Source organism: Paraburkholderia sediminicola (assembly GCF_046026895.1).
Lineage (GTDB): Bacteria > Pseudomonadota > Gammaproteobacteria > Burkholderiales > Burkholderiaceae > Paraburkholderia > Paraburkholderia sediminicola_C.
Genome location: NZ_JAQQEU010000006.1, coordinates 1 through 115343, shown reverse-complemented (window position 1 = coordinate 115343; position 115343 = coordinate 1). Strand labels below are relative to the sequence as shown.

Here is a 115343-nt window from a genome sequence, read left to right as displayed (position 1 = left end):
GTCCGGCTTCGAGAACAGCGCCTGCGCGAGCAGCACGCGCAGCTTCCAGCCGGGCGCCACGTTGCTCATCGGGCCGCTGTGGTCCTCGATCGCGATGCCGATGCCGAGCAGCAGCTCGCCCGCGCGCGCTTCGGCGGTGTAGCCGTCGTACTCGGCGAACTTCGCTTCGAGCTCGGCGGCGTGCATGTAGTCGTCGTCGGTGGCGTCGGGGTTCGCGTAGATCGCGTCGCGCTCGGTCATCGCGGCCCACATTTCGGTGTGGCCCATCATCACGACGTCGAGCACGCGCACATCTTCGTACGCGAACTGGTCCTGGCGCAGCTTGCCCAGACGCACGTTCGGCTCGAGCATGACGTTGCCCGAGCTCGGTTCCAGGTCGGAACCGAGAATTTTCATGAAGGTGGATTTACCGCAGCCGTTCGCACCGATGAGGCCATAGCGGTTCCCTTCCCCGAATTTGACCGAAATGTTCTCGAAGAGGGGCTTCGGCCCGAATTGCATGGTGATATTGGCAGTAGACAGCACGGCGCGTCCCTTTGAATGTGATATCGGCGAAAAACCCAATATTTTAGCAGGTTATCGCGAATTCAACCCACGCGCACCTCGCGCTACCCGGCAGCGGCGCCGCGCGGCGTCTGCAGAACGTCGATGAAAGCCGACAGGTCGGCCTCGGCGAGCCCCATCGCCGAGGCCAGACGCAGCAATTGCTGGACCGTCGACGACACCGGCATCGGCGTGCCGGTCTCGTACGCGGCGGCGGCGACCGTGTCGACGTCCTTCTGGAACGTGCGGAACGCGCCGATCGGTGTGAGGCCGGTCTGGGTCATGCGCGGCACGAAGGTCTGCAGCAGCACCGAGTCGGCCCAGCCGCCCGCGAGACCTTCGGTGAGTTTCGCGGCGTCGAGGCCGCTGCGCTGCGCGAGGTTCACGGCCTCGGCAATCGCCGCCACCGTCGCGGTGACGATGGTCTGGTTGCACAGCTTCGCGGTTTGCCCCGCGCCGACCCCGCCCATATGCGTGACGCGTGACGCGTAGGCGTCGAGCAGCGGCCTGACGGCGTCGACATCGGCCGCGGCGCCGCCCGCCATCACCGCCAGCGTGCCGGCGTGCGCGCCCGCGACGCCGCCCGACACCGGTGCGTCGATCCAGCCGAGGCGCGCCGCGCCGGGGTGGGTAGCGCCGGGGCCGGTGGCGTCGTGAGCCACTGCGGACGCGGACGGAGCAGCGAATGAAGCCTCGAATGAAGCCGCCACCGCCGCCGCGCGCTGCGCGAACGCGCGCGTCGCGGCCGGTGGAATGCTGGAGTGATCGACAATCCAGCGCAACCGGAGCGGCGCGGCGGCGCCTGCGCTCAAAAGTCCCGCTGCGCCGAACACCGTCTCTTCCACCGCCGCCGCATCCGCGACGCACAGCAGAACCGCGTCGCAGCGCCCGGCCAGCTCGCGCGGCGCATCGACCACACTCGCGCCGTCCGCCACCAGCGCCTCGGCCTTGGCCCGCGTGCGATTCCACACATGCACGGCATGCCCCGCGCGCAGCAGATGCCGGATCATCGGCGCGCCCATCAGGCCGGGACCGCAAAAACCAATTTCCACTTTCGAACCTCGTCGGCTGTCAGATTGAGTTGCGCGGACATGATAACGGCCGCACGCCGTCACGGTCACGGCATACCGGGCACACGACGTGTGCACCTGTCGCGGGTGCAATGGGCACGTGCCGCGTCGCCCATTGCCTATACTTTCTGGACACCAACGAAGACCAAAGGAGGAAGTTCATGTCCGACCACGTCTATAAACAGATCGAGTTGACCGGCTCGTCGACCGTGTCGAGCGACGACGCCGTCACAACCGCGATCGCCAAAGCGTCGAAGACGCTGCGTAATTTGCACTGGTTCGAAGTCACGGAAACGCGGGGCCAGATCGAAGACGACAAGGTTACCTGCTGGCAGGTGACGCTCAAGGTGGGCTTGCGGATCGAGTGACACACGGCGTCAACGCTCGTCGACACGTCCGCGCGTCATTCGCGGCGAAAAAAGCTGCGTCCGCACTGGACGCAGCTCCTTCCTCAACTCAAAGCAGCGGGTGCCGAGGCCGCCGCGTGGCCGATCATGCATCGTTCGGCGTTGGGCCGATCGGGATCACTTACTTCGGCAGCGAACCGTCCACGCCTTCCACATACCAGTTCAGACGTTGCAGTTCCGGGTCGGTCAGCGTCTTGCCGGCCGGCACCTTCACCGCGCCGGACTGATCCTTGAGCGGGCCGGTGAACACGTCCCACTTGCCGCTCGCCAGTTCCTCGCGCTTCGCCGCGACCCGCTTCTGCGCGTCAGCCGAGATCACCGACGTGTTCAGGTCTTCCAGGTTGACGGCCTTCTGCGGAAGGCCCCACCACACCGGGTCGTTCTTCCACTTGCCGTCGAGCACCTGCTGGATCGCCGCCGTGTAGTAGACGCCCCAATGCGCGACCACCGAACCCAGGTGCGCGTCGGGACCGAACTTCTTCATGTCCGAATCCCAGCCGAACGCGTGCACGTGTTTTTCCGATGCGGTAGCGAGCGTCGCGCTCGAATCGGTGTTTTGCAGCAGCACGTCGGCGCCCTGGCCAATCAGAGTTTCAGCCGCCTGCTTTTCCTTGCCCGGATCGAACCAGCTATTGATCCAGATGACCTTCGTGTGCACCTTCGGATTCACCGAGCGCGCGCCGAGCGTGTACGCATTGATGTTGCGGATCACCTCGGGAATCGGCACCGACGCAACGAAGCCGAGCGTATTGGACTTGGTCACATAGCCCGCCGCGACGCCGGCCAGATACGCGCCCTGGTACATGCGCACGTCGTAGGTGCCGAAGTTCGGCGCCTTCTTGTAGCCGGTCGCGTGCAGGAATACGGTGTCCGGGAAATCCTTCGCGACCTTCAGCTGGAAGTCCTGAAAGCCGAAGCTCGTGCCGATGATGATCTTGTTGCCCTTGTTCGCCAGATCGCGGAACACGCGCTCCGAGTCGGCCGATTCCGGCACGTTCTCGACACGTGTGATCTTGATCTTGTTGCCGAACTTCGCTTCCGCTTCCTTCGAACCCTGGTCGTGCGCGAAGGTCCAGCCGGCGTCGCCCGGATTGCCGAGGTAGACGAACGCGACACCCGGCGCGTCGGCGGCCTGCGCGGTTTGCGCGAGCGGCGCGGCGAGCGCGAGCGAGGCCGCGCCCCACGCGAATGCGGTCAGCAGATTTCTTCTCTTCATGTTGGGTCCTGTTGTGTTGGCGAATATTGGAAGGTGTGGTCGATGGGTGATCCATCGTTGCTCGACTAGCCCGCCGAGAAAAACGGCTTGCCCAGCGAGGCAGGGGCATTCAGACGGATGGTGTTCGGGTTGTGCGAGATCAGCACCAGTACGACGACCGTCGCGACGTACGGCAGCATCGCGAGGAATTGTGTCGGCACCGGCACGCCGATCGCCTGCGCGTAAAACTGCAGGCCGGTCACCGCGCCGAACAGCAGCGCGCCGATCAGCAGGCGCCCCGGCCGCCACGTCGCGAACACGACCAGCGCGAGCGCGATCCAGCCGCGGCCGGAGGTGAGATTCTCCTGCCACAGGTGCAGATTGACGATCGAGTAATACCCGCCCGCCAGCCCGGCCATGCCGCCGCCGAAGGCCACCGCGCCGTAGCGCACCCCGACCACCGGAAAGCCCACCGAGTGCGCGACCTGCGGCGATTCGCCGACTGAACGCAGCACCAGTCCGGCGCGCGTGCGGTACAGGAACCAGCCGATCACCGCGAACATCAGGAACGCCAGATAGTCGAGCGGCGTGAGGCTGAAGAGCGCCGGCCCGAGCACGGGGATCTTCGAGAGACCGGGAATGGTCCACGTGTCGATGGTCGCGCGCACCGCCGCCGACGTGTACGGCTTGCCGACATACGCGGACAGGCCGATGCCGAAGATCGTCAGCGAGAGACCGGTGGCGACCTGATTGGCGAGCATGGTCAGCGTGAGGAACGCGAACAGCAGCGCCATCGCGAGACCGGCGGCGATCGCGGCGAGCACGCCGAGCCACGGGCTGCCGCTGATCGACGTGACCGCGTAGCCGGTCACGGCGCCCATCAGCATCATCCCTTCGACGCCAAGGTTGAGCACGCCCGATTTCTCGGTGACGAGTTCGCCCGCGCCCGCGAACATCAGCGGGATCGCGGCGGTGATGGCGCTCGAGGTGAGCGCGCTGGCTTGTTGAATGTCCATGGAGATCCGGCGGGAAATCAGTAATCGAATGTCGGTGAGACGCTTGGCGGGCTGCCCGGTAAGCGGTCAATGACCCGCGGCGGCCAGCGTTCGGCGGCGCACCCGGTAGTTCACGAACAGGTCGGCGCCCAGCAGGCAGAACAGCAGCAGCCCCTGGAACACGCCGGAGAGCGCCTGCGGCAATTGCATCGAGGTCTGCACCGCTTCGCCGCCGAGATACAGCAACGCCATCAGCAGACTCGCGAGCACGATGCCGACCGGATGCAGCCGCCCGACGAACACGACGATGATCGCGGTGAAGCCGTAGCCCGGCGACCACGTCGCCTGCAACTGGCCTATCGGCCCGGCGATCTCGCCCATCCCGGCGAGGCCCGCGAGGCCGCCGCTGATCAGCAGCGACGTCCAGATGGTTTTCTTGTCGGAGAAGCCCGCGTAGCGCGCGGCGAGCGGCGCGAGTCCGCCGACGTTCATCCGGTAGCCCGCGAAGCTCTTGCGCATGAACATCCACACGAGCGGTATCGCGATCAGCGTGATGAACACCGACGCGTTCAGCCGCGTGCCGCGCAGCCATTTCCAGTGCCAGTCGCCGTATAGCGTCGGATACAGCGCGTCGCCGCTGAACATCTCCGAGAGCGGGAAATTCATGCCCTGCGGATCGCGCCAAGGACCGCTCACCAGATAGATCAGCAACTGCGTGGCCACATACGTGAGCATCAGGCTGACGAGAATCTCGTTGGTGTTGAAGCGGCTTTTCAGCAGCGCGGGAATCGCCGCCCACGCCATGCCGCCGAGCACGCCGGCAATCATCATGGTCGGCAGGATCCACCAGCCGGTGGCCTGATCGAAATAGATCGCGACGCCGCTCGCGGCGATGCCGCCGAGCAGCATCTGCCCTTCGGCGCCGATGTTCCAGACGTTGGCGCGATAGCCGATCGCGAGGCCGAGGCCGATCAGGCACAACGGCGACGCCTTCAGCAGCAGCTCCGACCAGCCGTTCACGCTGGACAGCGGCTCGATGAAGAACGCGTGCATTGCCTGCAGCGGATCGCGGCCCACCAGGCTGAAGATCAAAAAGCCGATCGCGAGCGTGAGCAGCGCGGCGATCAGCGGCACGGCGAACTGCATCGTGCGCGAGGGCGCCGTGCGTGCTTCGAGTCGATAGGGAAGCATCATGGGTAGCGTGTGGTTTATTGGGTTCTGGTTCCGATGATCGCGCTTCGCGCGAGTCACGCGTGCGCCGGCTGTTCCGACGACGGCGCCGCGTCCTCGCGGCCGCCGAACAGGCCCGCCATCCAGCGGCCGATTTCCTCGGCATTGGTCGCGCCCGTTGCGCGCACCGGCGAGAGCCGGCCGCCAGCGAGCACCGCAAGGCGGTCGCAGATGTCGAACAGCTCTTCCAGTTCCTCAGAGATCACCAGAATCGCGACGCCGCGCGCCGCCAGATCGAGCAGCTGCTGGCGGATGAACGCCGCCGCGCCGACATCGACGCCCCACGTGGGCTGCGCGACCACCAGCACCTTGGGCGCCTGCAGAATCTCGCGGCCCATGATGTATTTCTGCAGATTGCCGCCGGACAGACTCTGCGCGAGCGCGTCCGGGCCGCCGCAACGCACGTCGAAGGCATCGATGCAGCGCCTGGCGAACGCGCGCATCGCGCCCGCCCTGATCCAGCCCGAGCTCACCATCTGCTGACGGTGCGCGGTGAGCAGCGCGTTTTCCGACAGCGACATCGCCGGCACCGCGCCGCGGCCGAGGCGCTCCTCCGGCACGAAGCCGAAGCCGAGCGCGCGCCGGCCGCCCGCGCCCAGGCGCCCGGCGGGCTTGCCGCAAATCGTCACCGCATCGGCGCGCGTGCCGCGTTTTTCGCCCGACAGCGCCGACAGCAGTTCCGCCTGGCCGTTGCCCGACACACCCGCGATGCCGAAGATCTCGCCGGCATGCACGCCGAACGACACGTCGCGCAGCGAGGTGCCGAACGGGTCGTCGCTTGCCACCGACAACTGCTTCACATCGAGCAGCACGGCGCCGGGATTGTGCTCGCGCCGCGTGTAATCGGGCAGCGAATGGCCGACCATCAACTGCGCGAGCGATGCATGCGTCTCGCCCTTCGGCTTCACATGACCCGTCACGCGGCCGCCGCGCATCACCGTCGCGGTGTCGCACAGCTCCTGGATTTCGTCGAGCTTGTGGCTGATGTAGAGAATGCTGGAGCCTTCGGCCGCCAGCCGGCGCAGCGTCGCGAACAGCTTCCTCACCGCTTGCGGCGTCAGCACCGAGGTCGGCTCGTCCATGATCAGGAGGCGCGGGTTCTGCAGCAGACAGCGCACGATCTCGACGCGTTGCCGCTCGCCCACCGTCAGGCTATGCACGTGGCGCTGCGGATCGATGTCCAGACCGTAGTCGGCCGAGACTTCGCGAATCCGTTTCGAGAGCGTCTTCAGATCGAACGGCTCGTCGAGTGCGAGCGCGATGTTTTCGCCGACCGTGAGCGTCTCGAACAGCGAAAAATGCTGGAACACCATGCCGATGCCGAGCTTGCGCGCGGCCGCCGGGCTCGCGATCTCCACCGCCTCGCCTTCCCAGCGAATCTCGCCGGCGTCGGGCCGCACCGCGCCGTAGATGATCTTCATCAGCGTGCTTTTGCCGGCGCCGTTTTCGCCGAGCACCGCGTGGATTTCACCCGGCGCGACGATCAACGTGACGTCGTCGTTGGCTCGCACGGCCGGATATTGTTTGGTGATGCCCTGGAGCACCAGCCGGGGCGCCGCCTGTTCCGGCCCGGATGCCGGCTGCGCGGCGGCGCCGTCGCTATAAGAAGAGTCGCTCATGTGATTCCGTAGTACGTCGGTGACTGCCAGTTGCGACGCGTCCACCCACCTTGACGGCGGACGATCCGTCACCACAACCGGATGACAATACCCAATTCGACCCGCTCAGTCGAGCCGCCAAAATTCCCGCAAACCCCCGCCGCAGCGCGCTCTGCGGGTATGCCACGCTTGACGCGGTTTTTCGTTCATATTAAAACCCATATACCCCCACGCCCGCTCGATCAGCCAGAACATATATTTCGGAGAAATCATGAGCCAGCAACGCGAGGCGATCGATACGTACCTACTGCGCGTCTTGCACACCTTGTTGATGGAGCGCAGCGTCACGCGCGCGGCCGTCAAGCTGAATCAATCACAACCCGCCATCAGCGCGGCGCTGCGCCGTTTGCGCGACATCACCGGCGACCCGTTGCTGGTGCGCGGCAAATCCGGCATGGTGCCCACGGAATACGGCCTGCGCCTGCTCGAACCGGTGCAGAACGCGCTGCGCGAGATCGAACGCATCAAGTTCCAGCAGCACAACTTCGATCCGGCCACGTCGATCCGCTGCTACCGGATCGGCTGCCCCGACTACCTGAACGTGCTGTTCGTGCCGACGGTGGTCGAACGCTTTCGCCAGGCCGCGCCGAACGCGACGCTCGAATTTCACTCGCTGGGCCCCGCCTTCGACTACGAACTCGCGCTCGAGGACGGCAAGCTCGACACCGTGGTCGGCAACTGGCCGGAGCCGCCGGAGCAGTTGCACCTGTCGAACCTGTTCGTCGATCAGATCGTCTGCCTGATGAGCAACGCGCATCCGTTTGCCAAACGCGGCGGACTCACGCTCGACCAGTATCTGAACGCGCCGCATCTCGCGCCGACTCCTTACTCGGTGGGCCAGCGCGGCGCGATCGACGTGCATCTCGCGCGCGAGCGGCTCAAGCGTCACGTGGTCGTCACGTTGCCGTACTTCAATCTCGCGCCGTACGTGTTGATCAAGTCCGATCTGATCTTCACGACCACGCGCCTCTTTGCCGATTACTACGCCAAATTCCTGCCGCTCACCGTGGTGCCCGCCCCGCTCGATTTCCCGCCGATGCAGTATTACCAGCTATGGCACGAGCGCGTGCACTACTCCGATGAAGTGCGCTGGCTGCGCAGCCTGGTCGCCGAAGCGACCAAAACCTTGATCGACAAGCCTTGACTGGTTTCACCGCCCGCTTTTCACCGCCAGCTTTTCACCACCCGCTTTTCACCACGGGTAGCGGGCGGCCATGCCGTGCATGACGATGGCGCGGCGGCCCGCAACCCGACTCTCTTCTCCCGCTTTTCCCTGTTACGCCGCCGCTTCGTAAAGCGTCTTCGCCAGCCGGTTGTGCTGCTCGATGACCGGTCCGAGGTCGAGCGTCGTCAACTGTCCGTCCTTCACGATCACCCTGCCGCCGATCACGCTATAGCTCACTTGCGACGGCGCGCAGAATACCAGCGCCGCGACCGGATCGTGCAGCGCCCCCGCAAACAGCGGTTGACGCAAATCGAACGACACGAAGTCCGCCGCCATGCCGGGCGCGAGCGCGCCGATGTCGTCGCGGTTGAGCACCTTCGCGCCGCCTAGCGTGGCGATTTCCAGCGCCTCGCGCGCGGTCATCGCATCCGGCCCGAAACCGACGCGCTGCAACAGCAGCGCCTGGCGCACTTCGGCCACCATCTGCGCGCCGTCGTTCGAAGCCGAACCGTCGACGCCCAGCCCCACCGGCACGCCCGCGAGCCGCATCCGCCCGACCGGCGCGATGCCCGACGCGAGCCGCATGTTCGAACACGGACAGTGCGCGACGCCGGTGCCGGTGCGCGCGAACAGGGCGATGCCGGCGTCGTCGAGTTGCACGCAGTGCGCATGCCACACATCGTGGCCGACCCAGCCGAGGTCTTCCGCATACTCCGCCGGCGTCATGCCGAACTTCTCGCGGCTGTACGCGATGTCGTTGACGTTCTCGGCGAGGTGCGTATGCAGCGACACGCCGTACTGGCGCGCCATCGCCGCCGACTCGCGCATCAGGTCGCGGCTCACCGAGAACGGCGAGCATGGCGCGACCACCACACGCAGCATCGCGTAGCGCCCTTCGTCGTGGTACGTCTCGATCAGCCGCTGCGTGTCCTTCAGGATGTCCGCTTCACGCTCGACCACCGAATCCGGCGGCAGGCCGCCGTCCTTCTGCCCCACGCTCATGCTGCCGCGCGCCGCGTGAAAGCGCATGCCGATCCTGCGCGCCGCGGCGATGCTGTCGTCGAGCCGGCTGCCGTTCGGATAGATATACAGATGGTCGCTCGAGGTCGTGCAACCGGACAGCAGCAGCTCGGCCATCGCCGTGAGCGTCGAGACTTCGATCATCTCCGGCGTGAGGTTCGCCCACACCTTGTACAGGCTGGTGAGCCAGCCGAACAACTCGGCGTTCTGCGCGGCGGGAATCGCGCGCGTGAGGCTCTGGTACATGTGGTGGTGCGTGTTCACCAGACCCGGGATCACCAGGTGCCCACGCATGTCCAGCACTTCGTCGGCCGTTTGCGGCAATTGCGCCGTCGGTCCGACCGCGACGATGCGGTTGTCCTCGATGTACAGACCACCGTCGCGCAATTCGCGCCGGGCGCCGTCCATCGTGACCAGCACGTCCGCGTGCTTCACCAGCATCGTCTTCTTCTTGCCCGGCTGTTGCGCCGTCTGTTCCATCGTCATCCGTTTCTCCGCTGTCATGCTTGCGTGCAAAGTCGTTCGAACGCGATGTGACGGCACGCCAACCGTGCCGCCGCGTCCCGTCGAACGCCGTTGGCCCGGTTACCCAGCGCGTTGCGCCGTCTTCGGGGTGTCCCCCAAGGGGACTTCCTTCGGGGGTGTGCCGCGGTCGAACCGCTTCCGGCCCGTTTGCAGCGCGGCGCACAGGTCTAACCTTCGACGGCCAAAATAAGCGTGGCAACTCGCGCCAATGCGATACCCAACTTCACGCCGCCGATATAGTGGGCCTTTTTTGGCGCCGCTACGATCGAAGCGGATTCAAAAAATCGAACGAATCGATGCGCTGCGGCTTTCAACAGGCTGTCCGTCATGTGCCAGGTATTATCTTTCCTATCTCGCGCGCGCTGAACGGAGCAACCTTTCTACAATGGCTGTCACGGCGCTCGCTTCAATTCGCCGACGGGTATGTAGCCACTGACGTGGAGCCTCGATCCGCCGCAAACGTAGCTGGATCGGGCTGCCGCCGAAACCTCGCAAACACACAAGGAAAATTGCGAATGGGAAAGCTCACTACCCATGTGCTCGACACCGCGAACGGCCGTCCCGGCGCGGGCATCAAGGTCGAACTCTTCGCGCTCACGGGCGATACCCGCCGCGCGCTCAAAACCACCCTCACCAATAGCGACGGCCGCTGCGACGAGCCGCTGCTGGAAGGCGACGCGCTCGTCGCGGGCGAATACGAACTGGTGTTCGGCGCAGGCGACTACTTCGCGTCGATCGGCACGCAGGTGCCTGAGCCGCGTTTCGTCGACCGTGTGGTGCTGCGCTTCGGCGTAGCCGATGCCGCTGCGCATTATCACGTGCCGCTGCTGGTGTCGCCGTGGTCGTACAGCACGTATCGAGGCAGCTAGGAGCCGTCCGCGCAGGGCGCGCTCGATTGCATTGCGCAGAGACTCGCCGGCTGAGGGCAAAAGCCGCCGGCAGCCCCGGGCACCCCGCGAAACGCAATCGACCGCGCGAGCCGAACCGACCTGAACCTGAGATCAATTAAAAGAACGGCGCCGTGCGAACCGAGCGCGCCGCGTCCTTGACCCGCAGTCGGCGCGGTGACGCTGTGCCCCGTGGGGTCCATCAACCGGATCCGCGCAGGCGCCGAACGTCACCGCGTGTACAACGAATCAGAAGTGGAGGAGTTTCATGGAAGGCTTTATTACCGACTGGTTGAACCTGGCGATCCGCTGGTTCCATGTCATCGCCGCGATTGCATGGATCGGCGAGTCGTTCTACTTCGTCGCGCTCGACAACAGCCTGAAACCGCCACACGACCCGAACCAGCGCCGGCGCGGCGTGTTCGGCGAACTGTGGCACGTGCACGGCGGCGGCTTCTACAACATGCAGAAGTACACCGTCGCGCCGCCTGAAATGCCGGATGACCTGCACTGGTCGAAATGGCCGTCGTACACCACGTGGCTGTCGGGTTTCGGTCTGTTCACCGTGCTCTATCTGTTCTCGCCGTCCACGTATCTGATCGACAGGAACGTGCTCGACATGGGCCCGGTGGTCGCCGTCGCGTCGGCGCTCGGCTTTCTCGCGGCCGGCTGGATCGTGTACGACTCGCTGTGCCGCATCCTCGGCAACAAGGACAAGGTGCTCGGCATCTGCGTCGGCGTGTACGTGCTGATCGCGGCGTGGCTCGCCTGCCATATCTTCGCGGGCCGCGCGGCCTACCTGATCATGGGCGCGATGCTGGCGACGATCATGTCGGCCAACGTGTTCTTCGTGATCATTCCGGGCCAGCGCAAGATGGTCGACGCGATGCTCAAGAGCGACACGCCGAACCCCATCTACGGCAAGCGCGGCAAGCAACGCTCGGTGCACAACACGTATTTCACGTTGCCGGTGGTGTTCGCGATGCTGTCGAACCACTACGCGATGACCTACACGCACCCGTACAACTGGGCCGTGCTGCTGGTCATCATGCTGGCCGGCGCGCTGATCCGCCAGTTCTTCGTGATGCGCCACCGTGGCCAGGTGCTGTGGTATCTGCCGCTGGCCGGCATCGCGCTGATGTTCGGCGCGCTCTTCTGGACCATGCCGAAGCCGATCGTGCCGCAAGCGCAGGCCGCGAACGCGCCGTCGGTCAAGGTGGCCGACATCGCGCCGGTGCTGCAGCAGCGCTGCGTGGCTTGCCACTCCGCGCATCCGTCGATGATGGGCAGCGCGCCCGCCGGCGTGCTGCTGGATACGCCGGACGAGATCTCGCAGAACGCGCAGCGGATCTATCAGCAGGCGGTGACGTTGAAGGCGATGCCACTCGGCAACGTCACCCACATGACCGACGACGAACGGATGAAGATCGCCGCATGGTTCGAAGGCGGCGCGGCGAAGTAAGGGGAAGCACGCATGCCGGCCGGACTCGAGGTCCAGCTTGCCGGCGATACGGCAGGACGAAGCGGGCTTTTCGCGCGAGCGGCAAACCCTTTTTTGCCGTCAGCGGACGTCGGCGTTGAGGATGCGCGAGTAGCGATTTGTCGCCCAAGGACTACAAAACTATTGGAAACTGCGCAAATTGTAGTCCTTGGGACACAATGTCATCTCCTCGTTTTGTGTCTTCTGGGCTACAATGATAGCCAATCCGTCAAGAATTGACGCCTTGGGGCTACAAATGACCAATCTTGCCGACGTATCGGACATGCTCAAAGCGCTGCGGCGCGAAAACAACCTGTCGCAGGAAGAACTGGCGCGCCGCGCCGGCGTCGCGCGCACCACCGTCGCGCGCATGGAAACGCTCGCCAGAAACGACATGAGCGTGTCCGTGCTGGTGCGTCTGCTCGAAGCGGCGGGCTATGACCTCAAGTTCGTCGCGCATGGACACGGGCGCACGCTCGAAGACATCCTCGCTGAACAACGCAGCCCGGACGCGAACCCATGAAGCTCGACGTCCAGGTGCGGGGCAAGAACGTCGCCACGCTGTTTCGCGAGCGCGACGATTACGTCCTCAAATACAACGCCGACGCGCGCCCGGCCGACTTCGTCAGCCTCACGATGCCCGTGCGCGAGGAAGCCTGGCGCTGGCCGCGCGATCTGCATCCGTTCTTCCGGCAGAACCTGCCCGAGGGTTACCTGCTGAATCTGATCCGCGAGCAGTTCGGCCCGTTGCTCGACGGCACCGACCTATCGCTGCTGGCCGTGGTCGGGGCAATGGGGATCGGCCGCGTCACCGTGACGCCCGAAGGCGTCGCGCCGGGCACCGAACTGCAGGCGCTCGACGTCAAGGACATCCTGCACGGCGACAACACCGCCGAACATTTCGCACAGCTGGTGCGCGAATATGCGCGCGCGGCCATCTCGGGCGTCGTGCCGAAATTCATCGCGCCACAGGAAGCGGCATCCGGCGCCGCCGCGCCGGCGCCGCTCGGCAAACCGACCCTGCGGACGAGCCGCCACATCGTCAAGGGCTCGGACGACAACACGCCGTTTCTAGGCTTCAACGAGTTCTATTCGATGCGCGTACTCGAACGGCTCGGCGTCGCGCCGGTGGCGCGCACGCAAATGTCGGACGATGGCCGGGCGCTGATCGTCGAGCGCTTCGACGTGGATGCAGAAGGACTGCCGGCGTATGGCGTCGAAGACATGTGCGGGCTGCTGGGTTTGCCGCCGCACGAAAAATACAACTCCACCAGCGAGAAGATGCTCAACGCCGCCAGAGCGTACCTGCTCGATCGCGACCGCATGCGCGAGCAACTCCAGCAACTCGGCTGGCATCTGCTGACGAACTACGTCGTGCGCAATGCGGACTGCCATACGAAGAACGTTGCGCTGCTCTACACGTCGGTCGACGACGTGGCGTTCACACCTGTCTACGACATCGTCACGACGCAGGCCTATCCGCGTTTCGCGGCCAATCCGCCGGGTCTGCCGATCGACGGCCGCAAAACCTGGGCGGCCGGCACAACGCTGGAGCGTTTTTTCAACACGCGCATGGGCATCGCGCCGCGCCAGTATGCGCAGATGGTCGAGGCGCTGTGCGATTCGGCCGTCGCGGTCGGCCATGAAATGATCGAAGCGGCGCGCCACGAAACGCAGTGGCGCACGGTTGCGAAACACATGCTGCACGCGTGGGACGCCGGCATGGCGTCGTTGCGCTCGCCGAAGAAGAGCCTGCAATTCAAGGGACTCAAACCGGCGATCGAAGCCGCGGGCTTTTCCGATCCCGAGCCACCTGAACGGGCACGTGAAGTGATTGGGCGTTCACCGCTGCTGGGCAAGCGCGGCTAATCACTGAAGCACGGTCTCGCGTCGCCCTTTCAAGCTCCGCCAATACGAAAGCCCACGGCATGCGCCGCGGGCTTTCCGTTCATCAATGCAAGCTTGCTACGACAACGTCGCCAGCCTCAGACGGCGACCGCGCTCAATGCATCTTCCGTGAGCCACAGCGACTCGGCCAGATCCTGCTCATTCAGGTTGAGCCCGTCACCGCCGCGATCGATGACGATAAAGTCGCTCACGTCCCCCAACGCGATCAGCGGATGGTGCCAGACGCCCTTCGCATAGTTGACGCCCTGCCAGCCGCTCGTGACGAACGCGCGAATCCGCGACGCGTCCAGTTCGCCCGTCGGCGCCACCACCACCAGATACGGCCTGTCGTTCAGCGGCACGAACGCCTGGCTGCCGAGCGGGTGACGTTCCAGCATCTTCACTTCGAACGGCAGCGTGCGCGGTTGGCCGCGAAACAGGTTCACGAGCGTGCGGCCGTTCTCGTCGGTCACATCCACTTTCGCGAGATCGTGATAGCGGATCGTCGTGCCGAGATTGATCGGAATCTGCTTCGCGCCTTCGAGTTCGATCACGTCGCCGAACGCGGCGAACGCTTCCTTGGTCAGCGGTTCGATAGCGAGCGTTTTCATGATGCGAGCGTGCCCCACAAACGCAGACGCGATACGCCACCGTCGGGAATGATGTTAAAGCGCACATGCGTGACCGGACCGAGCGCCGCGATCTCGCTTTCGAAGTAATGCTGCTCGTCCATCTGCAGCTTCTGTTCGCCGAGCAGCACCGGCCAGAACATCGCCTGGGTGACCAGCGAGCTGTCGGTGCCCCCCGTCACATAGGCGGCCTGGATCGAGCAGCGGTCCGGATAGTTGCCCTTGAAGTGAGCCGTATCGACTTCGATCTTCCGGATCACGCCCGGCTGCGCCAGCGCGACGATCGCCCAGTCGTTGCCCGGCTCGCGACGGCGGCGCGTTTCCCAGCCGTCGCCCATGTTCACGCCGCGGCCCGGCATCAGGATCGTCGACGCCGCGCCGAAGTGCTGGTTGTTCGCCGCGACCAGATACGCGCCGTTCTCCATCGCGGCCAGATCGAACTGCTCGGTGCGGCTCGCGCCGGCCCAGTCGACCTGCGGCTGACCGTACACCCGCAGACGCGCGATCCCGCCGTCCGGATAGATGTTCACGCGCAAGTGGGTGTAAGCGTTCGCGTCGTCGACTTCGAGATAGTGGTGGCTATTGCTCTGCAAGCTGGTCGACGGCACGATCTCGGTCCATTGCGTCGACTGGTTCGGCGTGCCGTCCACCACGCGTGCGGCCTCCACCGATGCCGCCGGCGGAAAGTTGCCCGTGAAGTGGCTGGTATCGAGATCGAGCCCCTTGACGACGCCCGCACGCGCCAGCTTCACGACGCACCAGTCGTAGCCGGTGGCGCGCTTGCGGCGGGTTTCCCAGCCGTCCATCCACTTGCCGTTGTCGTCGTACTTGCCGGGAATGAAGACGGCCGGCTCCGGATTCAGCATGCGTTCCTTCGGGGCGAAGAAATCGTCGCTGGCCTCGAGCGCCTGCGCGCCCAGACGCGGGTCCGCCAGGTTCACAAAGCGGCGCGTGAATTCCGGTGCGTTGGGGTCGAGAATCGGGAGTGCCATCTTAGTCGTCCTTGATATATGTGGGTGCTGGAAAAACGCTTCCGTGCGAGCGCCGGGACGCGTGCGTGACGCGAGACTGTTGCGCGCCCGGGGTCTATGCGTCGATCAGGTCGTCGAGCCGCAAACGTGCGATGCGGTAGATCTGATCGAGGCTCGCGCGCAGTTCGTCGGCGCGGCTGTTGTTCACTCGCGCCTCGAAATTCGCGATGATGCCGTGGCGGTCATAGCCGCGCACCGCGAGAATGAACGGGAAGCCGAACTTCGCGCGATACGCGCTGTTCAGCGCGAGCAGCCTGTCGAACTCTGCCTGCGTGCACTGCGCGAGGCCCGCGCCGCTCTGCTCGCGCGTCGATTCGGCGGTCAGCTCGCCGCGCACCGCGGCCTTGCCGGCCAGCTCCGGATGCGCGTTGATCAACGCCAGTTGCCTATCGTCGCCCGCTGTTTCGACGATGCCCGACATCTTGCGATGCAGTTCGTCGACGCTGGCAAACGGCCGCTGCCGCGCGGCGATTTCGGCGACCCATGGCGAGTGCTCGAAAATACCCGACAGCGCCGCGACAAACGCGTCGACCGAAATGCTGTTGAGTTGATCCAGAGTGTATTGCATCGCCTTCATGCCGCCGCCTCGCGGTTGTCTTGTTGGTAAGGATGATGTTCGCGCCAGTGCCGCGCGATATCGACGCGCCGCGTGACCCACACGCGATCGTGCTGTTCGATATGGTCGAGAAAACGCTGCAGCGCGCGAAAACGCCCAGGACGCCCGAGCAGGCGGCAGTGCATGCCGACCGACAGCATCTTCGGCGCCTGGTCGCCTTCTTCGTAGAGCACGTCGAACGCGTCGCGCAGATAGGTGAAGAAGTGGTCCGCGGTGTTAAAGCCCTGCGGGCTCGCGAAGCGCATGTCGTTGGTGTCGAGCGTGTACGGCACGATCAGCTGCGGCACTTTTGCGCCGCCCTTGACCTCGACGTCCATCCAGAACGGCAGGTCGTCGCCGTAGTAATCCGAGTCGTACAGAAAGCCGCCATACTCGGCGACCAGACGATGCGTGTTCGGACTGTCGCGGCCGGTGTACCAGCCGAGCGGCCGCTCACCGGTCACGCGTTCGATCGCTGCCATGCCCAGGCGCATGTGTTCCGCTTCCTGCTCCGGCGACACATCCTGATAGTGAATCCAGCGATAGCCGTGGCACGCGATCTCATGACCGAGTTCGACGAATGAGCGCGCCACCTCCGGATGCCGTTCGATCGCCATGCCGACGCCGAACACCGTGAGCGGCAGCTTGCGCTTTTCGAATTCGCGCAGGATGCGCCACACGCCCGCGCGCGAGCCGTATTCGTAGATCGACTCCATGCTCATGTGGCGAGCCGGAAAGGACGCCGCGCCGACGATCTCCGACAGAAACTGCTCCGAGCCGGGATCGCCGTGCAGCACGCAATTTTCACCGCCCTCTTCGTAGTTCAGGACGAATTGCACCGCGACCCGTGCCCGGCCCGGCCAGTTGGCGTGCGCCGGGTGGCGGCCGTAGCCGATCAGATCGCGTGGGTAGTTCGAATCGAGTGGCATGGTTTGACGAATGCGTGGTGACGGTACGTAAAAATCGCGTGGCGCTCATGGGCCACTCGTGTGCTGCTGATGCGGCGCACAGGTGATCAACGCGCGAGCCTGGCTCAAGTCTGCGTGCCGCTTGCGCCTGAGCCCGCGCGGGCCGCAAACCCGGCAGGACGCCCGGCAAAGAGGGCCGCCGGGCACCCGCGTCGAGTGGGACCAGTGTAGCGAAAACGCCCGGGTGCGCCCATACACCCGGCCAGATAGTGCGTGTCAGACCGAATGTATGTACTGGCCCGGTTCGGCAGTGTTTACCCGCAGCCGATCGGCGCCCTGCGTGATGCCGGCGCTCGCCTGCGCGATGGCGGCAGACGCGCCGGCGCCACCACGCGGCGGCTGCGGATTCAGATCCGCCCCGCTCGGGCTGAACGACGCCAGCGCGCCGTCGTAGCGCTTGGCCAGCGGCCGCGCGTAATCGCCACGCTTGGCCGTCGACAGACGAAGCGCGACCAGTGCCTCGGTCCACTTCACGGCGGCCGTCACACCTTCGATCACCGGCGCGCCGAGCGCGTCCTCGATCTCCGCGCATAACTCGGCCATGCCCGCGCAACCGAGCACGATCGCATCCGACCCGTCCTCGGCAAGCGCGCGCCGGCATTCGTCGAGAATGATGCGGCGCGCCGCCGACCCTGGCTGGTCGAGATCGAGCACGGCGACGTCGGTCGCGCGGATGTTGCGGCAAAACCGCTTCATGCCGTAACGCTCGGCGAGATGCCAGGCCATCCCGCACGTGCGCGCGAGCGTCGTCACCACCGAGAACCCCGGCGCCAGCACGCTCGCCGCATGCATCGCCGCTTCCGCGATGCCGATCACCGGGCCGCGCGCCAACTCGCGCGCCGCGTACAAACCGGGATCGCCGAAGCAGGCGATCACGTAGCCGTCGCAGCCCTCGCGCTCGCCTGCGGCGACTTCGGCCAGCAAGCCCGGCGTGGCGAGCGCCTCGTCGTAATAGCCTTCGATCGACGGCGGCCCCATGGTCGGATTCACCGCGATCACTTCGGTGCCGGGCGCGGCGACTTCGCGGGCGCAGCGGCCCATCGCCTCGGTCATGCGCTGGGTCGTATTCGGGTTGATCAGTTTGATACGCATAAGAACTCCTTTTTGCGGCAGCGCGACTCAGCGTGCGAGCGCGCGATAGAACAACGCAGCGAGGCCCGCACCGATGAACCATGAGAAATTCGCCATCCCGTCGAGCCCCGGCGTCATCACGCAGATCACCGCGATCACCGCGGCCGGCAGCAGCGCGGCCACGGCCCGGTAGTTGACGCCGTTGCGATACCAGTACGAGCCGGTCGGCGCGACGGTGTACAGATCGTCGAGCACGATCTTCTGGCGCTTCACGAGGTAGTAGTCGACGATCAGGACACCGTACAAAGGTCCGATGAAGCTGCCGAGCACGTCGAGCGTGTAGTGGATCACGGCCGGGTTGTTGAACAGATTCCACGGCGTGATGAAGATCGACGCCACCGCCGCGAGCATCCCGCCCGCGCGCCAGCTGATCAGGCGCGGCGCGACGTTCGAGAAGTCGAATGCCGGCGACACGAAGTTGGCGACGATGTTGATGCCGATCGTCGCAATCGTGAAGGTCAACGCGCCGAGGATGACTGCGGTCGGATAGTCGATGTGGCCGACCGTTTCGACGGGGTCCGTGATCAGCTCGCCGAACACGGGCAGCGTGGCCGCGGTCGTGATCACCGTCACCAGCGAGAAAGCGAGGAAGTTGACCGGCAGCCCCCAGAAGTTGCCGCGCTTCACGCTGCGAAAGCTTTTGCCGTAGCGCGAAAAGTCGCCGAAATTCAGCATCGGCCCGGAGAAGTACGACACCACCAGCGAGATCGCCGTGATCATCACCGGCACCACCTGCATGCCGTGATATTTGACGCCGCCCAGGTTGATGCCGATGTTGCGCCACCCCGCGCGGTACACCATGTAGCCCGCCAGAATGAACATCACCACGTAGACCGCCGGACCGGCGAAGTCGATGAACTTCTTGATGGTTTCCATGCCATGCCAGAACACCAGCGCCTGCAACACCCACAGCAGCATGAAGCCGGCCCAGCCGAGCGTCGACAGGCCCATGAAGCCGTGGTGATGAAGATCCGCATACGGCAGCAGCGACGGCACGAACTTGAGCACCACGATCACCAGCGCGCTCGACGCCAGATAAGTCTGAATGCCGTACCAGGCGACCGCGATCAGGCCGCGGATCACCGCGGGAATATTCGCGCCGAGCACGCCGAAGGTGGCGCGGCACGCCACCGGATACGGCACGCCGTTCGCCTGGCTCGGCTTGGCGATCAGGTTGCACAGCAGGTTGACGATCGTGATGCCGACCAGCAGCGCGATCAGCACCTGCCAGCTCGTCAGGCCGAGCGCGAACAGACTTCCCGCGAACACGTAGCCGCCGACGCTGTGCACGTCCGACATCCAGAACGCGAAGATGTTGTAGGCGCCCCACGTTTGATTGCGCAGCGGCGCGAGATCCGCGTTGTAGAGCCGTTCGCTGTAGCCTGCCGGCACGGACGGATCGGCCTGCGCGTCGCCGTCGGCGTAAGTGGATATCGAGGGACTGCTGGGCGCTGCACTGAACTGAGCCATGATTCCTCCTTGAGATAGGGACCGTCGATAGCGCATCGAAGGACGTTGCACCGGTCATGCCAGCCGCGCCCTCCTCGCCCGTGCGGGAGCGAGGAAGCCGGCGCCATCTGGATGGACCGTGCCGCGGGTGTCTCCGTACTGAAGTACTTGTGGTTATCGCATCGCCGGCCGCCGCGGATTTCCGGCGATGCGTTGCTGCTCGAAGTCGGTCGCTTGGCGACGGACGTGCGTGCGCAAGCCGGCAGCGCTCATGCCGAGCCGCCTTGCGACGCCTGATTCGGTTCAGTTCAATTCAGTGCAGCGCGCACCGCCAGTGGGCGCGCGCTGATTTGCGCCTGTTAGCGCTCATTCGCGCATATTCGCGGTTATGCGCGCTTGCTGCCAGCCTCAGCCCGCTGTGGACCTGGCCTTGGATGCCTCTTTGGGCGCCCCACTCAGGGCGCCGAACACTTCATGGAGATCCGCCGCGCCACGGGCGGGGCGGTCCAGCATCTTCAACTCGACGCTTTGCAGATGGCGCGACATCAGTGCCGCCGCCTCTTTCGCATCGCCGGCGTCGAGCGCGGCGAGAATGGCTTCATGGTCTTCGAACGAGCAGGGGCTGCGTCCGAGCGACTCGTACAACGCGGAGATCAGCGTGGAGCGCGCGACCAATCCGCTCAGGCAATCGCACAGCACGCTGTTGCCGGCGAGCGCGGCCAACTCGGTGTGAAACGCGCCCGACAGACGGATCCATGCCGGAAAATCACGTGTTTCGAACGCTTTGCGTTCACGCCCGATCATGCTGCCGATGCTCTTCAAACGCCGCATGCCATGGCCGCTGCAAATCTTTTCGACCACCGCGAGTTCGATGATGCGGCGCATTTCGAACACTTCGTGCACCTCCTGCAGCGACGGACTCGCGACGAACGCACCGCGATTCGGCTCGAGGTCGACGAGGTGGTCGGTCGCCAGTTGCGCGAGCGCCTGGCGGATCGGGCCGCGCTTCACGCCGAATACTTCGCACAACTGCGCTTCGGTCAGCTTGGCGCCGGGTGCGAGCCGATGTTCGAGGATCGCGGCGCGGATGCGCTCGACAATCACTTCGGGCTTCGAACTGTTCGCGGCGGCTGAATCGGTGTCGGACATGATTGGCGTCTCGGTATGTTGGTCATCATAGGACGGACATAAAGATTGTCAACAATTTTTATCTGGAATTTCGACAATTTTCATGGAGAGGCTGGCCGGACGGTGCGGCAGGGTGTGCCATCGGCCTTATGGCGCTTCAATAGTAGTTTAATTAGGTGCCAGGCAAGCCGTCTATTGAAGGCTGGTTTTGTCAACAAAACGAAGGACCTTCACCGCACGTTTTGTTTGTGAGTCGCGTGGTTAGCTTGACCGTTAGTTGCGTTTAAAAGGAGAAAAGAAGGCGGGCAATCGCCCGCTTCGCTTCCTCCAGCCATCCAATCGTGCAGCCGTCAGTTCAGCCCAGACACGGGTAGCCCGACAAACTGAGTTCGAACCCATGCGTGTCGGCGACGAGATGCGCGTCCGCCCCCACCGGCAACGTCAGCATGTTGGGAATATGCCCGAACTGCAGGCCCGTGACGACCGGGATGCCGACCAGCGACCTCACCTGCTCGATCATCGCGTGCAGATCGTAGCCGTTATCGTAGTCGTAGGTCTTGCCGCCTGAAAGGTCGCCCAGCACGAGTGCTTGCTGCTGCGCAAGGATGCCTGACAGGTGCAACTGATAAATCATCCGTTCGATCCGGAACGGCTGCTCGTTGACATCCTCGACAAACAGGATGCCCCCCTGCACCGGCGGCATATACGGCGTGCCGATCAGCGACGCCACCACTGCCAGGTTGCCGCCCCACAACGTGCCTGACACGTCGACCGGCTGTGCCTGCGGCGTATGGCTGGCGATCGTCATGGCCGGCTTCGTGAGCGCCGACCAGAAGTGCTGCATGGTGAATTCGCTGAGTTCCTCCGCACCGAAATCGCTCATCAGCATCGGGCCGCCGAACGTCTTCAATCCGGCGCGCGCCAGCAACGCAAGCTGGATCGCGGTGAAATCGCTGTGCCCGACCAGCGCCAACGGCTGATCGGTCAGCCGCCGTTGCAGTCCTTCGTAGTCGAGTCCGTGCAGGATACGCACCGCGCCATACCCTCCGCGCACCGCCAGCACGACGTCGGGCAACTCACGCGACGGGTCCGCGAGCCGGTTCAGATCGGCCGCGCGCTCCCCGTCGGTGCCGGCGAAGCGTTGATAGCGGCGCTTCGCCGCCGCCTCGCCAATGACGCGATGCCCTTGCGCGTGCAGACGATGCAACGCGCGATGCAGCACCTCCGGGTCATGCGGATACCCGGACGGCGCGATCAGTTCGAAGGTGCGATGAACGGTCATTGGCGAGACCTGTTGGACGGGGTTTGTTTTAGAGCGGCTCGGGAGGCGCGGATTCGCCGTTTGCCGCGGCGCATGCCGCCGCGCGTGCTTCACGACTGGCACGCCGCCGCTCGGCAAAGAACGATTTGAGCGCCGCACCGCATTCGGCTTCGAGCACGCCGCCGCTCACCGTGGTGTGGTGGTTCAACCGCGGATCCGCGAATGCATCGACGACGCTGCCGCACGCGCCGGTTTTCGGATCGCGTGCGCCGAACACGACGCGCGCAATGCGCGCGTGCATGATCGCGCCGGCGCACATCAGACACGGCTCGAGCGTCACATAGAGTTCGCAGCCCGGCAGGCGGTAATTCTCGACGGCCTGCGCGGCGGCGCGCAACACGACCATTTCCGCATGCGCCGACGGGTCGTGCGCGCCGATAGGATGATTGAAACCGCTGGCGATGACTTCATCGCCTCGCACGAGGACTGCGCCGACCGGCACTTCGCCGGCGGCGCGCGCTTCTTCGGCCGCGGCCTGGGCTAGCGCCATGAAGCGGCGATCGCGTTCGGAAATAATGGGGGGCTCGGGCGGATCGACTGGCGTGGAAGCGTTGACCGCGGTAGCGACAGACGCGCCGCAAGCGTGGGCGGGAGATTCGCCAGCCTCGGCGCCGGGGGATTCGAGTGCGCCAGGCGAGACCGGTACGCTTGGCGCTGCGCCGGAGCCACTTGGCGGCGCGCCTGATGCGGCACAGCGCGGGCCCGCGACACCCGGCATATCCGGCAAAACAGGGACAACCGGCACAAACGGCTCACTCACTGCGAACCCGCCTCTGCCGTATTGAGATTGCCGGCGCGCTCCAACAGCCGCTCCGCAATTCGCCGGCAATATTCGCGAGGCAAAACCATCGGACCGCCACGCAGCGATTCAAGCGCCATGTCGAGCGCCAGCATGCGCGCCTGCAGACGACAACGGGTGGCCTGGTCGCTCACGGCATTCAGCTCCGATTGCAGGTCGCGCAACGCGCGCAACTGCTCGACGGCGGGCGGCACGAAACCCGCATTTTTTAAAATCCGGTTGGCGACGCGCACTTCTTCCGGGACCAGTGCATCGTCGTCCAGGGGCAGGGGCGCGCCCGCGCCCGGCAAGTCGTCGAATTCGCCACGCGCGGCTGCGGCGGCAATACGCTGTTCGACAAGCGCATCAAGCAACTTCATCTACTATCCACTAGGTTGCGGCCCAAGCATTCTATCAGGGAGCGCACGACCGTTCAGGCCGTCCGGCGGACAAAACGCACCGATTTTCAGATAGCGCGTATATCAGGGACGTATAGCGGTGGATTACATTGAAAGACCCGGCAGGCGGCGCGTCTCGCGAGGATCGGCCCGATGAGGGAACCTTTTCGCGAATGACGCCGCTTCGGTCCCCTGCTCTCGCTTCTCGAGGCCACTGACGTTATGCAATCCACCACGATCGAAGAACACGTTAGCCAACCGCTTGCGACGTCCACCGCCAGCCTTCGTTTGCGCTCGGCCGCGCAGCCTGTACCGCGACCTGCGCAACCCCGGATGCACGCATCTCGCGAATCTTGCGCACGCTTGCGCGCGGCACTGGCAGCACTGGTCGTGTCGGTGGCGCTGTCCGGTTGCGGCGTGTTCTGCGGCGGCGCAGGCGGAAGCGGTGGTGGATTTGCCGGCGGTTGCGGAGCCGGAATGCGATTCTGAGTGTCAGTGCCCGAAGCGAACGTGGACATGCCCGCTGCCACCGGTGCGGACCGGAACATGGGCACGCCCAGGGACATGGACGTGGGGCATTGAGTACGCAGCGAACACCCTGAGCACGACCGCCGAACCCCGCACGCTGAACGTCGAGCACCTGACATCAACATCAACACCAACGCGCACGCCGACCGCCCCGAATCATTATTCGCCCATCACCAGCGGCCACCGGGCCAGCGCGACATGCCGCGTACGCCCGAGCAAACTGTGCATCAACGCAAATTCGCGCACGTTCCAGCAAGCCGACTCAATTGGACGCGCAGCGGCCCAAGGCATGCCGTACGCCAACGTGACATGCGGCGTATAAGGCACGGCGTTCGACACCGCGTGCTCCGCAAAACCAGCGTGCTGCAACGCATGCCTCAGTGCGCGATGAAGCGCACGAAGCCCAGCCACGCCGTCGCCCCCGCTCAACACCAGCGGCCCTGGCCGCGGCTTCGACGCAAAGCTGGAGACTGCGTCGAATTCGACCGCAAAGGGCGCCATGCTGATCGACGCTGCCGCCCGCATCGCGGCGTCGACTTTATCCCGAGGCAGGCCGCCTGCAAAATTCCCGAGATGCAGCAAGGTGACGTGCAGACGCCCAGCCGGGAGCGGTTTGCTGCGCACGCGCGTTTCGGCGCACAGCTGTTGCGCGAGCTTCGCTATAGCGGCCGCCGTGTTGCCATCGGGAAATACGGCGAAAAACAGACCGTCTGTCGGCGCCGGCGGCGCCTCCAACCCGGGCAACCAGAGTTGTTCAGGCATTTCGTTCCCAACCGGGTAAAGCCGGCATATAGATGAATCTCCGTTCATGTTGCGGCTCGCCCGCGTGACGGGTCGCATCATGTGATTCGACGACGAACCGGCGCCGACGCATCCCCTGCTCCTCCAGTTCATCACCGACGATTCGCAGGAGTCCAGCCGCGCGGCCTCGTTTCCGCCGCCCCATAAAACCGTTGCGCATGCGCCCGGCCCACGCACAATACTGTACATTCATACAGTATCTGCAGCAACGTGGAATGGCTCAAAAAGCTCGACGTATGGGCCGATGCGGCTATCGAAGGGCTCGGCCCCAGCACCGGCGCGGGCATGTGCCACAGTTTCACGCCGGGCGGGCACTGTGTGTCATTGCTGAAATCCTGCTCACCCATTTCTGCCTGTACGACTGCCCGTATTGCGTCAATCCGTCGTTCGAGCAATGTGCCGCATGCACGCTTCAGCCTCGGGGAGACCGTCGAACTCACGCGTTGACTTAACCGCCCAACGAAACCGAATCGGCAGCAGTGAAAAAAAATCACCCTGAAACCATCACTTGCTCGTCATCCCCGATGAGTTGATTACCTTTCGTCGACAGACCCCCACTCCTCAGCGTAGCTCGCAAGGCAAAACTGACTTTTCCACGCTGAATGTGGGCTTCCGCACATTTCCACCGCACGCGAAACTTGGCTTCCAGAATGAAAGCCTATAGTCAGGATGTAACTGTTCGGTTGCGATCGCCTCGGGCACTTTGTTGCGCATCTCGGGATCGCGTTGATGCATCGCATTCGCGAAGGGCAATTTAACCTCCCTCGTTTGCGACTCAAACCGCGCCGAAATCGAAAGCAAGGCGAACACACCACGTTGCCGTTCAGGGCATTCAGTGATAACTGCATGAGCTCAGCGCGCCCGCAATGCATCGACGATGTTCATGCGGGCCGCACGCATCGCAGGCAGAAACCCGCCGACGAGACCCATCGTCATCGAAAATGCGAGCGTCTTCGCGGCGATGGCAGGTGTGAGGATAAAGCGGAACGACAGGTCCGCGAAGGTCTGGAAGTTGGTGGTCGAAAACGACGCGAACTGCATGAGCGCCGCGCAGCCCAGCCCCACCAGTCCGCCGACGAGCCCCAGCAGCATCGCTTCGACGAGAAACGCAGCGAGCACGTCGATGCGCCTGAAGCCTACCGCACGCAACGTGCCGATCTCCGCGACCCGGTTGGCCACGGACGCGTACATCGTGATCATCGCGCCGATCATCGCCGCTATCGAAAAGATCATCGATAGCGTGAAGCCGAGAATGTTGATGAACGTCGAGAGCGCCTTCGACTGGTCGCTATAGAACGTCTGTTCGCGCTTCGCTTCATCGGCGAGGCGCGGATCGACGTCGAGGTCGGACTTGAAGCCACCGAACTGGTCGGATTGCGCGAGCCGCACCACCATCGACGAATAACTCGTGCGGCGAAATGCTTGCATCAACTGATCCACATCGCCCCAGATTTCCGAATCGAAGCCGCTGCCGCCCGCGTCGAAGGTGCCGACCACGGTCCAGTCGCGCTGCGCGAAGCGCAAATGCTCGCCGGGCTGCGTGCCGCTGAAGCCCTTCGCAATGCTGCTGCCGACGATGATTTCGGACGCCCCCGGATTGAACATGCGCCCCGACGCGAGCTTCACTTGCGGCCGCAAGCTCATGCCCGCAGGCGAGACCCCGCGAATCACGACATTCGATGGCTTGCCCGAGGAGAGCTTCGTGAGCGAGATCAGCACGACGGACTCCTTCGACGCCATGCGTCGCCCGTCGTCACCGATCGCCACGGCCGGGTGCATTTCGATCACGTTCGCCTGGCCGCGGTCGATCGCGCTCTGCACCTCCGTTTCCGCGCCCTTGCGGATCACCACGACGTTGTCCTGTTCCCCGGTGGACACGAGCGTCTTCTTGAGGCCCGCATCGAGCATCAGCACAGTCGCGAACACGAACACGACGAGCGCGAGCCCACCGGCCGTGAGCGCGGTGGTCAGCCGGCGCGTCCACAGATTGCGCGCGATGTACGAGAGCGGGATCGCCACGTCAGCCTCTAGCCGATAGCCCGCAGGCCTTCGACGATCTTCACCCGCGCCGCCTGCAGCGCCGGAATGATCGCGGCCGCGAGCCCGACGACGAGCGCGCATGCCGCTTGCAACAGCATCGTTTCTCGCGACACGTGGAACACCGGGAACACGCCTCCTGCGGCCTGTTTGAAGAAGCTTGCGGCGGGCGGCGTGGCGAGTATGCCGAGAACGCCGCCCACCACGCAGATCGTCACCGACTCGCCGAACATCAGCAACGCGAGAAAACCCGGGCCGAAACCGAGTGCCTTGAGCGTCGCATATTCAACGGTGCGCTCGCGCGCGCTCATCGCCATCGCATTGGCCATCACCGCCATGATGATGACGATGACCACATAGGACACCAGTTGGATCGCCGCAATGATCTGATTCGACATCGCCACGAAGCCAAGCTGGAACGCCTGCTCGGTTTCGGTGAGCGTCTCGGCGAGCGAGTTCCTGAATACGTTGTCGACATTGCGCGAGATCGCGGCGGCTTCGTCCGGGTTCGCGATGCCAAGCACATAGACTCCGACCTGATCCGCTTTCCGGCCCGGCGTCTTGCGAACAGTTTCGTTCAGGTAATCCCAATGAAAAATCAGTTGGCGCGTAATCGTCGATTCGTCGCGACCGTCCAGAATGCCGCGCACGACAAACTCCCACGTGCCCGGATAGATCGTGCCCTTGATCGGAATCACGTCACCAATCTTGAAGCCGTACTGGCCCGCGAGCTGTCTGCCGATCAGACAGCCCTTGCGGTCCCGCTCGTAGTCGTTGCGCTGCTGTGCGGGCAAGATGAATTCCGGGTACAGGTCGAGATAGTTGTCCGATACGGCGAACTGCGCGAAGAAGTTCTTCGGCTCGCGATACACGCCGCCGAACCAGTTGGAGCGCGCGACCATCGTCACGCCGTCCACGCCACGTATGCGGTTCTCGTAGCTCAACGGCAGCGGAAAGACGAGTGAGATCGCATTGCGCGTCACGAGCCGTGCATTGGATGCCGCAGCAGCGCCCGCATACCATGCGTCGACCACGGTATGCAGCAACCCGTATGCGAGCACCGCGATCAGGAGTCCGAACACGGTCAGCAAGGTGCGCAGCTTGTGCCGCAGCGCGTTTCTCGTGATCAGCTTGAGCAGATACATGATGATCGGCCTTGGCGTGCCTCAGCGAATGGTTCCATCGATCAGTTCCCCCTTTTCCAGATGCACAATGGCGTTCGCCGCCCCCGCCGCATGCGCGTCGTGGGTCACCATGATGATGGTCTTGCCGAGTTCGCGGTTAAGCCGCTGCATCATGGCCAGCACCTCCTCGGCGGACGTGCGGTCCAGGTCGCCTGTCGGTTCGTCGGCGACGATCAGCGTCGGATCGCTGATCAGCGCGCGCGCGATCGCAACGCGTTGCTGCTGGCCGCCGGAAAGCTCGGACGGATAATGGCGCGCGCGATCCGCCAGATTCACCATGTCGAGCACGAGGCTCACGCGCTCGCGCCGCTCCTTGCGCGACAGGCGGGTGAGAATCAACGGCAATTCAATGTTCTCGAATGCGCTCAGCACGGGCATCAGGTTGTAGAACTGAAAGATGAAGCCGACATGGGCCGCGCGCCATTGCGCCAGCGCCGACTCCGACAGCCGCGTGATGTCGAGTCCGCCCACGCGCAGTTCGCCGCCATCCGGCCGGTCGATGCCCGCGATCAGATTGAGCAGCGTGCTCTTTCCCGACCCCGACGGCCCCATCAGCGCAATGAAGTCGCCTTCGCCGATCGAAAGCGTGATGTCGGAAAGAACAGGTACCGTTTGAACGCCGCGCCGGTACGACTTGACGAGGTGCCTGATTTCGACGAGCGGCGCTGTATCGCTCACGCGCTTCACGTTGTCCACGGTGTTCACACTATTTCTTCGCCACGGTGACTTTGGCGCCGTCCTTGATGTGCTCGTTCGGCGCGCGTACCAGCACATCGCCCGGGCGCACGCCGCTGACGGCCACCAGGTCGCCGAGGGCCGCGCCGGTTGCGACGGACACTTCCCGCACGGTATCGTCCTTGATCACGAAGGCGACCTTGCGGCCGTCGCGCTCTACGATGGCCGCGGGCTGCACCGCGACCACCGGCTGCCGGTCCTGCGGCGCAACGGGCTTCGTCAGAAACGCGATCTTCGCGCTCATGTCGGGCAGCACGCGATCATCGCGATCGACGAAGCGCACCTTGACGAGCACGGTGGCTTTCGAACGGTCGACAGTCGGCACGATGCGCGACACGCGGCCGGCCAGTCTGAGTTCGGGCAGCGCATCGAGCTGGATCTCGCAAGGCTCGTTCACGGTGATCTTCGCGATGTTCGATTCCGCGACATCGGCTTCGACTTCGAGCGTTTCCATATCGGCAATCGTCACGACGGCGCCCTTGCTGTCGGATGCCTGCGAGAACGGCGTGATGTTGTCGCCGACGTTCGCATGCTTCTCGATCACGACGCCATCGAACGGCGCGCGGATCACGGTTTGATCGACGGCCACCTGAGCCGCCTGCGCATTGGCCTGCGCCGACGCGATCGCCGCACGGCTGTTGTCGATCGACGCCCGCGCCTTGTCGTAACGGGCGAGATCGGAGTCGTACTGGGTGGCGGGCGCGGCGCCGTTCGGCACGAGTATCGCGGTGCGGCGCAGGTTGACTTCGGCGTTCTTCAGTTCGGCCATCTGCAGCGCGAGATTGGCCTGCGCCACCTTGACTTGCGCCTTCGCCTGCGCGAGCGCGGCCTCGACATCCGCGCTTTCGAGCCGGGCAATCACCTCGTCTTTCTTGACGCGCGTACCCTCCAGCACGCCGAGCCACTCGAGGCGCCCCTGCCCTTTCGACGCCACCGCGGCCTTGCGCTGCGGCACGACGTAGCCGGTCGCGTTGAGCAGCGTATAGGTCTGCGACGGGTAAGCGGACACCACGGTGGTGGTTTCGACGGCCTGCGGACCGGCCAGCTTGAGGCCGGCAACCCCCGCACCGACAAGAAGCAGCGCGACAACCCCGTAAGCGATCCAGTTGCGCCGCCGTCCTGGAGCGACGGCGGGCCGGTCGATTTTCAGCCTCTTCAGATCATGATCAGCCAATTTTTTATGTCTTCGCCGGCTGGCGTTCGCGCTTTGCGGACACCGTATGGAAACGGCATCACGACGTCTCGCCACGCCGGCTACTTGTCCTGTAGACGGGTCCACAGTATAGCGCCGCGTCTGGAGCCGACTTCCCCAGAGCCGCTCCACGGCTCGCCGGACCTTCTGCGGCAGCGAGGCCGGATCGGCCTCGTCGGTCATGCGGTAGAGATAGCCCGTCATGCGGGTTGGCTGGTCACGACCTCGATATAAAGATGTCAGTCGCTCCGTTTTGCACTATAAAGTGTCCGACAGCACCACAACGCTGTGGCTGCTTCGCCGCAGACGCATTTGATATGCAGGGTGAAAACTCGGAGTAAATTGTGTTTGCACCTGATACCGCCGTTGTCTTGGTCATCGCAGTGATGGCCGAAGTAGCGTTCGCTGTGTTCTACGGCGCGGCCGCAAAAGTTCGCTAACCAGTCACCTCGATTCTGGAGAACCTCATGACAGATATCGCACTTGCACGCAAAGATGCCTGCCTCGCAGTGGTTCATGCGGTATTGACAGACTTGATTGACGACAGCAATCTGATCGACGCGGCTCTACGTGTTGCGGATTACCTGGCAGATGATCTTGAAGGGAAGATCACCGAGACCGACGCCGTCCTACTTGCTGTCGACGCACTGACAAAAGTCAATCGCGCGACTCGTGAGTGGTACGACGTCGACGGCAACTCGATGGACGCGATGAGAGTCGCAGACTTTGTCATCGACGAACAAATCAACGGGTACGACCGTGCAGCCAATGCACATGAAACGACTTCGTCCGCGGCAAGAATCGAGGCGCGAGCGGCCGCAGTCATTCGACCAATGGGATCACAGGTGCGGCCCGTTCACCACTGAGTCGCGAGCCTTGCCAATGCGCGCTGGAGTCTCAGCGGCGGAAAAGCGAGAGCGGATGCGTCCACTTCCTGGCGGTCGACGAGGCGGATTGTCTTCGATCGTCAAGACCTGCGTTCCCTTTTCGCGTCCCATTTGGCGCCTCCGCCAGGGGGCCTTGCGCCTGCAGCCGTGTGCGAGATTTCGTTCCCCGCGCTTTAGCCGGACGAGAGGTCGAACGGCAGAGATGGGTCGGTTTGGTGCGTTCGCCGTCGACCCGGCTTCGGCCAGAAGTGGTCGTTGGACATCAGTACCTGGATGGTCGACAATCGGCGAACGTGCACCAACGATCTGACCGAGCCTGGACTACGTAAGTTGCCCAGGAAAGGAGCGCACCATGGCGACCCTATCCCTTTCGAGCGGTACACCAATCGACGAGATTGCGCAACGCATCTATCGCATCTCCACTCCAGTCGAGATCCCCGGTGGTGGCGGATTCTCGTTCAACCAGTACCTGATCGACGACGACGAGCCGCTGCTATTTCATACCGGTCTGCGCAGGCTGTTTCCAGTCGTCGCGGAAGCAGTCGCGCGAATAATACCAATCGATCGTTTGCGTTATGTCGGTTTCTCGCATTTCGAGGCCGACGAATGCGGCGCACTCAACGAGTTTCTCGCGGCCGCGCCGCGTGCGGAGCCACTGTGCGGCCAGATCGCGGCCATGGTCTCGGTTAGTGATTATGCCGACCGGCCGCCACGCGCGCTGGATGATGACGAGACGATCTCGCTCGGGCAGCACAGCGTGCGCTGGCTTGATACGCCGCATCTACCGCACGCGTGGGAATGCGGATTCCTCATGGAAACCGCATCGGCAACGCTGCTCTGTGGCGACTTGTTTACCCAGGGCGGTTCGCATCACCCGCCGCTTACCGAGGGCGACATCCTCGAACCGAGCGAGGCATTCCGTCACAAGATGGACTACTTCTCACACACCAGGGGCGCCCGCGCAATGCTGGAACGCCTTGCTGCATTGCAGCCGACAACGCTGGCCTGCATGCACGGCAGCGCCTGGCGCGGCGATGGCGCGGGCTTGTTGCGCGCCCTCGCCGAGAGCGTCGAACGCGCCTAGGCTCTACGCTGAAAGGTATGGGACAGCAGTCGGCACTTTGAGTCACTCAGCACCCGGGCGTGAATCGTTTGCCAGATAGGCTGCTACGCTGCATCAATCATTGCCGGAGATCGAGGTGAGCATGACCTTTCTCCAGGTAGCCCTGAATGGCGATCGCAAGCATCAAGCTGCCCCGAAGAGCCCAGGCGCTATCGGAGACGATGCTGCCGAAACAGTGAGAGCGGGCGCGCATGCGGTTCATGTACATGCCTATGACAGTTCGGGAAACGAAACGCTGGACGCGGGAGAATGCGGCGCCGTAGTGCGGGCTATACGCGTACGCTGCCCAGATGTACCGATTTCGCTTACAACGTCGGCAACCATTATTTCTGATCCCACCCGGCGTTTGAGGACAGTGCAATCATGGACTGAGCTTCCAGACCTCGTGACCGCCAATCAGGGCGAGGACGGTATCGATGAACTAAGCGAATGGCTCATGGCGCGTGGTGTCGGTATCGAAGCGGGGCTGCTGTCGCCGGCAGATGCTCGAAGGTTTGTGACGTCTGCACTTCGCAATCGGTGTCATCGTGTGCTCATCGAGCCCTTGAGCGCAGATCCGGTCATCGCCTTGCGGGACGCAGCAGAAATGGAAGCGATCGTATTGGCTGCGGGCCTCATGCTCCCTCAGGTGCATCACGGCTACGACGGATCGTACTGGGCGGTGGTCCGGCGGGCACTGGAGCAGGGTCACGGTATCAGAACGGGCATGGAGGACGTTGTCGTGCTGCCGGACGGTCGAGCGGCGAAAAACAATCGCGAACTGGTCGAGGCCGCGAGGACGCTCATCGCAAGTTCAGTCGTCCGCACTTGAGCGGCCCACACGGCATAGGTGCCGTCTCAACCGGTGGCAGACCCGGCCTAGACCGTGCGAAAACGCAGGCTAAACGCGAGGTTCGAGAAAGGCGGCCCTTCAGATCGCGCTGTATTGGCTTGGCAGTGCGTTGGCAAAGCGCGGCGTTTCGGCGTTTACTGGGTTGCCCGATAGTCGCCGACAGTGGATCCGGTGTCAGAAATTACGTCAAATTAGAATCCGCACCGCCGCTACACGTTCGGCGGGTGTCGGGCAGCAACAGACATTTCCGATGACGTCGTCGCTTATGTATCGTTCTGGCTTCGCCGCGCGCGTCAGGCCACGGCAGCATGCTTCACTATCTGGTGCGCTCACTCGAGGGCTGCCCGCATACGATCGCCGTCAGCACCAACGGAATGACCGGATGAACCACGGCAGTGCTTCCCGCGTCTACGAGCAGACGCTTGACCGAATCCGCCGCGGCCAGCACCACCGCGCCGTAAACCGGGCCTGATGAAGCTTTGCCCCCCCGACCTTTAAAAAGCGGGTCATCCGGCTGATATCCAAACACAGCCTGAACAGGGAGGCCGAATGCAGTCAGGCTGGCATCGTTCGTGGGGCGGAAAGCGTTCACTGAATTGGGTTCAACGCGCATGGGTGGGGTTTTGATCGAATGCGCCTCAACGAGACGGACGACGAAGTCATGTGCTGTTTCTGCGCACGCCAGGTGATCGTCGAGCGCGTAGCTGGACGCAGGCGTTGGAAAAACTGCAATGACTGCCAGAAGTCCGGAAATTAATCGCATGGCACACTTCCTTAAAGTCGGTCCAGGAGCGGGTTGCCCAATCTCTCTGGTCGGCGACGGTCGACCACGATTCATGAAGTTCCCAAGCCTTACCAACTTCAAGCATTTGCCGTACCAGCAAGAGCCGCCGCCCTCACATGCGCAGCGCCTCTGCCCGCGCAAGACTTCAGGCCCTGCGGGGACGCGGAACCGTGAGCCTTTCAGCCGGCTGGGCTGCTCGAGCCGAGGCATAGCATCGCATGCTGAACACGGCGGCCGCCTCGTCGAAGATGTCCTGATCCGATCGACGAAGGGTATTTCGCCTGATGGTTCTTTCGAGGATCAGCAATTACGCTGATCTGACAGGAATCGGCGGTCTACGCGCGCCCGGTCGGTGGCATTTCGCAGGCCAGCCAGTAAGCAGGCAAGTGCTGCGAGCCTATCGCGCACCGCCGTCCTGCATCATCACCAGCGCGAGTGACGCGGAGAGAATCGATTTCGCCAGCTTGTCATCATCCACGGCGCGCGCGAGCGTAATGGCCCCCACGATGGTCGCGACGATACCCAGCCCAGCGTCTTTGCTATCACTGGATGCGGATTGCGCTATTTGTGACGCCAGTTTGCGCACGTAACCCGTAAGCCGTTCCCTGACATCCGGATTCGCATGCCGCGCTTCCCCAGCTAGCGCGCACAGCGCACATCCAGTGCCGGGATTCTTCACGTGACGCTCATTGAGGAAAACCTCGGCGATAGACTGCAGAGGCGTTTCCCCACGCTTTCCCGAACCGCCTGCGAGAGACGCAATGCGCTTCTCGCTCTGACTAACCGCGTGCTCGAGCGCTTCCAGGATCAACGCATCACGCGACGAAAAATGGCCGTAGAACGCGCCGTGTGTGAGCCCGGCGCTACGCATGCAATCGGCGACGCCGAGCGCCTCGATGCCGTGTTCGCGAATCTGCCGTGACGCGTTCTTCAGAACCCGCTGCCGACTCTCGGCCTTTTGTGCCTGCGAATAACCCATTTTTTGGCCTCATCACGCTTGACAATCTGCATGATGATCATAATACTGAATTTCTGCATGATGCTCAACATACAGAATGAAGGGTTGGTGATGTTCATGCGCGCTCGGATGCGGCGGCTGTCCTGCGCTGCTTGACAGAGACTTTTGCGAGGTTTTCGCGCCGTCAAGAGGCACGGCCTGGACGTCACCTCACGGCGTAATACACAGGAGAAGGATATGCGTTTTACTGGAAAGACAGCGCTCGTCACTGGCGGCAACAGCGGCATCGGTTTTACTGCAGCGAAGCTTTTGATCGCCGAAGGCGCCCGTGTTGCGATCTCCGGCCGCGATCCCGCAAAACTGGATCAGGCAGTATCCGAGCTCGGCGAAAACGCGCTGGGCATTCAGGCCGATCTCGATAGTGAAACTGCGATCGAGTCGATGTTCAAGCAGATCCAGGAAAAATTCGGGTCCCTCGACATCGTGTTCGCCAACGCCGGGATCTCCGGTCCGACGCCGCTCGGCGGCACGCGCGCTGCTGCATTTGAGGCGATTCTTCGCACCAATCTCACGGCTGTCTTTCTCACTGTTCAATCGGCGCTTCCGTTGATGGGCGCGGGAGGCTCGATCGTATTGAACGGCTCCGTGATGCGCGAATTGGGCTCACCCGGGTCGGCCGCTTATTCCGCCACGAAGGCGGGCGTCACCGGCATGGCGAAGGTGTTTGCGTCTGAACTCGTGCAGCGTGGCATTCGCGTCAACACTGTGATCCCTGGCGGCACGCGCACACCGATCTGGACGCGCGGCGCGCGGGCCGGCGCAACGATCGACGGAACCGAAGAAGCGCTCGCGCCGCGCATTCCGATGGCACGCCTCGCTACACCCGAAGAGGTTGCCAAGGCCGTGCTTTTCCTCGCGTCCGACGATGCTTCGGGAATCACGGCGGCGGAAATCGTCGTCGACGGCGGCACGATCGGTGCGCCGTGGGGTGCGCCTGTGTTCCGCAAGGGGTGAAGGGGCTCGACTTTCCGGTTGCAGGTCGACCAGCTTAGAGACAGCCCGGCTTTGTCGCGATAAGGCGCGTGAAGAATATTCACTCGCCATGCGAAGCAGTCCATATGCTATCAAGCCGTAGAATTGATCAGCGGCAGACGGATGGATTCAGTGAGTGCACTTCATTTGTCCTTTGACAATCGAATGCATGAGTTCAATTCCGCCGAGAAGAATCCGGGCACAGTGAAAAGACTTTAACCCCAGCATAGGTGCAGACGGTAAAAATTCGTGCACTTGCTGAATCCGCCCGAAGTACTCTATGGATCAGCCACTCTCCTCATCCTGAGGCTTGATCCATGCACGCCAAAGAAACTGCGTCAACGCATCCGGGCATGCCCCTGTTCCAGACGCACGGTGACCGGCATTCTTTCGGTAACGCGGCGATCACCTTGAACTGGACCGTCAGGCACCAGCATCTGGCCGATTTCGCCCTGACCGGCCGCATGCACACGCGCACGCTGCGGGTCACCGCTCCGTTTGCGCTATCGCTGGCCGACGGTCGCACACTGGGCATTGCCGACCTGAAGCTGCTTGCGCCGCTGCGCGAAGAAATGCTGACAGTCAATCCAACAGCGTCGCGACTGGCCGAACGGATCGCGGGCAGGCGCGTGCGTGCCATCCTCGGTGACGAACAGGATCGCCTGCGGGTGGAGTGGAGCGTGGAGCAACGCGAAAGCTCGCAGTACCTGCGCTTGCAAGTGGCGATCACCGCGATCAGCAAGGACGAGCACGTTGCCACCGTTTCGCTACTGGAGACGCAGGCGTGCGATGCGCAAACCCGCGGCGAGTTCAAGGGAGCACCTGTGGTCGCGGGCAACGTCTACCTTGGTTGCGAGCTTCCGTTGTCCGAAAGCCTGGTACGCGGGGACACCGTCGGCTTCACCCTGTCGCGGGCGTTGCCGCTGGAAATGGGCAAAACCAGTGTCTTCCCGGCGGTGGCTGGCGTGGCTCGCGACGGCCAGCTACGCCGCGATTTCGCGGCCTATCTCGAACGCGAACGGGCCCATCCGCACCGCCCGTTTCTGCATTACAACTGCTGGTACGACATCGGCTACCTCACGCCGTACACGGAGCAGCAAGCGCTCGAACGCATCGACGAGATCGGCCGCGAGTTGCACGACAAGCGCGGCGTGCAACTCGACTCCTTCCTGTTCGATGACGGCTGGGACGACTACAGCGGCAGTTGGCATTTCGGCAAGGATTTTCCGCATGGATTCGTGCCGCTGCGCGACGCCGCCGCCCGGTTCGGCGCGTCACCCGGCGTGTGGCTGTCACCGTGGGGCGGCTATGGCTCGACGCGGCAGGAACGCGTGACGCGAGGCCTCGCCGCCGGATACGAGATCATCGATGGTTGCTTCGCGCTGTCCGGGCCGAAATACTACCGACGCTTCCATCAGGCCGTGATGGAACTGCTCACCCAGCACGGCATCAATCAGTTCAAATTCGATGGCGCCGGCAATGCCGACAGGGTGGTCCCGGGCAGCCGCTTCAGCAGCGACTGGGACGCGGCGATCCAGTTGATCGAGGACATCCGCGAGGCCAGGCCCGAAACCTTCGTCAACCTCACCGTGGGCACCTATCCATCGCCGTTCTGGCTACGCTACGCTGATTCGATCTGGCGCGGCGGCAAGGACGACGACCTGGCCGGCGTTGGCAGCAATCGCCAACGCTGGTTGACCTACCGTGACGCACAGACCTACCGCAACGTCGTAGTGAGGAGTCCGCTGTTTCCGCTCAGCTCGCTGATGCTCCACGGCATCATCTACGCGCAGTTCAACGACCGGTTGAACACCGCTCAAGGCCAGGACTTCGCAAACGAAGTGCATTCGTACTTCGGCAGCGGCGCGCAACTGCAGGAGCTATACATCACGCCGTCGCTGCTCGGCGACGGCGACTGGGACGTCCTCGCCGACTCTGCCCGATGGGCCCGGGCAAACGCCGAAGTGCTGCGCGACAGCCACTGGATTGGCGGTGCGCCGGATGGGCTCGAGGTGTACGGCTGGGCTGCATGGTCGCCGGTCAAGGCGATCATCACGCTGCGCAATCCCGACAGCCAGGCGAAGCGCTTCGTGCTCGATTTGCGGCGGCAACTGGAATTGCCAGCCGGCGCGGCGGGACGATTCCAGACGCGCAGCGTATGGCACGCCCATGCCCCGCATGTGCCGCCGGTGCTGGACGCGGACCGGGCGCAGACTATCTCACTCGCGCCTTTCGAAGTGCTCACTTTGGAGCTGGTCCCGGCCGGTGGCGAAGGGTAATCGAAGTTGCCGCGGATTTCCCCGTGCTGGCTTGCGGTGCTCTCTTTACGATAGCGTGCGCGCGAGTTCTACCGGTTTGGCTTCCATCTGATGCAGATCGAAAATGATGACCTCGTTCTCACCCAGCCTCAGCCACGGAGCAGGACAATACAGGCGCTTTTGCGGACCGATATTCCAGTAGCGACCCAGATTGTGCCCGTTGACCCAGACCACACCTTTGGTCCAGTTACGCATGTCGAGATAGGTATCGCCGATGGTATCCAGTGACAGAGTCGCCTTGAAGAAGAGGCCGGCCTTATGAGGGTTCACGCAGACGCTGCGCAAGTTCGCGATAAACGCGCTATCCATCGGCAACAGGAAGACTTCCCAGCCAGTGAGCGTGCCACTCGAATCTCCCGCATCCTCCAGCGTGACCGGTTCGAGAATGCCTTTTCGGTCGACCATCGCGTGGCCATAGTTGACGCGCCCCATGCCCTCGACGAGGATATCCAATGAGACGTCGCTGTCCTCAGGCCACGACACAAGCGCAAGCGTAAGCGGCGCGTGGTGCATGACATTCAGCGGCTGCGCGCAATGCTCCGGCATGAAAGCTCTCGACACACCGCCTACGTATTGCTCGGCGACGAAAACGACTGCGTAGTCGTGAACATTCCTGATATCCAGCACACCACCGCGGTAGCCCTGCAGCTTCTTGCGATACAGCGCGAAACCAAACGCCTGGCCATACATCTCGAATGGCTGTGGATCGACGGTTTGTACGGCCGGGAGCGCGGCCGGCAGGTTGTCCCAAACGGACGCGTGAAGTTCCGGCATCAACGCATGGCTTCCGTTGCGGCTGATCGTCGGAACGGGATTGGGTATATCAGGAAGCGGTGTCGCGAGATAGCGGGCAACGACGCCGCGGTACTTCATGTACTTCGACGTCGCCACGCCTTGCTCGCTGATGGGTGCCGCGTAATCGTAGCTGGTGATGTCGGGTTGATATTCGCCTGAATCGGCGTCCACATTTGCGCCGGCATAGAAGCCGAAGCTGGTGCCGCCGTGAATGACATAGAGGTTGAACGACAGCTTCAGTTGCATGAACGCGTCTAGCGTGCCGGAAATATCTGCGGCCGTACCATTGAAAGTCTCGTCGCCCCAATGGGTGAGCCACCCCGGATACACTTCACCGGCCATCGCCGGAACGGCCGGAAATTGCCGCCGGACGGCCGCGATTCGCTCTGCATCGCCATTGCTCAATGCAATCGCGCCGCCGGTAATGTTCGTGCGATTCTGCTCAAGCTGCCTGATGCCATCTTCGGTATAGAACGGCCCCTGCACTCCTTCCTGAAGCCAGAGCTGCCGTATCTCTTCGAGGTAAGCCGGGTTGCCGGCGTACGAGCCGAATTCATTCTCGATCTGGATCATCAGGATCGGCCCGCCGTGAATCACCAACAGTGGTTCGATGCGCGGACTCAGCGCCCTGATGTAACGAGCTACCGCCGACATGTAGCGAGGATCGTGAGCGGAGTCGGTCCTGAGCTGGATGTCCGGGTAACTCAACAGGTACGACGGAATGCCGCCCAGATCCCATTCGCCGCAAATATAGGGACCCGGCCGCAGCAACACCCACATTCCCTCCTGCTGACACAGTCGAATGAATGCTTCGATGTCGCGGTTCCCTGTGCTGAAATTGAAAATGCCCGGACTCGTTTCGTGGTAATTCCACATTACGTAGAGGGCGATGCAGTTCATCCCCATCGCCCTGGCCATCAGGATGCGATGCTGCCAGTAGCCGGCGGGGATGCGGGCGGGATGCATCTCTGCGCTACGGATCTGGAAAGGCTCGCCGTCGAGCAGGAAGCTTTCGCCATCCTGGCTGAAAGAAAAGGTATGTGTGCCTTGGCCTGTCGAGGCTGGGATGTCGACCGGGTGAGTTCCAGTCAGGCCGCTATCCGGGTCGTTGCCGCCATCGCCTGCCGATCCCACAGGCAGGCGCGCGGTGAATGACGCGGATTCTCTTGTGTCCATTGAATGCATCTCCCACGATGCTACCGAGAAATGGCCCCCTCGAACGCGTGCTCCCGACCCGATGCGGACGGTCGGTGATTGGAAAAGCGGACCCTCGGCGTCGAGGCTCAGGCCGCGTCCCGTCAGGGACGTCGGCCTTCAGCGAGAGTTAGGCATCCGTGTGACCTTGGCGCCGCAGGACGACATGCGTGGCCTTCTCCGACGCTACGAATTCAACGCATTCGTATCCCGGAGCACGCAAGTCGACCCCTTCGAACAGCGATTCTCCCCGGCCGAGCAGGACCGGCGCGATCGCCATGTGCAGTTCATCAATGAGGCCCTCACGAAGATACTGCCGGATTGTGTCCGGCCCACCGCCGATCCGCACGTCCATTCCGGCAGCGGCCTCGCGTGCGCGGTCGAGCGCCTCGCGAATGCCTCCTGTTATGAAGTGGAACGTCGTGCCGCCCTCCATCTCGATGGGGGGACGAGCATGATGGGTCAAGATGAAGACTGGAACGTGATACGGTGGACTTTCTCCCCACCAGCCTTTCCAGTTTGTGTCCGGCCAGTCCCCACGAATGGGTCCGAACATGTTCCTCCCAAGAATCCAGGCTCCAACATTCTGAAAGCCACGGGCGGCGAACTCATCGTCAACCCCGGTCGTACCGCCGTCCTTGCCGAACAAGGCCTGCTGGAATGTGCGTGTGGGGACTAGCCACTGGTGCAGTTCCGTCCCGCCAACGCCGAGCGGATTGTTGATGTCCTGATTCGGGCCTGCTCCGTATCCGTCGAGCGAGAGGGTGAAGCCGTCAACGCGAACTCGTGTCATCGTTTGCCTCCGTTTAGACGCCTCAGTAATGTGGACAGCGAATCTGCATGGTTTGCCGGGATTATGCGAAATATTCTGGCAGCACATTTTTGCTGAAGTTCGCGAAGTGAAGCAGCAGCGTGACGACGTAGGCGCCGGTGAAATCGCGCGAGCGGAGCACCTCGAGCGGCATCATGGGGTGAAGGCTGGTCGCTTCGCCTTGGAATACGGCGCCGATGGCGCTCACAGGGAGAACCTCCCGGACAGGTAGCCTTGTCAGTCGCGCGCGGACTTGTCGAGTTCGGCGAAAAGCCACTCCTGGAAATTGCGCAGCTTCGGCAGATCAGCGCGCGACTTCAGCAGATTCAAAGTATACCCGTTGACCCTGAGCCCTTCCATGCCGAGCGGTGCCACGAGCCGCCCTGTTTCGAGCTCCCGGTGTACGAGCAGCAAGCTTTCCAGGCACACCCCCATACCATCGGCCGCGGCGCTGATCGCCATGAACGAGCGCGCGAAGCGCGGGCCGCGCGTGATGTCGACGACGGTCTTGCGATAGAGGCGCATCCAGTCGCGCCATCCCACGAGACATCCCTCACTGTGAATCAGCGCATGGTACCGCAAGTCCGCGGCCGCTCGGATCGGATGCTTGCCCTGCAGCAGCGACGGCGAGCAGAGCGGCACGACGGTTTCCGGCGGCAACTCGAGCACCAGCGTGCCGGCGGGTTGCATCTTGCGTGCGCCGTAGCGAATCTCGACATCGACCGCTCCGGTCGTGAGGTCGCAGGCTTCCGTTGACGCATTGAGCCGCACGTCGATATCCGGATTGAGCGCGCTGAAACGCGCAAGCCGCGACATGAGCCATTGCGTCGCGAAGCTCGGCGTCGAATGCACGGTGAGGATGTCGCTCTTCGAAACGCGGCCGATGTCGCGCGTTGCGGCCTCGATGCGCCCGAACGCCGCGCCGATCTCCTCGGCGTACTTGCGGCCGATGTCCGTGAGCACCACCGCGCGATGCACGCGATGAAAGAGCCGCACGCCCAATTGCTCCTCCAGCAGCTTCACCTGATGACTGATCGCCGAGGGCGTCACGAACAACTCTTCTGCTGCAAGTGCGAACGACGAGAGCCTGGCCGCGGCCTCGAACGCTTGTATCGACTTGAGCGTCGTGCGATTTTGCATTGCGGTAACCGAGTGAATTCAATTCAGCGATCAGCCACTTTAATTCGTTTGAGCGCCCAACCTCAAGCGGATACGCTTGAATCACTCGCCAAGCCTTATGGGACAAGGGTTTTCCCGGTGCGGCGAGGGTCGATGGAAGGGGCTTCGAACAGGCCCCCCGCATCATCCACAACCGAGGCCGGCAGCCCTATGTCTGCCGATAAAAGACGGAGACACGCGTGAATACGAGCGAAGCCGGGCAACGCGCCCCCCTCGCGGAACGCGCCTACCGCATCCGGCGCAATGCGCTGCTGATGGGCGAGGTGCAGGGGCAGGGCTATATCGGCCAGGCCCTCGACATTGCCGACGTGCTGGCGGTGGCCTACTTCGGCGCGATGCGCTACCAGCCCGAGAATCCCGAGTGGGAAGGACGCGACCGTTTCCTGCTCTCGAACGGCCATTATGCGATCGCGCTGTACGCTGCGCTGTTCGAAGCGGGCTTCCTGCCGCCGGAAGAACTCGAGACCTACGGCAGCGACGACAGCCGCTTGCCGATGTCCGGCATGGCCGCCTACACGCCCGGCATGGAGATGTCGGGCGGCTCGCTCGGCCACGGTCTCACGATCGCGGTGGGTCGTTGCCTGGGCCTCAAGCGCAAGAGTTCGGACGCATTCGTCTACACCCTCTTCTCCGATGGCGAGCTCGATGAAGGCGCGATCTGGGAAGGCATCATGTCGGCGGCGCACTGGAAGCTCGACAACCTGATCGCCATCGTCGACGTGAACAACCAGCAGGCCGATGGCCCGTCGACGCAGATCATGGCGTTCGAGCCGCTCGTCGAAAAGCTCGCAGCGTTCGGCTGGTACGTGCAACGCATCGACGGCAACGACATCGATGCCATACAGACAGCCTTCGACAACGCGCGCAATCATCCGGAACCCCAGCCGCGCATCATCGTTTGCGATACGCGCATGGGCTGCGGCGTGCCGTTCCTCGAAGAGCGCGAGAAGAATCACTTCATCCGTGTCGATCCGCATGAATGGCAACTCGCGCTTGCCGCGCTCGACGAAGGGAGGCAAGCATGAGCCACAGCACCACGAAGAAGCCGCGCCTGAAGACTTCCGCAATGATCGCCTCGATCGCGGGCGAAGGGCAGATCACGCGCCCGGCGCCATTCGGGCACGCGCTGGTCGAACTGGCGCGCGAGCGGCAGAACGTGGTCGGCATGACCGCCGATCTCGGCAAGTACACCGACCTGCATCTGTTCGAGAAGGCGTTTCCGGAGCGCTACTACCAGATGGGCATGGCCGAGCAGTTGCTGATGGGCGCGGCTGCCGGTCTCGCACACGAAGGCGCGCAGCCGTTCGTCACCACGTATGCCGTGTTCGCGACGCGCCGCGCCTACGACTTCATGCACCAGGCGATTGCGGAAGACAACCTCGACGTGAAGATCGTCTGCGCGCTGCCCGGACTCACGACCGGCTACGGCCCGAGCCACCAGGCGGCGGAAGATCTCGCCTTGATGCGCGCGATGCCTAACATGACCGTGATCGACCCGTGCGATGCGCTCGAAATCGAACAGATGGTGCCCGCGATCGCGGACCACAAGGGCCCGGTGTACGCGCGCCTCTTGCGCGGCAACGTGCCCGCCGTGCTCAACGAATACGGCTACCAGTTCGAACTCGGCAAGGCCAGGCTGCTGCGCGACGGCGCCGAGGTGCTGATCATCTCCACCGGCATCATGACGATGCGCGCGCTCGAAGTGGCGAAGGCATTCGAAGCGGACAACGTCGGCGTAGGCGTGCTGCACGTCCCGACCATCAAGCCGCTCGACACCGCCACGATCCTGCGCGAGGCCAGGCGCACGGGACGACTCGTCGTGGTCGCGGAAAACCATACAGGGATCGGCGGACTCGGCGAGGGTGTCGCCACGGCGCTCCTCACGGCGGGCATCACGCCGCCGTTCCGCCAGATCGCATTGCCCGACGCCTTCCTCGACGCGGGGGCGCTGCCTACCCTGCACGACCGCTACGGCATCTCGACGAACGTGATGGTCGACACCATCAGGACCTGGCTCGGCTGAGCCGGCGTTTCAGATCAAGCTGCAAACAACCCACACCCTCATCAGGAGAAACCCCATCATGTCCGACACGCGTCTTCTCGAAGGCAAGGTCGCCGTCATTTCCGGCGCAGCATCTCCCCGCGGTATCGGCATGGCGACCGCGCGCATGTTCGCGAAGCACGGTGCGAAAGTCGCCATCCTCGATCTCGACGAGGCCCAGGCGAAGGAAGCGGCATCATCGATCGGCGCGCAGCATCGCGGCTATGCGTGCAATGTGACCGACCGGCAGGCATGCCAAGACGCAGTGGCGAAAGTCGTCGCCGACTTCGGCTCGATCGACGTGCTCATCAACAACGCGGGCATCACGCAGGCGGCGAAGTTCCTCGACATCGACCCGCAAAGCTGGGACCGCATTCTCGATGTCAACCTGCGCGGCGTGCTGTATCTCTCGCAAGCCGTCGTGCCGCAGATGAAGAAGCAGAAGAGCGGTTCGATCGGCTGTATGTCGTCGGTGTCGGCGCAGCGCGGCGGCGGCATCCTGGGCGGGCCGCACTATTCGGCCGCGAAGGCGGGCGTGCTCGGTCTCGCAAAGGCGATGGCGCGCGAACTCGGCGGCGACGGCATTCGGGTCAATTGCGTGACGCCGGGCCTGATCCAGACCGACATCAACGCGGGCAAGATCCCTGACGAGAAGCGCGGCGAGATCCTGGCGGGCATTCCGGCAGGCCGTCTCGGTGTGCCGGACGACGTCGCGGGCGCTTTCCTGTTTCTCGCGGCGGATATTTCGTCGTACATTACCGGCGCCGTCATCGACGTCAACGGCGGCATGCTGATCCACGGTTGAGCATTGGAGCAGGACCCGGACGCTTCGCTTCGCCCGTATGGCGCAGCGAAGCGTCCAAGGCAAACGCGCCGCAGAGCGGGTTGCCGACATGCATCGAATGAAGCGCCCACGAGGCGCGATAACCATACCGATACCCCGTATTGGAGGAGCACACCATGACAACCCGTTCGACCGCCCTGAAGGGCATCGACCGCCGCACGTTCCTGAAAGCAGGCGCTGCGGTCGCCGTTGCGGCGCCGCTCGTGAGCCTTTCGGGCCGCGCGTGCGCCGCCGAATTCAGCTACAAGCTCGCGACCGGCCAGGATCCGACCCATCCCGTCAATATCCGCGCGCAGGAAGCGCTGAACAAGATCCGCGAGGCGACGGGCGGCAAGCTCGACATCAAGCTCTTCCCGGCCAACCAGCTCGGCTCGGACACCGACCTGCTCTCGCAGGTGCGCAGTGGCGGCGTGGAGTTCTTCAACCAGGCATCGTCGATTCTCGCGACGCTTGCGCCGGCCGCCGGCATCGTCAACACGGGCTTCGCGTTCAAGGACTACGACGCTGTCTGGAAGGCGATGGACGGCGACCTCGGCACGTACGTGCGCGGCCAGATCGAGAAGGCGGGCATCGTGTCGGTCTCGCGCGCGTGGGACAACGGCTTCCGTCAGATCAGCTCGTCCACGCGCGTGGTGAAGACGCCCGAGGACCTGAAGGGCTTCAAGATCCGCGTGCCGCAGGCGCCGATGCTCACGTCGCTCTTCAAGGCGCTCGACGCCGGCCCCTCGCCGATCAACTTCAACGAGCTCTATTCCGCATTGCAGACGGGCGTGGTCGAAGGCCAGGAAAATCCGCTGCCGATCATCGCGACGGCGAAGCTCTACGAAGTTCAGAAGTCGATCAGCCTGACCTCGCACGTGTGGGACGCGTACTGGATTCTCGGCAACCGCCGCGCATGGGAGAAGCTGCCCGCCGACATGCGCGCGATCGTCACGCGCGAGTTCGAGGCGGCCGGCATGCTGCAGCGCGCCGACATCGCGAAGCTGAACGTGTCGTTGCGCACGGACCTGAAGACGAAGGGCATCAACATCGTGGAGGTCGATCGCGAAGCCTTCCGCAACGCGCTGCGCAAGACGAGCTTCTATAGCGACTGGAAAGCCAAGTACGGCGCCGAGGGCTGGTCGCTGCTGGAAAAGAACGTCGGCAAGCTGGTGTGACGCCATGACTACGTACACGGCTTCGCACGCGGCGCCCCGCCGCATAGCCGGTGTCCTCGACACCGTCCTCGGCCATCTTGTGGAGATCCCTGCCGCGCTGCTGGTGCTCGCGGAAATCGTAGTACTGCTCGCGGGCGTGACGAGCCGTTACTTGCTGCGCGCGCCGCTCGTCTGGTCCGACGAGCTGGCGTCGATCCTGTTCCTGTGGCTCGCCATGCTCGGCGCGGTGGTCGCGCTGCGGCGCGGCGAGCACATGCGGATGACGGCGCTGGTCGGCATGGCGTCGCCGGGCCTGCGGGCGTTTCTGGAGGTCATCGCGATCGCGGCGCCCCTCGCGTTCCTCGTGCTCGTGATCGGGCCGGCGCTCGAGTTCGCGCAGGACGAGGCGTTCATCACGACGCCCGCGCTCGACATCCCGAACTCGTGGCGCGCAGCCGCGTTGCCGGTCGGCACGGCGCTGATGCTGCTCGTCGCGTGTCTGCGGCTCATCCGCAGCGCCAACTGGCGCCTGACGATCGCGGCGCTCGCGCTCGTCGCCGTGGTCGGGGGCATCTTCTACGCGCTCGCGCCGGTGTTGCGCGACCTCGGCAATGTCAACCTGCTGATCTTCTTCGTCGGGCTGGTGGCGCTCACCGTGCTCTCGGGCGTGCCGATCGCGTTCTCGTTCGGCCTCGCGACTTTCGGCTATCTCGCGCTCACGACCAGCACGCCGCTCGTCGTCGTGGTCGGGCGCATGGACGAGGGCATGTCGCACCTGATCCTGCTCTCGGTCCCGCTCTTCGTGTTCCTCGGCCAGTTGATCGAGATGACCGGCATGGCAGCTGCAATGATCGCGTTTCTCGCGAGCCTGCTCGGTCACGTGCGCGGCGGTTTGTCGTACGTGCTCGTCGGCGCGATGTATCTCGTGTCGGGCATCTCGGGCTCGAAGGCCGCCGACATGGCCGCCGTCGCGCCGGTGCTGTTCCCCGAGATGAAGGCGCGCGGCGCGAAGCCCGGCGACCTCGTCGCGCTGCTCGCCGCCACCGGCGCGCAGACCGAGACGATCCCGCCGAGCCTCGTGCTGATCACGCTCGGCTCGGTGACGGGCGTGTCGATTTCGGCGCTCTTCACGGGCGGCATGCTGCCGGGCGTGGTGCTCGCGGTGACCCTGTGCGCGGTCGTGTGGTGGCGCTATCGCAGCGACGATCTTTCCGGTGTGCGCCGCGCGAACCGCGCCGAAATCGCGAAGAAGCTGGTGATCGCGGTGCCGGCGCTCGCGCTGCCGTTCGTGATCCGGGCGGCAGTGGTCGAAGGCATCGCGACGGCAACCGAGGTGTCCACCATCGGCATCGCGTATGCCGTGCTCGCGGGGCTGCTGATCTACCGACGCTTCGAGTGGGCGCGCCTGAGGCCCATGCTGATCGATACGGCCGCGTTGTCCGGCGCGATTCTCCTGATCATCGGCGCGGCGACCGGCATGGCGTGGGCGCTCACCCAGTCGGGCTTCTCCGGCCAGCTCGCCCGCACGATGGGCGCGCTGCCGGGCGGCGCCGCCATGTTCATGGCCGCGTCAATCGTTGCGTTCATCGTGCTCGGCAGCGTACTCGAAGGCATTCCCGCGATCGTGCTGTTCGGCCCGCTGATGTTCCCCATCGCACGCCAGATGGGCATCCAGGACGTTCACTACTCGATGGTCGTGATCCTCTCGATGGGCGTCGGCCTGTTCGCGCCGCCGTTCGGCGTCGGCTACTACTCGGCCTGCGCGGTGAGCCGCATCCATCCGGACGAAGGCATGAAGCCGATCGTCGGTTATATCCTGGCGCTCATCGTCGGCCTGATCCTGGTTGCGGCGGTGCCCTGGATCTCGACCGGCTTCCTGCGTTGATGCACGCCCCTCGCCGTTCGGGCGGGGGCTCGCTGTTCCACCGATCGTTCCATCGATTACCTTGGACGCCGCCCGCATCCGGGCGGCACAGGAGAGATTCGTCATGTCAAATACCGAGGCCCGGCCGCTTGCCGATGCGATCCGCTTTCTCGCGATCGACGCGATCGTGCGCGCCGGCGAAGGTCATCAGGGCGTGCCGCTCGGCATGGCCGAGATCGCGACGGCGCTCTTCACGCGTCACATGAAGTTCAATCCCGCCGATCCGCAATGGCCCGATCGCGACCGCTTCGTCCTGTCGAACGGCCACGGCTCGATGTTGCTCTACGCCCTGCTGCATCTGACGGGCTATGGGCACTTTGGAATCGACGCGCTCAAGTCGTTCCGCGAGATGGGCTCGGCCTGCGCGGGGCATCCGGAATTCGAGCCGGCCGCCGGCATCGAAGTGACGACGGGGCCGCTCGGACAGGGCATCGCCAACGCGTTCGGCATGGCCGTGGCGGAGGCGTATCTGAACGCGCGTTTCGGCGACGCCATCGTCGATCACTACACGTATGCGTTCGTCGGCGATGGCTGCCTGCAGGAAGGCATCGGCCAGGAGATGATCTCGCTTGCGGGGCATCTGCAGCTCGGCAAGCTGATCCTCTGCTGGGACGACAACCAGATCACCGACGACGGCAGCACGTCGCTCTCGATCTCGGAGGACGTCAGCGCGCGCTTTCGGGTCGCGGGCTGGCATGTGATCGAAGTGGACGGGCATGATCTCGAAGCGGTATCGGCGGCGCTCGTGATGGCGCGCCGCGATCCGCGTCCTACGATGATTGCGTGCCGCACCGTGATCGCGCGCGGCATCGAGCGGCTGCAGGGTCAGCGTGGCGGCCACAGCGGCAAGCTGTTCGATGCGGATTCCGCTGCCGCGCGCCGCGAACTCGGCTGGCCGCACGCACCGTTCGAAGTGCCGGCCGACGTGCTCGACGCATGGCGCAGCGCGGGGCGTCGCAGCGAGGACGAATATCGCGCGTGGCAGGCGCGCGTGGCCGCGTTGCCGGCGGCCGAGCGCGCCGAGTTCGAGCGCATCCAGGCGGGCCGTCTTCCCGATGGCTTGCGCGAAGTGCTGGAGGCGTACCGGCGGCGCGCAGTCGACGCAGGCGATGCACAGCCGGGCATCACGATTTCGGGCGAGATCAACGATCTGCTCGTGCCGTATCTGCCGGAACGCATGGTCGGCTGCGCGGACCTCGAAGCGCCGACCGGCCACAAGCGCAGCCTTCACGCGTTCACCGCCGGCGATCGCAGCGGCGCGTACGTGCACTGCGGCGTGCGCGAGCACCTGATGGGCGCGATGGCGAACGGCATGGCCGCGCACGGCGGGATCATCCCGCTCGCCGTCACCTATCTCGCGTTCTCCGACTACGAGCGCCCCGCGATGCGGATGGCCGCGCTGATGGGCCTGCCGGTCAAATTCGTGTTCAGTCACGATTCGATCGGCGTCGGCCGGAACGGGCCGACGCATCAGCCGGTCGAGATCCTCGCCTCGCTGCGCGCCATGCCGAACATGCGCGTGTTCCGTCCCGCCGATGCCGTCGAAGCCGCCGAGTGCTGGGCGGTCGCGCTCGACCATCGGAGCGGGCCGAGCACGCTCGTCTTTGCACGCCAGGCGCTGCCCACGGTGCGCACGATGCACGCGGCCGGGAACCTGTCGCGGCGCGGGGCGTATGTCCTCGCCGAAGCCGATGGCGGCAACCGCCGCGTCACGCTCATCGCAACCGGATCGGAAGTCGCGCTTGCTCTCGAGGCGCGTGCTCGCCTGCAGGAGGAAGGCATCGCAACCGCGGTGGTATCGATGCCGTGCTGCGAAATCTTCGACGAACAGGACGCCGCCTATCGCGCGTCCGTGCTTGGCGCAGGCACGGTGCGCGTCGCCGTGGAAGCCGCTGTGCGCTTCGGTTGGGACCGCTATCTCGGCGAGCGCGGCGGCTTTGTCGGCATGCCGGGCTTCGGCGCCTCCGGCCCCGCCGAGGCGCTCTATGATCATTTCGGGATCACGCCCGCGCACATCGCCGCCGAGGCGAAGCGCCATCTCCAATCCAACCAGGGCTGACCATGCACAAGATCGTTTTTCTCGACCGCGCCACGCTGGCTCCGCAGATCAAGCTGCGCACACCGGGCTTCGCTCACGAACTCGCGGAACATGCGCAGACGCGTCCTGAGGACGTGGCCGCACGCATCGCGGATGCGTCCATCGTCATCACGAACAAGGTCGCGCTCACGGAGGACATCCTCGCGCAAAGCCCGGGGCTGAAACTCGTGGCGGTGGCGGCGACCGGCACCGATTGCGTCGACAAAGCGGCGTGCGCGCGTCTTGGCATCGCGGTGGCGAACATTCGCGGCTACGCGGTGAACACGGTGCCCGAGCATACGTTCGCGCTGATCCTCGCGTTGCGCCGCAATCTGCTCGCCTATCGCGACGACGTGCTGAACGGCGTCTGGCAGAAGTCCGGCCAGTTCTGTTTCTTCGATCATCCGATCCACGATCTGGCGGGCGCGACGCTCGGCATCATCGGGGAAGGCGTGCTCGGACAGCGCGTCGCGGAGATCGCGAAGGTCTTCGGCATGCGACCGATATTCGCGGCGCACAAGGGCAGGCAGGGGCTGGGACCGCTTTACACGCCGTGGGACGAGATGCTGGCGACGAGCGACATCATCACCGTGCACAGCCCGCTCACGCCGCACACGCGCGGCATGCTCGCGATGCCCGAATTCCGGGCGATGCAGCGCAAGCCGTTGATCATCAACACGGCGCGCGGCGGACTCGTCGATGAAGCCGATCTCTCGCGCGCGCTCGACGAAGGTCTCGTGAGCGGCGCGGGCTTCGATGTGGTTTCGGGCGAGCCGCCGGCGCAGGACAACCCGCTGATGCGCATCGCCGGGCGGCCGAACGTGATCGTGACGCCGCATGTCGCGTGGGCTTCGGATGAAGCGCAGCAAGCCCTGGCCGACCAGTTGATGGACAACATCGAGAATTTCATCAAGGGCGCGCCGAGCAATCTGGTTGATGCGACCTATTAGCGAGGCGGTGCCGTCGAAGGCGCCTGGCACACAAACGGCTGCGCGAACGGCCGTTAGCAGGCTGCGGGAAAGAGGCCGGGCGATAGCCCTGCCACGTGAGCTCAGCGCAAACTTCTAACCTGGCCCGGCGTGACACTTCCGGCAAATCGATTGCCGAAATGGGTTCTCGTGTAATTGACGACCGCAGCGACCTGATCGTCGTTCATCGCATCGCCAAACGATGGCATCGCCTTTCGGCCGTGCAGTACGTTGACGATGACGTACGGTGCTGCTTCGACTGCCGGGTTGCCAGCGAGCGCCGGGTAGTGACCCGCGCCCTCTGCGCCTTTTCCATCCGGCATATGGCATCCCGCGCAGGTAGCATTGTAAAGCGCTTCGCCGCTTTTTTCGGTGAAGCGCTCGCCCGGCGAAATCGTGAAGGTGCGTGGTGCGTCCTGTGCCACGGACTGGGGCGACACCGTCGCGGCTCCCATCAGCAAGGCCATCAGCATCACGCTGAGGATCGGCGTCGGCTTATCCATTGACGATTCTCCGATGCAACCGGGTGATCGCATCCAGTGACGACAGCACGGCGCCCTCCTGCCATGCCGGGATATGGGAAGCGTGCTCTCCGGCAAGGACGATCCGTCCGTCGATCAGACAGAGATTCGCGTAATGCGTTTTTCTCAACGCATCCGTCCATGCGGCGAAGCAGCCATTCGTGAACGGTGATCGGCTCCAGCTCACCGCGAAGCCGTTCTGGTACTCGCGCGCGTACTGCGGATGAATCTGGCTGCCCTGGCTCAATGCCACCGCGATCCGTTCGGCAGGCGGCAGCGCACTCATCTCATAGCTGGCGGGCCCCCACATGTAGGCGCCGAGCAGCACCGCAGGACCGGTCGATCCGTAATCGGTTGCCGGATAGCCGATCGTTGAGATCGGCAGGTCGGTGTGCGTGATGCCGCCGTAGATCTGCTCGTCTTCTTCCCAGAATCGCCGGCTGAATTGCAAGCCGATTTTCACCGATGTCGCGTAGGGCACCGCATCGATCGCGGCGCGCATGGCCGGGCCGACCGCCATGTCGATCTGGCTCAGAATCGAGAGCGGGATGGTGCACACCAGCCAATCCGCGTGCGCGTTCCGTTCGGTCCGGGTGGCCGTATCGGTATAGCGCACCGTGACGCCTTGCTCGTCCTGCAAGATGGCGGTGACTCTGGCGTTGAACACTACAGCACTCGCGACCTGCGCATAAAGCGCGTGCGCGATCCGGTCCATGCCGCCGACAGGCTGGAAAATGGCGCTCTGGTAGTCCAGCTCGTTTCCAGACGAGAGCCATTGCCACAAACGCGATGCAAGCAAGGGGTCGCGCGGCAACAGATCCGACGGCACGGCCTCGGGCATCAGCCCACCGCCATGCGCGATCGCGAATCCGCGGCGTTCACTGCTTCGCCGGCCCGCCTCATAGCGATCATCCGGGCCGAGCACACCCCATTGGCGCAGGGATTCGAGTAGCAAATGCGCGTCTTCGACTGACAACGCATCATCGAGTGCGTCCTTGCGGATTGCTTTGGAAAGCAACTCGGCAATATAGCCTTGATAGTCGGTCTGCACCGCCCGGAATCGTTGCGGCTTGCCACCGAAAGCCTCCGTCGAATGCAGGTATGCGTTGTAATTGACCTGGATGAACGGCTCGAGCGGCACCTTCAAACGTTTGGCATAGTCGAGTACGCCCTGGTGGTGATACGGAATGCGCCACGGCCCTGAGTTCAGATAAAGCCCGTCAGCGAAATCACAGTACTGGGTGGCACCGCCGAGTTCCGTATAACGATCACCGCCCCTGACAGTCCAGGCCCGACCACCCGCGCGGTCGTTGTACTCGAGCACCTGCACGTGGTAGCCCGCGTTCCTCAACTCGAAGGCCGCGACGAGGCCGGCCATGCCCGCGCCGAGCACGAGAATTCGCGTTCCTTTGGGCGCGCCATCGAGTCTGATCGGTCCGGCGTAGGTCGAGGTAGCGGCGAACCCCAACGTGCCCATGCCTTGCATCATGGCGGCCGCGCCGAGGTTCTTGCCGATCAGCGTCAGCAGGTGCCGGCGGCTCATCGCATTTGCGGTCATTCTCGACATAAGGACGTGGTCCCCCGACTGGAGAGAAACGATGGCGAACGAAATCAGATCGGCCTAAGCCAGCGTTCGTGTGGTTGCGAGGATGGCCGCAGACTGCTGCAGACCGGTCGCTTTGTTCTGCACTGCGCCGCGCAACGACAAATCTACAGCAGTTACAAGCAGCGCGGCTGCTCCGTGAAACGGGTTGTGACAGACGACAATGACGAAACACACTGCGGGCGAATCGCACTTTATCCACGATTCGTGTTCAATGTCTCCACGCTGGGGGGCTAATCTTTGTGGCCGCTTGAGGCATGCCGATCCACCCGATATTGCCCGCTTCAAAGCGGCTGTCACGCCGTATATCGCGCCGCATCGGCCCGAGCGCACCACGGTCGCCTATTCGATGACGATCATCGAGGAGGCGAACTGGAAACTCGTGATCGAGAATAATCGCGAGTGTTATCACTGCGTGGGCAGTCACCCGGAGTTGCTGGCGACGCTGATCGAATTCGCTCTACCTGACGATCCGCGCGCAACCCAGGACTTTCAGGCGTTGATGCAGGAAAAGTCCGCGCTGTGGGAGCGGCTCTCGTTGCCGCATCTGCCGGCGGATGGAGGCACCGAATTCCGCCGCATCCGTTTGCCGTTCCATCGCGGTGCGGTTTCGTTCACCGCCGACGGACGGCCCGCGTCCACGCGGCTGCTCGGTGAACTCACGGAACCCGACCTGGGATCGGTGCGCATGTTCAGGGTTCCTAATAACTGGAATCACTTCCTCGCGGACCACATCATCCATTTCCGCGTTTTGCCGTTGTTGGAAAGCCGGACCGCGCTCAAAACGACCTGGCTCGTGCACGAAGACGCGGTAGAGGGCGTGGACTATGACGTTGAAGCGCTCACCCAGGTATGGCGCGCCACGAACGCGCAGGACGCGACGCTCGTGGCGAACAATCAACGCGGCGTGAGTTCGAAGGGGTATCGGCCGGGACCGCACGCGCGTTCGGAGTTCATGCTGAGCAACTTCACCGATTGGTATGCTCAGAAGCTGGCGGCTTATATTGATGCCGCGGGAGCCAGCCGCAGCGTAATTCGTCTCGCGGAAGTTGTGTAGGGCTCGCGCTAACTGAACTTCCTGCCTGCATATTGGGCGCATGCAACCGGCAATGGACGCCACAAGCGCATGCCGCCGTGCATGACGCACCAAATGGGCGCCCGAATTTCCCGAGGGGAGCATGCTATGCTTGATCAACAAGCTTGATCAAAAGCCGCCGTCAGCGCTCGCGGCCGCCCAGAACACCTGCGAGGAGAATTCGTTATGTCGATGCGAACCCGTATGCTGTTCCGCCTGAGTGTCGCCAGCCTGCTGCTCGGCGCCGCCATCGGCGTGCAAGCAGCGAACCTACGTTTTCTGAGGAACACTCCGATCGCGTTGATGAGACAACGCGATATGGACTCGCTCGAGCATGCCGTCCTCGGCGCGCTGAATGGCAAGAAGGACGGCGAAAGCATCAACTGGGTCAACGAGGGCACGCGCAACAGCGTGAGAATCGACGCAACCATTACCGTTGCCAATACCACCCACAACGGCGAGCGGATTTGCCGCGACGTCGGCGTGGTGCTGAATGCAAGGGGACAATCGATGCAACTGCAACCGCAGTTCTGCAGTGGAGGCAGCGGCGCCTGGCAGCTGCAGATTAGACCCTGAGGACACCAGCCATGGAAAGCGAGCTACAGCCTCACGAATGTCGTCATTGATCTCAAGAGCAACTTTGAGTCGCTGATCGACTATCGCACATGGCAACGTGCAGGATGGCGAATCTCCGCCGGCTTCGTCGAATCGTCGATCAACCGAATAGTTGGCCGTCGAATATGCAAGAGCCAGCCTATGCGTTGGAGTCGCATAGGAGCACACAGCGTCGTGCAACCAGGCGTCGCGCTGTTGAAAGAATTCCACGAACTCGCACGGCGACAGTTTCCGTGGATTCGAACGACAAGCGGCGTGTACGCCTGAACATCATCGGCGATCTGCTGTGCAGGATTCCCGATGAAGCCATGCCGCGAAAGAAAGTTACGCGGCCAAAGAGACAAAAAAACCCATGGCTATAAGGAAGCGGACTATCCGTTCAAATACATAGCCGAGCGCTTCTGACCTTGTCGGCTTCACAGCGGACGAAGGCCGTGGTTGCCATCAAGGGCTCCGGCCTTTCCGGCTTAAAGGCACGCGTTGACATCGCCAGTGGCATCGCCGCCCGCACCTGCACCCGAGCGAAATCCGACCCAGGTCTTTTGGCCCGTCCACGAGGGCCGCACGACAGCTGCAGCGCCATCCGGCGGCCGCTGCCCTGGAACATAGACATCCATCGCCTGATTGTTCGCCACAATGACCTGCGATATGACTGTCTGTTGCGACCGGTCCGCCCATTTCTGAGCGATGCATTGCGCGACCGCGGCGACCGGATGCTGACTTTCTCCGACCGGTTGTGCGTTCGGCGGCATCGGTGCAGTCGCACAGGCGGTCAAGGTGGCGGCAGCCACTACGAGAATCGGTAACGGTTTCATCTTTTCATCCCTCACTTGGATCCGCATTTCCATGGGTTTGATGCAACGTCGCATGAGCATGTGTGCAAGCCCGAACGATTCGCGTCGCCTGGAAACTCGATGGCATGCCTTCACTACGGGCCTTTTCAGCGCTGACTGGTCGTTGCCAAGCTTGAATGGGCCGCGCGAATGAGTGTTTGTTGATACCCCAAAGGCAATCCACTCAGCCGCGACCCGTAGCAAGATTAGCGGCAATAGCCTATCGATCATGCAGTCAGTGGAAAAAACGGGCAGAGTAACGAGCACCTCTGAGCCTGTCCCCAACCGTATGCTGCTTGCGACCTCACTACGATGACGACTATCGGCACATCCGTAAATCGGCCTTTGGTCTTATGCACATACCCGGCGCAGGCTGACTAAGCTGCGAAAGACGCTTCGTTTTGCAGCAGTGGCAGGCACAACGAAAACGCTCCGGCGTCCGCTAACGTCGACCCGCGCCGTGCGCCGATCGACGATGAGCGAGGCCTCGATATTGTCGATTTTTGATGATGGCACGGTCGTAGCGGCACACTATAATTCCGCTCGCATATTGCGGAAGGCTATATAGAGAGTAGCCTGAATGTGCAGCAAAGATCGGTTGACATCAGCCCATTGACAGGCGTGCCGCCCTGGCTCGCGGCAAAGAGGTTATGCGATGGACCGCGTCGTGAATCGACGGCTGGCTGCTGTTGTCATCGCCTTCGCGTTATGCGGTTGCGCGGCCGCCACGCTGCCGAATCCAGATGGAATCAGCTATAAGAGCCGAGCCGTGAGCCGCAGCGAAGGCGGCCTCCACGTTTCCGCGGCGGTGCTTTCAGATGAAGAAAGCGCGACGGTGTATGGCGTGCCGCTCGCCAGCAAGGGCATACAGCCTGTGTGGATCGAGGTGCAGGACAACGACACGGCCAGCTATTTCCTGATGTCGCCGGGCCTCGACCCAAATTTCTTCCCGGCTTCCGAAGCCGCCGAGGCGTTTGGCGATGGCGATGCGCATGGCGGAAATGTCGAACTCGACCGGCGCTTCCGTGCGCTTGCCTTCCACAACCCAATTCTGCCGGGGCAGACCGTATCCGGTTATGTGCTGACCAACCTCAGCGAAGGCGCGAAGCTCGTCCAACTCGATCTCGTGGCGAGCGAAAAAGCTCGGACGTTTTCGTTCCTCATGGTCGTGCCCGGCTTTTACGCTGACTATCATGTCAGCGCGGTTTTTCGGCGCGATATCTATCCGCCGGAAAAAATCGTGAACTACACGGAGGACGACACTTTCCGTGCCGCGCTCGAAGCGCTCCCATGTTGCGCAACCAACGCTGACGGTTCGAAGCGCGGCGATCCGCTCAACCTCGTCATCGTGGGCGGGCTGGACGACGCGTTTGCCGCCCTGGTGCGCCGCGGCTGGAGTCCGACCGAACAGAAATGGTCCGGTGCGATCATGAAGACGATTACCTCCGCGCTGTCCGGCGACCGTTACGTCAATGCACCTATCAGTGATCTTTACCTGTTCGGCCGGCCCCAGGACCTCGCCTTGCAGAAAGCGCGCGACACGATTCACCAGCGCAATCACCTGCGGCTCTGGCTAAGCCCGATGCGCTATCACGACAAGCCGGTGTGGGTGGGCCAGATCAGCCGGGATATCGGCGTCCGCCTTACGTTTCACTCGCCCACGTTCACAACGCACAAGATCGACCCGGACGTCGACGAGGCGCGCACGGCACTGACGGAGGACATGGCCTATTCCCAGAACCTCCAGAAGATCGGGTTCGTCAACGGAGTCGGCGCCGCGCCGCAAAGCGCCCCGAAAGAGAACCTCACCACCGATCCGTACTTCACGGACGGCTATCGCCAGGTACTCGTATTCGACCGGCAACCCACGTCGCTCTCAGGGATCGAATTCTTCCCTTGGGAGGCAGCCGCGAAGCTCAACGCGCTACCCCAGGGAGCAAAACGATGAGCGAATCGCCAGCACGGCAACGGGCATTGCAGAAAGCGGCAGGCAGCATTGTCCTCTTGCTCGTTTTCGCGGGCTGTGCGACGTGGACGGCCCCGACCAGCCTGAGCGATGCGCCGCTGCGCGAGCGAGCGGTTAGCGCGACGAAGCAGGACACCCGCGTCAGCGTGGCCGTGCTGGGAGCCGATGACAGTAAACGGATGTTTGGCGCCGACATCAACAGGCACATCGTTCAGCCGCTATGGATCGAAGTGGAGAACCGGACTACGCAAGCGTTATGGTTGCTCCACTCCGGCACAGATCCCAACTACTTCTCGCCACTCGAAGTCGCGTGGTCCATGCACACGCTGCTTGGAGGGGCGACCAATGCGGAAATAGACAGCCACCTGAACAAGCTCGGATTCAGAAATCCCGTTCCGCCCGGCGAAACCCGAACAGGGATTCTGTTCGCCAACCCCGACCGGCAGATCAAACTCGTCAATATCGATCTGCTTGGCAGCAAAACCTTGATCCCCTACTCGCTGTTTCTGCCCGTGCCGGATGACGCCGCCGACCCGCATTTCGCGCTGACGCCGTTCCAGTATCCCGAAACCGCCATCGTCGACTACCACGACCTGGCCTCGTTGCGCGCAGCACTCGAAGAGATGCCCTGCTGCGCGACCGATGAGCCCGCGAAAACGGCAGCCGATCCATTGAACGTGGTGGTCATCGGCACGCTGGGAGACATTGGGGCGGCCATGGTGCGCCGTAGCTATCGTCGCGACATGCGGAAAAATGACCTGGCGCAACTGCTGTTCGGACGCACGCCCGACGTCATCCTGCGCAAGGAAGCGCAAACGGGCGCGCCCTCCACGTCATTGCGCGCGTGGCTCGCGCCCATCCGCTTTAACGGTGACCCAGTGTATCTGGTGCAGGTCGGACGGCCTGTCGGGGGCCGCTTCGCGCACCACGATACGGACGGCGGCGGCACGCTCCACGAGGACGTCGACGAAGCAAGAAACCTGCTGGTCCAGGACATGATGTATTCAGGCGGTCTGGATAAGCTCGGCTTCGTGAACGGCGTAGGTGCGTCACCTCAGGGACATCCGCGGACCACGCTGAACGGCGGGCGTTACTACACCGACGGACTGCGTGCCGTGATGTTCTTCGCGACGCGCCCGCTCAGTTTCACCAACGTGGAGATGCTCGACTGGGTGCCCTATCTGGAACAGGGTGATCCCGCCGCACGCAAGGAGAACGGCGATGCCGGCAAGTAACCCCGTCTCCCGACGGCAAGATGGGCTCGCGCCGCGACCGGTCGAGCATGCGCGTGCATCGGCGAATGCCCGCGCCAGTTTCGCGGCCCTTGCATCCTGCCTCGCGCTGGTAGCCTGCGCAACGAAGCCGCTCGTTCCCTACACGACGGACACGCCGCCCCTCGTGCTCGTTCCTGCATCGTATGCGGGCGTGCAGGACAAGCGGGCGCGGTTTCGGGAAATCTACTGCGCGGTGCTCGAAGCGCACGGCCGGGCGCTTCCTGACTACCGCCCTTGCGAAAGTGCTTTGACACGCGTGGGCACCGAACCGGCCGGCACGGGCGCGCCCGTCGCTCTCGGTCAATCCACGCGGCACCTCATGGCGGCAGTCGTTCCCGGCATCGGGTACGACTGCTTCAAGCCGTGGCTGAATGCGCCTGGCACTGTCACGAAACAACTACGCCAATACGGATACGACGGGTTCATGCTCGATGTCGACGGGTTGTCGAGTTCGGCTCACAATGCACGCCAGATCCGCGATGCCGTGATGGCCATGCCACCGCCCGACGGACCCGCACGCCTCGTGCTGATCGGTTACTCGAAGGGGGCGGCGGACATTCTCGAGGCCGTCGTTGCCTATCCGGAGATCCGTCGCCGCGTGGCGGCGGTCGTCAGCGCAGCCGGAGCGGTCGGCGGATCGCCGCTCGCCAACGATGCACAGCAATATCAGGCTGACCTGCTGCGGCACTTTCCGGGCGCGACTTGCACGTCCGGAGATGGCGGGGCCGTGCAAAGCCTGCGACCCGCAACCCGCCAGGCGTGGATGGCGCGGAATCCGCTTCCAGGCGATGTCCGATACTACTCCCTCGTAACGTTCCCTGAGCCGCAGCGCATATCGTCGATTCTTGAATCGGGCTACGACAAGCTCTCGCGAATCGATCCGCGTAACGACAGCCAGGTGATCTTCTACGATCAGGTCGTGCCCGGAAGCGCCCTGCTCGGCTACGTCAATGCCGATCACTGGGCACTGGCCGTGCCTATTGCGCGAACCCATGACATGATCGGCTCGCTGTTCGTCACGCAGAACGCTTACCCCCGTGAAGCGCTAACGGAGGCGATTCTGCGCTTTCTGGAGGAAGATCTGTCGACATCGGGAAAGTGAAACGGCGTGGATCGTTCCCGCTTCTGCGGACGCCGCTTCGGTATTAGCGACCCGCTCCTGTCGCTGGTCAGTTCCAGCGGCGGCCGTTCGACTCGAAACCAACCGAAACGCTTTACGCTTGCCCGCTTCGGCGCTCAGAACGACCGGGTAATGCCGACGTGCACAAGCGCGAACGGCTCGACGAATTGCCGTTCGGAGAGGGCTTCGAAACAGGCGGATCGCTGAGCGCCACACGCGGGCGCATCACCACCAAAGGAGACGCGGGCGTTCGGACACCCATGCTCGGTGTTTACCCGCCCGGGGGCGCTCTCATACTTGCGCCTCTCGGGGGCGCGATGCAATATGTAAGCGCTATCATTTAGCAGGTAGTTCCAATAAGGCCCAGAAGTAGCGTAGTGCGATCGCACGCGCCGGCATGCTGATCTGCCAGCTTGAAGTGCCGCTTGGCGCGGTCCGCCGTGCAATCGATACCGCCGCGCGCCACGGCACGCCAGTGCTTCTGAACCCGGCGCCCGCGCAACCGTTGCCGGACGACCTGTATGCGCAAATCGATGTTGTGATCGTCAACGAGACCGAGGCGCAGGTGCTAGCGGGCGTAGCCGTCAGCGACGCCGCCACCGCCTGCCGCGCCGCGAACGCGCTGCGGGCCAGGGGCGCGGACACCGTCATCGTGACGCTCGGCGCGGGCGGGGCCTGGTACGCGGGTCCCGAGGGCGAAGGCCATCTGGCGGCCCCGCGCGTGGACGCGGTCGATACGACCGCCGCCGGCGATACCTTCGCCGGTGGCTTCGCAGCGGCCCGCGTGCGCGGCGCACCGCTGTGCGATGCAATCGCCTTCGGCCAGCGCGCCGCCGCGTTGAGCGTGATGCGTAAAGGGGCGCGGACCTCCATTCCGACGCGTGCCGAACTGGACGCGCAACTTCAGGCCGCCTGACATCGCATCGGCGCGGTCCACACACATCAATCGCAGACATGAAACGGAGACAACGATCATGCGCGCAACCCAGAGTCACGAGCAGGCCCCGCCGAAAATTCGCCGCGCGCAGATCGTCGCGCTCACGCTGCTGATGGTGAGCGGTATCGTCAACTATCTGGACCGGGGAACGCTCGCCGTCGCCAATCCGCTGATTCGCCATGACCTGGGTCTGTCGCTCGGGGAAATGGGACTTCTGCTCTCCGCGTTCTCGTGGAGCTACGCGCTTTTTCAGTTGCCGGTGGGCGGCCTCGTCGACCGTATCGGGCCGCGCAAGCTGCTCGGCATCGGTCTGATCGTCTGGTCGCTCGCACAGGCGGCCGGCGGTTTCGTTTCGACCTTCGGCTGGTTCATCCTTGCGCGGATCGTGCTGGGCATCGGCGAGGCGCCGCAGTTTCCGTCGGCGGCACGGGTTGTCAGCAACTGGTTTCCGCTGCGCGCGCGCGGCAAGCCGACCGGCATCTTCAATTCCGCGTCCCCGCTCGGCACGGCGCTCGCGCCGCTTTGTCTGTCGATCATCGTCGTGCAGTTTCACTGGCGCTGGGCATTCATCGTCACCGGCATTGCGGGCATGATCGTGGCAGTCGTGTGGCTCGCGGTGTACCGCGATCCGGCCAAGGCCACGATGACCGAAGCCGAGCGACGCTATCTCGACGGCGACGAAGCGGACCGCGAACCGGCGCCGTCGCTCACCTTCGCCGACTGGCGCTCGCTGTTTTCGCACGGCACGACGTGGGGCATGCTGATCGGCTTCTTCGGTTCGGTATATCTCAACTGGGTCTACCTCACCTGGCTGCCGGGCTATCTGACGATGGAACGCCACATGAGCCTGATGCACACGGGCGTCGCGGCATCGGTGCCTTTTTTCTGCGGCTTCCTCGGCTCGCTCACGGCCGGCTGGTTTTCCGATCTGATCACGAGCCGCAGTTCGAGCCCGGTCGCGAGCCGCCGCAATGCGGTGGTGATCGCGATGCTCGGCATGGTCGCGTTCACGATTCCGGCTGCGCTCGTTCAGAGCAATACGCTCGCGATCGTCTGCATCTCGGTGGTGATCTTCCTCGCCAACGCCGCGTCCGCCAGTTCGTGGGCGCTGGCGACCGCCGCCGCACCGCCCAATCGCGTCGGCTCGCTCGGCGCGATCCAGAATTTCGGCGGCTTTCTGGGCGGCGCCCTTGCGCCGATCCTGACCGGCTACATCGCGCAAACCTGGTCCTTCGTACCCGCGCTATTGACGGCGGCAGCCATCGCCTTTGTCGGCGCGATGAGCTACCTGCTGTTCGTACGCAAGCCGATCGAGGACTCATCGGCAGGCGCAGAAGCTGTCCGGGCCGCCGCGTGACCACATCGCGCGCCTTTGATCCAATGCACCCCTTCGAGAGACAACCATCATGACCTCCCAGCAATCCGCCACTTCAATCGAAGGCATCGTCCCCGTCATGCTGACCCCGTTCGATGCTGACGGCGCGATCGACTATGCCGGGCTCGAACACCTGATCGAGTGGTACATCGCCCACGGCTCGGATGCGCTGTTCGCCGTCGCGCAGTCGAGCGAGATGCAGTTCCTGAGCCTGGCCGAACGCGGCGCACTGGGACGGTTCGTCGTCGACAAGGTGGCGGGCCGCATTCCGGTCGTGGTCTCAGGCCATATCAGCGACGACCCCGACGCCCAGGCCGAAGAGCTCAATGTCGCCGCGGCGACCGGCGCCCAGGGCATTGTGCTCGTGACGAACCGGCTCGACCCGAAGCGCGAAGGAACCGAGGTGTTCGCGGCGAATCTCACGCGGCTGCTCACGCGGCTGCCGTCGGACATTCCGCTCGGTCTCTACGAATGTCCGGCGCCCTATCGGCGGCTTCTCTCCGATGAGGAGCTGAAGATGTGCATCGATACCGGCCGCTTCGTCATGCTGAAGGACGTGAGTTGCGATCTCGATACGGTCAAACGGCGTGTGGCGTTGGCGCAGGGTTCGCCGCTGAAGATCCTGAATGCCAACGCGGCAATCGCATGGGATGCGATGAAAGCCGGATCGGCGGGCTTTAACGGGGTGTTCACGAACTTCCACCCCGATCTGTACAACTGGCTGCGCAATCATGCAGCACAAGATCCTTCACTCGCGCAGGAGCTGGCGACGTTTCTCGTGCTCGCCGCCGTATCCGAGGTCCTCGGTTATCCGGCGCTCGCGAAGATCTACCATCAGCGCATCGGCACGTTCGAGTCGATTCGCTGCCGCGCGATCGACTACGATGTGCGCGAACGCTTCTGGGCGCTCGATGCGGTGCTCGACAAGATCGTCGCCGGCACCGAACACTTCCGTTCGCGCATCGCCGCGCTCGGCGCGAGCCGTTAGGTTCGCGGGCTTCTGCCGCGAGGCTTTCGCCATGACCGGAACGTCCCCGCCGACGGCGCCGATCCGCTCACTCTTCGCTCCTGCTCGCGGGAGTAAGATGGCGGGCGTTCCCGACTCGTCCTCTGCTTCAAAACCCGATGCCTGACTCCTTCGATACGCCGGACGCGGCCCGGCCGCCGATCAGCCGCTCCCGTCGCAACACGGGCCGCACTGTGCTTTCCGATGTCGCCAAACTCGCGGGCGTATCGACGGCAACCGTATCGCGGGTCTACAACGAACCGGACAAGGTCTCCGCGACCGTCCGCGAGCGTGTCGAGCACGCCGCGCTCGCGCTCAACTGGTTTCCGAATGCGGCGGGACGTGCCCTCGCCTCCACGCGCAGCCACATTGCTGGCTTCATCATTCCGACGCTCGACGATCAGGTGTTCGCCTCGCAGGTGAGTGGCATGCAGGCGGCGTTCGCAGCGCGCGACATCACGCTTGTACTCGGCTGTTCAAACTATGATCCCGCACAGGCGATCGTGCAGGTGCGCGCGATGCTCGCGCGCGGCGTCGAGGCGATGGCCATCGTGGGCGAAGCGCATCCAGCCGAACTGTTCGCTGCATTGCAACTCTATCGCGTGCCTTACGCGGTGACTTATGCGTATCGCGAGGGCAGCCAGCACCACTGCATCGGCTTCGACAATCGCGCGGCCTACGCGGAGATCACCGAACATCTGATCGGCCTCGGACATCGCTCGTTCGCCGTCTGCATCCAGCCAACGCGCGACAACGATCGCGTACAGGCGCGCATTGCCGGCATCCGCTCGGCGCTCGAACGCCACGGCCTCGCCGTGCGGCCGGAGCACCTGCTTGAGGGTGAATCGACGATCGGCTTCGGGCGGCGCTGCCTGCGCTCGATCTGGCAATCGCTGGGAGAGCGCCCGAGTGCGCTCATCTGCGGCAACGACCACATCGCGTTTGGCGTGTTGCGCGAAGCGGAGGAACTGGGTATCGAGATTCCCGACGAATTATCCGTGACGGGTTTCGACGATCTCGCGATCGCGAAAGAGATACGTCCTGCGTTGACAACGATGCGCGTCGACACCGCGGAGATCGGACGCCTCGCGGCGCAGCACCTGCTCGACGCACTCGACGGCAAAAGACCGCAACATGGACACGAGGTGCATGCGCTATTGCAGGTTCGGCAGTCGACAGGGCCATGCCTGAGATAGTTTCTCGGCGCTATTGGGGAAGCTCACCGCGCCTGACGGCGTTACTGCCGCCTCTAGCCGCCGCTGATCGGCAATCTTGTAGTTCTTCCTGGCCAGCTTCAGCGCCCGCAACTGAATGCGTTATCGCGACACAACCGGTGTTCGGTCAATGTATTTGATTCAACTAAAGACTTCACCAAGGGCGCTGGCAATCAGTCTTCCGTCGGCGAACTGGTTGAGCGCGCCAGTCGCCCTGTGCTGCTCGCGAAGATGGAACGCGCCACCGCCGCCTCGGCACTGGCGGGCTTCACTGCCAAACTGAATTCGATCGCTGTCCCACGGCGCCAGAGCTTCACCTACTACCAGAGTAAACAAATGACCCCGCATCAGGAGCTCAGCGCCGGCACCGGCGTGCGCGTGTACTTCTGCGATCCGCACTATCACGACTCCGACCTTTGGCGCGACGGTCCACCTTAAGATTTCGTGGTCGAGTGGTGGTCAAGAGATCGGGGCACGTCTATAGGGACACCTGAGCCGCCAACAGATCTTCGATCCGAACCGGAAGATCACGCACGCGCACGCCCGTGGCATGATAAACAGCGTTCGCAATCGCAGGCGCAATGCCCGCGATTCCAATCTCCCCGAGACCGCGTGCGCCGAGTGGATTCAATGCGAGATCCGGATAGTCGAGGAACGTGACGTCGATCTTCGGTGCGTCGGCATGCGTGACCATGACATAGTCGGCGAGGCTCCGGTTGATTGGTGCGCCGAAACGGCTGTCGTAGTTCGTCTCTTCGAATAGCGCCATGCCGACACCCATCACGACGGCTCCTTCGATCTGGTTGCGGGCCGTACGGGCATTGATGATCTTGCCTCCATCGATCACGCTAACCACCCGACTGACTCGCAACCGCGCTGTTTCAGGCTGCCATGTAACCTCGGCAAAATGCGCGCAGTATGAGTGCACCGACACGCGCTTCGCGTCAGGATCGTCCTGATTCGGGCCAGACCGCCCTCTTCCCACCACCGCGTTGATACCCGCCGGCCTCAGAATCCTCTCAAACGGCACCCCTGCAGCCGGTGAGGTTCCTTTGCGATAGACCATCCCTTGCTCAAAACCAAGTGCATTCGCGTTCTGCCCGTTGAAGGGCGAGTTCCCCGCTTCGGCTGCGGTGACTAAAAGGTGCTGGACTGCGACCTGTGCCGCCTGCGCCACCGCCGGAATCAGCGAGGCCGTAGCCCTTGAGCCCCCGGACATCGGCCCGGGAGGCAAGCGTGTGTCACCGATCACGACTGCAATTCTGTCGAGCGCGATTCCGGTCGCATTCGCCACCATCTGGGCGAGTACGGTGTACGTCCCCGTGCCGATGTCCTGAGTCGCTGTCAATACGCGCGCCGTCGCGTCCGCGTTCAGTTCAACGATGACTTCCGCTGCAGATCGCTGGGCTTGCCAGGATCCCGCTGCGACTCCCCAGCCGATCACCAGACCGTCACTACGCATCGAACCGACCGGCGTCTTGCGCGCCGCCCAGCCGAATTGCTCCGCGCCGCGCGTCAGGCAATCCTTGAGGTGCCGGGATGAAAACGGCACATTCAGGCTTTCGTCAATCGCCGGCTCATTGACAAGGCGCAACTGGACCGGATCGATATTGAGCTTGATGGCTAGCTCATCGACGGCCGATTCGACTGCGAACAAGCCAGGCACGGCACCTGGGCCGCGCATCGATGTGCTGGGCCCGATGTCCCGGCGCGCATGGGCGGCAGTCACTTGCAGGTTCGGCGAGCTGTAGAGATAGCCTGTCGCCTCGCCACAGTTCTCTTTTCGTGTATCCAGGCGGGCCGTTTGATAGACGTAGTGCTGCTGCAGCGATGTCAAACGTCCATCGCGTGTTGCCGACAAGCGTATGCGCTGCTCCGTGGCCGGACGGTGGCCCACGTTCTGGAACATCATCCCGCGGCTCAGCACCAGCTTGACGGGCCGCCGCAGATTGCGGGCCGCGGCGGCGGCGAGTAGCGAATGGGACCACGGAAACAGCTTGCCGCCGAATCCAGAGCCTAGATACTTCATGATCACGCGCACCTGATCTTCAGGCACACCAAGCATCTGTGCCATCATCTGCCGCTGGTTGACGATCGACTGCGTTGTTTCGTAAAGCGTATAGTTCGTGCCATCGAAGACCGCCACCGTGGCATGCAGTTCGATTGGGTTGTGCGTTTCGATCGGTGTCGTGTAGGTCTGGTCCAGCTTCAGCGCATCAGAAGCGGCCGCGAATGCGGCCTCCGCGTCGCCGCGCTGCGTGTCGACGGACGGCGCACCCTGTGCGGACATCTGGACCGTTACATCGGGTTGACTCTGCGCATACCGCGCCTTCACTGCATGGGACGCGGCCGTTGCCTGCTCGAACGTATCGGCCACTACGAGTGCAGTGTACTGGCCATAGTAGGAGATGATGTCGTCGTCGAGCGGCGGACGTCTTTCATCGATTCTTGGTCCGAAGCCGACGCGAAAGAACTTTCCGATGTTCTCGCGCGTGAAGACAGCCCGGACCCCTGGCATCTTCGAGGCAGCGGCCGTTTCGAGTTGATGGATGCGCCCCTTTGCGATTGTCGCGCAAACCGGTACGGCGTAAAGCATCCCTGGAAAATTGAAATCCGACGTGTACGTCGCCGCACCGCTGACCTTAAACGGTCCGTCGATTCTGGTAAAGTCGCCGCCGATGACCGGCTGCGTTTTATTGCTAGCTAATTGCACGTTCTCTCCGCGTCACGAAGCTGGGTCAAGAATTTTGTGTGGCCAACTTGAGTGCTTGCTGGATGCAGCGTTTAGCAAGTTCAACCTTGAAGCCGTTCTGGCTTTGCGGGCGCGCTGACTGGAGCGCGGCCTCGGCCGCCGCTTGGAATGCAGCGGGCTCAGGCGCGCGGCCGAGCAACGCGGCTTCGGCCTCGCGCGAGCGCCAGGGCTTAACGCCGACACCGCCAAGTGCGATCCTGACGTGGACGGTCCTGCCCGACGATACGGTCATGACGACCGCTGCCGACGCCAACGCAAATTCATACGATGCGCGATCGCGCAGTTTCAGATAGACGCTGTGACTGCCGGGAGCCGGCGCAGGGAGCGTCACATGGGTAATGAGCTCGCCGGGATCGAGCATGGTTTCGCGTTCGGGCGTGGCCCCGGGCAACAAGAAGAAGTCATCAATCGCGATGCTTCGCTTGCCCTTGCTGCTTTCGACATGAATCGTGGACTCGAGTGCAGTCATTGCGACACCCATGTCCGAGGGGTTCGTCGCGATGCAATGATCGCTGGCCCCAAGAATGGCGAGGTTTCGATTGAACCCACCGATCGCAGAACAACCTGTACCAGGCTCACGCTTGTTGCATGGCGTGGCAGTATCGCGAAAGTAGACGCAGCGTGTGCGCTGCAACAGGTTGCCGCCGGTCGTCGCCATGTTTCGCAACTGGGCTGACGCGCCGGAAAGCAATGCCTGGGACAGCACAGGATAGTGCGCCTTGATCAGGGGATGATTCGCGAGATCGGAATTGCGCACCGTCGCGCCAATTGTGACGCCGCCACCGTCGATGGCTTGGACCTGAGCGAGTGGCAGCCGATGGATATCGATGATCTGCGTCGGACGCTCGACGTCGAGCTTCATCAGGTCGAGCAGTGTTGTGCCGCCTGCCAGAAAGCGCATAGACGAGTCACTTTGCTGGCTGCCGTCGTTAGTCTGCGCGATGTCGAGTGCCTGTGCGACGCTGGAAGCGCGCTTGAGTTCAAAGAGTTCCATTCGTACGCTCCGCTTAAGCTTTCCGGCGAACTTGCTGGATCGCGGAGACAATGTTCGAATAGGCGCCGCACCTGCAGATATTTCCGCTCATGGCTTCCTTGACGTCCTCGTCGCTGTGACCGTAAGGCTCGTTGAGCAGCGCGACAGCCGACATGATCTGGCCGGCGGTGCAGTAGCCGCATTGAAAGCCATCGTGTTCGATGAAGGCGGCCTGAATCGGATGCAGATTTCCCGGCCGTCCAAGGCCTTCGATGGTCGTGATCGCCTCACCCTCATGGGTGGCGGCAAGGCTTAGGCAGGAATTCAGGCGCTTGCCGTCGACATGGACCGTGCAGGCGCCGCACTGGCCGTGGTCGCAGCCCTTCTTTGTGCCGGTAAGCCGCAGATGCTCGCGCACGCAATCGAGCAGTGTCGTGCGGGGATCGATATCCAGTTCGTAGTTGGTGCCGTTGACGTTCAATCGGACATGTACGTTCGTACTATCTGCACTCAGGTCGTTGGCTAGTGTTTCACCCGGGTCAGCAGCGCCGGAAGCTGCATGCGCGACAGAGGAAAGTTGTCCGGCGCCAATCGTGATGCCGGCGGCACCTATGCGACCCAGGAAAGACCGACGTGACACGCGTTGGAACACCGTCTCGGCATCAATTTGGCTCGTGCTTCGTTTCTGCGACTTTTCGTCCATGAATCGAATTCTCCATTGAATATATGGGTCGGCGGACGACGACGCAATGCGTCGGCGCGTGTTCGACCGAGCTCTTCTTTCTAACACCGGCCATATAAAACTGGACCGACGGCAAGATGAAACTCCTGCCATTTTTGAAGTCTGAGTGGGGGCTTGGCGGGACTAGGCCGGGCGCGAGCCCGGTGGACTGACTTCGTCCAGCTCGGTGACGGCCTGGGCGACCTGGCCGATGCCCTTGCTCTGTTCGCCGGCGGTGTTTCGTCGCACCCGGCTGAACGGTGAAATGGTATTCGACAGTTGTCGGCGAGCGGCGATGAAACGGATTTTCTAATTCGGCTCCGCAGCGAACCCTCGAAGATCTGTCACAACCAGCAGGCTGCTCGAAGCGCCGCCTTCGATCGCCGCATGTCGAGCGGTGAGCAGCCGTTCCATTCCCCGGCTGCTCCGATGCCGACTTCTGCATCAGGCGTCCATGACAACAAGCAGGTAGACTCGGGCCGGGCGCTAAATGTGCGCCCTTCCCTGCATCGCCCTTGTTTGCCAATTTTATCTTCCGGAGCATTAGCAGTGAAGGTCTACGATTTCAAAGGTTTCCCTAATCCCGCCCGCGTTCGTATCGCGATTGCCGAGAAAGGTCTCACCAACCGCGTCGAGTTCGTTCAGGTCGATCTGCCTGGCGGCGCACATAGAACCCCGGAGTTCCTTGCCAAAAATCCGTCAGGCGCGGTACCGGTGCTCGAGCTCGATGATGGCACGACGATCTCTGAATGCACGGCGATCACCGAGTACCTCGACCACCTGGATGGCGAGCCGACGCTCACTGGCCGTACCCGTAAGGAACGCGCGATCATTCACATGATGCAGCGTCGGGCCGAAGTCGAATTGATGGATGCTCTCGGGACTTACTTTCATCACGCCACACCGGGACTGGGTGAGAAGATCGAGCTCTACCAGAACCGCGAATGGGGTGAGCGAAGCCTCAAGCGCGGGATTGCCGGCATGCACTATCTGAATCAGGTCTTGAGCGGCCAACCGTATCTTGCCGGCGATGGTTTCTCCATGGTCGACATCACCGCCTTCGCCGGACTGAGCCTCGCAGATTTCCTCAAGATCGAGGTGCCCGACGAACTTACAAATCTCAAAGAGTGGCGCGCCCGCGTCGGAGCGCGGCCAAGCGTCGCGACTGCGTAAGCCCGCGTTGGAAACCATCAGGACGTCACCTGTCGCTGGGGCTTGAGCCCATTCACTGCCGCTATTGATGGTCAAGCGGCAGTTCACTTGAACGGCTCGTCGGTTGCCGGGCGAACAAGCTATATCGGCGGCTGACTCGTTAGTGGACCCGACGATCACTGCTGGCGAACGCGATAGCGGTCTGTTGCGCGTCCAGGCCCTTCATGAAGGCGGGCGACATGTCGATGCTGACCGACTGGATTTGCGCAGGCGTTCACCAGCTTATTTACCCCCACGCGCGTCAAGTGTTCGTTTCGCCGGCCCTGCGCCCGCACTGACCCGGTCATCCACCGATTCGAAATTTAAAAGAGGCATAAAACCTCAGTGCCTTTTGCGAGAGAATCATGACCAGCACGAACTACGGCCCGCACCGCTTCCCCACGATCGCATAGGGTATCCAGAAAGGGCTCAACAGTACTTGCCCCTGCGGGTTCAGCGTATCGACAACGAATACCGAAAGAAGATAACGAAAACGTCACCCATGGGTCAGTTTCAAGACACTTCCTTTGTCTACTCTAGGAGTCTCAGATTGCAAAACCGGAACAGATTCCATGAAGTTGACGAAACGCGTCTTCTCGATCGTTGTGCCCTCATGCATCGCGTTCGGGATGGCGGGCCATGCGCTCGCCGATCAGGATAATCAGGCACTGGTCCCCCCGTCCGAGGCGATTCAGCGCACGCCTGAAGAACTGCAGCAGCTTGTTGCTCCCATCGCGCTGTATCCGGATCCACTGGTCGCGGAAATTCTCGCGGCAGCCACACATACGGCGGAAGTCGTCGCAGCCGACCGCTGGATGCAATCGAATTCCCAATTGACGGGGGAGGCACTGGCCGCTCAAGTCGATCAGCAGTTCTGGGATCCCAGCGTCAAGGCGCTGACAGGATTTCCCGCCGTGCTCGCAGACATGGACCAGAATGTGGTCTGGACATCATCGCTTGGCGACGCGTATCTGAGCCAATTACAGCAATTGATGGCGGCCATCCAGACGATGCGGCAGCGGGCCAACACCGCAGGTAACCTGGAAATCAACCAGCAGGAAACGGTAGCGAACGATGGTGGATTGATCAGCATCATGCCAGCCGATCCCGCAGTTGTGTACGTGCCCGAATACGATCCGTCGCTCGTGTATGGTGCGCCGGTGGCGCTCTGGCCTGGCTGGTATCCCGATCCGGACCTATACCTTGATGGACCGGGGATCGTGTTCGGCGTTGGATTCGATTTGGGATACTTCGGCGGTTACGGATGGGGCTGGCGACACTGGAGGCCCGACTGGCATCATCAGGCGGTATGGTTCCATGGCGGCCAGTATGCGTGGCACAACCGCAGTATCATTGACGCCGATCACTTCGCTCACAGCAACGAAGGTTTCAATCCTGCCCATGGCGCTTACGGCATGCGCGGCATGTACGGCGCGGCGCACACGCATCTGCCTGCGATGTCGTCGCGAGAATTCGTCGGATCGCATACGGTCCCGGGCGTCGGATCTGGCCGGTTCAGGGGAATCGGCGCCGAGGGCTTCGGTCGCGCAGAGTTCGGTAGCGGGCGTCCGGGCTTCGGCGCGCTGGGACACGCGGGGATAGGACACATGAGCGCAGGCGCCCATGGCGGAAGCGGACGCGGTTAGGAGCAGTGCGGGCGCCGCGCAATAGCAGTCACCGCGCCCGTTCCTGCCGGTCGTGGAAAGGCGTCTTCAGGAAGAAGTCGCGCCACATCCGGACTATGCTCTGCTGACCACGGTGCCCGGCATTGGCCAAACGCTTGCCACCGTCATCCTGCTGGAAACCGGGACCATCGACCGTATCGCCAGCGCCGGTATTGCTCCTTCGCAGCTCAGTGATGCAAGGTCAAGCTGTTCAACGAACGCCTCCATGATTCTGAACGGCTTGTGCTCGGCAACGAAGTCATTGAGCCAATCTGGAAGCAGTGTCACCCGCTTGCGATCCTCGGCTTCTGTGAATCGCTTCATCGGGTCACCGTGCTGGATGCGTTGATCCAGCCCGCGGAACTCGGTTATTTCGCCGGGGCGCTGACTTCGTCAAGCAACTTCAGGTCTTCCGGAGAAAGTTGCAGACGCGTCGCCGCCATCATACTTTCCAGTTGTTCCACCGAGGTAGTGCTCGCAATCGGCGCCGTCACGCTCGGCCGTGCGATGATCCAGGCGAGTGCCACGGTCGAGGGCGTGGTGTCGTTACGTTTGGCCACGTCAACGAGCGTATCGACGATTCGTAGTCCACGGGAGTTCAGGTACTTGTTCAAGAATGGACTACGTGCGCGCTTGTCGATATCCGCCTTCGAACGGTATTTTCCGCTCAGGAAGCCGCTCGCCAGGCTGAAGTACGTGACTACCGCCAGGTTATGCGTCTGTGCGACCGGTTCGAGATCCGTCTCGTAACCTTCCCGATCGTACAGGTTGTACTCAGGCTGAAGCACCTGATAAGCCGGCAAGCCCGATTCCTTCGATATTTTCAACGCTGCCTCAAGCCGCGCGCCGGTGAAGTTCGACGCGCCGATCACGCGCACCTTGCCCGCCTTGATCAGCTTCTGATACGCGCCGATCGTCTCTTCCATCGGCGTCGTTTCGTCGTCGAAGTGAGAAAAATAGATGTCGATGTAATCGGTCTGAAGGCGGCGCAGCGAATCGTCGACGGCTGCCTCGATATTCGCCGCCGACAGCCCCAGCCGCGTCTTCAACCTGCTGACCTTGGTCGCAAGCACGATCTTGTCGCGCTTGCCGCTTTCCTTGAACCACTTGCCGATGATCGTTTCGGACTCGCCGCCCTGATGGCCCTCGGCCCACTGCGAGTAGGCGTCGGCCGTATCGACGAAGTTCAAGCCGTGGTCGACGAACGCGTCAAGGATGGAGAATGACGTCCGCTCATCAGCCGTCCAGCCGAAGACGTTGCCGCCGAAGACGAGGGGTGCGACTTGAAGATTCGAGGTTCCGATGGTGTGTAGGTGCATGGCTTTCTTCGCTTACGGTGTTGAGTTCGAAACGAACGGAATGGGATGTCGTGCTGGCGGATCATATCAAGCGTCTCGAATAGAGACCGCGTGAACATGAGTTCCCAGTGCAGCGAGATTGCTTTCAACTTGAGCGGCATCGCGTCGAGCGTTTTTGGATCGTCGATGACGCCAAGCTTGCCTTGCGGCGCGAGCACGTCGACGATCTGGGGATAGCGCGCCTCGGTATGCGTGAGGCTCGCGACAAAGCGCACCTGCTCAACGCCGATCCGGCGCAGCTCTTCTTGCAGCGGGCGTGCATGATCGATGCATCGTGCGCTCCCAGATTGCGAACCCATTCTTGCGTCTGCGGTCGTGATGCCGTGCCGATCACGCGCAGCTTTGTCAGTTGCCGCGCGAGCTGGGTGAGGATCGAGCCAACGCCACCGGCCGCGCCGATGATCAGAAGCGCATCGCCGTCGCCCCCGTCCTCGGCAACGCAGAGGCGATCGAAGAGCAGTTCCCAGGCTGTCAGTGAAGTCAGCGGCAATGCGGCCGCGCGCGCGTCGTCGAGCGTGGTGGGTTGATGACCCGCGATGCGCTCGTCGACGACGCAATACTCGGCATAGGCGCCGGCGTAAAACACCTTACCGCCGACCTTGAACAGCGTGACGGCCGCGCCGACGGCTTCTACCGTCCCGGCGGCATCCCATCCAAGCAGGCGCGGCGTGTCACCGAGCATTCCCGCACGAACCTTGGTGTCGACGGGGTTCACTGCGATGGCGCGAATTTTCACGAGCAGATCGCGCGGACCCGGCTCGGGATTCGGCAATTCCGTTTCGTACATTGCACGCGGATCTTCGATCGGCAACCCGTGCCGGTCATAAACAATGGCTTTCATTCGGCGTTACTCGCATGGTGTTCGACAGCGAGCCGCTTTGGCGGCTTGGACGTTGTGTCAATGATGCACTGCACACGCATTTCGGAAAACGGGGAGAATCGGGTAAAACTTTCACTACAGGAATGAATATGGTCCGGTTCGACGACCTGGCGCGGTTCATGCGCACCGCCGCACGCGGCAGCTTCCCGAAGGCTGCCCGCGAAGCGGGCCTGCTGCCGGCCCAAGTCAGCGCGGCAATTCAGCGACTCGAGCGCGAGCTCGACGTTCGTTTGTTCGCGCGCTCAACGCGCAGCCTGCGGCTTACTGCCCAAGGAGAGGACTATTTACCGTACGCGAAGCAGGGCCCGCGACATTGCAGGAGGGGCGCCAGTGCCTGCACGGCGCGGCGGATGCGCTGCAGGGGCCGTTGCAGATCGCCGCGGCCTCGGATCTCGGCCGCAATGTTCTGCTGCCCTGGTGTCCCGGATAAATTCATATAGTTCACGCGCGACAGCGGTACACGTCTTGTTCTGATGAAGACCGCGTGCGCGAAGCCGGCGAAATCTGTGGCAGAGACGAACCTGCGCTCTCCAGGCGATGTCGATTAGGTGTCGAGGTTGTCCTTCAAGCCGAGGCTGTAGTGATTCACCGATGCTCGCCGGCAACCGATAATTCCAGGCAGCCTAGATCAGTATCCTGCGCACTTGCGTGCTGCCCGTCTTCGTCAGGCCGCCGCGTTGCTTTGAGTTCCCGTTGGAGTGCTCCGACGGCACAAGCTGTTCTACCTGGCGCTGAACAACATCAGCAAGAAGTGGTCGATGCCGAACCGGGACTAGAAAGCAGCCTGAGGCGTGCGGCTCGAAGGTCGGTGATCGACCTAACCCGCCGCGGGCGGCACGTCGTTGTCGATGCCGCAACGAATGTGCCGATCCGAACGTTGATTAAATCCGCACCATGAATGACGTTCCAGATAACGACCGGACCAGATCAACATCATTACAATTTCTTCATTATCCAGATTCACAAAGTTCACTCACAGTTCAGAACGCCTGCCGCATAGTTCCGCATAAGCAATCAGTTGTTGCTTGACCAGAAAAATACAACTGTTTCAGGTCGGCCTGAACCCTATGATCCGTGTCCATGGAGGATACGCCCGCCAGACATGTGAGACCGCAGGAAACCAACCAGGCATCGGATTATTTCCGATCTGGCATTTCGATTTACCGCCTCATTCAATACTTGATCTGGTAACACGTACCTGACACACCGCATGACGCAACTCGAATCAACCTGCATTAACCCGTTTAATCATATAAGGCAATTACCATGACTGATCTGTCTAGACGCAAAGTTCTGGTCGGCGCCGCTGCTTCCGCTGCGGCCCTTGGCGTGGCGGCCACGGCCAAAGCCGCCTCGTTCGGCAACCCCGACCGGCCGCCCGAAGGCCAGATAAACGGGAAGAGCCCGACCAGTCTGAGCGATCCGGGCCCGCAGAACCCTGCGATCGCGAACCAGTTCCCGTCATTCCAGAATCCGCCAGCAACCGACATCAACGGCATGCCGCTCTTCTGGGCCTCGTTCAACAATGCACACAAGCGTTATCAGAACGGCGGCTGGGCGCGTGAAGTGACGCAGGATGACTTCGCGATTTCGGAGGACATTTCGGGCGTGAACATGCGTCTCTCGGCCAACGGCATCCGCGAGATGCACTGGCACCAGCAGGCTGAGTGGGCCATCATGGTGGACGGAAAATGCCGGATCACGATCCTGGACGAACAAGGCCGTCCGCAGGTAGCCGACGTCAAAACCGGCGACCTCTGGTATTTCCCCCCGGGCCTGCCGCACTCGTTGCAAGGCCTGGGTCCGAGTGGCGCTGAATTTGTCCTCGCGTTCGACAACGGCCACGCATCCGAATTCAACACGCTCCTGGTAACGGACTGGATTGCACACACGCCGCCCGAAGTGCTCGCCCGTAACTTCAACGTGCCGGCCGACATATTCAAGAATATCCCTCTCGACAATCTGTGGATCTTCCAGGGCAACGACCCCGGCTCGCTGGGCGCCGCGCAACGCGCAGTGGCGAGTCCTCTGGGCGCGCCGATGCATCCGTTCATTTTCTCGCTCGGCGATTTGCCGCCGCTCAAACAAACCAAAGGCGGGACGGTGCAGATTGCCGACAGCCGTAACTTCAAGGCATCGGTCAACATCGCCGCTGCGCTGGTCACGGTCAAGCCGGGCGGTATCCGCGAGTTGCACTGGCATCCGAACGCGGACGAGTGGCAGTACTACATCAAGGGTCAAGGCCGGATGACGGTATTCGACACGGGCCCGAAGGCGGCGACCGCCGACTTCCGTGCAGGCGACATCGGCTACGTGAAGAAGAGCCTCGGACATTACGTGGAGAATACCGGCGACACCGACCTGGTCATGGTTGAAGTCTTCAAGACTGACCACTTCGCGGAAGTTTCGCTGTCCGACTGGATGACGCACACGCCGCCGCAGATGATCATGGACACGCTGAACATCAGTCGTGAAGACCTCGCGCGCTTCCCGAACAATCGTCCTGACATCCTGCCGATCTGATCGGCAGGATGTCAAAACGCGGCGCATCCGCGCTGTGCTCGCCAACCGCCTGCCTCATTTTGAATAGTCTCCAGCAAACATGACGTCATCACTTTTCAAGTTGATTCAACCCGACGTCAGGCCGAGTGGCAGCGCGACGCTGCAGACCGAGCTTGCGGTGCGCGCGTCCCTCGACGGACGCCGCAAAGGCCTGCGGGCATTGCTACCGTTCGTCGGGCCGGCGGTGATCGCGTCGGTCGGCTATATGGACCCGGGCAACTTTGCCGCCAACCTGCAAGCCGGCTCGACGTACGGCTATCAGTTGCTTTGGGTGGTGTTGATTGCAAACCTCGTGGCAATGCTGTTCCAGGCGATGTCCGCGAAACTCGGCATCGTCACAGGCCGTAATCTTGCGCAGCTGTGCCGTGAGGAGTTTTCGCCGTCCGTCGTAATCGCCATGTGGATCGCATCGGAACTGGCTGCCAGTGCCACGGATATCGCCGAATTCCTCGGCGGGGCATTAGGCATCTCGTTGCTGTTTCACGTCTCGCTCGTGGTCGGGATGGGCGTTACCGGCGTTGTGACCTTCGCCATCCTGTCGCTCGACAAACGCGGCTTTCGTCCGCTTGAACTGGTGATTGCCGGGCTCGTCGCGGTGATCGGTCTTAGCTATCTGTACGAACTCGTGATCGCGCCGCCGGACTGGCATGCGGCACTCTTGGGCACCGTCGTCCCGCATCTGCATGGTGCGTCGTCCGTGACGCTCGCGGTGGGGATCATCGGCGCGACGATCATGCCACACACACTTTATCTGCACTCCGGATTAACGCAGACTCGCACGCTTGCGCGTAACGACGGCGAACGTCGGCGGCTACTGCGCTTCTCAAACAAGGAAGTCGTCATTGCGCTCGGCTTCGCGGCCTGCGTGAATCTTGCGATGGTGATCATGTCGGCGTCCGTGTTCGGCAAATCCGGCTCGGGCGTGGCAGACGTGAGCGTCGCCTATCACACGCTGATTCCCCTGCTGGGTGTGGGCGCCGCGACCGTGTTTCTGGTCTCGCTGCTGGCGTCCGGCATTTCGAGTTCAGCGGTGGGGACGATGGCCGGTCAAGTGATCATGCAGGGCTTCGTCGGCTTCAGAATTCCGATCTGGGTACGGCGCCTGATTACTGCAGTGCCGGCCTTCGTCGTCGGTCTGAACGGCAATGTGATGGACGCGATGATCGGCAGTCAGGTGGTGTTGAGCCTCATCTTGCCACTGCCGCTCGTTGCGCTCGTCGTGGTGTCGTCGCGCCGTAGTGTGATGGGCGATTTTGTCGCCGGCAAAAAGACCGTATTCGCCGCACTCGCCGCGACGGTCCTGATCGTCCTGCTCAATGTTGTGCTGGTCTGGCAGATGGTGTCTTAAGGGCGGATGTTCGGGGCGCTAAACAATGGCGTCGACGCGCCCTGCTCGGCTGACACGGGTACAGGCGGGCCGCCATAACCGGGTGAAAGCCTGTTCAGGGTCAACGTCACCGCACCGCTCGGCTGCACGGGACAGTAAGCCGACTCGCGCTTATCACCGGAATTTGAAGGACGCCTGGCGGCGTCCTTCAAGTCGTGTGGAATGGCTACCAGTTACAGCTCCAAATCAGCATTTAGAACCGGTGACGCAAGCCGATCGCCGTGACAAACTGCTTGTTGGTCGAAGACTGCGTCATGCCGTAGACACCCGCGTTAAATATAGCGTTGCCATTGCCGCCGCCGACGAGCTGATAGACCGCTTGCGCGTACACGTCGGTGCGAGCCGAAAACTGGTAATCGGCCTGAACCACAAAATTATTCCAATGCGGGTCGGCCGCCGGTCCGGTTGATCCGCCCGAAAACGCACCCATGGTGTACGTGTAGGACGCACCGAGGCTAAAATCGGGCCGCACGAAATAGCGGCCGTTGACCTCGAAGTTGTCGAATTTCATCGACTGGCCCGAGATGGTGTTGGTGGCGCCGAAAAGCGAGTTGATCTTGTAGGTAACGGAATGCGTGTACACGACGCCGACGGAAGACTTCTCGCCGAACTTGTACTGAGCACTGGCGCCCCAGATTCGTTGGTCGCCGCCCCCCGCCAACTGGTCGCCGTCGTTTATGCTCGATGCGCCTGCCGCGTTCGGCAATGCCGCGTCACGGTTGAGTTGAAGATACGCGGCCCCAATATTGATAGGACCGTTGGAATAGCTGGCGCCCAGACTGTATGCGTTGTTGTCCCCGCCTGCGCCCGCCATGTTGGAGAATGCATACATCGCGCCGGCCTTGAAGCCGCCGTACGAGACGCTGCTGAACTTGACCGAATTGTTCAGACGCAAGTCGTTGTTCAAATTGTCATTGTCGTACGGGTGTGCGGCAAGATTGCCGCCGAAACCCGGTCCCGTCCCGCTATTCGGTGCGACATAGTCGACGATGAAATCGTATTGACGGCCCAGCGTAAGCGCCCCGTACTCGTTGGAACTGAGACCAACCCACGCTTGGCGGCCAAAAAGGTCCGTTTGCGCGGCTGTTGAATTTTTGAGCGCGCCATTGTTCAACGTGAAGCCATTCTCCAGGTCGAACACGGCGTGCAGACCGCCGCCGAGATCCTCATTGCCACGCAAGCCCCAGCGCGAGGTACTTAGGCTTCCAGAGGCCAGCATAAATTGGCTGGCACCCTGGCCGGTGCTAGTTTTCACATTGTTCGCATAGACCATGCTCGTGTCGATTGTGCCGTAAAGCGTCACGCTGCTTTGCGCATGTGCTACCCCTGTCAAAAGCATGGTTAACGCAATCGCCAGATCCTTCAACTTCATTTCAAATTCCCCGATAACGTAAGTCGTTCCCGAACAGGCGATTCCTGATCGCCAATGCAACAGCGTGCGGAGTATAAGTTTTCGCCGGTGCGCCGCGATTCGAAGTAGTGAAAGAGACGGTTTCAGAAAGCTAAGCAATGTGTCACAAATATCCAGCAATCGATTGAAGAACAGTGGCGGACGCACGTGGGCACACGAGGCGCAGAAGGTACGGCGGCGCATCGCACCCTTTCCTGTCGCGTGTCCGCCACGTTTGCAGATCGATCTCCGACTACAAAAGGATAAATACGCCTGAAAACAGAAAACGATTAGTAAGTTATTGGTAGATCGAGCGTCTCACGGTTTATCCGTTCATTCGGCTTTATCGAATGCGCGTAGGGCGCGGTGAACGCGCGTAGTGACCGCCGTCAGCCTCGACGAACAGCAGCAGGTTGGTGCAGTCACGGCTCGAACGCGTAGCGTGCGGCCGACGGCAGTGCACTGGTTGTTCCGATATGCAGGCCTCACACTCACACGGCCGACTTCGAAAGTACTGTCGTGGGCCACGACTGCCCACGCAATCGTCGCCATCTTGTTCGCTAATGCGACTGCCGCTACTTTCGCAGCGCGCCGCTCCTGCAACTGACCACCGCCGCCGGCGCTCCGGTATGCGTACCCGTTATTTCAAGTGGAAGACTGCGCCCGGACATTCAGGGGGCCGCTGCGTCGCGTGACGCCGGATTCGCGTCTGACGGAATGCAACGGCACCCGGAAACGCTACTAAATAAACCTTAATCTGAGTGGCGATGTTTGCTTATGCCGCGCCCCCGATCATCGGCTCTGTTATACACCTCGTCGGTTCCCGCAGGACCAGGGCGCCGACGCAATGCTCATCCGAGACAGACACCTTTACATGAACGCCATTGTCCTGGTTGCCTTGCGCCGCCCCCTCACCTTCGTGGTGATGAGCATCCTCATTATCCTGTTCGGCGCGATGGCCATATTGAAGATGCCGACGGACATCTTTCCCGCCATCCGCATCCCGGTGATCGCGGTCGTGTGGAACTACAACGGACTGTCCCCGCAGGATATGTCCGGCCGCGTGGTCTACTACTACGAGCGCGCGTTAACCGCGACGGTGGCCAACATCGAGCACATCGAGAGCCAGTCCCTGTACGGTGCCGGCATCGTGAAGATCTACTTTCAACCGGGCACGGACATCGCCGCAGCCCAGGCCCAGGTTGCATCCATCTCGCAGACCGTGCTGAAGCAAATGCCGGCCGGCATCACGCCGCCTCAAGTGCTGGTGTACAACGCGTCCTCCGTCCCGGTGCTGGACCTTCAGGTTTCTGCGCCAAACCTGACGGCCGCGCAGGTGTACGACATGGCGTCCAACCTGGTCCGCCCGCAACTGGTGGCCGTGCCGGGTGTCTCGATTCCCAGTCCGTATGGCGGCGCTTCATTGAACGTCGAGATCGATCTCGACCAGACGAAGCTGCTGGCGCACGGCCTCTCGGCCGCAGATGTAGCGGCGGCGCTCAGGTCGCAGAACGTGGTGCTTCCGGCCGGCGACCAGAAGATCGGCGGGCTCGACTTCATGGTTGAAACGAATTCGACGCCTCTTCATGTGCCGGCGTTCAACAACATGCCGATCAAGACGGTAAACGGCGCGACAGTCTATCTGCGCGACGTCGCTTATGTGCATCGCGGGGCGCCACCGCAGACGAACGCGGTCCTGGTGAAAGGCAAGCAGTCGGTGCTGATCCAGATTTTCAAGAGCGGCAACGCTTCCACGCTCGCCGTGGTGGCAGGCATCAAGCAGGCGCTGCCCGGAATTATCCGGACGCTGCCACCGGGCGTGAAGATCACGCCGCTCAACGATGCCTCCGGATTCGTGCGCGATTCGGTGGAGGAGGTGGTTCAGGAGATGATCACTGCAGCGATCTTGACAGGGCTGACCGTGCTGCTCTTTCTCGGCAGTTGGCGTTCGACGTTGATCGTTGCGACATCGATCCCGCTGGCAATCCTGTCTTCGCTTCTGGTACTGCACTACACCGGGCAGACGATCAATGTCATGACGCTTGGCGGATTGGCGCTCGCGGTCGGGATTCTCGTCGACGACGCGACCGTCATGATCGAAAACATCGATTCCCACCTCGAAACGGGCGCCCATCTCGAAGAGGGAATCATTGCGGCGGCAAACCAGATCGTTGTGCCGACGCTCGTCGCGACGCTGTGCATCTGTATTGTCTGGCTGCCGTTGTTCCAGTTGGGCGGGATTTCAGGGTATCTGTTCCGTCCGCTCGCCGAAGCCATCATCTTTGCGATGCTCGCTTCGTTCATCCTCTCGCGCACGCTGGTGCCGACGATGGCCGCATGGCTGCTACGCGGCCAGGTGAAAGCGCACGGGCGTGGGCACGAAGGCAATCCTGGCTTTTTCACTCGGTTTCAGCGAGGCTTCGAGCAGGGTTTCTTGCTGTTTCGCGATCGATACCGGGACGTGCTGACCTACGCCGTGGTTCATCGCAAGCGCTTCGTCGCAGGCTTCGTTGTCTTCGCGGTCGCGTCGATGAGTCTGCTCGCTTTCCTCGGCCGTGACTTTTTCCCAAGCATCAAGTCGGGCGAAATCGATTTGCACATGCGCGCACCGATCGGTACGCGGCTTGAAGATGCATCGAAGATCGCGGTGCTCGTCAATGGCGAAATCCGCAAGACTCTGCCGGGCCAGGTCACCAATCTGGTCGATAACTGCGGCCTGCCCTCCAGCAGCCTCAACCTGGCCTATACCTCTGACGGCACGATCGGTCCGCAGGACTGCGACATTACGATCAGTCTGAAGAACGGACAATCGCCTGTGGACGACTACCGGTTCAAGCTGCGCCGCGAACTGCCAAAGCTGTTTCCCGGCACGGTGTTTAGCTTCCTGCCCAGCGACATCACGGCCAAGATCCTGAACTTCGGCCTGCCCGCGCCAATCGATGTGCAAATCTCGGGCCGCCGACAAGCGCAGAACATGGCCTTCGCGCAGGCGCTGGCTGCACGCATCCGTAAGATTCCGGGCAGCGCCGACGTCCACATTCAACAGGCGTTCAACGAACCGACGCTCAGGATTGCCGCGGACCGCTCGCTTGCCTCCGGTATGAACCTGACCGAAGCCAACATCGCGAATAACGCGCTTGCGACGCTGTCCGGCAGCGGGCAGACGGCGCCGACGTACTGGCTCGACACGACGAACGGCGTTTCGCACCTCGTCAACATGCAGACGCCGCAAGACCAGCTCGCGTCGATGAACGACCTCGAGACGATTCCGATCAATCAAGGCAACGGCAATCCAGGTGGAGATCCGTCGCAGTTGCTGGGCGCACTCGGCACCATAACGCAAACGGGCACGCCTCTGCTGGTGTCTCACTACAGCATCCTGCCCTCGGTCGATATCTACGTCAGCAACCAGGGGCGCGACCTCGGAGCTGTCTACGATCAAGTAGAACAGGTCGTGAAGGAGATGAATTCGCAGGTGCCGCAAGGCGCGACCGTGCATCTGCGCGGCCAGGCTACGACGATGAACAGCGCGTACTTGCAACTTCTGGGGGGACTGGCGCTTTCCGTGCTGCTGGTTTACCTGGTAATCGTCGTCAATTTCCAGTCATGGCTCGACCCTTTCATCATCATTACGGCATTGCCAGGGGCGCTCGCCGGGATTGTCTGGAGCCTCTTCCTCACGCATACGAACGGTTCAGTGCCTGCGCTCACGGGCGCAATCATGTGCATGGGCACGGCGACGGCCAACTCGATCCTTGTCGTGTCGTATGCCCGTGAGCGCCTCGCGGAACACGGTGATGCGATCGCCGCGGCCATCGAAGCCGGATACGCCCGCATTCGCCCGGTTTTGATGACCGCCCTCGCGATGATCATCGGGATGCTCCCGATGTCCATGAGCAATACTCAAAACGCACCGCTCGGACGCGCGGTCATTGGTGGACTCCTCGTCGCGACGTTCGCAACTTTGCTCTTTGTTCCCTGTGTATTCGCGATGATGCATCGCAACGACAAAAAAGCCACGGAGTCCCATCTATGAACGTAAATCGCGAAGTTGCGGCCCCGAGCCGAATCCGACCTAAATGGGCCGCCGCAATCGCCGCGCTTGTTCTTGCCGGCCTCGTTGTCCACGGCATCGTCGAACGCCACGACAATGTCAGCGATCTTAAATCGGTCGCCGATGAGGAGTCCGTACCGCAGGTTCAGGTTATGTCGCCTATGTCAGGGCCTGCCACGCAAACGGTCACGCTGCCCGGCAATATCAAGGCCTGGTACACCGCCCCTATCTATGCGCAGGTTTCCGGCTACGTGCATAAGTGGTACGTGGATTACGGCGCGTTCGTCAAGGCCGGTACGTTACTCGCCACGATTGACGCGCCTACCGTCGACGAGCAGTACCAGACGGCGGTCGCGAATCTCGACGTGGCGAAAACCAACGGCACGCTTGCCGATGTGACGGCGCAGCGCTGGAAGGCACTGGCGGGCACGGAAGCCGTCGCGCAGGAGGAGGTCGACGTTAAAATCGCGGATGCCGCGGCGAAAAAGGCTCAAGTGCTGGCGGCCCAGCATGACCTTGCGCGCTACCACGCGCTGGAGGGGTTCAAGAATATCGTGGCGCCTTTCGACGGTGTCGTCACCTCGCGCGACACGGACGTAGGCAACTATGTGAACGCCGCGGGCGGTGACGTCAGTTCCCGCGGGACGGCGGATGAGCTGTTCTCAGTAGCGGATATACACAAGATGCGGCTCTTCGTTTCCGTGCCGCAGGATTATGCGGACATGCTGAAGCCGGACCTCGAGGCGACCTTCACCCTGCCTCAGTATCCGGGCCGCCAGTTCAAGGCGACGCTCCTGACGACCGCGAACGCGTTCAACCCGCAGACGCGAACCGTCATCACGGAATTGGTGGCTCAAAACCCGGACCATCTGATCTGGCCAGGCACCTATGCGACGGTTCGGTTTGTCGTGCCCACCGACCAGAGCGTGCTCGTCGTGCCCGAACAGGCGCTGCTGTTCCGCGACCAGGGCATGCAGCTGGCGGTCATCGGTCCGGATGACAGGGTGCACCTGCAAAACGTCAAGCTAGGGCTGAATCTTGGCCAGAACGTTCAAGTGCTCTCCGGCCTGAAACCCACCGACCGCTTCATCGCCAATCCTTCTGCGGGCACCCTCGAAGGCGAGAAAGTGCAAATCGTAAGCGGCGTCCCGGGCGTCGCGCCGGAAGCGGAGGTCCGAACCGCAGCATCGGAGCCGGCGCATTCAAGCGGGAATCAGCAAGGCAACGTCGCAGCTGCCACGAGCGAGCCGAAATGATGCGTTACTTCAATCCTCGTTGCCGTCTTGCCTTCGCCACGATTCTCATGCTGCTGGATCTGCTTGCCGGATGCAGCCTTGCGCCGCCCTATACGCCGCCGCAGATGGCGCTGCCCGCCAGTTACAAAGGAACGGGGCCCTTCGCGCTCGCGAATCCGCAAGCGCAGCTCGCGCAGGGTGATTGGTGGAACATGTTCGGCGACGAACAACTCAATCACCTGGAAGCGAGCCTGAATGCCGCCAATCCCAATCTTCAGGCGGCGGAGGAAACCTACACCCAGGCGCGGGATATCGTGGGCGAGGCCCGCTCGCAATCGTTTCCGCAGTTGAGTGCCCAAGCGTATGGATCGAAGAACCGACAATCCGAGCACCGACTGTTCCGCGCCGCCGGAGCCGGGCCGAGTGAGGAAGGTTCGCTCGGCTACGGGGCGGCCCTGTCGTGGGAGCCAGATTTCTGGGGCGAGATTCGGAATCGGACCAACTATGCGAAGGCCAATGCCCAGGCCACTGCCGCGATGGTTGCATCAGCACGGTTGAGCCTCGAAATCGAACTGGCCAATGACTATATGGCGCTGCGGGGGCTCGACTCGGAGCATGCGGTCTATAGGAAAACGCTCGCCTATTACAGCGAAGCGCTCAAGATCACGAAGCTGCGCTTTGCGGGGAAGATTGCGGCAGGTCTCGACGTCGAGCGGGCTCAGAACCAGCTGTCCTCGGCACAGGCGGCCGATACCGATATCCAGGCCCAGCGCGGTGTGCTTGAACATGCGATCGCCGTGCTCGCAGGCGAAAACCCGTCGACCTTCAGCCTGCCCGCCGAAGGACTGGCATCCCTGGCGATTCCCAGGATTCCGGTGGGCATCCCCTCCGCCCTGCTGCAACGGCGCCCCGATATCGCACAGTCCGAGCGACAGATGGCGGCCGAAAATGCGGCGATCGGCGTGGCGCGCGCGGCGTTCTATCCGAACATTCAGTTGAGCGCCAATGCGGGATTCCAGGATGACGCGTTCGGTGGGCTCGCTTCCCTGCCCAACAGCCTCTGGTCGATCGGCGCATCGGCCGCGCTGCCGCTGTTCGAGGGCGGCCTGCGCAGAGCGGAGGAACAGCAGAGCAAGTCGGCGTTCACGCAGGCCGCAGACAATTACCGCGCGACTGTGCTGCAGGCGTTTCGCGAGGTCGAGGACCAGCTCTTGCTGACGAACAGTCTTGTCTCGGAGAACACCCAGCAGCAGGATGCGCTCAGGGCTGCGCTCAAGGTGCAGGACCTCGCGCTGCGCCTCTATACCAACGGTCTGGACAACTACCTCAGTGTGACGGTTGCGCAGGTCGCCGCGCTGAGCGCGGAGCTGGCAACGGTTCAGGTGCAGACCCGCCAACTACAGGCAGCTGCAGGGCTGATTGGCGCGGTGGGCGGCGGCTGGAGCACGGCGGATCTGCCGACCTCGAAGCAGACGATCCCCTTCAATCCGGTTGCGTTTCACCACGCGCCAGGTGACGTTCGCGAACCGAATTGAGGATGCGGCGCGCTCAAGCCATGAAGATCAGGTTTCTTGATTATCTATACACACTACGCAGCAACTGGAAACAATCTATCGACCGCGCTTTAATCACCCGTAAAGGACTCGACATGACTGATCTGTCTAGACGTAAGCTTCTGGTAGGCGCTGCTGCATCAGCGGCCGACCTCGGCGTGGCCGCCACTGTCAATGCAGCTTCGCCCGGCAACCAGGACCGGCCGCCCGAAGGCCGGATCAACGCGAAGTGCCCTGCCAGCCTGAGCGACCCGGGCCCGCAAAGCCGGACGCTCGCGTGCCAGTTCGCATCGTTTCAGAATCCGCCTGCCACCCACGTCAATGGCATGCCACTCTGCTGGACCTCCTTCGGCAACGCGCACAGGCGCTATCAGAACGGCGGATGGGCGGGTGAAGCGACGCGGGACGACTTTGCGATTGCGGAAGACATCTCGGGCGTCAGCATAGGTCTCGCGGCCAACGGCGTGCCTGAAATGCAATGGCACCAGCAGGCCAGGTGGGCGATCATGGTAGACGGAAAGGCCCTGTCACGTTCGCGGAGTGATACGTAAGATTGCACGATGGAGAACACAAGATCGCTCTATCACTGCGGTTCGAGCGCGGCATCGTCGTCAGTTGCGAGACGATCCGCCGCTGGTACGACAAATCCGTCCGATTTCTGAGCCAGTGGTGCGTTCTATTGGCTATTGCCTCATCAACACGTCAACGTGACCATGCCGTCCGCTCGTCACCGGCTGAATCGACGGTGCAAGGATGGGCCTCGCCCTGTATCGAACCCAAGTGAAACGGATGAACGTTTTTCTTAGACTGCGTCGCGCGGGTTCGGTGAAACAAGTTTCATCATTTTCCAATCCCTCTTCCAGTTATCGCGAGCGCCCAACGCGCATACTTCCGCCAGTTAGCCAGTCGCAGGAGTCGATATGTCTCATCCAATGCAAGTGGAACTTGTCAACGAATACGGCGATCAAGCGCTGCGCGTAACGATCGGCCGCAGCGCCGCGCTGCTCGATGTACCCAACCTCGACGCGTTGATCGAACACCTTGCGCTGTTGCGCGCCCGGATGCGCCCCGAGGTGTCAAAGGAAGTCTCGCACCGGCATCGCTACGTGGTCGAAGTCGATCCGTGCTGGTACACCGAAAAGCATCCGCTGTTTGAAGGCGCGGTCTTGTTCTTCCGACATACGGGCTTCAACTGGACCGGCTTTGCCGTGCCGAGGGAAAGTCTCATCAGACTGATCGATGCGTTGACGATGCACGTGGAAGCATCGCTGGAAACGAACGGCATGCCGAACTGAGCGACGCGTCTACTGTCGGGCCGCTCAACTCAACCGCATGCGCCGGCGCGTCAAGTTCGGGGAACGCAACGTGAGGCTGCAACCGACCGGGTTTTGCCTGCTCGACTTCATCATGAGCCACGCGGGCCATGTACTGACGCGCACGACGATTTTCGAGGGCGTATCGGGCGGCGGCTTCGAGCCGGGCACGAATCTGATCGACGTGCACCTCAGCCGCCTGCGCAGAAACTCGAAGCGGCCGGCGAGCCGCCGCTGATTCGCACAACTCGCGGCTGTGGCCATGTGCTCGGATAGGCGCGGCGGCACATGCTGCGGCATCGGCTGCGCTTGCCTGTCGATCCTCGACTACGGCCCCTTGCCCGACGCTGAAGATCGTCCGCCTCGCGTACCCTTGCACGGCCATAATGCTGGCCGCACTAGCCTGCTACTCGAGCAACTTCATCCACCTGCAACTGCTGAGCATGCCGGGCGTCGCGATTCCGGCGCCCCACGGCGGCAAGCTCCGCGCAGAGCAGATCGACCTCGATCCGCTCAGGCTGCAGCAGAAGCACCTGTCGCCACAGGAAGTGGCGACCGCGCTGGCGCAACAACACCCGATCATTCCGGGCAGCATCGAAAACGCTCGCGCGCACAGCGCCGGATGAAAAAAAATTCACAGTCGTGCGGCCGAACCGCTATGGGCCCCTGCTTACACTGGACTCTGACCGTTGCAAAGCGCTGACATTGGCGCGCGCTGGCCAACCTCTTCTGCCTCTAAAGGAATGCCAAATGAAACTTCCGCTGATCTCCCTCGCCGTTGCCTGCGCCGCGTTCTGCGGTTCCGCCTTCGCACAGACCGCCGCGCCCTCGAACGCCCCAGCCGGCACCGTGTCCGCGCCCGCCAACCCGCCCTCCCCCGCAGCGCAAGCCGGCCAATGGTCGGCGCCGTATGGCCAGCCGGTGGCCGGCAAGACGCGTGCAGAGGTCTATCAGGAGCTGATTCAGGCAGAGAAAGACGGCCAGGAGCAGTACCTGAACACTGAGCTGTACTCGCATGGCTAAACCCATCCGGGTCACGACGAGACGACGCACACGAGGAGAACGCTCGGTCGAAAGCGCGACGTATCGCGCAGCTCGGCTGCAACTTGTGCTGGTCGCGGCCGGTGCGACGGTGTCAGGCTGCGCTGCCGACGCAACGCTTATTCCGGGAAATACAGGAAAGTGAACGGCCCCAAAAGGTGCCGACCGCACGCGACCTTACCGACGCGGTGACCACCTCGCGACCTTACTCGTGCCCCGTCTCGCCCACCGTTCAGTTTACGTTCCGTGTCTAAACATTTCTTCACAAACATCGCGGGTGAAGGTTAGACGGTAGGCCCGATGATGCAAAGCATCGACGACCTGGAGCCTTTTAAATGGATCAGATTCAGGGAATGCGCGTGTTCATGCGCGTGGTTGATCTGAACAGCTTCGCGCTCGCCGCGCGTCAGTTGGGTATGTCCGCCGCTGCAGTGACCCGCAATATCAACATGCTCGAAGCGCATTTGAACTTGCGTCTGATCAATCGTTCGACGCGTGGCCTCTCATTGACGGAAGCGGGCGCCGAGTATCTCGAGGGATGCCGGAGGATCATTGACACGTTCGACGAAGTCGAGTCGCGTCTCATCAAAACGACGCGCTCCCCGCACGGAACGTTGAGGATAGGCACTTCCGCGACGTTCGCGGCATCGCAACTTTGCGGGCTGCTCGCCGCCTATCACCAGACGCAGCCGCTCGTCGACTTCGACGTATCCCCTTTCGACTCGCACATCGATATGATCGAAGGCGGATTCGATGTCGGGTTCACGGATACGCGCCGTCAACCCAACTCGTCGATGGTGAGCCGGGAACTCGTCCAGTTCGAGGACATGCTCGTGGCGTCGCGCACCTATCTGGTACGGCGCGGCGCACCCGCCCAACCCGCCGAGCTTGGCTCACACAGCCTGCTCATCGCTTCCGACGGCGCCGCCCGCACATGGGAATTGACGGACGGCACAGAAATCTACCGTGTCCAGGCGCTGCGCAATGCACTGCGCACACCCAGTCATGCGGTGGCGCGTGCAGCCGCCCTCAACCATCTGGGCATCGCCTTGTTGCCGATGCCACTCATTCGCCATGATCTCGAACGAGGCGCGCTAGTGCGCGTTCTCGAACAGTATCCTCTCAACGACGGCCCGCGTACCGTGTCGATCGTCTACTCCGGCCGCACTCAATTGACTGCAAAAGTGCGCACCTTCATCGAGTTCTCGGTCGGTTTCTTTCGCGCCAGGAAATCCTCCGTCCCACTACGCGAAGTGGCCTGAGCCAGGTTGCGCAATGGAGTTCGGGCAACGGGGAGAACACCCTGTTGCCCGTCACGCATCAGTGATGTGCGTAGACTGTCTTGTTCAGATTGGCGAACTGGCCATCCTGCTGCGCCTGAATCAGCTCCTGCTCGACCTGTGCGCGGGTCGTTCCCTGCCGGTTGTCATCCGGCGAAATCCACGGTATTGCCTCGCTCGCACCCGACTGCAGTGTCATGCCTGTATTGGCAGGCAATGATGGTTGCTCAGGCATGGACGGTTGCGACTGCGCGAGCGCAGTACCGGACGACATGACGATCGTCGACACGGTGATCAAGAACAATAGTTGTCTTTTCATCAAGCCCTCTCCAGACGATGGACCGCATTGCGAATCGGTGGCGGCGAGTACGTCTCGCCTGATCCAACGATACGGGCAGTGGGTTAACGCCGCGGCCATCCGAACATGAAAAAAAAGTCATCGGGCTGTCCACCGGTTTCCGTCCGCACGCACGACGTCGCCTAAAAAAACCTTCATCTCGCTAAGGCCGTTCCGCGAGTCCCACCCCTTTACCCTGCATAGCGACCGTCTCGTGTTCCACACGGTCTGCGCCGAACCGCACCGCCATCGCCGCGTGTTCCTTCCCGTTCTTTCTGGAGATGACCATCATGAATGGCACATTCAAGACCCTCCTCTGTACCGCGCTGCTTGTCCTCACAACTTCTGCATTCGCCGCCGGTAAACTGACGCCTCAACAGTGTCAAGACTATCCTTTCACGCCGCTCAAAGAATCCGTGACACACGCGCAATTGATAAACGAGCTGAGCGAATTGGAATCCGTCGGCTATCAGCCGTCGAACGGTGACGATGCCGATTATCCGGCTCCCATCGAAAGAGCCGAGCACAGGCTGCATCTCAAGTACGAAGCCGACTGCGTAAGCGCCGTCCAGCCCAGGATGTCGACACAAGCCGATGTCACGCAATAGCGGATCTCTCGACGCGGGTCGGGCCGGCAGGAAACTGCAATGCGTGCCCGCGACAGATGCCGACGAATTACCGCCGCATTGGCCTCTATGCAGCAAACGCTTGCGCTGGCCTTGTCCCGCGATCGCGACGGCGTGGTGAACCATCCCGATGCTTGACCGCGCAGACGACGGAACTGGACACTGAAATCCATACGTCCGCGCTCCACACGCGCCTACATCGCGCTCGACATGACCGACACATGAATATCTCTTCATGCTGGTATCACCAAAACGCTAGTCCCACCTGTCTATCCTGATTTCTGTCCGATGCAATAAAGCTGCACCGGCCACCCATCCGCTTAATATGGAAAACGACTATGCATAAACTCACTTTGACTGCGGCCGCATTGAGTCTGATCCTCTGCGCTCCGGCATTTGCACAGAACACCCCCAGCAATCTCAGTACCGGGGGCGCCCCTAGCACGCCTGCGCCACAGGTCGCGCAGGCTGCAGTGCCTGCTCAGGTGGGACAGTGGGTGCCGCCGTATGATGAAGCAGTTCAACCCAAGACGCGTGCCCAGGTCTATCAGGAACTCGTTCGGGCCGAGAAGGACGGACAACTCGCCTACCTGAATTCAACTGTCTACGCCGGCGGCTGAGCGCCGCTGCACGGAGCCTTCATGAACGCGATGATCAAGTCTCGCCAGCCTCGCGCGCTATACCGGCATGCAGCGCGCCTCGCACTCGTCGTCACCGTGCTGCTGTCGGGCTGCGCGGCGCAAAACACACAGGACGCCGGCGGTTGCGTCGGACCTGCGAGCTTTTGCAACATCTACTTCGGGTCGTGAGCCGTTGAAGACTGAATGCCCCCTTGCGTTGGGCATTCAGCTATCCGGCAATGAAACACCGCGAGCCGCCCCTGCAGCATAAGCGGCCCAACGGCAGCCGGACAGGCTAGCGCGAGCCAGACATCCGATAACCGAAGCGGTTCACCGTTTCGATCTGAACATGGGGGAATCTTTGCGCCAGCTTCCTGCGCAGACGCGAAACCACCAAATTGACGCTTGCAGGATCGACATCTTCCTTTTCTGACCATGCATACCGGACCAACTGATCGCGCGGCACTGGCATGTTCGGCTGGCGCAGCAGACATTCGAGAAGTTGGAATTCACGCTTCGTCAGCGGAAGACGGACATTCGCGTCGACGAGTTCCCGCGTTGCCGCGTCGAGCGTCAAAAGTGCGGGCGCCGTGACGCTTTCGTTCGCCGCTTTCAATGAAGATCGATACAACGCCAGCATGCGCTCGTGGATTTCGATAAACGACCACGGGTACGACAGACAGGCGTCGGCACCGGCACGCAGCACCTTGATCCGATCCTGCGTGGCGATTGAGCGCACCATCGCCACGACGATGGCATTGTTCGGCAGACTCGCGAACAGCGGTACGGCAGCGAGCATCGCGGCCTGAGCGGCTGCATCGGCAGCCAGCACGACGACGGCGTCAAAGGGCTCATGAGACGCGACGAAGAGCGCGTCGCGCGTGTCTTCGGCACGTTGCAGACTATGTGCACTTTCCTGAAATGCCTTGTGTAACCAACCGGCTTCGGGAATGGCCGGTGACACCAATAGGATGCGCATGCGATCAGCTCGAATCGATGGGTTCAACTACGAATAAGGACACGGCGGGCTACACGAGTGTATGCGGCCAGCACTCGACCGTCACACGGGTGCCCGGTGTGGCGTCTTCAATGGTCAGCCTGAAGTCGTGGACCCTCATGACGGCGCATACGACACTCAGACCCAGTCCCGATCCCGCAAGATGCCGCGTTTGCTCAGCCCGGTAGAACCGCTGCATGACGGCCCCGCGTTCGGCACTCGGAATGCCGGGCCCGTTGTCTGTCACGACCGCCTGGGGACCGCGGGGAGTTTGCCTCAGTTCGATTGTGACTGCCCCACTATCGGGCGTGAATTTCACCGCATTATCGACAAGATTGCTCAACGCTTCGAAGAGCAACGCCCGGTCGCCGTGAATGCGCTTGACGGGTTCTGTCTGCACCGTCAATGCAATCGAGCGCGTCTCGGCAAGCGGCTCATACAGTTCACAGATGTCGCGCACCAGATCCTCCAGTTGCATCTGTGCAAATCCCCCGCGACGTTGCAACGCGCCGATCTCCGAAATGCGCAACATGGCGCGAAAGCGCTCGAGCAATTGATCCGTTTCCGTGCGCGCGCGCGACAGTAGCTCGAGAAGCGCGGAGTCCCCACGCGGCCGCGCGCGCTCGTCGATGTGGGCAAGCAGCGTGCGCACGTGAGCAAGTGGCGTGCGCAGGTCGTGCGCAATGCCGTCGCACGCGTCTTTTACTTCCGTCATCAGCCGTTCGACCTCATCGAGCATGTGATTGACAAGATGCGCGAGCATGTCGAGCTCATCCCGCCCGCCCACGGGCAACCGTTGATGCAGATCGCCTTGCGCGATCTGCTGCGTGACCCGCCGGACGTCTCGCACGCGGCGCGCTTGCCGCGAGCTCAAAGCAAGGCCACCCGTGATCCCGGCGATCAGGCAGAATACGCCGGCAATGACCAGCGTCTTCACGATGTCGTCGCGAATCCCTATGATATGGGTGAGGTCGCGCGCCACGACCAGAATGTCGCCGTTGGTGGTGCGATTCGCCATCGCGCGCACCACGGGTGCACTCAACCCCTCGCCGACGGCCAGCGTTTGACCCAGCGTGACGGGACGGCGGTCGGTCGGCACTTCACGTGGCAGGCGCACCACGTCGCCCGCAACATGCTTACCCTGCGCCGTAAACAATCCATAGTAGTCCGCATGCATGCGCTCGCGCTCGATACGGCGCTGAACGGCTACGGCGACTTCGTCATGCGGGAGCGAATCGAAATATGCGAGTTGCCACTTCATCACGATATCGTTCTGGCGCTCCATTTCTCCCGTCACTACAAAAGACAGCACGGCGAGCAGCGTCATGACCGTGATTGCGAACATCAGCCCGTAGGCCGACAGCAGCCGAAAGCTCGCCGTATGCCAGCGGCGCCCCAGGCTTGAGCGAGGTAAAATAGTCATCTGGTTAGCGAATGATCGATTAGCCGAAGATATAGCCTGAGCCGCGTACTGTCTGAATCATGGGCTGCGTCCCCGGCGGATCGATCTTTTTGCGCAGCCTTCCCATATGGACGTCGATCAGGTTCGTGCCGGGATCGAAGTGATAGCTCCACACCGCCTCGAACAGCATCGTACGGGTGATCGTTCGCCCCGCATGGCGCATCATGTACTCAAGCACCCGATACTCCGTCGGCAGGAGAAGAATCTCCTGCCCGTCGCGCGTGACCTTCCGGGAGATGAGGTCGAGTTCGATGGGACCGACTTTCAGCGTGGTTTCCGACTGCGCAGGCGGCGTCGCGCGTCGGCGCAGCAGCACTTCGAGCCGCGCAACCATTTCTTCCGGATCGAATGGCTTCGTCAGATAGTCGTCGCCGCCCGCGCGCAACCCCCGCACACGCTCGTCGACGTCGCCCAGCGCGCTCACCATCAGGACGGGCGTGGTAATGCCGATGCTGCGCATCGTCTTCAATATCGTCAGACCATCGACTCCGGGCAACATCCGGTCGAGGGTGATGACATCGTATTCGTCGTTGAGCGCGTGAGTCATGCCATCGCGCCCATTGCTGACGCGCCGAACGGAGTATCCGCGTCGCGTCAGTTCATTGACGATTTCGTTTGCGGCGATATCGTCATCTTCAATCGTGAGCACTCGCAACATAGGCCTGCTTCGGGCACCGGCCGATACCGGAGAAATGGTGTTGGTTAAAAGGTCGCACCCGCAGGCGAAAGCCCGCATGATTTTCAAGTGCGTTTTGCAAACGCAAGGTTAGCGTTATACCTGGGGCGCAACCGCAGCATTTCGATGAAAAAAAAACATAAAAACCGGACGCTTCGTGTTGAAGCCACCGGAAGGCGCGGACGCCCCTGACGGTTCGAAACGCGCGACACCGACCGCGTAACCATGTTGAAAATTGCCAAGGGCCATCGCCGGACCAAGATCACCGGTCCCGCGCACCGGCACTGGGAGACCGGCAGCGTATGTCGACGCCATCAGGCATACTCCTCGGATCCAGGGCGATCCGCGTGCGGCCAGCACAGCAGGCTGTTGCTTCTCAAATCGACGGTGATCTCGTGGCCGGGTGTCAGGCCGTGATGGCGTACCAGATTGACCGGCGCGGCCAGCCACAACTGTTCGGCGCCACAACGCAAGGCGGCCTGGCAAAGCGCGCCGAGATTCAGCAAGGTTTCAACCCGGCCGACGACAGGCTTGCCGCTGAGGTACTGCTCAGCCCTCGCTGATGGAAGTCGGGTTCAGCGAAAACCTGCTGCGGATTCTGGTAATCGCCGAGGATCTGTTCGGCCAACCCCGGCTGCTTGTAGAGATCCTGGGCCAGCAACATCGTGAAAATGATGTTCTGGCCTTGCGGATCGGTGGCCGGGTCTGTGCGTCCGAAGTGCAGCCCCGGCGTGCGCAGTACCTCATACCACGGCTTTTTGCCCTCTGATGCAGCTGCGAGTTGAGGGGCGAAGTTGCTCTGAGGACTGTAGGCGATCACCATCTCGGTGCTGGCCACCGGCACGGCCGGCCCAATCATATTGGCCTGTTTGAGGATGTCTATCGGTCCCGGCGTTATGGAAATGAACGCGTCGGCTTGCAACAGTTTGCCCTTTAACTGCCGCGCGAGTGCGTAAGCGCCCTGACCAATACCCTCATGCCCGACGCGGTTCTGCTTCGCGAATGTGGGGCCGATGAAGCGGTCCATCAACAGGTCCATTGAGCCGGCATAGGCAACACGAAAAGCGTCGGCCGCGTGCGTTGTTGCTGTCGCAAAGAGGCTGGTGCAGGTCATCAACATGCCAACCCATTTGTGCAGCGTCAACATCCTCATCCGGTTTCTCCTCAATATTCGATCTCGCTCAGACAGTGGTCTACGTCTCGTCCATTTACCGGAACTTAGCCGCCGCTTACTCGATCCTGAAGGCGCCCCCACCGCGCCTGCAAACCGCCGCTCTTCAATCTCGCCGATTGCATGGTTGTCATCTTGACCTTCGCGAGGTCGCCCAGGACGGTCCATATAATTCAGGCGATGCAAACACGACAGCGCATGACTTCTCTGTAAAGAGATTGGCTTAAGCGGCCCACTGGACACCCGTGCTACCGGGTACGATTCGGCTCGCATGACAGCGGACGTCTGCTGGCGGTCTGCGACGGCCTACATTCTATCCGCCGATCAGCATCACCTGCAGTGCGGCATAGTGCGCAGGCGAACAGCAAAAGAATGCCCCATGCGGACAGGCCCGCAGTCACGATCATTCCGGTCATCGTTGGCTCCTAGCAGGCTGCAGATCCGCCGCCTTCCTCTGTCATTTCGGCGAAACACTTCGCACAGGAGACGGCGGTGATATTGGGCCAAAGGCTCACGCGCTGCCGGACGTCTACCTTCAACTGGCCACATTCATTGCAGCGATCCAGGACACGGACCTCCATCGGGCGGCGGTGCCACTGTTCGAACGCGTTCATCTCAGCAGTCCTCGTGTTGATATGCGACGACGTTCGCGGCCATCTTCGCAGTTCTGCTGACGTCGGATGATCTCGGCGCAGCTCGAGCAAATCCTTTGAGCTCCTGCTCATCGTCGCGCTCACTGGATATAGATTCGGCTAAGGTCAACAGTCCGGCGATACACGTTCTTATTCAGCTAGGGGACGAACGTGTACTCGTCGCACGGGTTGCTAGCGATATAAACCCGGTTACGCACAACGTTGGACTGGCTGACATTCATATGAAATTGGCAAGTCCATGGAATCAAGATAGACCGACGGTTTCAGGAAAACCATTCTACGAACGGTCACTGCGGTTCTACTTGGATATGGTGCGCTTATACGTTCGGATACATCGAGGGTGAGGCCGGCTTCCGTTAAGATTTCGGCCCTTTCACATGACGTGTTGAACGTCGCTTCCTGATCGAAAGGGTCCGACGATGAACTGCATACCGGCCCCGTCCCGAATAACCCGCCGCCCGGGAATGGACGCACGGTGTACCCATTTGCGCAAAGGTGATTTTGATGTCCGGCACTTCTGAGGCCAGCCACCAGCACCTATAGTGGGTTCAGCTTTCGGGCGCTAACCACAACTTCCGGGGCCCGCACCAGGCTTCCCGAATCTCAAGGAACAGACTATGTTGACCACGACATCCCCAACGTCTTCCGCTGCCGCTGCCGCCACCGTCGACGCGCAATACTTCGAATATACGTCGTCGGCCAATCCGATCGGCGCGAAGCTCATCTCGCGCGTGCCGTTCCGCAATTTCCCGCCTTCGCTCTACGCAACCGGCGAAACCCGCATAGTACCCCTCGACCTCTCCGCGGAGTTGGGCTGCCGGGGTCCCGCGACCGGCCCCGGCCTGTGCGCCTATTTCCTGCGTATCAACGCGGGGGAGGTGTTGACGCTCGCCCCGAACGCAACCTCGCAGGTTAGCTACGTCATCAGCGGGTCCGGCAGCGTGACGCAGGGCGAGACCCGCTTCCCGTTCGCGCAGGGCGATTTCTTCACGCTGCCCGGCGGCGATGCCGCCGTGCTGTCCGCCGACGCGACGGCCACGCTCTATTACGTCAACGACGCGCCACTGCTCGCCTATCTCGGCACGACCGGCGTAGAGGCGCGCTTCGCACCGACCCTCTATACGGCCGCCCAGGCGCAGGCGGAATTGCGCAAGGTCTCGGAAGAAGCCAATGCGGGTCGCCGCAATCGCATCAGCGTGCTGATGGGCAACGCCAACTTCCCGCAAACGCGAACCGTCACGCACGTCTTGTGGGCCATGTTCGGCATTGTTCCCCCCAACTCAATGCAGAAGCCGCACCGGCACCAGTCCATTGCACTTGACTTCATCGCGGGGGGCAATCCAGGCGTCTATACGCTGGTCGGTACCGAACTGGACAAGAACGGCGATATCGCGAATCCGACACGCGTCGATTGGGAAGCTGGGATGGCGTTCGTTACACCGCCGGGATACTGGCATGCGCATTTCAATGAAACAAACGAGAATGCCTATGTCATTCCGATCCAGGATGCCGGCTTGCAGACCTGGTTGCGAACGCTCGATATCCGCTTCGCCCGTTAAGGTTGTTGCGCCAGCGCGAGTCCGTCATCCCAGTACGGCGGCTCGCCAATCACCTCGGCGTAGAAATCCACGAATACGCGGACCTTTGACGATAGGATTTTCTTCGGGGGGTAGACCGCCCAGACCGCTGGCTCGGCTCGGCCCGTGCGCGCCTCCCATTCAGGCAGTGCGTGCTGCAGGCGCCCCTCGCGCAGGGGCGTAGCCGAGAGCCATGTCGGCAGGAGAGCAAGCCCGCAGCCGGCCACAGCGAGTTCCAGCACGGCCTCCGAGTCGTCTGCGCGCAAGCGCCCTTGCAATTCCACCACTACATGGTCCGGCGACGCGTGTACACCTGCTGCATGAGTGAAAGACCATTTGTCGTCCGGCAGCAGCGACAAGCGAAGCGCATCGTGCGCGGCGAGATCTTCAGGGACACGAGGCATCCCGCTCCGCTCGAAATACGCCGGGCTGCCGCAGACGATACGACGATGCGGCGCAATGCGTTTGGCCATCAATGACGAATCGGGCAGCACGCCGATACGGATCGCCACGTCAATGCCCGCTTCGATCATATTGAGCGTTTCATCGGTCGACACGATGTCCAGGCCGATGGCCGGGTAGCGCTTCATGAACGCCGGCAGATGCGGCACGATATGCCGGCGCCCGAATGCCGACGGCATCGTGACGCGTAGCACACCTTGCGGTGTGCGATTCAGTGACGAGGTAACCTGGCGCGCGTCATCGAGCGCCTGCAGGACAACCAGGGCGCGTTCACGAAATAGCCTACCGCCCTCCGTCAGAACGAGCCCCCGCGTCGACCGGTTAAACAGGGCAATGCCCAGATCCTTTTCCAGCTCGCTCACGTAGCGCGAGACGGTCGAGGTCTTGACTGCCATTTCACGGGCCGTCTTGCTAAAGCTCTGCACTTCCGCTGCGCAAACGAAGGCCCGTACCGCGGCAAAATAATCCATGGCATTTCTGACTCGAATCACACGTTCTGCAAGGAACTTCACGAGGTGAGGGCCGGACCCGCGCAACGCTCGGCGTGCGTGCCTTGGGCGCATGCGCGCCAACCGCCGCACCCTTTCGCGTTTTTTTATACTGGTCGTTCACTAGCAGGAAAACGGCAGGTTGATCAGGCTGATTCCCTGTAGCTGCGCGCTAACCTTTTGTCGCTTCCAGGTGGGTCACGAAAGGTCGGATTTCTCCTTCGTTCGGATTCACATACACGACATCAGTGGGCACACGACGAGGAGCGTCAACTGTAAAGAAGATTGCTGGCGACTCTAGTATTTCAGTTATCGCGTGTACAGTGTTCCGCTCAAAGGTCACTAGCTGGCCCGCAGTGAGGACGCGAGGCGCTTCGTCCTCAATCGCGAAGGCAACCTTTCCGGTCAGCAGGTACAGATGTTCTTCGCACGTTTCGTGGTAGTGGCGAGGAATAGGGTAATAAACACGGAAGATCCTCGAGCTTGCAGAGGGTTCATCGGTGAGATAGACGTCGACAATCGTACTAACCGCCTCGTCCGGGAATTGGCTGATGATGTTGTCTATATCAAAAAAATTAAACAATTCATTCTCCATTGTGTGGTGAAGTGACGAACAAATCGATACGTTGTACCGTCCGGTAGCGTGAACATCGCGTGACATATCCGGATCAAGTCGTCCATGCACTCGTCGTGTTCGTCGCGGCTGACTACAGCTTGCCACGTGGAAGCGGACCCGCGGAATGACCGCATTTGGCAAATGAGATTTGCCAAATGCGGCCCTGGTCCATAGGGAACAGAGGTGGCGCCGAGAATTCGGACAGATCGGTAAGTGGAAAAGCTGGGGCGTGAGTCGGTCATAATGGCCGGCAACAAGGAACCAGAAGATGACGAAACGCAACCGACGGACACACTCACCGGCGTTCAAGGCAAAGGTGGCACTCGCGGCGCTCAAGGGCGACAAGACGCTGGCCGAGCTGGCCCAGCAGTTTGATGTGCATCCGAACCAGATCACGGACTGGAAGAAGCAACTGCAAGAGCGTGTTGCCGAAGTGTTCGAGACGGGCCAAACATCGGCCGAGCCCCCGGTCGATGTGAAGGTGTTGCACGCGAAAATCGGGCAATTGACTTTGGAGAACGATTTTTTGGAAAGCGCGCTCGGCAAGGCGGGATTGCTGAGCGTAAAGCGATGATTGATCGCGAGCACGCATTGCCGGTGAGCCGGCAGGTGCGGCTGGTGGGCATTGCCCGTTCAAGCGCCTACTACCAGCCGCACCCGGTCAGCGAGGCCGATCAGAAGCTGATGCGGCGGCTCGATGAATTGCATCTGGAGTTCCCGTTTGCCGGTGCGCGAATGTTGATTCGCCTCGATAAGACGCCGGATGAGGCATACTTCGCGACGCTGCCAGCGATCAAATCGGCAGCTTGATGACCCCGGCGCTTCCACTTATAAACTCGATCTGACTGTCCGAACCAACGGCGCCACCTCTCAGGTTCAGCGTATCGACAACCAATACTGAAAGAAGATAACGAAAACGTCATCACCGGGTCAGTTCCATGTCACTTTGTCTGCGTACAGTTGAAGTCTCGGATTGCAAAAGCCGAATACCTTCGCCGTCGGCCAGAACCACGGCTCGGTGCGCAACGATTTGTCCGCAGACGCGCTGGCGGACTTCGTCTGGAACGCGTGGGAAGGTAGCCTGTTGCGAATGAAACTGGAAGACTTGGTCGAACCGCTGAAAGCCTGCGTGCAACTGATGTTCGATCTGTTTTTCAATTCCGCCACCTACCGTCTCGATCCCCCTGATCTCCTTGTGGTTGGCCTGTCACATTCAAGCTTGAGACGGCCGGTCATCTAAATTACAGGAAAGGCGTCTTATGCAAAACTTTACGTTTCAAAATCCCACGAAGATCATTTTCGGCGAAGGCCAGATTGCCGCGCTCGACGCGAATGTGCCGCGCAACGCGCGTGTGCTGATCACGTGTGGCGGCGGCAGCATCAAGAGCAACGGTGTGCTCGCGCAAGTACAGGCCGCGCTCGGTGAGCGCGCTTGGCACATGTTCGGCGGCATCGAGCCGAATCCCACTTACGAAACGCTGATGGAAGCGGTGGCGCTCGCCCGTGAGAAGAACATCGACTTTCTGCTGGCGGTCGGCGGCGGGTCAGTGATCGACGGGACGAAGTTCATCGCGGCGGCGATGAAGTTTGACGGCGAACCATGGGACATTCTTGCGAAGCAGGCCCCGGTGCGCGATGCGGTGCCCTTTGGCAGCGTGCTGACGCTGCCCGCGACGGGTTCGGAAATGAACAATGGTAGCGTCATCAGCTACCGCGCGAAGGGCGACAAGCTGTTTTTCACGAGCGACGCCACCTATCCGCTTTTCTCGGTGCTCGATCCGAGCACGACCTATTCGTTGCCGCCTCGGCAAATCGCCAACGGCGTGGTCGATGCGTTTGTCCATATCGTCGAGCAATACCTGACCTACCCGGTCGATGCAAAGGTGCAGGACCGCTTTGCCGAAGGGTTGCTGATCACGCTGACCGAAGTCGGCCCGCAAGCGCTCGCGGAGCCACACAACTACAGTGTGCGCGCGAACCTGATGTGGACCGCGACGCTGGCGCTGAACGGGCTCATCGGCGCGGGCGTGCCGCAAGACTGGGCCACGCACATGCTGGGCCACGAGATCACCGCGTTGCACGGACTCGACCACGCGCAAACGCTCGCCATCGTACTGCCGGCGATGCTGTCCGTGCGCAAGGAACAGAAACGCGCGAAGTTGCTGCAGTACGCCGAGCGCGTATGGAACATCACCGAGGGCAGCGAGGACGAACGCATCAACGCGGCGATCACGGCAACCCGTACGTTCTTCGAGACGATGTCCGTCGGAACTCGACTGCGCGACTACGAGATTGGCGGGGGTTCCGTCGAAACGCTGATCGCGAAACTGACGGAGCACGGCATGGTCGCATTAGGCGAGCACGGAGACGTCACGCCGGAAGTCAGCCGCAAGGTCTATGAGGCAGCCGTTTAAGCCCGAACCCGAGACAGTACTACGATGAAGCTAACTAAATTCCTCCTGTTCGCGTGCGCCGCCTTCGCCTCGGTTTCCGGCGCGGCGCTTGCCGACGACAGTACGCTCGCACCTCGCCAAGCGCCCGCGAAGACCATTCCGGTCCCGACAGAAGTCAGCCCCCAATTGCAAAAGCTCATCGCGGCGCCTCTCAATCCCGCCTGGAATGTTTTGTGGACGACGGGCGAGCAATGGAGAACGGCCGCCGACGCACAGGCCGCAAAGGTCATGCAAACGCTCCCGGCCATGCGCGCGCGTCTGGACGTGACGGTGCAGGCATCGACGATCAACGGCGTGAGGGTGCACATCGTGACGCCCAACTATATTCCGCCCGAACATCGCGACAAGGTGCTGGTTCATATCCATGGCGGCTGCTATGAGCTCTACCCTGGCGAGTCGGGCACGGGCGAGGCCATCATCATGGCGGGTCTTGGGCACTACAAGGTCATTTCGGTCGACTACCGCATGCCCCCCGAGGCTTATTTCCCCGCTGCGCTCGACGACGTAGAGACTGTGTATAAGTCGGTGCTCCAGACGAACGACCCAAAGAATGTGGGCGTTTTCGGGACCTCGGCCGGCGGCGCGCTCGTGCTCGAGCTGATGCTGCGCGCGAAGCAGGAAGGGCTGAAAATGCCGGGTGCGATCGCGCCCGGTACGCCGATGTCCGAGCTGACGAAGACTGGGGACTCGTTCTACACGAACGAGAAGGTGGACAACGTGCTGGTCTCGCCCAGTGGGTTCTGCCATGCCGCGGCGGTTGTCTACGCGAACGGTCATGACCTGAAGGACCCGCTGCTCTCACCCGTCTACGGAGATATGCATGGCTTTCCGCCGGCGATTCTGACCACGGGAACACGCGACTTGCTGCTCAGCAACACGGTCCGTGTGCACCAGAAGCTTCAGCAGTCCGGCGTCGATGCACAACTCGAAGTCTTCGACGGAATGTCGCACGCTCAGTACCAGATGGATGATCGCGTGCCCGAGGATAAAGCGGCATTCGCAGAAATCACTCAATTCTTCGACAAGCACCTCGGCCATTGATCCGCATTCGAGAGGAGCGCTTGCGCTCCTCAGCACGGCTTGGTCCTCCCAGCGTGTCACCCGGTGTTGAGGACCCGGCGTGCAGGCCTCTTTGAGCGAACACTGCTGGCAATTCGAACTCCAATGCTTACTGAGTGTCAGGCCGCGCTCAATGGTTGAGAATTGCCAGATGCGCCGCTCGCCTCCCGGACAGTGCTGCGAGAGCAAATGCGCTGGATGCTCCGAGCGCCTTGAGAGTTTTTTTCATGAAAATCTCCAAGGAAAATTTACCGCGCATGAGTTCAGCAGCGACTGTCAGCTACTGAAATCCATACGAGAGGGGCCGTTGATCCGAGAACAATCAATGGATGCACCGCAACTCTGTCGACGATGTCTGGAAATGAATTATTGAAAGTTCCATAGTTCATGACATGACGAGAGCGTAGCTTGCGTCCAGTAAGCGGGGAGGATCGAAGGTCGCTTTTAAGCGCTCCCGATCTTGTTGAGCCGGCTCTCGTGCAGTTCGCCGAAATCGTTGTGGCAGTAGTTGTCCGGCGCGTGGCGCTTCAGCCTGGCCCAGAGGTATTCGACCGGGTTCATCCGCGCGTACGGCGGCAGACGCGCGATCTGGATGTGTCCGTCCAGGGGGTGCAGGTACTCGCGCACCAAACGACTGCAATGCGCCTGCAAACCATCCGACATCACCAGCAACGTTTGCTTCAAGTGAGCCTTGAGCGCTTTGAGGAGTTCGACGATCTCCATGCCACCCTTCAGCAACTGGAACAAACGGACGCTTAGCAGACCATGGATGGTTCAAGAAGCGCGATTCATGTAATGCGGGCGGCGCGACGGAACAGCCCGGAACGCTTGCACGCAAAATCGTTGCTGCAATCCATTGGCAATGCCGCCTCGCTGGTCTGGCTCGATGCCGCGCTTGCTCACGCGCGAACGAAGCGCGACTCGAACATGATGGCATCGCCGCGCGGCGCGTGCGGTTGGCGCGGTTCCAACCGCGTGCCACTTGTCTGTGCACCTATCATCAGATTGACCTCGGTCTCGACACCTTTCCGTATAACGACCACACGACAAGCCTCGACTCGCTTCCCATGCCCATAGAAGAGTCGCGCGCGCCGGGCGAACTCAGTCCTGCGTTCTACCGTAGGACGCCGAAGTCTGTCGCACGGCGGGCGACGAACTCGCCGCGCTGGCGAATTTGATCGCCGCTCAAATGCTCGACGCTTTCGCCCCGCCCAATCGATCCGATCAGTCAGGCCATTATGCGATCGCTTAGCACGGCTGATTCGAACTACACCGACTGCCGGGCCTGCGCGATCTGGCCGACGAACTCGCACTGAACTACACCACCGTGGCGCGCGCCTATGCCGAGGCGAAAAAGCGCGGCCTGCGCGATTCACGCGCGGGCAGCGGCACTTTCGTGCGCGGCCGCACCGCGACGCTGCCGCTAAGCGGTGGCAGCAGCATCGAAATGACGATGAACACGCCCCCGAGCCCGCTGACTACGCCGCGCTTCTGCGAGAATCCGCCGCCCGTATGATGGCGAATAGCGACCCGTACCAACTGTTGCGTTATCAGGATTTCGGCGGCACGCCGGCCGACACTGCGGCGGGCGTGGAGTGGTTAAAGCGCCGCCTCGCTCATTGCTCGCCGGACAACGTGCTGGTGTGTCCGGGCATTCACGGCGCGCTCGTCGCACTCGTCTCGCAGCTGGCACGGCCGGGTGCAACCATCTGTCTCGACACGCTCGCCTATCCAGGCATCAAGGCCATTATTCTCCTGAGCCATCCGTCTGGCCTTCAACAACGTCAAGCTGAGCGTCCCCAAATCGGCGGCGAGCCTTCGTTCGCGAATCATGAGCGAACGGTCGCTTATGGCCCGTACGAAGAACCCTACGAGTACTTTTCGGCCGATCCCGTCATTCGCGACCGGTCAAGATTGACGGTCGCGAATGCATAAATGCGATCAGATGATCGAGCCCGAACAGTGCACCTGGCATCGCCGTCGGAAACTTGTAGGCCATCTAGTGCGGTGCGTGCGGATCCAGTCTGGCTGGCCCATGGATGAAGCGTCGTGAGCCACGGCCCCAATAGATGAACCCTTGTATGAATCGTGTGACAGTCAGGGCGACACGGCCAGTCGCCAGCTTCGAAGTGCGTCGTCACGTCAGGTGTCGACAGTCGTCGATTCCAATGGAACGGTAGCCATGTTGCTGTATTCGCAGATTACTAGAGCGGCACAAACGCGTAACCCGCTTGCTGCAGGGTGGTCACGGTGGTCAGCGCGGACAACGACAGCGTCACTCTGGGGTCGATCCATTCGTACTCGAAGTGATGTTCTGCCATCGCCTGGCCACACACTGCGATTGTGATGCCATCCTTCTTCAGTGCATCAATCAACGGCAGATTGGGATTGGGCACACCGAACTGCGCGCGGTAGTGCGCATCGTCGAGCACCAGTGACGTGGCCGGACCAGATGCGACCGCGACGAATTTAAGCTTGCTCAACGGCACGCCCGACGCCACATAGAGATTCACAGCGCGGGCCACGTGGTCAAGCGCCGGGCTCACCTGATCGGGATTTTTTGCGCCCTGCGTCAGAGAGAAGACCACCTTGTACGTGTGCCCCGCCTGAGGCTTGAACGCGCCGTTCGGCAGAAAGTGCATCTTGCCGTAGTCGTGAACGGTCGGCGTGGTCCAGAAGCCGGGCGAATCCATCGTGCCTGCGTGGACGGATAGTGAAGCCGCAGCAAGAGCGGCGGTAGCAACAAAAGTTTTGACTTTGGACATGGCTGGTTGCGGTTTCAACAAGGTCGGCATCTGCTTTGAGGATACCCGACTGTCGTTGCCGCAAAACCGACGAACACATGACAAATTTGTAATTAACTCTTTCTCACTTTGGCGGTTTTCCGCCAAGTGCGCGTGTCGCGATCGCAATTGTCGGAGAGCCAGAAGTTCACCCGTGCACATGGATCGAACTGGACGGCTCGGTGATTAAGATGATCCGCGCACTTAGGACCGTTGGCTCAATGGAGCGGACGTTCAAATGTCTGTGGGAAATCAAGGGCCAACGTCCGTAACTGGCCGGATTGGGAAACAGCATTTTCGCGCCACTAACCTGCGCCACGTTCGTCGCAATGCGAACTGCCTGGGCGGTCCGCGTATATCGTCGCTCACCGACCCACCCGGCGTTCTTCGATCAACGTCGTCGACAACGCGCCGGCGACGATCGGCTCGATGAGCGAATTCCGACTGTCGCGCCGGACAGGAGCCCGACAGCCCGACAGCAGCGGTCGTCCTTAAGTCTTGGGACGCGCAGCTTCGAACGCGTACGCGAAGCCTAGTAGCTTGGCATCGTCGTTTGCGCGGCCGAGAAACGACACGCCGACGGGAATATTGCCGGTTGCAATGCCGTCCTTCACCGAGATCTCGGGAAAGTCGGTCGACGACGCGATGTAGGACGGCGCGTACTCGTCCGGCGAATGGCAGACATATGAGGGATCCTGCTTCCCGTGAATCACTGATGCCGGACAACTCATTGTCGGAAAGAAGAGTGCATCGTATTTTCCGTCGTCCATGATTGCGGTCAGTTGCGCGCGCAGTCCGGGAATCGTGCGCGTCAGGATGGAGATGTACGCCGGCGAATCCGTCGTCTTCGTCTGTGAGTTCTCGACGAGACCCTTGTAGCGGTCCGGATTGATCAGCCTGGTGCCGTTGCCCGTGAGCGCGTCCAGCGACGTCATGAACGCGCCCATGTCTTCTGGTTGTCCGGCCGGCAGCGACGCCAGATAGGCATTGAATTGCGGGCGGAATTCCGCGACGCCAACAGGGCCGAGCACAACATTCCACAGGTTCTCGAACACCTTCGGAAGCGTCACGTGCACAACGCGGGCACCCGCGCTTTCCAGCGTCTTCTCATCCTCGAGCGCGATACTGTGGACATCCGGATTGCTGCCGTCAAAATTGTCGACTACTGCTATCGTGCGGCCCTTTAGCGCATGTGCGTCGAGCGACGCTGTGAACGGAGTCCACGGCTGCGGGATTGTCTTCGAGGCGGCGTCGGCATCGTCCTGGCCGCGAATTACGTCGAGCACGATTGCCTGATCGCGCACGTTACCGGCAATCACGCCTGGGTCGTCAGCCGTCAGTGACAACGGAATGATGCCCGCCCGGCTTGTCAGCCCGAGCGTCGGACGCATGCCGACTGTGCCCGTTACGCTGGCGGGACCGCGGATTGAACCGCTGGTATCGGTGCCAAGCGCGAACGGCGCGAAATGTGCAGCGACTGCCGCCGCGGAGCCGCTACTGGAGCCCGACGCATCGCGCAACGGGTTGAACGGATTGACGGTCTGACCGCCGTACGAGCTGTAGCCCAGCCAGCCATACGATGCGGCGAGTTCGGACATGTTGGTCTTTCCGAGCAGGATCGCGCCGTTGTGCAGTAGCCTATCGACAACTGACGCATTTTTATCAGGTTTTGAAGTCGCTAGCGCAACGGAACCGCCACTTGTCACGATACCCTTTGTGTCGTAGTTGTCCTTTGCAAGGAACGGGATCCCGCCGAGCGGCTTATCGGCGGAGGGTTCGTGCCTGGCATGGGCATCATCCCAAGCCTTCGCCTGCGCGAGAGCGTCAGGATTGAGCGCGATTACCGCGTCGAGCGCCTTCCCGCGCCTGTTGTTTTTGTCGATTTCCGCAAGGTACGGGCTGACCACGTCGACCGCGCTCACATCGCCTTCGTCAAGCGCCTTTCTCAACTCAGGGATGTGCATTCTCACGATTGCGCCAGATGCGATATGCGCTTGCGCCATTGCGGGCACTGCACTCACCGTCGCGACCGCCACTGCCGCCCAACTTCTGCTTGGTAACATCCATACTCCCGTGCATGCCTGCCATTCGTCAATTACCGCAACATGCGGCGGACGCATAATGCAATGTCCATGCCAATGTTGGAGTGCGTATCGCTGGAAAAGAGCGCGAGCAGACGTCTGACAAAGGTGCGAGGAAGCACGACGGCACCAGGATGGCACAAAACTGGTCACCGACCCGGTGCGATCCACTAATGGGTCGGCGACGGTCCGGCAAGGTGGGTCTGATATGGAGAGGATCGCGTTTGGGCAGCGCCCGGCACTCAGCCGACCAGCAAGTGAATCTGGAATATGCGACTGATAGCGCGACGAACGACGACTCCGGAGCATAGAAATTTCCTTCGCACCTGAACACAAGACGGCGATTTCCCGGGTCGTAGCAGCCGTCGCCGTCGCGCAGTAACGACTGCCGTGTCCCTCTCCTCGACTTCCGAAGACTGTGACTAATCCGACGACGACCACATCCGGGATGGCAACGGCTGAAGTTGTTAAGCGTCGCCCGGACCGTCACTGTCGCAAGCCGACCCCGAAGCGGGCACTAGGACTCGCTCGCCCGATGTCCGCCGCCCCGCCTACCGGCCGTTTGACCCGCAGCAACCTTAGCCGTTTTCCAGCGGCCATTGACCGGGAGCAGACTTCGCCTGGCACCGAGCAAGCTTTCGCCCCTGCGAGGCCGCACTGGCCCACCATGGATTGCGACAGCTCGATACCTGTATGATTGTTGGCATCCGGCGCGACGATCAAATGAGCAAAGACCGGTCGCGGTGCGCCTCGCCCGCCGAGCCGGACGGTCACCGCGGCGTCGCCCGACTGTGGTTTCGCGCACGAGGGCGAGGAGATTGCGGCCGCCCTCGACGGCATCCTGACGGCGAGTACGGCGAGCCTCGTTGTCCGCGCCGCGCTCGACGGCATCTTCATTGCGAATTTCCGTAAAGAGAAGGTCGTGGCCTGAAGGTGTCGAACCAAATCGCTTAGGGCGCCTGGATCGCGGGTGGCTTTGCGGATTTGTGGAGGCAGGAAATATGTCCCGGTCTAGTCCTCTACAGTGGTCCAGACGGTCCGCTTTTGTTAACTATGCAGTTGCAGTTCTGTCGGTTGCTGTGGCGCTCGTCGCCGCGCTGCTATTAGAACCTCACATGCAAAGTAGCCCGTTCGTATCGCTGTCTCTTTGCGCGATCATGTTTAGTGCCTGGTTCGGTGGCCTCGGCCCGGGTTTGCTCGCGACCGCACTGTCCGTTGTGGGTTTCACTTATTATTTTGTCCCGCCGGTCAATTCGTTCGACGTTGCGCCTACGGACTTGCCGCGCATCATCTTGCTTGCGGTGACAGGCCTCTTTGTGGTGTGGCTGAACGTTTCGCGAAGAGGTGCTGAAGGCGCGTTGCGGCGGAGTGAGGCCTATTTGGCTGAAGCTCAACAGCTAAGTCATACGGGGAGTTTTGGTTGGAAGGTCGCCAGCGGCGACCTGGTCTGGTCGAAAGAAACGTATCAGATATTTGGAGCGGAGGAAACGGTCGAGCCGACGATCGACCTCGTCCTCCAACGTGTTCATCCCGATGACCGGGAACTTGTACGGCGTGAAATAGCTCGTGCGGCGCAAGGCGGACAAGACTACGAGTACGAACACCGTCTTCTGATGCCGAATGGAGCGATCAAACACTTGCACGTCCGAGCCCATCGTGTGAAATACCAATCGGGCGCCGAGGAAATCGTTGGTGCACTAACGGACGTCACGGCAACGCGGGAAGCGCAAGAAGCATCGCACACCGCGCAGGCTAACCTCGCGCGCGTCGCTCGTGTAACAGCCCTTGCACAGATGAGTGCCTCAGTTGCGCATGAAGTGAATCAGCCCCTCGCTGCCATCGCCACTTACGCCGCAGCTGGCTTGCGCTGGCTGACCCGCGAAGTTCCGGAAGTAGATGAGGCGCGCGCCTGCGTGAGTCACATTCTCGAAGAAGCCAATCGGGCGGGCGAAGTGATTCGGAGCGTTCGCGATGTTGCCAGAAAGGCAGATCCGGAGCTGACCCCACTCGACATCAACGAGGTCATCGACGAGGCGGTCGCTCTTCTAAAGCCGGACGCGCTCAGACATTGCGTGACAGTGCAGCTGCAGCTTGCGTCGGAATTGCCCTTGGTGCGCGGCGACCGGGTCCAACTACAACAAGTGATCATCAACCTTGCAATCAATGGTGTCCAAGCCATGGCGACAGTCGCCCGTCGCGCGCGCGTGCTGACCATCCGAACTGAACAGCGGGAATCCGACCAGGTGCTCGTGGCCGTAGAGGACGTCGGCATCGGCACGGGGCCCGAAGGTCTGGACCGGCTTTTCAGCGCGTTTTACACGACGAAGCCGGATGGTATGGGTATGGGACTGTCCATCTGTCGTTCGATCATCGAAGCTCACGGAGGGCGGGTGTGGGCGTCGCGCAATATCGGCCCGGGGATGACATTTCAATTTACGGTGTCCGCGTATCGTTCGCGTTGCCCTCTCTGAGGACGGCTTGTCTTGCGAGGGCGGCCGATCGCCAATCGGTTGCGATGGACCGTTCGTGGCCGGACAGAGCCGGATGACGACTGGCTCAAGGCGACCCTTCATGGTCCCGCAGGTTTAGTCGCTAAGGAGTTAAGTCTTCGCGATTTGTGAAGACCTCAGTGTGCTGCGGCCAGAACGGGAACGATGCTCAAACGAGTGAGAGAACAGGCAGCAGTGGAGTGGTCTAATTTCCTCGGACAAGTCGATAGGAGGACAATCCGGAATCGACGAGGAAAAAGAGCAAGATGACAAGAAGGCGCCGACAATTTGATGCCACCTTCAGGCTGGAAGTGGTACGGATGGTACGTGACCTTTGGGCTATCTGTCGCCCGCTGCCTACGAGGCGAAACCGACAGTGAAAGAACCTATCTGCCTGTCCGAAATAACTTGACCACTACAGCTACCTCCTTAGGGCTCGTAAACGATTGGTATGCGCGATCAAATGTCACGCGTGCGCGGGATAACAACTGCCTGGCCGTGCAATTTGCCTTCCGCATCGAGAAGTTGCCACAGTGTTGCTTCCTCGATTATGAAGCGCTGGCCTGACTTGGTGACACGCACGCCCTTGTAGCCTGCCTCATAGCCGAGCCGCTGTACGCGTGCGAGGAACTGCTGCCGCTCCTCGCGATTCGGGGCCTCAGCGGAGAGCCGGGACGGCAGTCGGGTGATTTCATCCCAGCTATATTCAAAGCGGCGCTGCGCGGCCTTATTGCCATAAATAAAGACCGGGTCGGGGTCGGTGTTGTGCGCAAGTACTGCGAACGGTGCACTCTCATAGAGCCATTCGGAAGCTTCGACCACGGTCATGGCCTGCGGCACTAGGGGGAGACCCAGCGCCCGAGCGTAACTATCGGTAAGCAACTGGTAGAAAGCTGGATTGCGGTGGAGTGGAGTCATCTAAGGCATCTCTACGGAGATCGTGGGCTCTGTGCACAGGCGGAGGCGTTCACGATACAGCATCTTCAGGCGAAGTTTTTTGCGCCCAGCACAACCGGCATTGATCGCTTCGAGCGCGGCGAGATTCGCGCCGTTTTTGTCGATGGTCACCGTCTCGGGCTCGAGGTTCTGGGCGATCAGTAGCGCCAGGCGGCAGCCTTGTCACGGTAGGCACGCAGCAGGAAGTCAACTGCGTTGCCCGTCTTGTCCACCGCGCGGTACAGATATTTCCGTTGCCCCTTGACCTTGATGTACGTTTCGTCGATCCGCCAGCTCTTACCGATCGGGCGCTTGTGATGGCGAAACGCTTTCTCAATCACCGGCAGCAGCTTGATGGCCCAACGGTGCACCGTAGAATGATCGACCTCAATGCCGCGCTCGGCCATCATTTCTTCGAGGTGTCGCAGGCTCAGCGGATAGGCGACGTACCAGCGCACGCACGTCAGCATCACGTCGAGGGGATACTGCAAGCGTTTAAGCATTTGGGCGACTGCCGGGTTCAACGTCTTCATCGGTCTTTCAGTCGTTCATGTTGTCAGGCACATCATAGCGGGGCGCCTTATTGCGGCAGAACCTTAGTGACGACAGTGGGAGGATTGCCATATCAATGCATTTCCAGATACCAGATGCCTTAAGAGCCTTGGTCATGTCACTTGCGCCAAAGCGTGGCCAACGAGAGTCACCCACCTAGCCCAGCCTTCGCCATCATCCCGAGCGCCACGCAGATCAAGACTCCTGCGAAACCCACTTGTACGTGCAGCGCGCAGAGACGGTGCGAGATCCGCCGCCCGGTCACCATGCCGGCGGCCGTCGACAGGCTGAACCAAAGCGTCAAGTCGAGCGGCAACGCCACGCCGTGCAGGACCGTCGCGACAACACCGCCGCTGCCGACCAGCGCGATCACCATTAGCGACGTGGCAACGATGCCATGCATGGATACGTTGGTGAGCTTGCGCAGCATTGGCACGATGATGAAGCCACCGCCCACACCGAGAAGTCCCGTCATCAGTCCTGTCAACGCACCGGTTGCCGCGAGAGCGGCCGCCGTGGTCCACGACCAGATCAGTCGCCCGGTGTCCGGATTCATGCGGCCGACACAAAGCCGCGAGTGCGGGCGGTCCGGGCGCCCGCTTAGCAAAGCGTGTGACAGCAACCTTCCCGCCACTACCAGCATGACGGTAGCAAACAGTGCCAATAGCACGCGTTGTGGTAGCGCGTGCGCGAGGCGTACACCGAGCGAGGTCAGCGGTACGCCCGCTGCAGCCATGAATAGCGCGGCGCGATAACGGACGAGCCGCCTCTGGAATGCTTCAAGCGCGCCGATAGCAGCGCTGCCCGCCACGGCGACCAGCGCGACCGGCGTCACCTGCTGCATCGGCCAGCCCATGCCGGCCACCAGCGCCGGAACGGCCAGGATGCCGCCACCCGCGCCAGTCAGGCCGAGCACCGCGCCAACGATGGCGCCAAGGATAAGTGAAGTCAACATGAGAAATCCGAGAGGTAATTAGCCACCGCTGCGTTAGCTCACAAGTTCAGGCGACGCCAGCCATGCGCGCCGCTTGAGCATCCCGTGCCAGTACATCGGCGGCAGAATGCGCTCCTTCAGCAGGCACGCGAGGCGCGACGGTTGTTTGCCGTCGATCAGGCAGGTTGGCAGCGGGAACCTGTTGCGATCGCGCCGGCCCGGCCCTCAGGTTCCTGGTGTCCATCGACCTCTCCTGTTGCTTCTATTGATTACGTGCATCCGGTCAGATTGCGTTGAGGGGAATCTTGAGATACGACACTCCGTTATCTTCGGGATCGGGCATATGTCCGGCGCGCATGTTGACCTGCACTGACGGCAGCATCAGCACCGGCATGTTGAGTGTCGCGTCGCGCGCGGTGCGCATCGCAACGAAGGCCTCCTGGTCGATACCGTTGCGTATGTGGATGTTGTGTTCGCGTTCCTCGGCTACCGTGCTGACAAACTGCAAAGGCCGCCCACCGGGCTGGTAGTCGTGGCACATGTACAGCTTCGTGTCCGCCGGCAGGCTCAAGACCTTGTTAATCGACCGGTAGAGCGTACGGGCGTCGCCGCCGGGAAAGTCGCAGCGCGCGGTACCGTAGTCGGGCATGAAGAGGGTGTCCCCGACAAAGGCTGCGCTGCACTCGCCGTCGCTGACCACATAGGTCATGCAGGCCGGCGTATGTCCCGGGGTATGGATGGCGCGCGCCTGCAACGCCCCGACGGCGAATGTTTCGCCGTCGGAAAGCAGGTGATCGAACTGGCTGCCATCGTCCGCTAATCGCGAGCCGGCGTTGAACAGCTTGCCGAACACGTCTTGCACTCGCGTCACGTGCGCGCCGATCGCAATCTTTCCGCCGAGCCTTTCCTTCAGGTAGGGCGCGGCGGACAGATGGTCGGCATGCACGTGAGTTTCGAGAAGCCACTGGACCTTCGCACCCAGCTCATGAACGCGAGCTATGAGCTTGTCGGCTGCGGTCGTGCCGGTACGGCCTGACTTCGGGTCATAGTCGAGCACACTGTCGATCACTGCACAGTCGCCCGTGTGCACATCCAGCAAAAGGTAGCTGACCGTCCAGGTGGCGGGGTCGAAGAAGCCTTCGATCAGCATGGGGCTCGCGGTACTCATATTAAGGCCAAGGAAAGGGCGCGGTTAATACGACTTGTACGGCAGGAACTTGCCAGATAGCAGCACCTTGACACGGTCGCCTTTCGGATCGGCCTCACGCTGGATATCCATCGAAAAATCGATCGCGCTCATGATGCCGTCGCCGAACTCTTCGTGAATCAGTTCCTTGATCGTGGTGCCATACACACTGACGATTTCGTACCAGCGGTAGATCAGTGGATCGGTCGGCACTGCGGTCTCGAGCGAACCCTTGTACGGCACGATCTGCAACCACGCAACGGCCTCGTCCGGCAGTCCGAAAATCTCGCCGGCAATCTCGGCCTGATGCTTGCTAAAGGTCATCTGACCAAGGCACGCGGCCGTCGTCCACTCCTTGCTCTGGCCGATCTTCCCGGCAACCTCACTCCACTTCAGGCCCTTCGCGACCTTGGCGGAAACGATCATCTGCGTTACTTCATTGCGGCTGGAAATCATGGTTGGTTCCTTGGGTAAAAAGTCAGGCAATCACCTTGAGATTGGGTCCGGCAGCCCGCGCGACCGCGGCCGGCGCGGCTGCGCCGTCATCGAGCCCGGGATAAACGAGCCGCGTTGCGGCGGCGGCTACACACTCGGTATCGGGCCGGTTGCCGTGGGGGGCGCTCAGGTCTTTCGAACGCCGCACCAGAAAGTCGACCAGATAATTGCGGATGCGGTAAAACTGTGGGTGATGGTGCATGGTCTCGCGCTGACGGTTAGCCGGCAGCGTGTTGACGACGATCTCGGCGATCCGGGCGCGCGGCCCGTTGCTCATCAGCATGATCTTGTCCGACAGCAGAATCGCTTCGTCGACGTCGTGCGTGATCATGAACACGGTTTGCTCCGTCGCGGTGCATATTTTCAGCAGTTCATCCTGGATCACGCCGCGCGTCAAAGCGTCGAGGGCGCCGAAGGGCTCGTCGAGCAGCAGCATACGCGGCTCGATCGCAAACGCCCGTGCGATGCCGACGCGCTGCTTCATCCCGCCCGACAACTCCGACGGCTTCTTCTTTTCGGCGCCCTTCAGCCCGACCATCTCGATGAAGCGAGCGCCGTGCGCCGCGATCTGCTCGCGTGTCCAGTCCGGATAGCGCGAGCGCACCGCGAACGCAATGTTGCCTTCCACTGTCATCCACGGCAGCAGCGCATGGTTCTGGAATACCACGCCACGATCGAGCCCCGGTCCGGAAATCTCGCGGTTGCGCACGATCACGTGCCCCTCGCTGGGCTGCTCCAGACCACTCAGCACATTCAGGATGGTGCTCTTGCCACAGCCGGAATGGCCGATTACGCAAATAAATTCGCCCTGCTCGATCGTGAAGCTGACGTTTTCGAACACCGGGGGCAGGTCGTCGCGATAGCGCTTGGTGAGTCCTTCGACGCTGACGAAACTCGTCGCGCCGGACGTCTGGGCATTCGACTTAA

99 protein-coding genes and 12 pseudogenes (1 of these 111 running past the window's edge) are annotated in these 115343 nt (G+C 62.1%); 56 read left to right on the top strand and 55 right to left on the bottom strand.

Translation table 11 applies throughout. From position 1 onward, the window contains the following. Positions 1–525 carry the beginning of an ABC-F family ATPase gene (locus PQR02_RS06620; protein WP_408227234.1) on the bottom strand. Its footprint begins 1068 nt before the window's first position, so the window shows 525 of its 1593 coding nt (coding positions 1–525); its start codon is at positions 523–525; its stop codon lies off the left edge, out of view. Between the two features lie 83 nt (positions 526–608). Then, a complete protein-coding gene (locus tag PQR02_RS06615; protein WP_408227231.1) occupies positions 609–1595 on the bottom strand; it encodes an NAD(P)-dependent oxidoreductase in 987 nt (328 codons plus the stop codon). A gap of 179 nt (positions 1596–1774) precedes the next feature. Between PQR02_RS06615 and PQR02_RS06610 the strand changes: the two genes are divergently transcribed. Then, on the top strand, positions 1775–1981 hold the full coding sequence (locus PQR02_RS06610) for a dodecin (protein ID WP_408227228.1): 207 nt from the start codon (positions 1775–1777) through the stop codon (positions 1979–1981). Between the two features lie 160 nt (positions 1982–2141). On the opposite strand, the gene PQR02_RS06605 is transcribed toward PQR02_RS06610, so the two are convergent. The 4 genes from PQR02_RS06605 to PQR02_RS06590 all read right to left on the bottom strand — a co-directional run bounded on the left by PQR02_RS06605 (position 2142) and on the right by PQR02_RS06590 (position 7059). Then, positions 2142–3236 (bottom strand): BMP family ABC transporter substrate-binding protein, encoded by a 1095-nt coding sequence (locus PQR02_RS06605; protein WP_408227225.1) that lies wholly within the window; start codon positions 3234–3236, stop codon positions 2142–2144. Positions 3237–3301: 65 nt separating this feature from the next. Further along, a complete protein-coding gene (locus PQR02_RS06600; RefSeq protein WP_408227222.1) occupies positions 3302–4231 on the bottom strand; it encodes an ABC transporter permease in 930 nt (309 codons plus the stop codon). A gap of 66 nt (positions 4232–4297) precedes the next feature. Beyond that, positions 4298–5404, bottom strand: a complete 1107-nt coding sequence (locus tag PQR02_RS06595) for an ABC transporter permease (RefSeq protein WP_408227219.1) — start codon at positions 5402–5404, stop codon at positions 4298–4300. Positions 5405–5457: 53 nt separating this feature from the next. Beyond that, positions 5458–7059 (bottom strand): ABC transporter ATP-binding protein, encoded by a 1602-nt coding sequence (locus PQR02_RS06590; RefSeq protein ID WP_408227216.1) that lies wholly within the window; start codon positions 7057–7059, stop codon positions 5458–5460. A gap of 250 nt (positions 7060–7309) precedes the next feature. On the opposite strand from PQR02_RS06590, the gene PQR02_RS06585 reads away from it, so the two are divergent. Then, a complete protein-coding gene (locus tag PQR02_RS06585) occupies positions 7310–8242 on the top strand; it encodes a LysR substrate-binding domain-containing protein (RefSeq protein ID WP_172176057.1) in 933 nt (310 codons plus the stop codon). Positions 8243–8374: 132 nt separating this feature from the next. Here PQR02_RS06585 and PQR02_RS06580 read toward each other — a convergent pair whose 3' ends face one another. Continuing rightward, a complete protein-coding gene (locus PQR02_RS06580) occupies positions 8375–9769 on the bottom strand; it encodes an 8-oxoguanine deaminase (RefSeq protein ID WP_408227212.1) in 1395 nt (464 codons plus the stop codon). Positions 9770–10323: 554 nt separating this feature from the next. Between PQR02_RS06580 and uraH the strand changes: the two genes are divergently transcribed. The 4 genes from uraH to PQR02_RS06560 all read left to right on the top strand — a co-directional run bounded on the left by uraH (position 10324) and on the right by PQR02_RS06560 (position 14044). After that, positions 10324–10677 (top strand): hydroxyisourate hydrolase, encoded by a 354-nt coding sequence (uraH, locus tag PQR02_RS06575; RefSeq protein ID WP_408227209.1) that lies wholly within the window; start codon positions 10324–10326, stop codon positions 10675–10677. A gap of 286 nt (positions 10678–10963) precedes the next feature. Further along, positions 10964–12157, top strand: coding sequence for a urate hydroxylase PuuD (locus PQR02_RS06570; RefSeq protein ID WP_408227206.1), 1194 nt, complete (start codon positions 10964–10966; stop codon positions 12155–12157). Between the two features lie 274 nt (positions 12158–12431). Continuing rightward, complete coding sequence (locus PQR02_RS06565) at positions 12432–12698, top strand: helix-turn-helix domain-containing protein (RefSeq protein ID WP_408227203.1); 267 nt, start codon at positions 12432–12434, stop codon at positions 12696–12698. Next, the gene (locus tag PQR02_RS06560; protein WP_408227200.1) at positions 12695–14044 is read left to right on the top strand and encodes a type II toxin-antitoxin system HipA family toxin; all 1350 of its coding nucleotides are present in this window, start codon (positions 12695–12697) and stop codon (positions 14042–14044) included. The genes PQR02_RS06565 and PQR02_RS06560 overlap by 4 nt, the downstream gene beginning before the upstream one ends. A gap of 116 nt (positions 14045–14160) precedes the next feature. Here PQR02_RS06560 and PQR02_RS06555 read toward each other — a convergent pair whose 3' ends face one another. From PQR02_RS06555 to PQR02_RS06505, 11 genes are all read right to left on the bottom strand, one after another. Continuing rightward, positions 14161–14673 (bottom strand): ureidoglycolate lyase, encoded by a 513-nt coding sequence (locus tag PQR02_RS06555; protein WP_408227197.1) that lies wholly within the window; start codon positions 14671–14673, stop codon positions 14161–14163. Further along, positions 14670–15683 (bottom strand): allantoicase, encoded by a 1014-nt coding sequence (alc, locus tag PQR02_RS06550; RefSeq protein WP_408227194.1) that lies wholly within the window; start codon positions 15681–15683, stop codon positions 14670–14672. The genes PQR02_RS06555 and alc overlap by 4 nt, the downstream gene beginning before the upstream one ends. 94 nt (positions 15684–15777) lie before the next feature. After that, complete coding sequence (gene uraD / locus PQR02_RS06545; RefSeq protein WP_408227191.1) at positions 15778–16299, bottom strand: 2-oxo-4-hydroxy-4-carboxy-5-ureidoimidazoline decarboxylase; 522 nt, start codon at positions 16297–16299, stop codon at positions 15778–15780. Then, complete coding sequence (gene puuE / locus PQR02_RS06540) at positions 16296–17246, bottom strand: allantoinase PuuE (protein ID WP_408227188.1); 951 nt, start codon at positions 17244–17246, stop codon at positions 16296–16298. The genes uraD and puuE overlap by 4 nt, the downstream gene beginning before the upstream one ends. 255 nt (positions 17247–17501) lie before the next feature. Further along, positions 17502–18377 carry an aspartate/glutamate racemase family protein gene (locus tag PQR02_RS06535; protein ID WP_408227185.1) on the bottom strand — a complete coding sequence of 292 codons (876 nt, stop codon included), beginning with the start codon at positions 18375–18377 and terminating at the stop codon, positions 17502–17504. A 27-nt stretch (positions 18378–18404) separates the two neighbouring features. Then, positions 18405–19886: an NCS1 family nucleobase:cation symporter-1 gene (locus PQR02_RS06530; protein WP_408227182.1), complete on the bottom strand. Its 1482-nt coding sequence runs from the start codon at positions 19884–19886 to the stop codon at positions 18405–18407. A gap of 387 nt (positions 19887–20273) precedes the next feature. Beyond that, positions 20274–21014 carry a GntR family transcriptional regulator gene (locus tag PQR02_RS06525; protein ID WP_408227179.1) on the bottom strand — a complete coding sequence of 247 codons (741 nt, stop codon included), beginning with the start codon at positions 21012–21014 and terminating at the stop codon, positions 20274–20276. A 334-nt stretch (positions 21015–21348) separates the two neighbouring features. Further along, positions 21349–22275 (bottom strand): muramoyltetrapeptide carboxypeptidase, encoded by a 927-nt coding sequence (gene ldcA / locus PQR02_RS06520; RefSeq protein WP_408227176.1) that lies wholly within the window; start codon positions 22273–22275, stop codon positions 21349–21351. A gap of 28 nt (positions 22276–22303) precedes the next feature. Further along, a complete protein-coding gene (gene tadA / locus PQR02_RS06515; protein WP_408227467.1) occupies positions 22304–23032 on the bottom strand; it encodes a tRNA adenosine(34) deaminase TadA in 729 nt (242 codons plus the stop codon). A 38-nt stretch (positions 23033–23070) separates the two neighbouring features. Next, the gene (locus PQR02_RS06510) at positions 23071–23472 is read right to left on the bottom strand and encodes a DnaJ family domain-containing protein (protein ID WP_408227173.1); all 402 of its coding nucleotides are present in this window, start codon (positions 23470–23472) and stop codon (positions 23071–23073) included. Positions 23473–24177: 705 nt separating this feature from the next. Then, positions 24178–24780, bottom strand: a complete 603-nt coding sequence (locus tag PQR02_RS06505; RefSeq protein ID WP_408227170.1) for a 2'-5' RNA ligase family protein — start codon at positions 24778–24780, stop codon at positions 24178–24180. A 249-nt stretch (positions 24781–25029) separates the two neighbouring features. Between PQR02_RS06505 and PQR02_RS06500 the strand changes: the two are divergent. Beyond that, positions 25030–25260: pseudogene (locus PQR02_RS06500) on the top strand (putative DNA modification/repair radical SAM protein); the annotation flags it as partial. Positions 25261–25671: 411 nt separating this feature from the next. Here PQR02_RS06500 and PQR02_RS06495 read toward each other — a convergent pair. From PQR02_RS06495 to PQR02_RS06480, 4 genes are read right to left on the bottom strand one after another with little or no spacing between them, the layout of a single operon-like run. Then, complete coding sequence (locus PQR02_RS06495; RefSeq protein ID WP_408227167.1) at positions 25672–26838, bottom strand: ABC transporter permease; 1167 nt, start codon at positions 26836–26838, stop codon at positions 25672–25674. A gap of 8 nt (positions 26839–26846) precedes the next feature. Further along, the gene (locus PQR02_RS06490) at positions 26847–28001 is read right to left on the bottom strand and encodes an ABC transporter permease (protein WP_408227163.1); all 1155 of its coding nucleotides are present in this window, start codon (positions 27999–28001) and stop codon (positions 26847–26849) included. A gap of 21 nt (positions 28002–28022) precedes the next feature. Continuing rightward, the gene (locus tag PQR02_RS06485) at positions 28023–28745 is read right to left on the bottom strand and encodes an ABC transporter ATP-binding protein (protein WP_408227160.1); all 723 of its coding nucleotides are present in this window, start codon (positions 28743–28745) and stop codon (positions 28023–28025) included. Between the two features lies 1 nt (position 28746). Further along, a complete protein-coding gene (locus PQR02_RS06480) occupies positions 28747–29949 on the bottom strand; it encodes an efflux RND transporter periplasmic adaptor subunit (RefSeq protein WP_408227157.1) in 1203 nt (400 codons plus the stop codon). A 485-nt stretch (positions 29950–30434) separates the two neighbouring features. On the opposite strand from PQR02_RS06480, the gene PQR02_RS06475 reads away from it, so the two are divergent. From PQR02_RS06475 to PQR02_RS06465, 3 genes are all read left to right on the top strand, one after another. Continuing rightward, positions 30435–30833 (top strand): hypothetical protein, encoded by a 399-nt coding sequence (locus PQR02_RS06475; RefSeq protein ID WP_408227154.1) that lies wholly within the window; start codon positions 30435–30437, stop codon positions 30831–30833. Positions 30834–31206: 373 nt separating this feature from the next. Beyond that, positions 31207–31938, top strand: a complete 732-nt coding sequence (locus tag PQR02_RS06470; RefSeq protein ID WP_408227151.1) for an oxygen-binding di-iron domain-containing protein — start codon at positions 31207–31209, stop codon at positions 31936–31938. Between the two features lie 121 nt (positions 31939–32059). After that, positions 32060–32788, top strand: a complete 729-nt coding sequence (locus PQR02_RS06465; protein ID WP_408227148.1) for a 3-keto-5-aminohexanoate cleavage protein — start codon at positions 32060–32062, stop codon at positions 32786–32788. Between the two features lie 337 nt (positions 32789–33125). Here PQR02_RS06465 and PQR02_RS06460 read toward each other — a convergent pair whose 3' ends face one another. Continuing rightward, positions 33126–33572 carry a hypothetical protein gene (locus tag PQR02_RS06460; RefSeq protein ID WP_408227145.1) on the bottom strand — a complete coding sequence of 149 codons (447 nt, stop codon included), beginning with the start codon at positions 33570–33572 and terminating at the stop codon, positions 33126–33128. A 302-nt stretch (positions 33573–33874) separates the two neighbouring features. Between PQR02_RS06460 and PQR02_RS06455 the strand changes: the two are divergent. Continuing rightward, a pseudogene (locus PQR02_RS06455) lies at positions 33875–33970 on the top strand (RES family NAD+ phosphorylase); the annotation flags it as partial. A 20-nt stretch (positions 33971–33990) separates the two neighbouring features. On the opposite strand, the gene PQR02_RS06450 reads toward PQR02_RS06455, so the two are convergent. Continuing rightward, entirely contained in the window at positions 33991–34572 is a 582-nt protein-coding gene (locus PQR02_RS06450; RefSeq protein WP_408227142.1) for a TetR/AcrR family transcriptional regulator, read from the bottom strand. Between the two features lie 216 nt (positions 34573–34788). On the opposite strand from PQR02_RS06450, the gene PQR02_RS06445 reads away from it, so the two are divergent. Next, positions 34789–35565: an SDR family NAD(P)-dependent oxidoreductase gene (locus tag PQR02_RS06445; protein WP_408227138.1), complete on the top strand. Its 777-nt coding sequence runs from the start codon at positions 34789–34791 to the stop codon at positions 35563–35565. 147 nt (positions 35566–35712) lie between these two features. Here PQR02_RS06445 and PQR02_RS06440 read toward each other — a convergent pair. After that, a pseudogene (locus PQR02_RS06440) lies at positions 35713–35817 on the bottom strand (IS6 family transposase); the annotation flags it as partial. 83 nt (positions 35818–35900) lie between these two features. On the opposite strand from PQR02_RS06440, the gene PQR02_RS06435 reads away from it, so the two are divergent. Then, positions 35901–37862 (top strand): alpha-galactosidase, encoded by a 1962-nt coding sequence (locus PQR02_RS06435; protein WP_408227135.1) that lies wholly within the window; start codon positions 35901–35903, stop codon positions 37860–37862. A gap of 45 nt (positions 37863–37907) precedes the next feature. On the opposite strand, the gene PQR02_RS06430 is transcribed toward PQR02_RS06435, so the two are convergent. From PQR02_RS06430 to gcvA, 4 genes are all read right to left on the bottom strand, one after another. Beyond that, complete coding sequence (locus PQR02_RS06430; protein WP_408227132.1) at positions 37908–39872, bottom strand: beta-galactosidase; 1965 nt, start codon at positions 39870–39872, stop codon at positions 37908–37910. Between the two features lie 148 nt (positions 39873–40020). Continuing rightward, positions 40021–40683, bottom strand: a complete 663-nt coding sequence (locus tag PQR02_RS06425; protein ID WP_408227129.1) for a dihydrofolate reductase family protein — start codon at positions 40681–40683, stop codon at positions 40021–40023. A 61-nt stretch (positions 40684–40744) separates the two neighbouring features. After that, entirely contained in the window at positions 40745–40909 is a 165-nt protein-coding gene (locus PQR02_RS06420; protein WP_408227476.1) for a hypothetical protein, read from the bottom strand. A gap of 29 nt (positions 40910–40938) precedes the next feature. Then, a complete protein-coding gene (gene gcvA / locus PQR02_RS06415; RefSeq protein ID WP_408227125.1) occupies positions 40939–41841 on the bottom strand; it encodes a transcriptional regulator GcvA in 903 nt (300 codons plus the stop codon). 218 nt (positions 41842–42059) lie between these two features. On the opposite strand from gcvA, the gene PQR02_RS06410 reads away from it, so the two are divergent. The 7 genes from PQR02_RS06410 (at position 42060) to PQR02_RS06380 (ending at position 50852) form a co-directional block, all read left to right on the top strand. Continuing rightward, the gene (locus tag PQR02_RS06410) at positions 42060–42905 is read left to right on the top strand and encodes a transketolase (RefSeq protein WP_408227122.1); all 846 of its coding nucleotides are present in this window, start codon (positions 42060–42062) and stop codon (positions 42903–42905) included. After that, on the top strand, positions 42902–43903 hold the full coding sequence (locus PQR02_RS06405; protein WP_408227119.1) for a transketolase family protein: 1002 nt from the start codon (positions 42902–42904) through the stop codon (positions 43901–43903). Before PQR02_RS06410 ends, PQR02_RS06405 begins: the two co-directional genes overlap by 4 nt. A gap of 58 nt (positions 43904–43961) precedes the next feature. Next, entirely contained in the window at positions 43962–44726 is a 765-nt protein-coding gene (locus tag PQR02_RS06400; protein WP_408227116.1) for an SDR family NAD(P)-dependent oxidoreductase, read from the top strand. A gap of 155 nt (positions 44727–44881) precedes the next feature. Then, positions 44882–45922 carry a TRAP transporter substrate-binding protein gene (locus tag PQR02_RS06395; protein WP_408227113.1) on the top strand — a complete coding sequence of 347 codons (1041 nt, stop codon included), beginning with the start codon at positions 44882–44884 and terminating at the stop codon, positions 45920–45922. A 4-nt stretch (positions 45923–45926) separates the two neighbouring features. Next, on the top strand, positions 45927–47786 hold the full coding sequence (locus tag PQR02_RS06390; protein ID WP_408227110.1) for a TRAP transporter large permease: 1860 nt from the start codon (positions 45927–45929) through the stop codon (positions 47784–47786). Positions 47787–47889: 103 nt separating this feature from the next. After that, positions 47890–49884: a transketolase gene (gene tkt, locus PQR02_RS06385; protein WP_408227107.1), complete on the top strand. Its 1995-nt coding sequence runs from the start codon at positions 47890–47892 to the stop codon at positions 49882–49884. 2 nt (positions 49885–49886) lie between these two features. Further along, positions 49887–50852 (top strand): D-2-hydroxyacid dehydrogenase, encoded by a 966-nt coding sequence (locus PQR02_RS06380; protein WP_408227104.1) that lies wholly within the window; start codon positions 49887–49889, stop codon positions 50850–50852. Positions 50853–50953: 101 nt separating this feature from the next. On the opposite strand, the gene PQR02_RS06375 is transcribed toward PQR02_RS06380, so the two are convergent. Further along, the gene (locus PQR02_RS06375) at positions 50954–51373 is read right to left on the bottom strand and encodes a c-type cytochrome (protein ID WP_408227101.1); all 420 of its coding nucleotides are present in this window, start codon (positions 51371–51373) and stop codon (positions 50954–50956) included. Beyond that, the gene (locus PQR02_RS06370) at positions 51366–52958 is read right to left on the bottom strand and encodes an FAD-dependent oxidoreductase (protein ID WP_408227098.1); all 1593 of its coding nucleotides are present in this window, start codon (positions 52956–52958) and stop codon (positions 51366–51368) included. Before PQR02_RS06370 ends, PQR02_RS06375 begins: the two co-directional genes overlap by 8 nt. A 250-nt stretch (positions 52959–53208) precedes the next feature. On the opposite strand from PQR02_RS06370, the gene PQR02_RS06365 reads away from it, so the two are divergent. The 3 genes and pseudogenes from PQR02_RS06365 to PQR02_RS06355 form a co-directional block, all read left to right on the top strand. Continuing rightward, positions 53209–54051 carry an RHO alpha subunit C-terminal catalytic domain-containing protein gene (locus PQR02_RS06365; protein ID WP_408227095.1) on the top strand — a complete coding sequence of 281 codons (843 nt, stop codon included), beginning with the start codon at positions 53209–53211 and terminating at the stop codon, positions 54049–54051. A 204-nt stretch (positions 54052–54255) separates the two neighbouring features. Then, positions 54256–54645, top strand: coding sequence for a hypothetical protein (locus tag PQR02_RS06360; RefSeq protein WP_408227092.1), 390 nt, complete (start codon positions 54256–54258; stop codon positions 54643–54645). Between the two features lie 6 nt (positions 54646–54651). Then, positions 54652–54951 (top strand): annotated as a pseudogene (locus tag PQR02_RS06355) (ISKra4-like element ISBusp5 family transposase); the annotation flags it as partial. A 200-nt stretch (positions 54952–55151) separates the two neighbouring features. On the opposite strand, the gene PQR02_RS06350 reads toward PQR02_RS06355, so the two are convergent. Then, positions 55152–55499, bottom strand: coding sequence for a hypothetical protein (locus PQR02_RS06350; RefSeq protein WP_408227464.1), 348 nt, complete (start codon positions 55497–55499; stop codon positions 55152–55154). A gap of 673 nt (positions 55500–56172) precedes the next feature. On the opposite strand from PQR02_RS06350, the gene PQR02_RS06345 reads away from it, so the two are divergent. From PQR02_RS06345 to PQR02_RS06310, 8 genes and pseudogenes are all read left to right on the top strand, one after another. Next, on the top strand, positions 56173–57465 hold the full coding sequence (locus PQR02_RS06345; protein ID WP_408227089.1) for an LssY C-terminal domain-containing protein: 1293 nt from the start codon (positions 56173–56175) through the stop codon (positions 57463–57465). Then, positions 57462–58718 (top strand): LssY C-terminal domain-containing protein, encoded by a 1257-nt coding sequence (locus PQR02_RS06340; protein WP_408227461.1) that lies wholly within the window; start codon positions 57462–57464, stop codon positions 58716–58718. The genes PQR02_RS06345 and PQR02_RS06340 overlap by 4 nt, the downstream gene beginning before the upstream one ends. Further along, a complete protein-coding gene (locus PQR02_RS06335; RefSeq protein ID WP_408227086.1) occupies positions 58705–59859 on the top strand; it encodes a hypothetical protein in 1155 nt (384 codons plus the stop codon). Before PQR02_RS06340 ends, PQR02_RS06335 begins: the two co-directional genes overlap by 14 nt. A gap of 391 nt (positions 59860–60250) precedes the next feature. Beyond that, positions 60251–60793, top strand: a pseudogene (locus PQR02_RS06330) (PfkB family carbohydrate kinase); the annotation flags it as partial. Positions 60794–60851: 58 nt separating this feature from the next. Further along, on the top strand, positions 60852–62171 hold the full coding sequence (locus PQR02_RS06325) for an MFS transporter (protein ID WP_408227083.1): 1320 nt from the start codon (positions 60852–60854) through the stop codon (positions 62169–62171). 49 nt (positions 62172–62220) lie between these two features. Further along, positions 62221–63177 carry a dihydrodipicolinate synthase family protein gene (locus PQR02_RS06320; RefSeq protein WP_408227080.1) on the top strand — a complete coding sequence of 319 codons (957 nt, stop codon included), beginning with the start codon at positions 62221–62223 and terminating at the stop codon, positions 63175–63177. A 137-nt stretch (positions 63178–63314) separates the two neighbouring features. Continuing rightward, complete coding sequence (locus PQR02_RS06315; protein WP_408227077.1) at positions 63315–64391, top strand: LacI family DNA-binding transcriptional regulator; 1077 nt, start codon at positions 63315–63317, stop codon at positions 64389–64391. A 168-nt stretch (positions 64392–64559) separates the two neighbouring features. Further along, positions 64560–64808: pseudogene (locus PQR02_RS06310) on the top strand (IS30 family transposase); the annotation flags it as partial. A gap of 79 nt (positions 64809–64887) precedes the next feature. Here PQR02_RS06310 and PQR02_RS06305 read toward each other — a convergent pair. Genes PQR02_RS06305 through PQR02_RS06295 form a run of 3 tightly spaced genes read right to left on the bottom strand, consistent with a single transcriptional unit; the run spans position 64888 to position 68837 of the window. Then, positions 64888–67122 (bottom strand): xanthine dehydrogenase family protein molybdopterin-binding subunit, encoded by a 2235-nt coding sequence (locus PQR02_RS06305; protein ID WP_408227074.1) that lies wholly within the window; start codon positions 67120–67122, stop codon positions 64888–64890. Between the two features lie 25 nt (positions 67123–67147). Then, entirely contained in the window at positions 67148–68155 is a 1008-nt protein-coding gene (locus PQR02_RS06300; RefSeq protein ID WP_408227071.1) for an FAD binding domain-containing protein, read from the bottom strand. Between the two features lie 13 nt (positions 68156–68168). Further along, entirely contained in the window at positions 68169–68837 is a 669-nt protein-coding gene (locus tag PQR02_RS06295) for a (2Fe-2S)-binding protein (RefSeq protein ID WP_408227068.1), read from the bottom strand. Positions 68838–69404: 567 nt separating this feature from the next. On the opposite strand from PQR02_RS06295, the gene PQR02_RS06290 reads away from it, so the two are divergent. From PQR02_RS06290 to PQR02_RS41015, 3 genes and pseudogenes are all read left to right on the top strand, one after another. Continuing rightward, positions 69405–70028, top strand: coding sequence for a glutathione S-transferase family protein (locus tag PQR02_RS06290; protein WP_408227065.1), 624 nt, complete (start codon positions 69405–69407; stop codon positions 70026–70028). A 596-nt stretch (positions 70029–70624) separates the two neighbouring features. Further along, positions 70625–71692 (top strand): DUF3300 domain-containing protein, encoded by a 1068-nt coding sequence (locus tag PQR02_RS06285; RefSeq protein ID WP_408227062.1) that lies wholly within the window; start codon positions 70625–70627, stop codon positions 71690–71692. A 49-nt stretch (positions 71693–71741) separates the two neighbouring features. Then, positions 71742–71882: pseudogene (locus tag PQR02_RS41015) on the top strand (transposase); the annotation flags it as partial. 196 nt (positions 71883–72078) lie between these two features. Here the strand turns inward: PQR02_RS41015 and PQR02_RS06275 are convergent. Beyond that, complete coding sequence (locus tag PQR02_RS06275) at positions 72079–73029, bottom strand: aldo/keto reductase (protein ID WP_408227056.1); 951 nt, start codon at positions 73027–73029, stop codon at positions 72079–72081. 44 nt (positions 73030–73073) lie between these two features. After that, positions 73074–73909 (bottom strand): annotated as a pseudogene (locus PQR02_RS06270) (zinc-binding alcohol dehydrogenase family protein); the annotation flags it as partial. Between the two features lie 128 nt (positions 73910–74037). On the opposite strand from PQR02_RS06270, the pseudogene PQR02_RS06265 reads away from it, so the two are divergent. From PQR02_RS06265 to PQR02_RS06255, 3 genes and pseudogenes are all read left to right on the top strand, one after another. Then, a pseudogene (locus PQR02_RS06265) lies at positions 74038–74366 on the top strand (LysR family transcriptional regulator); the annotation flags it as partial. An 848-nt stretch (positions 74367–75214) separates the two neighbouring features. Beyond that, on the top strand, positions 75215–76471 hold the full coding sequence (locus PQR02_RS06260; RefSeq protein ID WP_408227054.1) for an oxalate decarboxylase family bicupin: 1257 nt from the start codon (positions 75215–75217) through the stop codon (positions 76469–76471). A 79-nt stretch (positions 76472–76550) separates the two neighbouring features. Next, positions 76551–77858 (top strand): Nramp family divalent metal transporter, encoded by a 1308-nt coding sequence (locus PQR02_RS06255; RefSeq protein ID WP_408227051.1) that lies wholly within the window; start codon positions 76551–76553, stop codon positions 77856–77858. 232 nt (positions 77859–78090) lie between these two features. On the opposite strand, the gene PQR02_RS06250 is transcribed toward PQR02_RS06255, so the two are convergent. Further along, positions 78091–79269 (bottom strand): porin, encoded by a 1179-nt coding sequence (locus PQR02_RS06250; RefSeq protein ID WP_408227048.1) that lies wholly within the window; start codon positions 79267–79269, stop codon positions 78091–78093. An 892-nt stretch (positions 79270–80161) separates the two neighbouring features. Here PQR02_RS06250 and PQR02_RS06240 point away from each other — a divergent pair. The 9 genes from PQR02_RS06240 (at position 80162) to PQR02_RS06200 (ending at position 89745) form a co-directional block, all read left to right on the top strand. Next, positions 80162–83323, top strand: a complete 3162-nt coding sequence (locus PQR02_RS06240) for an efflux RND transporter permease subunit (protein WP_408227045.1) — start codon at positions 80162–80164, stop codon at positions 83321–83323. Then, positions 83320–84597, top strand: a complete 1278-nt coding sequence (locus PQR02_RS06235; protein WP_408227042.1) for an efflux RND transporter periplasmic adaptor subunit — start codon at positions 83320–83322, stop codon at positions 84595–84597. The genes PQR02_RS06240 and PQR02_RS06235 overlap by 4 nt, the downstream gene beginning before the upstream one ends. Beyond that, entirely contained in the window at positions 84594–86111 is a 1518-nt protein-coding gene (locus PQR02_RS06230; protein WP_408227039.1) for an efflux transporter outer membrane subunit, read from the top strand. Before PQR02_RS06235 ends, PQR02_RS06230 begins: the two co-directional genes overlap by 4 nt. A 20-nt stretch (positions 86112–86131) precedes the next feature. Continuing rightward, positions 86132–86680 (top strand): cupin domain-containing protein, encoded by a 549-nt coding sequence (locus PQR02_RS06225; protein ID WP_408227036.1) that lies wholly within the window; start codon positions 86132–86134, stop codon positions 86678–86680. A 369-nt stretch (positions 86681–87049) separates the two neighbouring features. Next, positions 87050–87424, top strand: a complete 375-nt coding sequence (locus tag PQR02_RS06220; protein ID WP_408227033.1) for a hypothetical protein — start codon at positions 87050–87052, stop codon at positions 87422–87424. Between the two features lie 70 nt (positions 87425–87494). Further along, positions 87495–87680, top strand: coding sequence for a winged helix-turn-helix domain-containing protein (locus PQR02_RS06215; protein WP_408227030.1), 186 nt, complete (start codon positions 87495–87497; stop codon positions 87678–87680). Positions 87681–87828: 148 nt separating this feature from the next. Then, positions 87829–88068 (top strand): hypothetical protein, encoded by a 240-nt coding sequence (locus PQR02_RS06210; RefSeq protein ID WP_408227027.1) that lies wholly within the window; start codon positions 87829–87831, stop codon positions 88066–88068. Between the two features lie 124 nt (positions 88069–88192). Then, entirely contained in the window at positions 88193–88465 is a 273-nt protein-coding gene (locus PQR02_RS06205) for a DUF4148 domain-containing protein (RefSeq protein WP_408227024.1), read from the top strand. A 353-nt stretch (positions 88466–88818) separates the two neighbouring features. Then, positions 88819–89745 carry a LysR family transcriptional regulator gene (locus tag PQR02_RS06200; RefSeq protein ID WP_408227021.1) on the top strand — a complete coding sequence of 309 codons (927 nt, stop codon included), beginning with the start codon at positions 88819–88821 and terminating at the stop codon, positions 89743–89745. Positions 89746–89803: 58 nt separating this feature from the next. On the opposite strand, the gene PQR02_RS06195 is transcribed toward PQR02_RS06200, so the two are convergent. Then, entirely contained in the window at positions 89804–90082 is a 279-nt protein-coding gene (locus PQR02_RS06195) for a DUF4148 domain-containing protein (RefSeq protein ID WP_408227018.1), read from the bottom strand. A 308-nt stretch (positions 90083–90390) separates the two neighbouring features. Between PQR02_RS06195 and PQR02_RS06190 the strand changes: the two genes are divergently transcribed. From PQR02_RS06190 to PQR02_RS06180, 3 genes are all read left to right on the top strand, one after another. After that, entirely contained in the window at positions 90391–90708 is a 318-nt protein-coding gene (locus tag PQR02_RS06190; RefSeq protein WP_408227015.1) for a DUF4148 domain-containing protein, read from the top strand. Positions 90709–91064: 356 nt separating this feature from the next. Then, positions 91065–91346: a DUF4148 domain-containing protein gene (locus PQR02_RS06185; RefSeq protein WP_408227012.1), complete on the top strand. Its 282-nt coding sequence runs from the start codon at positions 91065–91067 to the stop codon at positions 91344–91346. 21 nt (positions 91347–91367) lie between these two features. Beyond that, positions 91368–91535 (top strand): hypothetical protein, encoded by a 168-nt coding sequence (locus tag PQR02_RS06180; RefSeq protein WP_408227009.1) that lies wholly within the window; start codon positions 91368–91370, stop codon positions 91533–91535. Between the two features lie 106 nt (positions 91536–91641). On the opposite strand, the gene PQR02_RS06175 is transcribed toward PQR02_RS06180, so the two are convergent. The 5 genes from PQR02_RS06175 to PQR02_RS06155 form a co-directional block, all read right to left on the bottom strand. Continuing rightward, the gene (locus tag PQR02_RS06175; protein ID WP_408227458.1) at positions 91642–92325 is read right to left on the bottom strand and encodes a winged helix-turn-helix domain-containing protein; all 684 of its coding nucleotides are present in this window, start codon (positions 92323–92325) and stop codon (positions 91642–91644) included. 49 nt (positions 92326–92374) lie between these two features. Further along, complete coding sequence (locus PQR02_RS06170; RefSeq protein WP_408227006.1) at positions 92375–93766, bottom strand: sensor histidine kinase; 1392 nt, start codon at positions 93764–93766, stop codon at positions 92375–92377. A 19-nt stretch (positions 93767–93785) separates the two neighbouring features. After that, positions 93786–94463: a response regulator transcription factor gene (locus PQR02_RS06165; RefSeq protein ID WP_408227454.1), complete on the bottom strand. Its 678-nt coding sequence runs from the start codon at positions 94461–94463 to the stop codon at positions 93786–93788. A gap of 332 nt (positions 94464–94795) precedes the next feature. Beyond that, complete coding sequence (locus PQR02_RS06160; RefSeq protein ID WP_408227003.1) at positions 94796–94987, bottom strand: hypothetical protein; 192 nt, start codon at positions 94985–94987, stop codon at positions 94796–94798. Then, complete coding sequence (locus PQR02_RS06155; RefSeq protein WP_408227000.1) at positions 94981–95628, bottom strand: substrate-binding domain-containing protein; 648 nt, start codon at positions 95626–95628, stop codon at positions 94981–94983. Before PQR02_RS06155 ends, PQR02_RS06160 begins: the two co-directional genes overlap by 7 nt. A 1294-nt stretch (positions 95629–96922) precedes the next feature. Here PQR02_RS06155 and PQR02_RS06150 point away from each other — a divergent pair. Next, positions 96923–97864 carry a cupin domain-containing protein gene (locus tag PQR02_RS06150; protein ID WP_408226997.1) on the top strand — a complete coding sequence of 314 codons (942 nt, stop codon included), beginning with the start codon at positions 96923–96925 and terminating at the stop codon, positions 97862–97864. On the opposite strand, the gene PQR02_RS06145 is transcribed toward PQR02_RS06150, so the two are convergent. Both PQR02_RS06145 and PQR02_RS06140 read right to left on the bottom strand, forming a co-directional pair. Beyond that, complete coding sequence (locus tag PQR02_RS06145) at positions 97861–98814, bottom strand: LysR family transcriptional regulator (protein WP_408227451.1); 954 nt, start codon at positions 98812–98814, stop codon at positions 97861–97863. The two genes, PQR02_RS06150 and PQR02_RS06145, sit on opposite strands and share 4 nt — an antisense overlap. A 190-nt stretch (positions 98815–99004) precedes the next feature. Then, complete coding sequence (locus PQR02_RS06140; RefSeq protein WP_408226994.1) at positions 99005–99415, bottom strand: cupin domain-containing protein; 411 nt, start codon at positions 99413–99415, stop codon at positions 99005–99007. A 301-nt stretch (positions 99416–99716) separates the two neighbouring features. Here PQR02_RS06140 and PQR02_RS06135 point away from each other — a divergent pair. The 4 genes and pseudogenes from PQR02_RS06135 to PQR02_RS06120 form a co-directional block, all read left to right on the top strand. After that, positions 99717–100189: pseudogene (locus PQR02_RS06135) on the top strand (transposase); the annotation flags it as partial. Between the two features lie 232 nt (positions 100190–100421). Beyond that, the gene (locus PQR02_RS06130) at positions 100422–100688 is read left to right on the top strand and encodes a hypothetical protein (RefSeq protein ID WP_408226991.1); all 267 of its coding nucleotides are present in this window, start codon (positions 100422–100424) and stop codon (positions 100686–100688) included. 19 nt (positions 100689–100707) lie between these two features. Next, entirely contained in the window at positions 100708–101862 is a 1155-nt protein-coding gene (gene yqhD / locus PQR02_RS06125) for an alcohol dehydrogenase (RefSeq protein ID WP_408226988.1), read from the top strand. Between the two features lie 24 nt (positions 101863–101886). Then, the gene (locus tag PQR02_RS06120) at positions 101887–102942 is read left to right on the top strand and encodes an alpha/beta hydrolase (protein ID WP_408226985.1); all 1056 of its coding nucleotides are present in this window, start codon (positions 101887–101889) and stop codon (positions 102940–102942) included. A gap of 462 nt (positions 102943–103404) precedes the next feature. Here the strand turns inward: PQR02_RS06120 and PQR02_RS06115 are convergent, their stop codons facing one another. Then, a complete protein-coding gene (locus PQR02_RS06115; protein WP_408226982.1) occupies positions 103405–103683 on the bottom strand; it encodes a transposase in 279 nt (92 codons plus the stop codon). Between the two features lie 550 nt (positions 103684–104233). Here PQR02_RS06115 and PQR02_RS06110 point away from each other — a divergent pair. Beyond that, positions 104234–104709: pseudogene (locus PQR02_RS06110) on the top strand (PLP-dependent aminotransferase family protein); the annotation flags it as partial. A gap of 455 nt (positions 104710–105164) precedes the next feature. Here PQR02_RS06110 and PQR02_RS06105 read toward each other — a convergent pair. Further along, the gene (locus tag PQR02_RS06105) at positions 105165–105725 is read right to left on the bottom strand and encodes a DsrE family protein (protein WP_408226979.1); all 561 of its coding nucleotides are present in this window, start codon (positions 105723–105725) and stop codon (positions 105165–105167) included. Between the two features lie 509 nt (positions 105726–106234). Continuing rightward, positions 106235–108160 carry an amidase gene (locus PQR02_RS06100; RefSeq protein WP_408226976.1) on the bottom strand — a complete coding sequence of 642 codons (1926 nt, stop codon included), beginning with the start codon at positions 108158–108160 and terminating at the stop codon, positions 106235–106237. 665 nt (positions 108161–108825) lie between these two features. Between PQR02_RS06100 and PQR02_RS06095 the strand changes: the two genes are divergently transcribed. Then, the gene (locus PQR02_RS06095; protein ID WP_408226973.1) at positions 108826–110295 is read left to right on the top strand and encodes an ATP-binding protein; all 1470 of its coding nucleotides are present in this window, start codon (positions 108826–108828) and stop codon (positions 110293–110295) included. Between the two features lie 477 nt (positions 110296–110772). Here the strand turns inward: PQR02_RS06095 and PQR02_RS06090 are convergent, their stop codons facing one another. The 6 genes and pseudogenes from PQR02_RS06090 to PQR02_RS06065 form a co-directional block, all read right to left on the bottom strand. After that, on the bottom strand, positions 110773–111231 hold the full coding sequence (locus PQR02_RS06090; protein WP_408226970.1) for an MEKHLA domain-containing protein: 459 nt from the start codon (positions 111229–111231) through the stop codon (positions 110773–110775). A 96-nt stretch (positions 111232–111327) separates the two neighbouring features. Further along, a pseudogene (locus PQR02_RS06085) lies at positions 111328–111782 on the bottom strand (IS6 family transposase); the annotation flags it as partial. A 167-nt stretch (positions 111783–111949) separates the two neighbouring features. Continuing rightward, positions 111950–112756 (bottom strand): sulfite exporter TauE/SafE family protein, encoded by an 807-nt coding sequence (locus PQR02_RS06080; RefSeq protein WP_408226967.1) that lies wholly within the window; start codon positions 112754–112756, stop codon positions 111950–111952. A gap of 262 nt (positions 112757–113018) precedes the next feature. Further along, entirely contained in the window at positions 113019–113903 is an 885-nt protein-coding gene (locus PQR02_RS06075; RefSeq protein ID WP_408226964.1) for an MBL fold metallo-hydrolase, read from the bottom strand. Between the two features lie 24 nt (positions 113904–113927). Continuing rightward, entirely contained in the window at positions 113928–114377 is a 450-nt protein-coding gene (gene cynS / locus PQR02_RS06070) for a cyanase (RefSeq protein WP_408226961.1), read from the bottom strand. A 22-nt stretch (positions 114378–114399) separates the two neighbouring features. Then, positions 114400–115343, bottom strand: a 944-nt coding sequence (locus PQR02_RS06065; protein ID WP_408226958.1) for an ABC transporter ATP-binding protein, incomplete at its 5' end; no start/stop codon positions are given.

Excerpts from the sequence above, each read along its gene's own strand:
- PQR02_RS06610 (WP_408227228.1), top strand. The coding sequence starts at position 1,775 with ATGTCCGACCACGTCTATAAACAGATCGAGTTGACCGGCTCGTCGACC.
- PQR02_RS06605 (WP_408227225.1), bottom strand. The coding sequence starts at position 3,236 with ATGAAGAGAAGAAATCTGCTGACCGCATTCGCGTGGGGCGCGGCCTCG.
- PQR02_RS06600 (WP_408227222.1), bottom strand. The coding sequence starts at position 4,231 with ATGGACATTCAACAAGCCAGCGCGCTCACCTCGAGCGCCATCACCGCC.
- PQR02_RS06595 (WP_408227219.1), bottom strand. The coding sequence starts at position 5,404 with ATGATGCTTCCCTATCGACTCGAAGCACGCACGGCGCCCTCGCGCACG.
- PQR02_RS06590 (WP_408227216.1), bottom strand. The coding sequence starts at position 7,059 with ATGAGCGACTCTTCTTATAGCGACGGCGCCGCCGCGCAGCCGGCATCC.
- PQR02_RS06585 (WP_172176057.1), top strand. The coding sequence starts at position 7,310 with ATGAGCCAGCAACGCGAGGCGATCGATACGTACCTACTGCGCGTCTTG.
- PQR02_RS06580 (WP_408227212.1), bottom strand. The coding sequence starts at position 9,769 with ATGACGATGGAACAGACGGCGCAACAGCCGGGCAAGAAGAAGACGATG.
- uraH (WP_408227209.1), top strand. The coding sequence starts at position 10,324 with ATGGGAAAGCTCACTACCCATGTGCTCGACACCGCGAACGGCCGTCCC.
- PQR02_RS06570 (WP_408227206.1), top strand. The coding sequence starts at position 10,964 with ATGGAAGGCTTTATTACCGACTGGTTGAACCTGGCGATCCGCTGGTTC.
- PQR02_RS06565 (WP_408227203.1), top strand. The coding sequence starts at position 12,432 with ATGACCAATCTTGCCGACGTATCGGACATGCTCAAAGCGCTGCGGCGC.
- PQR02_RS06560 (WP_408227200.1), top strand. The coding sequence starts at position 12,695 with ATGAAGCTCGACGTCCAGGTGCGGGGCAAGAACGTCGCCACGCTGTTT.
- PQR02_RS06555 (WP_408227197.1), bottom strand. The coding sequence starts at position 14,673 with ATGAAAACGCTCGCTATCGAACCGCTGACCAAGGAAGCGTTCGCCGCG.
- alc (WP_408227194.1), bottom strand. The coding sequence starts at position 15,683 with ATGGCACTCCCGATTCTCGACCCCAACGCACCGGAATTCACGCGCCGC.
- uraD (WP_408227191.1), bottom strand. The coding sequence starts at position 16,299 with ATGAAGGCGATGCAATACACTCTGGATCAACTCAACAGCATTTCGGTC.
- puuE (WP_408227188.1), bottom strand. The coding sequence starts at position 17,246 with ATGCCACTCGATTCGAACTACCCACGCGATCTGATCGGCTACGGCCGC.
- PQR02_RS06535 (WP_408227185.1), bottom strand. The coding sequence starts at position 18,377 with ATGCGTATCAAACTGATCAACCCGAATACGACCCAGCGCATGACCGAG.
- PQR02_RS06530 (WP_408227182.1), bottom strand. The coding sequence starts at position 19,886 with ATGGCTCAGTTCAGTGCAGCGCCCAGCAGTCCCTCGATATCCACTTAC.
- PQR02_RS06525 (WP_408227179.1), bottom strand. The coding sequence starts at position 21,014 with ATGTCCGACACCGATTCAGCCGCCGCGAACAGTTCGAAGCCCGAAGTG.
- ldcA (WP_408227176.1), bottom strand. The coding sequence starts at position 22,275 with ATGACCGTTCATCGCACCTTCGAACTGATCGCGCCGTCCGGGTATCCG.
- tadA (WP_408227467.1), bottom strand. The coding sequence starts at position 23,032 with ATGCCGGGTGTCGCGGGCCCGCGCTGTGCCGCATCAGGCGCGCCGCCA.
- PQR02_RS06510 (WP_408227173.1), bottom strand. The coding sequence starts at position 23,472 with ATGAAGTTGCTTGATGCGCTTGTCGAACAGCGTATTGCCGCCGCAGCC.
- PQR02_RS06505 (WP_408227170.1), bottom strand. The coding sequence starts at position 24,780 with ATGCCTGAACAACTCTGGTTGCCCGGGTTGGAGGCGCCGCCGGCGCCG.
- PQR02_RS06490 (WP_408227163.1), bottom strand. The coding sequence starts at position 28,001 with ATGTATCTGCTCAAGCTGATCACGAGAAACGCGCTGCGGCACAAGCTG.
- PQR02_RS06475 (WP_408227154.1), top strand. The coding sequence starts at position 30,435 with ATGACAGATATCGCACTTGCACGCAAAGATGCCTGCCTCGCAGTGGTT.
- PQR02_RS06470 (WP_408227151.1), top strand. The coding sequence starts at position 31,207 with ATGGCGACCCTATCCCTTTCGAGCGGTACACCAATCGACGAGATTGCG.
- PQR02_RS06465 (WP_408227148.1), top strand. The coding sequence starts at position 32,060 with ATGACCTTTCTCCAGGTAGCCCTGAATGGCGATCGCAAGCATCAAGCT.
- PQR02_RS06460 (WP_408227145.1), bottom strand. The coding sequence starts at position 33,572 with ATGCGATTAATTTCCGGACTTCTGGCAGTCATTGCAGTTTTTCCAACG.
- PQR02_RS06450 (WP_408227142.1), bottom strand. The coding sequence starts at position 34,572 with ATGGGTTATTCGCAGGCACAAAAGGCCGAGAGTCGGCAGCGGGTTCTG.
- PQR02_RS06445 (WP_408227138.1), top strand. The coding sequence starts at position 34,789 with ATGCGTTTTACTGGAAAGACAGCGCTCGTCACTGGCGGCAACAGCGGC.
- PQR02_RS06435 (WP_408227135.1), top strand. The coding sequence starts at position 35,901 with ATGCACGCCAAAGAAACTGCGTCAACGCATCCGGGCATGCCCCTGTTC.
- PQR02_RS06430 (WP_408227132.1), bottom strand. The coding sequence starts at position 39,872 with ATGGACACAAGAGAATCCGCGTCATTCACCGCGCGCCTGCCTGTGGGA.
- PQR02_RS06425 (WP_408227129.1), bottom strand. The coding sequence starts at position 40,683 with ATGACACGAGTTCGCGTTGACGGCTTCACCCTCTCGCTCGACGGATAC.
- gcvA (WP_408227125.1), bottom strand. The coding sequence starts at position 41,841 with ATGCAAAATCGCACGACGCTCAAGTCGATACAAGCGTTCGAGGCCGCG.
- PQR02_RS06405 (WP_408227119.1), top strand. The coding sequence starts at position 42,902 with ATGAGCCACAGCACCACGAAGAAGCCGCGCCTGAAGACTTCCGCAATG.
- PQR02_RS06400 (WP_408227116.1), top strand. The coding sequence starts at position 43,962 with ATGTCCGACACGCGTCTTCTCGAAGGCAAGGTCGCCGTCATTTCCGGC.
- PQR02_RS06395 (WP_408227113.1), top strand. The coding sequence starts at position 44,882 with ATGACAACCCGTTCGACCGCCCTGAAGGGCATCGACCGCCGCACGTTC.
- PQR02_RS06390 (WP_408227110.1), top strand. The coding sequence starts at position 45,927 with ATGACTACGTACACGGCTTCGCACGCGGCGCCCCGCCGCATAGCCGGT.
- tkt (WP_408227107.1), top strand. The coding sequence starts at position 47,890 with ATGTCAAATACCGAGGCCCGGCCGCTTGCCGATGCGATCCGCTTTCTC.
- PQR02_RS06380 (WP_408227104.1), top strand. The coding sequence starts at position 49,887 with ATGCACAAGATCGTTTTTCTCGACCGCGCCACGCTGGCTCCGCAGATC.
- PQR02_RS06375 (WP_408227101.1), bottom strand. The coding sequence starts at position 51,373 with ATGGATAAGCCGACGCCGATCCTCAGCGTGATGCTGATGGCCTTGCTG.
- PQR02_RS06370 (WP_408227098.1), bottom strand. The coding sequence starts at position 52,958 with ATGTCGAGAATGACCGCAAATGCGATGAGCCGCCGGCACCTGCTGACG.
- PQR02_RS06365 (WP_408227095.1), top strand. The coding sequence starts at position 53,209 with ATGTCTCCACGCTGGGGGGCTAATCTTTGTGGCCGCTTGAGGCATGCC.
- PQR02_RS06360 (WP_408227092.1), top strand. The coding sequence starts at position 54,256 with ATGTCGATGCGAACCCGTATGCTGTTCCGCCTGAGTGTCGCCAGCCTG.
- PQR02_RS06350 (WP_408227464.1), bottom strand. The coding sequence starts at position 55,499 with ATGAAACCGTTACCGATTCTCGTAGTGGCTGCCGCCACCTTGACCGCC.
- PQR02_RS06345 (WP_408227089.1), top strand. The coding sequence starts at position 56,173 with ATGGACCGCGTCGTGAATCGACGGCTGGCTGCTGTTGTCATCGCCTTC.
- PQR02_RS06340 (WP_408227461.1), top strand. The coding sequence starts at position 57,462 with ATGAGCGAATCGCCAGCACGGCAACGGGCATTGCAGAAAGCGGCAGGC.
- PQR02_RS06335 (WP_408227086.1), top strand. The coding sequence starts at position 58,705 with ATGCCGGCAAGTAACCCCGTCTCCCGACGGCAAGATGGGCTCGCGCCG.
- PQR02_RS06325 (WP_408227083.1), top strand. The coding sequence starts at position 60,852 with ATGCGCGCAACCCAGAGTCACGAGCAGGCCCCGCCGAAAATTCGCCGC.
- PQR02_RS06320 (WP_408227080.1), top strand. The coding sequence starts at position 62,221 with ATGACCTCCCAGCAATCCGCCACTTCAATCGAAGGCATCGTCCCCGTC.
- PQR02_RS06315 (WP_408227077.1), top strand. The coding sequence starts at position 63,315 with ATGCCTGACTCCTTCGATACGCCGGACGCGGCCCGGCCGCCGATCAGC.
- PQR02_RS06300 (WP_408227071.1), bottom strand. The coding sequence starts at position 68,155 with ATGGAACTCTTTGAACTCAAGCGCGCTTCCAGCGTCGCACAGGCACTC.
- PQR02_RS06295 (WP_408227068.1), bottom strand. The coding sequence starts at position 68,837 with ATGGACGAAAAGTCGCAGAAACGAAGCACGAGCCAAATTGATGCCGAG.
- PQR02_RS06275 (WP_408227056.1), bottom strand. The coding sequence starts at position 73,029 with ATGCACCTACACACCATCGGAACCTCGAATCTTCAAGTCGCACCCCTC.
- PQR02_RS06260 (WP_408227054.1), top strand. The coding sequence starts at position 75,215 with ATGACTGATCTGTCTAGACGCAAAGTTCTGGTCGGCGCCGCTGCTTCC.
- PQR02_RS06255 (WP_408227051.1), top strand. The coding sequence starts at position 76,551 with ATGACGTCATCACTTTTCAAGTTGATTCAACCCGACGTCAGGCCGAGT.
- PQR02_RS06250 (WP_408227048.1), bottom strand. The coding sequence starts at position 79,269 with ATGAAGTTGAAGGATCTGGCGATTGCGTTAACCATGCTTTTGACAGGG.
- PQR02_RS06240 (WP_408227045.1), top strand. The coding sequence starts at position 80,162 with ATGAACGCCATTGTCCTGGTTGCCTTGCGCCGCCCCCTCACCTTCGTG.
- PQR02_RS06235 (WP_408227042.1), top strand. The coding sequence starts at position 83,320 with ATGAACGTAAATCGCGAAGTTGCGGCCCCGAGCCGAATCCGACCTAAA.
- PQR02_RS06230 (WP_408227039.1), top strand. The coding sequence starts at position 84,594 with ATGATGCGTTACTTCAATCCTCGTTGCCGTCTTGCCTTCGCCACGATT.
- PQR02_RS06225 (WP_408227036.1), top strand. The coding sequence starts at position 86,132 with ATGAAGATCAGGTTTCTTGATTATCTATACACACTACGCAGCAACTGG.
- PQR02_RS06220 (WP_408227033.1), top strand. The coding sequence starts at position 87,050 with ATGTCTCATCCAATGCAAGTGGAACTTGTCAACGAATACGGCGATCAA.
- PQR02_RS06210 (WP_408227027.1), top strand. The coding sequence starts at position 87,829 with ATGCTGGCCGCACTAGCCTGCTACTCGAGCAACTTCATCCACCTGCAA.
- PQR02_RS06205 (WP_408227024.1), top strand. The coding sequence starts at position 88,193 with ATGAAACTTCCGCTGATCTCCCTCGCCGTTGCCTGCGCCGCGTTCTGC.
- PQR02_RS06200 (WP_408227021.1), top strand. The coding sequence starts at position 88,819 with ATGGATCAGATTCAGGGAATGCGCGTGTTCATGCGCGTGGTTGATCTG.
- PQR02_RS06195 (WP_408227018.1), bottom strand. The coding sequence starts at position 90,082 with ATGAAAAGACAACTATTGTTCTTGATCACCGTGTCGACGATCGTCATG.
- PQR02_RS06190 (WP_408227015.1), top strand. The coding sequence starts at position 90,391 with ATGAATGGCACATTCAAGACCCTCCTCTGTACCGCGCTGCTTGTCCTC.
- PQR02_RS06185 (WP_408227012.1), top strand. The coding sequence starts at position 91,065 with ATGCATAAACTCACTTTGACTGCGGCCGCATTGAGTCTGATCCTCTGC.
- PQR02_RS06180 (WP_408227009.1), top strand. The coding sequence starts at position 91,368 with ATGAACGCGATGATCAAGTCTCGCCAGCCTCGCGCGCTATACCGGCAT.
- PQR02_RS06175 (WP_408227458.1), bottom strand. The coding sequence starts at position 92,325 with ATGCGCATCCTATTGGTGTCACCGGCCATTCCCGAAGCCGGTTGGTTA.
- PQR02_RS06170 (WP_408227006.1), bottom strand. The coding sequence starts at position 93,766 with ATGACTATTTTACCTCGCTCAAGCCTGGGGCGCCGCTGGCATACGGCG.
- PQR02_RS06165 (WP_408227454.1), bottom strand. The coding sequence starts at position 94,463 with ATGTTGCGAGTGCTCACGATTGAAGATGACGATATCGCCGCAAACGAA.
- PQR02_RS06155 (WP_408227000.1), bottom strand. The coding sequence starts at position 95,628 with ATGTTGACGCTGCACAAATGGGTTGGCATGTTGATGACCTGCACCAGC.
- PQR02_RS06150 (WP_408226997.1), top strand. The coding sequence starts at position 96,923 with ATGTTGACCACGACATCCCCAACGTCTTCCGCTGCCGCTGCCGCCACC.
- PQR02_RS06145 (WP_408227451.1), bottom strand. The coding sequence starts at position 98,814 with ATGGATTATTTTGCCGCGGTACGGGCCTTCGTTTGCGCAGCGGAAGTG.
- yqhD (WP_408226988.1), top strand. The coding sequence starts at position 100,708 with ATGCAAAACTTTACGTTTCAAAATCCCACGAAGATCATTTTCGGCGAA.
- PQR02_RS06120 (WP_408226985.1), top strand. The coding sequence starts at position 101,887 with ATGAAGCTAACTAAATTCCTCCTGTTCGCGTGCGCCGCCTTCGCCTCG.
- PQR02_RS06115 (WP_408226982.1), bottom strand. The coding sequence starts at position 103,683 with ATGGAGATCGTCGAACTCCTCAAAGCGCTCAAGGCTCACTTGAAGCAA.
- PQR02_RS06105 (WP_408226979.1), bottom strand. The coding sequence starts at position 105,725 with ATGTCCAAAGTCAAAACTTTTGTTGCTACCGCCGCTCTTGCTGCGGCT.
- PQR02_RS06095 (WP_408226973.1), top strand. The coding sequence starts at position 108,826 with ATGTCCCGGTCTAGTCCTCTACAGTGGTCCAGACGGTCCGCTTTTGTT.
- PQR02_RS06090 (WP_408226970.1), bottom strand. The coding sequence starts at position 111,231 with ATGACTCCACTCCACCGCAATCCAGCTTTCTACCAGTTGCTTACCGAT.
- PQR02_RS06080 (WP_408226967.1), bottom strand. The coding sequence starts at position 112,756 with ATGTTGACTTCACTTATCCTTGGCGCCATCGTTGGCGCGGTGCTCGGC.
- PQR02_RS06075 (WP_408226964.1), bottom strand. The coding sequence starts at position 113,903 with ATGAGTACCGCGAGCCCCATGCTGATCGAAGGCTTCTTCGACCCCGCC.
- cynS (WP_408226961.1), bottom strand. The coding sequence starts at position 114,377 with ATGATTTCCAGCCGCAATGAAGTAACGCAGATGATCGTTTCCGCCAAG.